The sequence below is a fragment of the Gordonia namibiensis NBRC 108229 genome, assembly GCF_000298235.1.
Classification (GTDB): domain Bacteria; phylum Actinomycetota; class Actinomycetes; order Mycobacteriales; family Mycobacteriaceae; genus Gordonia; species Gordonia namibiensis.
The window spans coordinates 1-115343 of the sequence record NZ_BAHE01000056.1 but is presented as its reverse complement, the minus strand read 5'-3'; the positions used below and the strand labels follow the sequence as shown (position 1 = coordinate 115343).

Below are 115343 nucleotides of genomic sequence, written 5' to 3'. Positions count from 1 at the left end.
CACAACCATGCTCGGCAAGGAGTTCAGCGATGAGCATTCACCCCGGGACGGCCGAGACACTGTCCGCCGCACCGCTCGACACCCACGACGCAGGCGACAGCGTCGCGGGCGGGCGCCCCTGGTCGATCGACACCGCAATCCCTTTGCTGCCCACCGACGAAGAATCGGATCTCCGCGATGCGATCCGATCACTGCTGGCGTCCGCAGGCGACATCGAGGACGTCCGTCGCATCACCGAGTCGGAGCTCGGATACTCGTCGGAGGTCTGGTCTGAGCTGGCCACGTCGATGGCGGTGACCACGATGGCCGTACCCGAATCCGATGGCGGCCTCGGCTACGGGCTGACCTACCTCTGCACCGTGCTCGAGGAGTGCGGCCGGGCGCTGCGTCCGGAGCCCGTCCTGACCTCGGCAGCGGTCGGCGTCCACGCTCTCCTGCTGGGCAGCGATGCCCGCCTCGACCAACACCGGGCGGCAGCACTCGACGGGCGCGCCGTGGTCACCGCGACCCCGCTCGACAGCGACACCGACTGTCTGACCGCCTTCGAGATCTCCTCCGGGGACTGGCGCTTGTCGGGCACCGCGGCGCACGCGCCGCACGGCGCCACCGCCGACATCGCCGTCGTCACAGCCGAAACCGGCAGCGGCCGTCGATTGTTCGCCGTCCCGCTCACCGATGATGCGGTCACGCGGGTCACCGCAGAATCAATCGACCCCACTCGGCCCCTCGCGGTGCTCCATCTCGACACGGCAGCCGCGATCCCGTTGTCCGCCGAAGGCGACACCGCTGCCCTGCTGTCGGAACTCCGGGCCCGGGCGACCATCGCCGTCGCCGCGGAGAACGTCGGTATCGCCTCGCATCTCCTCGAGATGACAATCGAATACACCAGCTCGCGTAAGCAGTTCGGTCGGGCGATCGCGTCGTACCAGGCGATCAAGCACCGAATCGCCGACATGCTCCTCGACGTCGAGCGCGCCCGATCCGCCGCCCGCTACGCGGCCGGCGTCGTCGACGCGGACGGTGACCGTGACGCCATCGCATTCGCCGCCGCGGTTGCCGGAACCATCTGCGCCGAGGCCGCGATCCGGGTCTGCACCGAGACCATCCAGTTGCACGGTGGTATCGGCTTCACCTGGGAGCACCCTGCCCACAACTACTATCGGCGGGTGCTCGTCAACGAGGCGGCCGCGGGGGACGCCACGACTCAGCGGGCACGCATCGCATCGTCGATACTCGACCGCGTGCCCGAATCCGCGTGACCTGAGTTCAACTCATGTCACGATGGACACCGGCGACACAGATCAGAAGGGGGTAGGCAATGCCAGTCGACTCGAAAGTTCGTGAGGACGGACCACGCTCGAAGCGTGCGCGGATCCTGACGGTCGCCGTCGAGCAGTTCGGCAAGGTGGGATACGAGCACACCAAGTGGGCGTCGGTCGCAGGCGAGGTGGGTATCGGCCAGACCGCGCTGTATCACTACTTCGAGTCGAAGGCGCACTGCCTGCTGACGATCATGCGCATCGAACTGGCCGAGTCCGTGAGCCGGTTCGACGCAGGGACCGCCGGGATCAGCGATCCCGAAGAGGCCCTGCGCGCAGCGGTCGCAGCGGCTCTCGAAGCCGAGCCCACCGACGCCCTTCAGCGGCGAATCCTGCAGAACCACATGGACATCCTCAGCACTCCGCGCCAGTCGGAGAAAGAGGAGACCGAACGGGTCCAGTCCCGCGAGCTGGTCGCTCAGATCGAGCGCAACTGGACCGAGTTGCTCAAGCGCGGAATGGAGTCGGGCGCCTTCGCCCCCGGCGATCCCGAACTGGCATCGCGGTTGGTCCTGGGCGCGATGGTCAGCGTGTGGCGGTGGTACCGGCCCGGCGGGCCGATCTCCCCCGACGACATGATCAAGACCGTCACCGAGTCGTTGGTCCGAATGGTCAAGGCCTGAGCCAAGTCCTCGACAGACGCAAAAGCCTGAGCGGAACCGTTTTCGATTCCGCTCAGGCTTTTTTCGTGTCTGGGTACTTCTCGTCAGACGGTGAATCTGCCGCCGTTGCTCAGCACCACAGCACCGACGAGATTGGCCGCTCCCGGCGACGCCAGATACAGGATCGTGTCGGCGAGCTCCTCCGGGCTGGCGTAGCCACGAGCCGGACCCGAGTCCATCGCTGCACGAAGGTGCGCCGGGGTCCGCGCGGCCATGGCGGTGTCGACCGGGCCGGGCGCGATCGTGTTGACGCGAATGCCGAACGGCAGTACCTCTTTCGCTACCGACTGGCTCATCGCATGGACCGCCGCCTTGGACGCAGAGTAGTGCGGGTAACCGATGAGGGTGTCGAAGGCCGACGACGAACCGACCGTCACGATGGCACCTCCTCCGCGACCTTTCATGGCGCGCACAGCTTCTCGCAGCACGTAGAACGTGCCGTCGAGGTTGATGTCCAGAACCCGTCGCCACATCTTGTCGGTCAGTCGCGACGTGACGTCGATGGGCTCGCCCTGTGCCGCCGCCTCCTGCATCCACGTCTTCGAGGTCGGATCGTCCACGCCGGCCGCGTGCACCACGACGTCCAGCCGCCCGTGCTCGGCGACGACGCCGGCGAATGCCTCGGCAACCGCCTCCGAGTCGGAGACGTCCAATTCCAGGGCCCGGGCGCCGTCGATCTCGGATGCCACCGTCTTCGCTCCGTCGATGGAGACGTCGACGACGTACACCAATTCCGCACCGCGACGGTTGAGTTCGCGCACCGTCGCGGCTCCGATCCCGGATCCGCCGCCGGTGACGACCGCGATCTTGCCCTCGAACTGGGCCTCGTTCATCATTTCTCCTCTGATCTCAGATCTCTGCACCGACGCGATAGCCTTCGGCTATCGCATGTCCGATGCGTCGTGGGGTCACGCAGTCACCGATCTGACTGATCGTGGTATCGCCCCCGTCGATGGCGAACGGCGACAGGGGTACCCGGGGCTGATGCCAGACGATCAGCGACTCCGGAATGATCTGTGGCTCACCGCCGAAAACCGGCCGGCTCTGCAACGAGCCGTCGCCACCCGGCTCGAGTGTCCGTGCGACTTCCAGGGTGACCCCTGCCTCGGCGAGTCGACGGAGCAGCGGGCCGACGCTCTCGGCCGGGATACGCGAACACAGTGAGGTCAGCGGCGTCGACAGGGTGACCCGCCAACCCTGTTGCGCGAGAGCCTCGGCCGCGTTGTAGGCCGGCCAGAATCCGTCACCGTCGTCGACGACCACGGCGTTGCGCGTGTCGATCGACGGCAGATCGCCGAGGATCGCCTGATCCACGGTTGCCGACGCGTGCTGCGGTAGCCACCCCGGGATCGGCGCCGGCCGGGAGCCGGTGGCCACGATGACATGGTCGGCGATACCGGTGATCTCGGTGAAGTCGTCGGGATCGATGGCCGCGGCGAGGTTCACGTCCACCTTGAGACGCCGCATCTCGTGACCGAGATAGTCGACGATATCGATCAGGGTGCTCCGGTGCGGCGACCGTGCGGCGGTCCGGACGGCTCCGCCGAGTTCGGTTGCACCCTCGAAAAGGGTTACCCGGTGCCCCCGTTCGGCCGCGACGCGAGCGGCTTCCAACCCGCCCGGGCCACCGCCGATGACATAGACCTCTTTGGTCTCCGGCGCCCGCATTCCGACATTCCGGTGTCTGCCCCGTCCGACCTCGGCGTTCACCGCGCAGTGCAGGTGCGGATCGAAGGCCCGGCAGTCCTGGTTGACCCCGAGGCATCCCCGGATCTCCAGCATTCGGCCCTCGGCCGACTTGTTGGGTAGTTCAGGGTCGGCGATCAGCGCCCGCGCCATCCCGACGAGGTCGGCCTGGCCGCGTTTGATGATGTGTTCGGCGGTCGCCGCATCCCGGATCCGCTGTCCGACGAGGACCGGCACACCGGTGGCGGCACGCACCCGTGCTGCCGAACCCACCGCGACCGCGTCCGGTTGCGTCGAATCCTTGACGTACGACCCGCGGGTGCCGTGTGTGATGCTGAGGTAGTCCACGCCGAGGTCGGCGTAGTACTCCGCGATCCGTACACAGTCGTCGATCGTCATCCCGCCGGGGATCTCCTCCTCGCCGCTCAATCGCACGCCGAGCAGCTTTCCGGCAGGCATCTGCGCACGCATGGCCTCGACGACGAGTCGCCCGAATCGCATCCGGTTCTCGAATCCGCCACCGAAGGAGTCGGTTCGGCGGTTCGTCAGCGGTGACATGAACTGTGCGACGAGATATCCGTGGGCAGCATGGATCTCAAGACCGTCCACGTCGGCGGCGATGAGATTGCGTGCGGAGGTCGCCCAACCGTCGACGATGTCCTCGATCTCGGCGATCGTCAATTCATGGGGTGGATAGGCGTCTCGGTTCGTCTTGAGGGACGAGGGGGCCACCGGCGGTGAATCCGACTCCCCCCCGATGAACTCCCGTCCCAGATGGACCAATTGGGTGATCAGACGCGCCCCGTGACGGTGCACCGCGGCAACCTTCTTGGCCGTGGCGGGGATGACCTCGTCCTGGTAGGCCTCCACGAGTTTGCGTGACCGCAGAGTCGTGGTGGGGTGGACGACGGTCGCGCCGCCCACGATCATGCCGACACCTCCGGCGGCGAGCCGCTCGAAGTGCTCGGTGTCGCCCTCGGTCGGCACACCGTGCTCGACAAGGCTCGTGCCGGCGGGAAGAGCGACCAACCGGTTCCGGAGGGTCAGTCCGCCGATCTCCATCGGCGAGAACAGTTCGGGGAAAACGGGTCCGGCGGTCATCGGACCTCCTTTCGAGGAGTTATCGGCGGCCGACGACTCAGGACAGGAACTGCCTGCGCCACTCCTGCTGATACCGATCGACCGACTCCGCGGTGAGCGAGTCGACGTCAGGGAGCGGGATGTCCTGGGCTCGTGCGACCGCCCCGGGGATGTCCGGGAGTGCCGACGCATAACCGGTCGACAGAGCGGTCTGACCGTCCCGGGTGACCAGGAAGTCGGCCAGGACCTGGGCCGCGTTCGGATGGGGGGCCGAGGTAAGTACGTGGGAGTACCAGGGTGTGCCCCAATAGGGTTGCGGCAGCTTCCATCCGACCGGGGCGCCGGTCTTCTGCTCGCGCACCAGCGGTTGGACCATCGGTGTCGCGACGATCTCGCCGGAGTTGAGCGCCTGCGCGACGGCGAGCGCGCCGGGATAGATCCGCGGCTCGAGAGCTGCGAGACGCTTGTTGAAGTCGGGAGCCCAGTTCTTGTCGAAGAACCGGTACTCGTCCACGACGGGGGCGAAGCCGGCGGGGTTCACCACTCCGATCCGACCCCGCAGGGATTCGGACAAGAGATCCTCTGGCTTGTCGAGTCCGCCCGGCAGCGCATCTGTGTTCCACCCGAGGGCGAACGCCGCACCGCTGACGAGGAACAACCGATCGTCGATCACGCTGCGAGACCGCTCGTAGGCCGGGTTGTCGAAGGCCGGCCCGACCGGCTCGACCGAGTACTGCCCCGACGCGGCGGCCCGCGTGACCCAGCTGAAGTCCGAGGACATGTGGACGTCGGCGGTTCCCTTGCCAGTACGGTTCTCGGTCTCGACGCGAGGATTGATCTCGACATCGGTCCCACGGGTGAACTCGAGCGTGATCCGGGGGTAGGCGGCCTCGAACGACTCCTTGAGCTTCTGGAGATTGTCCGGGTGCTGGGTGGAGTAGAGATAGACGCTGCCCTCCTGCTCGGCGGCGGCGACCACCTCGTCCCAGTCACCGGAGACCGCCTCCGAAGAGGACGAGCCCCCGCCACATGCCGCTGTCATCGTGAGGGCGGCCGTGGCGAGGGCCACCAGGGACAGCCGGCGGATTCCGCCGACCGTCCCGAGGCGTCGGGAACTCATTTCAGAATCTGCTCCAGCTCGGACCGGTACTTCTGTGCACCTTGTCCGGTGGTCACGTCGAGGTTCTGGTCGGCGACCTCCTGAGCGTTCGCGACCGAACCTGCGATGTCGGGCAGTACCGAGGCGTAACCGGGAGTGGTCGCGGCCTGTCCGGCGGGCGTGACCATGAAGTCGGCGAGGACCTGGGCGGCGTTGGGATGCGGCGACGATCCCAACGCGAGTCCGTACCACTTCGCACCCCAGACATGCTCGGTCGCCGTCCAATCCACCGGCGCACCGGCGTCCTTGGACGTGAGCATGGGATCGGTCATCAGTCCGACGGTCACCTCACCCGACGCGACGGCTTGCCCCAGCGGCTGGTTGCTGGGGTAGATACGCGGATTCTGGGCCGCCAGCGCCTTGATGTAATCCTCGCCGTAGTACTTCTCGATGTGCGCGTAGTAATCGAGGTAGGTCGGCGAGGTCGCCGGGTTGACGATGCCGATCTTTCCTTTCAGCGCCGGATCGAGCAGGCCCCGCGCGTCCTTGACCCCGCCGGGGAGCGCCTTGGTGTTCCAGCCGAGACCGAGGATGACGGCACCTTCCAGGAAGAAGCGGTCATCGACGATGCTCGACGCGCGGTGGTAATCCGGCGCGTCGAATGCCGGCCCCACGACGGGGACGGCGACGTCGTTGTCGGCGTTCGCCTTCATCCACGAGATGTCGGTGATGACGGCAACGTCGCCGATTCCCTTGCCCGACCGCGATTCGGCGTCGATCTTGGAGAGGAGGTCGGCGTCGACCCCGCGGACGATCTCGAGATCGATGGCGGGGTAGGCCTTCTCGAACTGCTTCTCCAAGTCGGCGAGGCGGGGTGCGGCCTGCGTCGAGTACAGGGTGACCTTGCCCTCCTTGTTGGCCGCCGCGACGACGTCCTCCCAGGGGCCGTCCACCGCGCGGGAAGGTTCGCTGCCGCCTCCGCACGCAGCGACCGTCAGGGCGAGGGTCGCTGCTGCGAGCGCACCGACGAGTCTGCGAGTTCTCATGTGTTCCTCCGTTGATAAAGCCTGTCGCCTGACTCAGGCGCAGGTCCAGCCACCGTCGACGTAGAGTTCGGTGCCGGTGATGTAGAGCGCGTCGTCGCCGCCGAGGAATGCGACCGCGGCCGCGACGTCCTCCGCCTTGCCGAGGCGCCCCATCGGGGTGTTCGCGATCATCGCGTCGTGACGCTCGGTGCCCTCGTACCGCTCCCTGAGCTGTTCGGTGCCGATGAAACCCGGGTGGATCGAGTTCACCCGGACCCCGCGCTTCGCCCAGTGCAGCGCAGCATTCTTCGTCATCGTCCGCACCGCCCCCTTCGCGGCGGCGTAGGCGAGGCTGTTGCCCAGCCCGCCAACCGATCCCAGGATCGAGCACACGTTGACGATGGCCCCGCCTCCGGTCGCCTCGATGTGGGCGCCCGCGTGCTTCATCCCCAGCCAGGTACCGGTCTGACTGATGTCGATCACGCGCTGATAGGTGTCGACCTTCTCGTCGACCACCGACGCGAGACTCCCGATCGCACCGTTGTTGACGAGCAGGTCCAGCCGGGGATGACGCTCCGCGATGTCACCGACGACGCTCTCCCATCCACTCTCCGACGAGATGTCGAGTGTTGCGACCAGATGCTTGTCGGGTTCGGACAGACTGTCCCGCAACTCATCCAGCGGAGCACCGGCGACGTCGGTCAGCACGACTGAGGCTCCTTCACCGGCCAGGCGTCGAACGATCTCGACGCCGATCCCACCGGTTGCGCCGGTCACGAGCGCGACCTTGCCGGCAAGCCTGCCTGCACCTACACCCATCATGAACTCCTCGGACGCCGATTCAGAGATTGCTGAGGACATTGCGCCCGCCGACCACCATCGCCGCACCGACACCGCCGGCGGTCACCGCCGTCATCAGCAACGCCATCGCGGCAACCTGCGGGTACGACCCGTTCTGCCACATGTCGTAGAGCAACGTGCCCATCACCTGTGTGGTCGACGCCCGGACAAGGAGCGACGCCGCGAACTCGTGGGTCAGCAGGATGAACATCAGCGCCACTGCGCTCAGGATCGCAGGCCGCATGAGCGGCAACATGATCCGTAGGTTGGTGACGAGGGGCGACGCGCCACTGGTCGCCGATGCCTCGGTGTAGGTGTTGCCCAACGAGAGCATCGCGGTCATCTGCATCCGCACCGCGAAGGGCAGCATCAGCACCACATAGACCAACACGATGACCGTTCGCGTGCCGTAGAGGATCAGCGGCGGTTCGGTGTAGGTGAGCAGGAAGCCGACACCGAAGATGACGGCGGGGATACCCAGCGGCAGTGCGGTGATCAGATCGCCTACCAGGCCAAGGACCTTGTGCTGGCGGCCCCGCACCAGGAGGTTGGCCATTGCGTACCCGATCGGGATGCAGATCGCGACAGCGCCCAACGAGGTGAGAACACTGGTGACGATCGACTCGGTGACCGAGGCGTTCGCGAAGAGTTCACGGAAGTTGTCGAGGGTGAACAGTCCCCACGACAACGACCCGGACCAGTACGGGGTCAGCGACACGATGACGAGCCCGACCATCGGGATGACCAGCGCGACGAGGGCATACACGACCAGCGTGGCGCTCGCCCAACGCGCGCGACCACCGGTCGGCGAGAACGCCTTGCCGCCATGGGTGACGAAGCGGCTCTGGTTGCCCAACAACAGTTTCTGGACGAGGACGATCGCGATACCGAGGATCACCAGTGGCGAACCCGCGGCCGCGGCCGCGGCGAAGTCGGCCGGGGACTCCGATACCCGGCGGTACATGTCGGTGGTCAGCACGTTCACGCCGTTGTTCTGACCGAGCAGCAACGGACCGGTGAACTGGCCGAGACCGAGCAGGAAGGCGATACCGCCGCCGTAGATGAGCGAGGGCCGCAGGAGGGGCAGCACGATGCGGAAGAACACACCGACGGTCGACGACCCGCTCGTCTGTGCCGCTTCGAGGTGTTCGGCACTGATGTTTTGCATCCCGGCACTGACGAACAGGTAGACGAAGGACGTCAGGCCGAAGCCGGTCAGGATGATGATCCACGGCACGGTGTACACGTCGATCGGCCCGCTGTCGCTGCCGCTCCACCACGGGAGCTTCCGCAGCAGCACGTTCAGGTAGCCGGGGCCCGGGGAGAGCAGGAACGCCCAGCCCACGATGTTCGCGACGGCAGGCATGACGATCGGCAGGATGGGGATCATCTTGAGGAAGCCCATGCCCGCCGGCAGACGGCTCGCCGCGAAGGCGAGCAGCGTACCCAGGACCATGGCGATCACCAGCGAGCCCACCGCCAGCGCGACCGTCGTCCAGATCGTCTCCGCGATGTCGAAGCGGCCGTACTCGTTTCGGTAACCCTGCGCACCGTCCTCGAAGGCCAGTGCCTGCAGCCGGACCATCGGGAGGACCACCAGGTAGGCCAGGATCGCGAGCAGGATGCCGTAGCCGATCCGCGCCCGCCACTGGGCGGGGATCGCCAGCGACCGGGGGGACGATCCGATCCCGGCCGTCGGAACCGTGGCCGTCATGATGCGAGCTTCGCCGGGACCGGCGCCACCGCGGTCTTGGCGGTCTGCGAGACCGTGTCGATGGCCGCGTCGGCCTGGTCGGGGTACACCCGCAGCGCCGACGGATCGAAACTCACGGCGATCTGGTCGCCGGGCGCGCTCTTCTTCAGGGTCACACCGTGTTCGGCCGCGGAAGCACGCAACAGGAGGGTGTCCTCACCCGAACGCACCGTCACGTCGTAATACCGTCCGCCGTACTCGAAGTCGACGAGCTCGGCGTGCAGCACGACGTTGCCTGCCGGCGCCTCGGCCGTCGACGCGTGCAACAGGAGGTCATCGGGGCGAAGACGCGCCGCCGCCTCGGTACCGCGGTCCGGAACCCCGCGTACCAGTGCGCGCGACAGGTCGACCGCGTCGCCCTTGGTGGTACGCCATCCGTCGTGTCCCCGAAGGAGTTCGATCCGGTTCGACATCCCGATGAAGGCCGCGACGTATTCGGAGACCGGGGTCTCGAAGACGTGTTCGGGCTCGTCGTACTGTTCGATCTTGCCGGCCTTCATGATGGCGATCCGGTCGCCGAGGGCGAACGCCTCCGACTGGTCGTGCGTCACGAAGACCGCGGTGAAACCGAGCTGCTGGTGCAACTGGTGGATCTGCGACCGCACCTGATCGCGCAAGCGGGCGTCGAGATTCGAGAGCGGTTCGTCGAAGAGAACGAGGTCGGGACGGGACACCAGTCCGCGTGCGACCGCGACGCGCTGCTGCTGACCACCGGAGAGCTGAGAGGGGTAGCGGTCGAGCAGACCCTCGCAGTCCACCATCCGTGCGGCCTGCTCGATCGACCCGTCCTTGAGGGCCTCTTTCATCTTGCGGACCTTGAGCGGGTACCCGATGTTCTTGCGCACGGTCATGTGCGGCCACAGGGCGTAGGACTGGAAGACCATGCCGATGTTGCGGCGATGCGCCGGCACGTTCACGCCCGATTCGGCGTCGAAGATCAGCTCGTCCTTGAACGAGATCGACCCTCCCTGAGGGGTTTCCAGGCCGGCCAGGCAGCGCAGAGTGGTGGTCTTGCCGCATCCGCTCGGTCCGAGCAGGACGAGGAACTCGCCCTCTTCGATGGGTAGGTCCAGATCGTCGACGACGACGTTGTCACCGTACTTTTTGACCAGTCCGGACACTGAGAATCGAGATGTCACGTCAGTTCTCCGTGTTCTTGTCGAGGTTGTTCTTGGTAGGTGTGGTCACGCCGGCACCGGTTCCGCCGTCGACGAGGAGATCGACGCCGGTGATGTAACTGCTGCGCGGTTCGGCGAGGAACAGGATCACCTCGGCGACTTCCTCCGGGGCGCCCCGGCGCTGCATCGGGATGGTGCGGACGTAGCTCTCCACGTCGACGTGATCGAAGTCCGGTACTGCGGTGATCTCGGTGTCGATGCTTCCGGGGCACACGTCGTTGACACGGATCCCCTTGTGGGCCAGTTCGATGGCCGCGACCCTCGTCAGCGCGCGGACACCGAACTTCGACGCTCCGTACGCGCCGAGTTCGGCGGTGGCGACCACTCCTCGCAGAGACGAGATGTTGACCACCGCGCCACCGGCGACCATGTGCCGGGCGGCCGTGCGCACACCGAGGAAGGTGCCCACGAGGTTGAGGTCGACCATGCGCCGGAAACCGTCGAGGGGGGTGTCGGCGAGCGAGGCTCGAATGGCGGCGCCGGCCGAGTTGACCATCACCTGCAGGGGGTGGCCGTCTGCCTCCATCTCGGCGACGACCCGCCCCCAACCCTCCTCGTCTCGCACGTCGAGAACCTTGAACCGTTCCGCCGCGCCGTATTCCGCTGCTGCGGCACGGCCGCGATCGGCGTCGACATCGGTCGGGTAGACCACCGCGCCCCGCGCCGCGAAGGCTGCGGCAGTGGCGGCACCGATCCCCTTGGCTGCACCGGTGATCAACACCCCCGCGCCCTCGAGGTCGCGGGCAGCGGTTTCCCGAGCCCCGGTCACTGGAAGTCCTCCGCCCAGCTCTGCGAGAACTCGCGGACCTTGTCCGGGGTGAGGTTGTCGGTGTCGGGCGTGGCGATGTCCTGCGCGCGGGCGACCGCACCGGGGATGTCGGGAAGCACTGCGGCGTAACCGGAGTTGAGCGCGGTCTGTCCCGCTCGGGTGATCATGAAGTCGACGAGGACCTGGGCCGCATTCGGATTCGGCGCCGCCGACAATGCGCTGGTGTACCAGGGGGTACCCCACGGCGATGGGGGAAGCGCCCAGTTCACGGGTGCGCCGTTGTCCACCTCGGTGACAAGGGGCTGCACCGTGGGGGTCACCCAGATCTCTCCTGAGGTCAGCGCCTGGGCCACTCCGAGTGCGCTCGGGTAGATGCGCGGGGACAACGCCGCGATCTGCTTCCAGTAGTCCTCGCCGTAGGTCTTGGCGAAGTACCGGTACATGTCCACGTAGGACGCGATACCGGTGGGATTGACGACGCCGATCTTGCCCCGGTAGGCGGGGTTCACGACGTCCTGTGGTGTCCGGAGTCCGGCCGGCACGGCGTCGGTGTTCCAGCCGAGGCTGAAGACCGCGGCACTGGTCAGCGCGAACTGGTCGTCGATGAGGCTCTTCTCGGGCTGATAGTCCGGCGCCGTGAGCGCCGGCCCGACCAGATCGCTGGTGTAGGTCCCGGATTCGGCAGCGGTCTTCATCCACGCCGCATCTGTCTGCATGTGAACGTCGGCGATGCCCTTGCCGGTACGGTTCTCGGTCTCGACCTTCGGGTTGATGTCCACATCGGTCCCGCGCACGAAATCGAGGGCGATCTCGGGGTATTCGGCTTCGAACGCCTTCTTGAGCGCCTCGAGGTTCGCCGGTTTCTGGCTGGAGTAGAGAGTCACCTTCCCCTCACTCTTGGCAGCGGCGACCACGTCGTCCCACGAACCGTCCACGGGGCCGCCGGACGCACCGGTGTCCCCACCGCACGCCGCGAGCATGGTCACGGTGGCGACCGCGGCCGTGATGGCGGCCAGTGCGCGGGTCATACCTCTCATGCGACATCTACCTTCCGTCAGGGGTTTCCGGCGCCGGATGATCCGCGATGACCGCGGCCGGCTGATCCGGTGATCTCAGCGCGACCGGGGGATCGAACTGAACTGATCTCAGTTCTGAAATTTAGCCGCGGTTCCTAGTGATGTCAATCACGAACCTGCCTCATTTCTCATGAGGTCATACCTCTGGGTCGACTCGGTTCGGCACGCGTGCGGACCGGACGCACACGACGCCGCTACCCGCGTTCCCGCAGGTAGCGGCGTCGTGGACAGCGTGACGAAGGTGTAAGCCTCGATCCGAGGCGGAATCAGGCGAACGAGACCTCGGGCGTTCGCGCAATGAGCAGTCGCCGCACGCGGCCGGCGCCGTTCACCTGGGCCGTGGCGGTGAAGGAGGCCTCGAACTCCCCCGCCCGCGTGGTCCGTCCGAGAACCATCTCGCACCCGTCGGCAGTCACGCCGATATCGATGTGGTGGACCAGCACGCTCTTCTCGCGCTGCTCGAGGTAACCGATCAGACCCGCGCGGTCGCCGACGAACTCGGCCGACTGCCCCGCGCCCTTGGAGAACTGCACCGACATGACGAAGTCGTCGGCGATCATCCCCAGGACCCGATCCGGATCGTCGGAATCCATGTACTCGAACCACTGCGCGAGGATCGGGGTGATGGTGGTCGTTGTCATCGATTGACTCCTTCGGGAAGCAGGGCGAAGTCCGGGCTGAAGCTCACCTGATAGCGGTCGACGAGACCGTCGTCCCCGATGTGCATCGCCCCGACGAAGAACCCCGTGGTGCGGACGTCGTCCTCGGTGACCGAGCCCTGCGCGAACTCGAGATCCTGGTCGGCCGCGAGCCGGGCGAGGACGTGTTTCCGGTTGACCGGCGGGCGATTTCGAAGATACTCGAGCATCTTGTCGCGCCCGGAACCGCGGTTCTCACCGGTCGGCAGGATCATCGCGAACTCGACGTCCGGCGCCAGCATGGCCACCGCCTCGTCGAGTCGTCCGGCGTCGATCGTCGCGTAGTAGTTGTCGATCACAGTCATGAGCTGAACTTAGTTCAGGATTGGTGGCCCGTCGAGTATTGACTTCAGTTCAGGTGGCAGTTAGAACTGAAGTGAATCCAGTTCAACTCGAACACCCTCGAAGGAGAATCCCATGATCGACACCGACCACATCATCCTGGAGAAGGACGGCCCCGTCGCTCGCGTCTGGCTGAACCGCCCGCACAAGAAGAACGCGGTCACGCCGGAGCTGCTGCACCGTCTCGACGAGATCATCACCGAGGTCGACAACGACCCCGATCTGCTCGTTCTGGTGTTGCGCGGCAAGGGAAACCAGTTCTGCTCGGGCTTCGACCTCGACGTCCTCCTCAGCGACTACGTCGGCAGCACCACCGCCATGGACGTCGCCGTGCTCTCGGCCAAGGTCTGTGACCGGCTGTACTCGATGAACACCCCGTCCGTCGCCGTCCTCGAGGACTACGTCACCGCCGGCGGCTTCGAGCTCATGATCTCGTGCGACTTCGCCATCGCCGCAGACGATGCCAAGATCGGCGACTTCCACATCCGTCGCGCCCTGTTCGGCGGCGCCGGCCCGATCTACCGCCTGCCGCGCATGATCGGCGTCCGCAAGACCAAGGAGCTCATGCTCACCGGCAAGCTGCTGTCCGGTAAAGAAGCCACCGAGTGGGACCTGATCAACGCTTCGGCACCGGCCGCCGACCTCGACAAGCTCGAGGCCGAGTTCATCGCTCCGCTCATCGACAAGAGCCCGTTCATGATGAAGCTGACCAAGATGACGATCGACCGCGGTCTCGACGCCGACATCCAGTCGCTGATGGTCATGGAGCACCTGGCCGTGGGCAACGCACTGCAGTCCGAGGACGCCAAGGAAGGCGTGAACGCGTTCCTGCAGAAGCGTGAGCCCAAGTGGGTCGGCCGCTGATCGCTCGGCCACATATCAGCTGAGAAGCCAGCCCTCGAGAAAACAGAGAAGAACTGAAAGGGGAGGAACATGACGGTCGACGACAGTGCCGTCCGGAACGCCGTCGCCGACGACGCGACGGATCCCGCGGTGCTCCACGGATCGGAATGCACGGTGTGCGGTACGGTCGGCTTTCCCGCCGGCACGTATTGCTCGCGATGCGCAACCGCCACCGCCCGTCCGCGTGAGCTGAGCACCCGCGGCACCGTCTGGGCCTACACGGTGCAGCGTTTCGCACCGAAGTCGCCGCCGTATGTTCCTCCCCCCGAGGGCTTCTCCCCGTTCGCGATGGGATATGTGGAACTTCCCGAGGGCATCCGCATCGCGGGCATCCTCGAGGCCGACACCCTCGACGACCTGCAGGGAGCTCCCGCCACCCTCATCGCGACCCAGCCCGTTCCACGTTTCCTCGTGCTGCCCGAACCCACCGCCGACCAGGAGGACCGACGATGAGCGACGACGTCTTCATCATCGGCGCCGGACTGTCGAAGTTCGGGCGCCAGAACGGGATCAGCGGGCGCCAGATGGCGGTCACCGCCATCCAGACCGCACTCACCGATGCCGGCCTCACCTGGCCCGACGTCCAGGTCGCCTTCGGCGGCAGCGACGGATCCGGGCTCGCCGACACCCTCGTCGCCGAGCTGGGCTTCACCGGTATCCCCTTCACCAACGTCAAGAACGGTTGCGCCACAGGCGGAAGCGCACTCGTGTCCGCGGTCAACGCGGTCCGCGCCGGTGCCGCCGACATCGCCCTGGCCGTCGGCTTCGACAAGCACCCGCGCGGCGCATTCGACCCCCTCCCCGCGGAGTGGGGCCTGCCCGAGGGGTACGGCGAGGCCGGCCTCATGGTCACCACCCAGTTCTTCGGTTCGAAGATCGCCCGCTACATGAACGCCCACGGGATCTCCCGGGACACCCTGGCCGAGGTGGCCGCGAAGGCCTACCGCAACGGGGCGCTCAACCCCAACGCGTGGCGTCGGGATCCCATGCCCGCCGACGTGATCCGCGACGCCGACATGGTCAACGACCCGCTCACCCGCTACATGTTCTGCTCCCCTGGTGAAGGCGGGGCGGCAATCGTGGTGGCGAGCGAGTCCGCCGTACGCAGACTCGGCGGTCGCCCGGTCACCATCAAGGCGATCAGCCATCGCACCCGCCAGTTCGGTTCCTTCGAGGTCTTCAGCCCGGCGGTCCAGGGCAGTGGTGAACCGATCAGTGTCAGCACCGACGCCGCTCGGGCCGCCTTCGAGCAGGCCGGCATCGGGCCGGCAGACGTCGATGTCGCGCAGCTCCAGGACACCGAGAGCGGCGCGGAGATCATGCACATGGCCGAATGCGGGTTCTGCGAGCACGGCGAGCAGGAAGAGTGGATCGCCCAGGGTCGCACGGAGATCGGCGGCACTCTGCCGGTCAACACCGACGGCGGATGTATCGCAAACGGCGAGCCGATCGGCGCCTCCGGCCTGCGTCAGGTCCACGAGATCGTCACACAGTTGCGCGGTGAGGCGGGTGACCGGCAGGTCGACAATTCGCCGAAGGTCGGATTCACCCATGTCTACGGTGCGCCGGGCATCAGCGCCTGCACCGTTCTCGCCGTCTGACCCACTACTCTCACCGATCGGATCGACATGACGACCACACTGCCGGATCTGGCGACCTTCACCGACGATGCGCACACCTGGCTCTCGACGATCGCCCCGCGCCGTACCGATGCGGTGTGGGGCGTGGGCAGCGACTCCGTCGCCGTCTTCGAGAACTGGACCCCCGAGGAGGAGCGGGCCCACACCGACGCGATCTCCGCCTATGAGCGGACCAAGTTCGACGCCGGCTGGGGCGCTCTGACCTGGCCGGAGGCCTACGGCGGTCGCGATCTGCCGATGTCCTACGAGCTGGCCTTCCGCGCCGCCGAGGACCACTACGACATCCCCAAGCGAACCGAGATGTTCTCGGTCACACAACAACTCGTCGCACCGACCATCGCCCAGTGGGGCACGCCGGATCAGCAGGAGCGGTTCGTCCGGGCAATGCTGCGGACCGACCTCATCGCGTGCCAGCTCTTCTCCGAGACCGAGGCCGGCTCCGACCTCGCCGCGGTCCGGACCCGCGCGGTCCGCACCGAGGACGGCAACTGGCGTCTCGACGGCCACAAGGTGTGGACCTCGGGCGCCCTCGTCGCCGATTTCGGTGTGGCCGTGTGCCGTACCGATCCCCAGGCGGCGAAGCACAAGGGACTCACCGTCTTCCTCGTCCCGATGGACGTCGATGGCCTCACCGTGCGACCGATCCGGCAGATGACCGGCGGCAGTTCCTTCAACGAGGTCTACCTCGAGGGTGTCGTGCTCGACGACTCGCTCCGACTCGGACCGGTCGGCGAGGGGTGGTCGGTGGCCCTGACCGTCCTCGCCGCCGAGCGTCTCGACGGCGCCGGACTGGGTCTGGCCAACGCCGATCAGGCCCTCGAACTCGCCCGCCACCTGGGACGCGAACTGTCGGATGTGGAGCGCGACAAGGTCGCCGACCTCGCCACCCGGACCGCGGTCCAGCGGATCGCCGGGATGCGGGTCGCCCAGGCCATGCTCGGCGGTGTCGACCCCGGCCCGGAGGCGTCGTTGGGCAAGCTGCTCGCTGTCGACACCATGGCACGAACCAGCGAGCTGGTCCGCCTTCTCCTCGGTCGAGATCTGGTCGCCGACAACGGGACCTGGGGCAGCTTCGCCTGGACCGAGCACGTCCTCGGGGCTCCCGGTTACCGGATCGCCGGCGGCACCGACGAGATCCAGCACAACATCATCGCCGAGCGCGTCCTCGGCCTCCCGAAGGAGCCACGACTGTGACCCCCACCCTGGAGCAGCGCGTCACCGACCGCCTGCAGGCCTCCCACGGGCTGACCGTGGATTCGTTCGCGGTGCTTCCCGGCGGACACTCCGGGCTGACCTTCCGCGTCGGAACCCTCGACGACGCCGGGTCCCGCAGCGAATGGGTCGTGAAAGCGGTTCCCGAGGGTCAGAAGTCGATCGGCCGGCACGACATGCTGCGGCAGGCCACGATCCTGACGGCTCTGGCCGACACCGACGTGCCGGTGCCCCGTGTGCTCGAGGTCGACCGTGAGGAACCCGCCTGGTTCGCCATGGAACTCGTTGCCGGTGAGTCGCTCGAGCCCGTCCTCGACGACCCAGCCGTGGCTCCCGACCTCGCTGCGGCCCGGATGCTGCGCGCCGCCGAGATCCTCCCCCGTCTCCATGCCGTCGATCACCGGAAACTCCCCGGTCTCGCCGGCGACGTGGCCGGACCGGTGCTGTCGCCCGGTGACGAACTCGCCCGTTGGGGCAAGACACTGGGCGCGGTACCGCCCGAGCTCGTCGTCGGCGGTGCCGAACTCCTCGACGCCCTGGCCGCCACGGTGCCCGACCCCATCGCACCTTGCCTCGTCCACGGTGACTACCGGCTCGGCAACATCATCTCCGACGGTGTCGAACCGGTCGCGCTGATCGACTGGGAGATCTGGAGCATCGGCGACCCGCGCGTCGAACTCGGCTGGTTCCTGGTGTTCGCCGACGGGACCAACTTCCCTGGAGTCGGCCGCGAGGTTCCCTCCCTGCCGAGCGCCGAGGAACTCGTCGACGCGTACACCGCGGGTGGACCCGCTCTGCCCGATCTCGCCTGGTTCGACGCCCTCGGACGTCTCAAGATGGCGGCGATCATGGGCCACAACCTGCGCCGGCACCGCGAGGGACGCCACCACGATCCCGATCAGGAGAAGCTGCCCGCCACCATCTCCCGCCTCATCGAGACCGGCACCGCACTCATGGCTCGCACGTAGCCGAGAAAACCACCCCTACCCGACCATCCGATTTCAGGAGACTCCCCGTGGACTTCGCCTACTCCGACCGGACGCGCGACCTCGCCGTCCGGCTCGAGTCGTTCATGACCGACCACGTCCTGCCCGCCGAGAAGATCTACGACGAGCAGATCGAGGCCAACGACAACCCGCACGAGCAGCCGCAGATCATGCGTGACCTGCAGAAGACCGCCCGCGACCTCGGTCTGTGGAACCTCTTCATGACGCACGACGGACTCGGCGCCGGGCTCACCAACCTCGAGTACGCCCCGCTCGCCGAGATCGTCGGACGTTCGATCATCGGCAACGAGGCCATCAACTGCTCGGCCCCGGACACCGGCAACATGGAGATCCTCGCCATGTACGGCACCGAGGCGCAGAAGGCACAGTGGCTGAAGCCGTTGCTGGACTGCAGCATCCGCTCGGCGTTCGCCATGACCGAACCCGCGGTCGCCTCGTCGGACGCCACCAACATCACCTCGACGATCCGCCGCGACGGCGACCACTACGTGCTCAACGGCCGCAAGTGGTACACCTCCGGAATCCTCGACCCGGACTGCAAGCTCATCATCTTCATGGGCAAGTCCGATCCGGACGGGCCCACCTACCGCCAGCAGAGCATGATCCTGGTGCCGACGGACACTCCCGGTATCGAGGTCATCCGCGACCTCCCGATGTTCGGGTTCAAAGACCGTCTCGGCCACGGCGAGGTCCAGTTCACCGACGTCCGGGTGCCGGTGGAGAACATGCTCGGCGAGGAGGGCGACGGTTTCGCCATCGCGCAGGGTCGCCTGGGACCGGGGCGCATGCATTACGCGATGCGCGCGGTGGGCATGGCCGAACGTGCGCTGGACATGATGTGCCGCCGCGCCCAGGAGCGCGTCGCGTTCGGTGGCCCGCTGGCGAGCCGCGGTGTGGTCCGCGAGTGGATCGCCCGCAGCCGGATCGAGATCGACCAGATCCGCCTGCTCGTCCTGTACTCGTCCTGGCTGATGGACACCCAGGGCAACGCCGCCGCCCGCTCCGAGGTCGCGGCCATCAAGGTCTCCGCCATGGAGGTCGCGCACAAGGTCGTCGACCGGGCGGTCCAGACCTACGGCGCCGCCGGCGTCAGCAACGACACCGTCCTGGCCCGACTCCACGCGATCACCCGCGCACTGCAGATCGCCGACGGCCCCAACGAGGTCCACCTGCGCACCATCGCCCGACTGGAAGTGAAGAAGCACTCGTGAGCAACGAACTGAACGGCAAGGTCGCTCTGGTCACCGGCGCGAGCCGGGGACTCGGACTGGCCATCGCCCGGGGTCTCAAGGAAGCCGGCGCAACGGTCGTCGTCGCCAGCCGCAAGCTCGACGCCTGCGTGGAGGCCGTCGCCGCCCTCGACGACGTGACGACCGGTGAAGCGCATCCGCTCGCACTGCACGTCGGCCGCTGGGATGAGCTCGAACCCGCCGTCGACGGCATCATCGAACGTCACGGAAGCCTGGACATCCTGGTCAACAACGCCGGCATCGCGCCGCTCGAGAAGGACCTGATGTCGGTCTCGGAGTCCTTGTGGGACAAGACCATCGAGGTCAACGTCAAGGGACCGTTCCGGCTCATGGCGGTGGCCGGCGATCGGATGCGCGCCAACGGCGGCGGCTCGATCATCAACATCTCGAGCATCGGGGCGGTGCGCCCGAGCCCCGCCGAGGCGATGTACGCGGCGGCCAAGAACGGCCTCAACGCCCTCACCCAGGCGTTCGCGCAGGAATACGCACCGACGGTGCGCGTGAACTGCGTGATGCCCGGCAGCTTCGCCACCGACATGGCGGAGAATTGGGACGAGGAGTTCATCGGGCTGGTCACCAACCGCCTTCCCGCCGGACGCCTCGGACGGCCGGAGGAGATCGCCGGGATGGTCACCCATCTGGCGAGCGACGCCGCCGGTTACACGACCGGCGCATTGATCCCGGTCGACGGCGGCCGGACCGCGGTCTACTGAGGGGAGAACCATGACCATCGACACAAGTGATCATCCGGGAGGTTCCCCGGCGGCACTCTTCGGGCTCGCGGGCAAGACCGCGGTCGTGACCGGGGCGTCGTCGGGCCTGGGCCTGGGCTTCGCCGCGACGCTCGCCGGGGCTGGCGCCACGGTCTACGCGGCCGCACGCCGGCTCGACCGTCTGCAGGAGCTCGCCGACAAGTACCCCAGCGTCGTCCCGTTCCGTTGCGACGTCACCGACGACGCCGACCGTCGCGCACTCATCGACACGGCGTTCGACGCAGCAGGCAGCGTCGACATCCTGGTGAACAATGCCGGTATGGCCGGCCCGCCCCACGCCGAGCAGGAGACACCCGAGGGTTTCGCCCGCATCCTCGACCTGAACCTCCTCGCCGGTTTCCACCTGTCCACCCATCTCGTCACCCGCCTGACCGAGAACGCCGCCGACGACACCCCGGTCAACGCGTCGATCATCAACATCGCGTCGGTCGTCGGCCTCGTGTCGACCGCCCCCATCGGCGGGGCGTCGTACGCCGCGTCGAAGGCCGGCACCCTCGGCATGACCCGAGAGCTCGCCGGCCAGTGGGGCCGCCGCGGCGTGCGGGTGAACGCCGTCGTCCCGGGCTGGTTCGACACCGAGATGACCGACGGGCTGTTCACCAACGAGAAGTCGGCCGGCTGGGTCCGTCGCAACACGATGCTGGGCCGAGGCGGACGCGAGGGCGAGGTCGACGGCGCCGTGCTGTTCCTGTCCTCGGATGCGTCCTCCTACGTCACCGGGCAGACCCTGGTCGTCGACGGCGGGTGGACCGCACGATGAACACCACCCATCCCCATCACGTCGGAACTTCCCTGAGTGAGGCGAAATGAAGACTCTGGCAACCGAATTGCTCGAACGGGCAAGCAGCACCCCCGACGCCATCGCGGTCGTCGACCAGTTCGGTGAGCACGCGATCGGCACCGTCGTCTCGACGGCACAACGAGTCGCCGATGCCATCGCCGCGCACCGCGACGAGGCCCCCACGGTGATCGTCCAGGCCGACAACACCTGGCTGACCCTGGCCTGCGTGGTGGCCACCGGCCTGCGCGACGGCGTCGTCGCGGTCCTGAGCCCGCACGCAACCGCCTCCGAGTTCGACCTGGCCGTCGAGGACATCGCACCCGACGTGGTCATCGCCACCGACGAGGTGCTCGAGCACTGGGGCGCCACGGACGGCCGGTTCGGTCATCGCCTGCTCGCCGGGGACCGGACCGTGCTCGCCGCGGACACCTTCGGCGCAATCGACCGTTGGGCCGGCGGCTCCGCCGTCGCGATGACCTCCGGCTCGACCGGACGGCCCAAATGTGTTGTGCAGTCCGAGAAAGCCATTCGCTACGCGGCCCAGTCGACCATCGAGATCGTCGGGCTCCGCCCCGGCGAGGCAGTGGGCGCGTTCGTCCCGCTGTCGTCGGTGGCGGCGTTCTGCTTCGGCCTCTACCTGCCCGCCTACCTCGGCGGCCGGATGGTCAGCATCGAGCGCTGGACCCCCGCGGGAGCCCTGGAGGCCATGCGCCGCCACGAGGTGGCCTGGACGATGCTCGTCCCCACGATGGCGCTCCAGCTCTCCATCGCCGACGGCGCCGACCAGCCGTTGACCTCACTGCGTGCCATGACGGTGGGCGGCGGACCGATGAACGTGCGTGCGCTGCGTGAGGCCGAGGAGACCCTGGGAACCACGTTCCTGCGCGTGTTCGGCATGTCCGAATGCCTCGGCCACACCAGCCCGCTGCCGACCGACCCGCCGGAGCTGCGTCTCGGACGCGACGGAAAGCCGTTCCCGGGCACCGTCGTCCGCGCCGTCGACGCATCCGGCGCCGAGTTGCCGCCCGGTCAGATCGGTGATGCACAGGTGCGCGGCCCGTCGCTGTTCGTCGGGTACGCGCGCGGCGGTGTCCCGCAACCCCCGGAGCTGACCGCCGACGGTTTCCTGCCCACCGGCGACCTCGTCGAGGTCGGCGAGGACGGCTTCATCCAGGTCATGGGCCGACAGAAGCAGATCATCATCCGCGGCGGACGCAACATCGACATCAACGAGGTCGAGAGTGCCATCGCCGGCCTGCCCGGGGTGGTGCAGGTCTGCGTGGTCCCGGTTCCCGACGACCTGCTCGGCGAACGGGCCGCGGCCCTGGTCGTCGCGGGGGACGCAGAGATCACGCTCGAGTCGATCACCGCACAACTCGACCAGTCCGGATTCCCGAAGTTCAAGTGGCCCGAGTACGTCTTCTCGGTCGAGGACCTTCCCCAGAACCGGGTCGGTAAGCTCTCGCGACCCGACGCCATCTCGCTGGCCAGCCGGCTCGCCGGACGTACCCACGAAAACGCCTGACCCGCAACGACGCTAGGAAACGACATGTTCAATCTGATGGTGCTCGCATCCCGACCGAGCGACTGGACCCACGACCAGTTCATCGAGTGGTGGCGCGGCGAGCACGCCGATGTCACCTACCCGCTCCCCGGCCTCCTGCGCTGGCAGCACACCGAGATCGTGGAGGGATTCGATGAGAAGTCCTCGGGGTGGGACGGATTGTCGGTCCTGAGCTTCGCATCCCGGGAAGCCCTCGAGGCGGCCCTGCGCAGCCCCGAGTGGGCGGCGGCGGTCGAGCATGTCGGCGCGATGCGCGGACGTCGGATGATCTGGTACGGCGACGAGAAGACCATGGTGCCGCTGACTGCACCGACGCCGTGAACCGTTCGGCCGTGAGCCGTACGGCCGTGAGCCGTACGGCTTGGCTCGAGCCGGGATGCCACCCCGTCGTCGACGGCGTGCACCGCATCCCGCTCGAGCTGCCCCAGGACGGACTGCGGGCGGTGAATGTCTATGTGCTCGAAACCGACTCGGGGCTCGCCCTGATCGACGGCGGATGGCACCGACCGGGCACCCACGAGGAGATGTCCACCGCCCTCGCCTCGATCGGTCGCCGACCGCACGAGATCACCGACATCTTCGTCACGCACATCCACCGCGATCACTACACGTTCGCCGTCGAACTCCGGCGCCGATACGGCTGCGCCATCCACATGGGCGCGCGCGAGGCACACGGGCTCGTCGAGATCGCCCGGATCAACAGCAATGTGCCGGAGGAGTCACTCATCCAGGCCCGTCGGTCCGGCGCCTACGAACTCGCCGACGAGGTCTACCGCCTGACGGTCGACGAGCCGTTCGACGTCGACGACTGGGACACCCCGGACACCTGGCTGCAACCGGGACTGTTGCCGTTGCCCGGCCGACGTATCGAGGCGGTACACACCCCCGGCCACACCAAGGGCCACATGGTCTTCCACGACCTCGACACCGGCCTGTCGTTCACCGGCGATCACATTCTGCCGACGATCACACCGTCGATCGGTTTCGAACTCGGCGTCTGGGACCTCCCCCTCGCCAAGTTCCTGAGCTCCCTCGAACTGATGGTCGCGGACGAGTCCCCGCGCACGATCGCCCCGGCGCACGGCGACGTCGGTGGCCTCGTCGGCGAGCGCGCCCAGGTCCTCCTGGAACACCACCGGAGAAGGTTCGACGAGATCCTGGCGGTGCTCGACGACGCCGGGCGCGCACTGCCCGGTCACCAGGTTGCCGAGAGACTCCTCTGGACTCGCCACAATCGACCCTTCTCCTCGCTCGACACCTTCAACCGGCTGATCGCCGTGTGCGAGACGATGGCGCACCTCGATGTCCTCGTCGTTGACAGCCGGCTCACGGTCCGGTGCATCGACGGCGTGGACCACTTCCGCAGATGATCTCCTCGACGCAGGTGGTGACGCTCGCGCGCCGACCCCGCGGGCCTCTGCGCGCCGGTGATCTCGCCATCACCGACCAGGCTCTGCCACCGCTGCGCCCCGGGGACGTGCTCGTGCGGAACACCTGGCTGTCGGTCGATCCGTCGATCCGGATCAGACTGGCCGAGACGACCCCGGACGGATACCTCCCCCCGTTCGCACTCGGCGAACCTCTCGCAGGTCTGGCGCTGGGAGTCGTCGTCGATTCCCGATCGCCGGAGTTCGCTGTTGGACAACATGTCTCACACCTGTGTGGTTTCCGCGAGCATGCCGTCGTCCGTGCCGACGGCGCGACTCTCGGCGGATACGGCGGCCTCTCGGTCGTCGACACCCTGGACCACCCTCCCCAGTGGTTCCTGGGCCCGCTGGGCAGTTCGGGACTGACCGCCTACGCGGGCGTGCACGCGGTCCTCGACGTCAAACACACCGACACGGTGTGGGTCTCGGCTGCGGCCGGCGCCGTGGGCGGTCTCGTCGCACAACTGTCACGCCTGCGCGGTGCCACCGTCGTCGGTTCCGCCGGCAGTCCGGCGAAGGTCGAGTACCTCCGCGAGCGACTCGGACTCGATGCCGCCTTCGACCATCGCCGGTCCCCGTTGACCGACCGGTTGGCGGAAACGGTACCCGCAGGCATCACCGCCTACTTCGACAGCGTCGGCGGCGATCATCTCGAAGCGGCTCTGGATGCGATGAACCCCGGTGGTCGGGTCGCCGTGTGCGGGGCCATCGCCGCGTACGACGCCGAGACGCCACCGCCGGGTCCCCGCAACCTCTTTCAACTGGTCTCCAAGAGCATCACCGTGCAGGGTTACCGCGCGGGCTCCTACAACGACCTTCTCCCGGCCATGCAGCGCGAGATCGGCGAACACCTGGCGCAGGGCCGGATGCACTACGAGGAAACCGTTTTCGACGGTCTGGAGTCCGCACCCGCGGCTCTGGCCGCGATGCTCGAGGGACTCACCACCGGGAAGACGCTCGTGCGTCTGGACGAGAACAGGAGTTGACCATGCTGGCAGTACAACTCACCGAATGGGGGCGTCCCCCGGTGGTGCGGGAGATCGCCGACCCGGAGCCGACCGGCACCGAACTTCTCCTCGACGTCGACGCCGCAGGACTCTGCCTGTCCGACCTGCACGTCATGGACACCCCGTCCGGCGTCTTCGACTACCCGTTGCCCCTGACCCTCGGCCACGAGGTGGCCGGGACCGTGCGTGCGGTCGGACCTCAGGCCGATCCCGCCTGGATCGGCGAAACGGTCGTCGTGCACGGGATCTGGTCATGCGGAACCTGCCGAAACTGTGCCCGTGGACGCGAGAACTACTGCCTCTCACTGGCTCGCAAGCCCGGGGGCCGGAACCCACGGATCGGAAACGGACTCGGACATCACGGTGGTCTGGCCGAACGCCTGCTGGTTCCGTCGGCGGATGTGCTGGTCCCGACCAACGGTCTCGATCCGACGGTCGCAGCGCCTCTCGCGGACGCCGGCCTCACCGCCTACCACGCCATCTCGTCGAACTCCGATCTCATCGACGCGTCGACGGTCGCCGTCGTCATCGGCGTCGGGGGCCTGGGCCACATGGCCATTCAGATCCTGCGTGCCATGGGTGTGGGTGCGGTGATCGCGGTCGACAACCGTGAGCAGGCCCGCGCGTTGGCCCTGGCCCTGAAGGCCGACGCGTCGTATCCGTCGGTCGACGAAGCGGCGGAGGACATCCGCGCACGCGGCGGAGCCGACATCGTCCTCGACTTCGCCGGCGCCCCGGCGACGGTCGAACCAGCCACCACCGTCCTCGGTCCCGGGGGCCGCCTGGTGATCGTGGGGACCGCCGGCGGTCGCGTGACGGTCGGCAAGGACGTCGGCCTCGCCTCGGGCTGGCAGGTCCGAGCGCCGTTCTGGGGCACACGATCCGACCTCGCCGCGGTGGTGGCGCTGGCCGCCGCCGGCAAACTCACAGCAGAGACCGTGACCTTCGACCTGCGTGATGCACCCGAGGCGTACGAGCAGTTGCGCCGCGGCGAGCTGCCCGGCCGCGCGGTCGTCCTTCCGAAGCACTGAGCCGCTACGACGACGAAAGGAGCGCCCGACCTGGCGGTCGGGCGCTCCTTTTGTCGCTTCAGGTGCGTCGGGTCAGCGCACCGACAGGGTTGAGCTCGCGGTGTTCGCGGCCGTCAGGCCGAAGGTCAGCGCTGTCGCCAGGCCGCCGCCGTAGGCGCGGTACCAGAGCCCACCGGTGTCCGATCCTGCCGCAAGAAGACCCGGAATCGGTTGTCCCGCTTCGTCGAGCACCCGGGCTTCGGTGTCGATCAAGATTCCGTAGAAGGGGAAGGTGACCGCGGGGACCGTCTCGATGATGTAGTACGGGGCCTCGTCGAGCGGTTGCGGGTCGAGCGTGTGCGCCGGTGAGGCCTTGTTCTCCTTGATCGCCTCGTTGTACTCGGTGATCGCGGCGGCGATGGCCTTGCCGTCGTAGCCCCACTCCTCGGGAAGGTACTCGAACTCCTCCAGGGACTCGGCCATGCCGACCCGTCCGCCGCGCTTGGCGGTGATCCCGAACTTGTCCGGGGCGACGGCACCTTCGACGTAGGGCGCCGTCATCCAGTCGCGGTACACACGCGCGTCGGCGACCAGGAGACCTCGTGCCTCGGGCTGCTCGAGGAGCTCGATGGTGTTCAGGTGATCGCCCAGGGTCTCGTCGACGAAACGCTTGTTCTCGACGTTGAACAGCAGGCAGTGCTCACTGTAGTACAGCGCCAGTTCGACGAAGTCGTCCTCTCCCAACGAGATTCCGCTCGGGATGAGGTGTCCGTAGAACCCTGCGTGCTCCTTGCCGAAGGCGGCCCCGACCTCGCGTGCGAGTCGGTGTCCGCCGCCGGCGCTGTTCGGGTTGGAGCGCAGTTCGATCGTCCGCGCTTCGGGATGCAGGTGGCGCGCTCGGAGTTCCGGATCGGCCTGGAATCCCCCGGTGGCGATCACGGTGTAGGCCGCACGGATCTCCCGCTCCTCGCCGTCTGCCGAGGTGACCACGGCGCCCACGACGGTGCCGTCTTCGACGATGAGCCGGCGGGTCTCGGTGTTGAGGAGGAGCTCGTTCCCGGTCTCGCTCAGTTTCTTCCGGCACAGCTCGAGGAAGTGGTTGGTGTCGAACTTGTATCCGGCTCCGTAAGGCAGGATCGGCTGGCGTTCGCCCACATCGGCACCGAACGACCGCAGCCACTCGACGGCCTCCGGGAAGCGGTCAACGAGGTGTCGACGCAGTTCGTCGTCGCCGCCCGGGTTGTGCTTGTCCATCGCGCCGTGGTCCGGCATCGACCACACGTAGCCAGCGTACCGGGCCGACCCGCCGATGTCGCCGGCGACGTCGACCATGCAGACCCGGAGCCCGGCCTCCGCGGCGCGAGCACCGACAGTGCAACCTGCCATGCCGGCTCCGATGATGAGCAGGTCGTATCGATTGTCGGTCAAGCCAACCTCCATTGCCATTCCTGAACTGATATCAGTTTATGATGCTGCTCGGGCCGCTGTGATGTCAACAACAGCGGATAGGTTCTGCGCGCCAGGTCTCTCGATGAGGGGTTTACCGGTCTTGACCCGTCGCGGTGATCCTCGACGCACTGCCGAGAACGGTCCGCGGTGCGCGCCGAGGTGAGGGAGACTGCTCCCATGCGTGAGGTCACCGAATCCAGTGGAACCACCGACGCGTCCGAGGGCGAGGACAGCCCGTACACCCCTCGCTACACCCGTGACGAGCTCATCGAGAAGCTCGGCGTTTCCGCGGAGTTCGCGGAGAAAGCGTGGAATGCCTTCGGATTCGCGCGGAGGTCGTCGGAAGAGAAGGTCTTCTCCGATCGCGACATGGAGGCCCTGGAGATGTTCAACGCATCGTCGGGGGCGATGCCGGAGACCACCCAGATCGCGATGGCGCGGGCCATCGGCCAGACCATCTCCCGTCTGGCCGAGTGGGAGGCCGAGCAGCTCCGCGAGATCGCCGACGACCCGACGATCCCCTGGACGTTGGAGCAGATGAGCGAAGCACTCGGCCAGATCCAGCACCTCATCTGGCGCCGGCACATGGCGCTGGCCATCGAACGGCACACCGACCACTCCTCAGAGGAGAAGGTCGACCTCGTCGTCGGTTTCGCCGACATCGTCGGCTACACGAGCCTGTCCCGTCGCATCGATCTGGGTGACCTCGAGGCCTTGCTGGGTTCGTTCGAGGACGACACCTTCGACGTCGTCGTCGATCACGGCGGCCGCGTGGTCAAAACCCTCGGCGACGCCGTGATGTTCACCTTTGACGATTCCGGAGCCGCCGCAGCCGCTGCACTCGAGATCCATCGCCTCTCCGAGAGCGACCACCTGCCGCCGCTCCGGGTCGGCCTCGCCCGTGGCGCGGTGCTCCCCCGCCTCGGTGACGTCTTCGGCGAACCGGTCAACATCGCGTCGCGACTGACGAGTTCCGCACGTCCCGGAACCACCCTGGTCGACGATTCGGTCGCCACCCAGATCGCCGACGACGACCGGTTCTATCTCAAGTCGATGCCGTCCCTCCGCGTTCGCGGTTACAAACACCTCAAAGCCCGTGTGCTGGAGCCTCATCGCGACGGACCACTCAGCGACTGACCGGCGAACCTCAACTCGACCGGCAGACTTCGATCGACGTCTGTGAGTCGAGTTGAGGTTCGCCGGTTGGCTGTGGATGGCGTTCGCGCGGTCCGGCCGCCACGAATTACGCTGTCTCGACGAGGAAAGAGGGCAGCGTGGACCGAGGACGATCGGAAAACTGGCGAAGCACGCGCCGCTACTCCGGACGACACCGCGGAGTGGACACCCGCACACCGCAGGAGAAGTGGGCGGAACGTCGCGACCGGGCGCGCCAGGAATTCGTCGACGACATCAGGGAACGCGTACAGCTGTGGCTGGAGTGCTTGCCGTCGTTCATCGGATTCGCGTTCGGGGTATTCGTCGGTGTCAGCGTTTGGAGATGATCATGCAGTGGAGCGCGGGGGTGAGATGACCGAAGATATGCATACCGGCCGGTGGCGCCGGCCGAAGACCTATCTGACGGGCCGGTTCTCCATGCTCGTCACCTACCCGATCTCGTCCTTCTGCCTCGGCCTCCTCGTCGCCTACCTGATGGTCCGGTGATGGCTGAAGACCCCTACAACGGCCCGCCATTGATGCGCAGCGGACGCCGGTACACACCGCGTCACCTTGACGAAGACTTTCCGCGAGGCTGGTCTTACTGGTTCGGGTACACATGGAAGCAACTCAAGTGGAAGCTCGAAACACTGCCGTCCGTCGTCGCGTTCGTTGCGGGCTTGTTCATCGGGCTGGGGCTTTTCTCGTAGAGGCACGCCACCGGCGAACCTCAACTCGACCGGCAGACTTCGATCGACGTCTGTGAGTCGAGTTGAGGTTCGCCGGTTGGCTGTGGATCGAGATCTGCAGGCCGCGACCTGACGAACTACGGTGACGACCGAACATCTATGGTGGTTCGCGACATCAAAGGGGGGATTTGTGTCGGACTTGGTTGTTGACCCATCAGCACTCGACACCGCAGCGACGGATGTCTCGAACTGCGCCTCACGGTTGATGGCGCTCGAGCTGACGTCGTACGCAGGCCTCGAGGGCACATCGTCGACCTTCGGTGAACTGGCCGGCAACTTCAAGGGTGCGACCGCCGACATGGCAGTCGTGGCAGCCACCGCAGACGAACGCATTGCCACGGCGCTGGCCAACCTGTCCGGCGCGGTGGCCGCGTTCTCGGAGCTGGTGGTGGACGCCAAACACACGACGGTCGAGACCGACACGAAGAGTGCCGGAGAGATCTCGGCGGCCACTCCCTACCCCTCGCGGGATGGCGATCAGAAGCAACACGTTGTCCCCCTCGAGATCCTGTTGTCGGTGCAGTAAAGACCCATGCCACCCAGTTACAACGAGGTGACCTCGTGGAAGCCCGAGGTCATGGCGCAGATCGCCTTCGGCGTCGTGCGACTGCAGGCACATCTGGAGGTCGAAGCGCCCAAGGCAGGCAACCCGGTGCTCAACCTGGCTGCTGCACAATGGCACGGGGAGGCTCGCGGCGCTGCCGACACCCGGGCAGAGGGCGTCACTCGATGGATTAGAAACACCGCCGACGAGTTCGGCGATCTTGCAGAGGTCTTGCAGACCGGCGCAACCAACATTCGCAACGCCATCGCCGCCTTGGAAAGCCGGACCACACTCGCCGACAGCCGGGGTTACATCCTCGACCGTGGAAGCCGCGGCTACGCGATCAACTTCGATCCCGCCCGCGCTCCGGAGGGCGCCGAGTTCGACGCCGGCGAAGCGTTCGAGCACCAGTCCGCGCTGTCAGGCCTCGCTACAGCTGCAGACGACACAGTGACTGCCACTCGCGATGGCATCAACGGTGCACTTGGCGAGATCGGCGGCATCACACCGGCGACCATCGCCGCTAATCGCGGAACTGCCGACCCCACGCTCGCCGAGAGTGACGCAAAAGCAGTGCGGGACGGCACGGCGACACCCGAGCAACGCGGGCGCTACCTTCGAGCCATGGGTTTTACCCCGGCCCAGTTGGAGCAGCTGGCCAATGGGGAGTTGTGCACGATCGAGAGCTCGAGGCTCGAGTACGCACTCGCCGCCGTGGGGCTCAAGGGAATTGATCCAAAGAGTGCAGCTGCTACAGCAGCATTCGCTGCTCTCCAGCGAAGAGCACAGGACATTGCCCACGATTTCAATCCGGACCGGCGAAGTCACGCCGCAAACAGGTCGGGAGTGACCCCAGAACGATCAGCACGCATCAGTTCCACGGCGACAACGCTCGGCAAGCGAATCAACGGCATAGGTATTGCGGTCACCCTCGTAGACGAGTTCGGCGCAGTCGCACGCGGCGAGCAGGGCGTTGTGGACGCTGCGGCCGCTTCCGCAGGATCAATCGCGGGTGGCGCGATCGGTGGGTGGGCAGTCGGAGCCGCCGTGGGTTCCTTCGCGGGACCAGTAGGGACGTTGGTCGGCGCCGGGATCGGCGCGGCAATCGGGAGCAAGTGGGGTTCCGATCTGGCCAAATCGATAACGGGAGGGTAAGTCACTTTGTCCACGCGGGAGGGAGTTAGTTAATGCCGTTCACATCGAGAGATCCGGCTCACGGGCGGCCACGACATCAGGCCAACGACGATCACCGCGGGTTGGCTTACTATTTTTCCGACGCAGGAGTTTGGTTCGGAACGTACCTGCAGAACCTACCTGCAGGTGTGGCACTCGCCCTCGGCATACTCGTCGGGCATTGGCTTGGATCATGATCGCGCCGATTAAGAATACCCACCGTAGTCTTCAGGCTTCCTAGTCGACAGGACGAGACACAATGTCTTCGGAACGTGAAAATACGCCGAGAAAATGGCGCCAACCCGCGACCTACTTTCGCGGCACCCTCGCCACCTTTGTCACATTCCCAGCACTGGCGTTCGCGTTGGGAATCGCAATCGGGTATTGGCTGATTTAGCGCCAGAATGCTACGCCGACTCCTGGATTACAGTCGCGAAGTGCACCCCTGTCGGCAGAAAGGTTACCGGTGATTTCCGCGCTCGAGTACGCCTACGCGAACTACGGCAGCACCGCCACTCTTCACTCGCTCCTACCCGAGATGAAGTTCACCCCTGCATCCGCATGGTACGACGCTGACGAGGCTTCCTGTCGCGAAGCGATGGCAAGTCGCATCCTGCTTCGCTCCGAATCCCCTCTGCCCCCTTTTGTTTCGAACGTGGTCGCCCAGTACTTCACGATTAGTTCGATTGAACCGATCCGCTTGGCCGAAATTGACACATCACTCGACGTAACAGCGCTCCCCGAAGCACTAGTTCTCAGCCATTCGACAGACCTCGACGGATATCTGTGTGTCGACGAGGGCAGTTACGTGGCGAGCAATCTCGATCTGCACCTGAGGCGGTCGCAGCTCGCATACCGCACACCGTCGGGTCAGTCGGCTCTGGCAATTCTTACTGCAACGGCCACCAGCGAGATGTGGGGTTTCATAGAAACAGAGCTTCAGGAACTCGAACAACAATGGCTATCCGCGACCATACGTCCGGTGATCCCATGATCAGGACGGCGACACGGCGATCCAAGTGCGTACGCCCTTCGGAGGCACGTTTACTGTGACCCTGTTGTTCGTCGGGCACGGACTCTTCTCCTGAAACCCGCGACCCCCAGACGCAAACCCGACCCCCAGACTTCGATCGAAGTCGCACAGTCGAAATGACGTCTGCCCGTCACCGCTCGACGACCGCGCTGACCCGAACCTCGCTCGCTTTCACCACCAGCACGACGTCGAGCCCGGTGACAAGCCCCAGGTCGGCGACCGCGGACCAGGTGACCTCGGCCGCGACGACCTGATCGCCGACGTCGGTGTTCACCAGCGCGTGATCGCCGCGTGGGACCACGTCGCGGACGGTCGCACGGAGCGTCGTTCGCGGACTGCCATGTGGCTCTTCGAGATACACTGCGACAGCCCGAGGCGAGAAGGTCGCCGCAGCGGGTGTTCCCGAGACAAGACCACCGGCGGGCACGTCCTCGCCCACCAGCCCGACGACGTGATTGCCTGCCTCGTCGACCACCGTCGAAGCCTCGCCCACACGCCCCACGAACAAGTTGAGGCCGGACAGCGACGCACTGAACCTCGACCCTGGGTTGGTCAACACCTCACGCGTGGAACCGGATTCGACGATCCGACCCTGATCCAGAACGACGATGTCCTCGGCTAACCCGAGAGCGTCGACCGGGTCGTGGGTGACCATGATCGTGGTACGGACGTGATCGGCGAGCAGGCCTCGGAGCAACGCCCGCAGACGACTTGCCACATCGACGTCCAACGCACGGAACGGCTCGTCCAGCAGCAGAATCCGGGGTTCGGCAGCGAGCGCCCTCGCGATCGCGACACGCTGCGCCTGACCGCCGGACAACTCGTCGGGCTTACGGTCGGCGAGATCCGCGACTTCCGTCGCCGTCAACCACCGCTCGACCCGCTCCCGCACCTCGCCCCGCGACAACCGCTGCGCGGACGGCGCGAACGCCACGTTCTCGGCGACCGTCAGGTGCGGGAACAGGCGCGCCTCCTGCGACAGCAGCGAGACACCCCGGCGATGGGGCGGCACGGACACTCGACCGTCCCGAAACACCTCGTCCCCCAGGGCGATCCTTGAAGCATCGCCTCCGCGGAGCAGACCCGCGATGACCCGCAACATCGTCGACTTTCCGGCACCGTTCGGGCCCACGATCGCAGTCGTCCGGCCGGCCACGAACCGATGTTCCACGGACAGCGGCGGCCTCGCCTGGTCGATGACGACCATCAGATCCGCGGCGTTCACAGCGCACCCGTCCCGGTCCGCCGGCGCCGACTGTGCACACCCACGACGATGACCAGCGAGAGCACAACGAGGATGAGCGACAACGGGATCGCGGCCTGCGGGTCGTCGATCGCCGACACGTAGATGGCCAGCGGAGCGGTCTGCGTGATGCCGGGTGCATTGCCGGCGAACGTGATCGTCGCACCGAACTCGCCGAGTGCACGGGCGAATGCGAGCACCAACCCGGCGAGAAGCGACGGCGCCACCAGCGGTAGCGTGACCCGCCACAGCGTCCGAGTCGGTCCCGCGCCGAGCGTCGCAGCCACCTCCTCGTAGCGCGTACCCACCACCCGCACAGCACCTTCGACGCTGATCACCAGGAACGGCAGCGCGACGAACGTCTGCGCCAGCACCACCGCCGTGGTCGTGAAAGCAATGTCGATCCCGGCGTCATGCAGATGTTCGCCGACGATCCCCAGCCGACCGAAGGTGTACAGCAGGGCCAGGCCACCGACCACCGGCGGCAGGACCAGCGGCAGTAGAACCAGCGAGCGCACCACCCGCACGACCCCCCCGTCATAACGCGCAAAGATCACCGCCATCGGCACTCCGATCAGCAGACAGCAGAGGGTGCTGATCGTCGCGGTGATCAGCGAGAGCCGTAGCGCGTCAAGCGAAGACGGCGACGTCACCTGCTCGACAAAGGTGTCCCAGGGCGATCGGAACAACAGCGCCAACGGCGGCAGGACGATGAGCAGGACGCCCAGCGCGGCCAGGACGTAGGTCCAGGCCGGCAAACCTGTCGGATCACGACGAACGAGTCCCGCACGCATGGTCATGGCGCACCGAAGCCCGCGTCGCGCAAGATGCGCTGCCCGCTCTCACCGAGGACGAGGTCCACGAACTGCGTACCCAGCTCGCCGTCCTCCGCACCATCGACCGTCGCGATCGGGTACGCGTTCACCACGTCCGCGAACGCCGGATCGGTCACCATGGCCACCTGGTCGCCGGCCGCGCGGGCGTCGGTCACATACACGACCCCGGCGTCGGCCTGCCCGGCCGTCACCTTGGTGAGTACCGCGCTCACCGATTGTTCCTCCGACACCGCGTCGATGGTGATCCCCGTGTTCTTCTCCACCACATCGGTCGCGGCCCCGCAGGGCTGCGCCGACTGGCACACCACGGCGGTCACGCCGGGTTTCGCGAGATCGGCGAAGGAGTTGACCCCCAGCGGGTTTCCACGCGCGGTGACGATCACCAGGGTGTTGGTCGCGAAGATTTTCGGGTCGACCGCCAGGCCGCCGAGTTTTGCCATGCTCTTCTCGTCGGCGCTCGCGAAGACATCGGCGGGTGCACCCTGCTGTATCTGGTTGGCGAGGGTCGACGACCCGTCGAAGGACAGGCGGACGTCGACGCCGGCATGTTGTTTCTCGAATTCCTCGGCGATCGCGGTGAAGGTCTTCTTCAGCGACGCCGCGGCCGAGACGTCGAGCGTCGACGAATCGTCCGAACCCGTGCCCGACGAGCAACCCGTACCGAGGAGCAGCCCGGCCACCACCAGAGCGACCACCGAGCTCCTCATCGGTCGCCTCGCGTCGTCTCGACGATGACATTCGTCGACTTCACGATCGCGGTGGCGACCGACCCCGGCGCCAGTTCCAGCTCACGCGCCGACTGCGCACTCATCAGCGACGTGACCTCGAACGGACCGCACTGCAACGTCACCTGCGCCATGACGCCGTCCATCAGCACCTCGGTGACGAGACCGGTGAAACGGTTACGGGCCGACCGCGAGACGGGTGCTCCGTCGTCGGGGGCAACCGCGCGTTCGCGCGCCAGCTCCGCGAGCCGGGCGCCGTCGACCGTCGCGACCGGGCCGTCGTCGGACTGCTCGAGCACCCCGGACGCGATCCATCGGCGGACGGTGTCGTCGCTGACGCCGAGAAGAGTCGCGGCATCCTTGATCCGTATCGCAGTCACGGCGACACTCTATCCGCATCTGCGTCGAGTATCTCGGTCAGACTCCGCAGATACGGACATCCACAGTTTCTTGACTTCAACCGAGCTTGAGGTCCTAGCGTCTATCTCACATCGATCGTCGGTATTCGGGCCGTCGGACCGATGAGTTCCGTGGGGGCGGGCGGTCAGTCTTGTCGAGGAACAGCGGAGTTCCCTGACGTGCCCTGAGTTGTCCCCTATACACACCCGGAGACGCCGGAAAATCGTTCGCTCCTGTCACACCCCATAGATACCGTGGAGAGTTATGAACTCAGTCACAGTTCCCGCCGGCGCACCCGGCGCTGTCGCGACGTCGGATATCGCGATCGAAGCCATCGACCTGGTCAAACGCTTCGGCGATTTCACCGCGGTCGACGGTGTCAGCTTCACGGTCCCGCGCGGGTCCGTGCTAGGTCTGCTCGGCCCCAACGGCGCCGGCAAGACCACCACGGTCCGCATGATGACCACCCTGTCGCCGCCGACGAGCGGGACCGCCCGCATCGCCGGCTACGACGTGATCGAGCAGCCCGGCATGGTCCGACAGAACATGGGCCTCACCGGACAGGCGGCCACCGTCGACGAGATCCTCACCGGTCGCGAGAACCTGCGCATGATCGGTGGGCTCTACGGCATCGGCCGCAAGACCCTCGCCCGTCGGTCCGACGAACTCCTGGAGCAGTTCTCACTCACCGAGGCCGGGCACAAACCGGTCAAGTCCTACTCCGGCGGTATGCGTCGCCGACTCGACCTCGCGGTCAGCCTGCTCGCGTCGCCACCCGTGTTGTTCCTCGACGAGCCGACCACCGGCCTCGACCCGCGGAGCCGCTCGGAACTGTGGGATGTGCTGCGTGACCTCGTCTCCGACGGGACCACCCTCCTGCTGACGACCCAGTACCTCGAAGAGGCCGACCAGCTCGCCGACGACATCGTCGTCATCGACAAGGGGAAGATCATCGCCCACGGAACACCATTGCAGCTCAAGGAACAGGCCGGTTCGGCCAGCCTGGTGCTGACCGTGTCCCGCGGCGAAGATCTCCCCGCGGCCGAGGCGCTGCTGCGCAAGAACGGTGCCGAGGTGTTCGTCGACGTCCCCGCACGCCGGCTCACCACCGCCTCCGGCGGCCTCGGCGACCTGCCCCGCGTCGCCGCCTGGTTCGACGAAAGCGGTATCGCCGTAGACGATTTCGGACTCGCCCGCCCGAGCCTCGACGACGTCTTCCTGTCCCTGACCGGCCACCGCGCCGAGGACACCACCAACACCACCGACGAGGAGACCGCCTGATGACCACCACTGCTGAGAAAGACGCGGTGGTCGCGAACACATCGCGCGTCCATCCGACCACCCTGTGGCAACAGTCCTGGATCATGGTCAAACGCAACATGATCCACACCAGACGCATGCCGGAGATGCTCTCTGACGTCACGATCCAGCCGATCATGTTCGTGGTCTTGTTCGCGTACGTGTTCGGCGCGTCGATCCAGACCGACAGCGCTTCCTACAAAGAGTTCCTGCTGCCGGGCATCATGGGGCAGACCATCGTGTTCACCGCGTTCATCGTGGCGTCGGGAATCACCGCCGATCTGGAGAAGGGCATCATCGACCGGTTCCGGTCGCTACCCATCCGACGGTCATCGGTGCTGATCGGCCGGAGCATCGCGAGTGTCATGCACAGCTCTATCGGCATCGTGGTGATGTCGCTGACCGGTCTCGCGATCGGATGGCGTATCCGCGGGTCCTTCGTCGAAGCCGTTCTCGCGTACGGCCTGCTACTCCTGTTCGGTTTCGCGATGATCTGGTTCGGCATTCTCATCGGATCATGGCTGCGCACCGTGGAAGCGGTGAACGGCTTCATGTTCTCGACGCTGTTCCCGATCACGTTCCTGTCGAACGCTTTTGTCCCGACCGACCCGATGCCCACCTGGCTGCGGACGATCGCCGAATGGAACCCGATGTCCTCGCTCGTCCAGGCATTGCGTGTCCTGTGGGGCAACGGTCCGGAGTTCGGTCCGGGTTCGGCGCTGCCGCTTCAGCATCCGGTGATCTCGACCATCATCTGGGCGGTCGCGCTGACCCTGGTCTTCGCACCGTTCGCTCTGCGGGCCTACAACAAGCGGACCATCGACTGAACCGCCGGGCAGGTACGCCCGCTCCCCGAGTAGCGAGCCCGCGAGCGAATCCGTTCCCCGAGTAGCGAACCCGCGAGCGAATCCGCTCCCCGAGTAGCGAACCCGCGAGCTAATCCGCTCCCCGAGTAGCGAGCCTGCGAGCGTATCGAGGGGACTACAGCGGCCCGTTCAGGCAGTCAGAGTGATCGCCTGCAGCGGGTCGCTGTAGATCGCGTCCAGGGAGACCGCGCCGGCCGCCTGCTGCTGCACGCTGGCTCCCGAATGTGACACTCGCACATCACGCTTGGCGACAATCGAGGTCTCACGAACCGCGCGGGCAACCGTGGGCAGGGTGGTCGGGTAGTCGGTGAACGCCTGACCGCCGAGGATGATGTGGTCCGGGTTGAAGATGTCGGCGATGAGCCCGACCGTGCGGCCCAGCACCTCGGCGCGCTCCTCGAAGAGGGCGCGCGCGGTGGTGTCACCCGTACGGGCCAGGCCGTGCAGACCTTCGACGTCGGTCACCGAAAGCCCCAGCGCCTGAGCGGCTTCGACGATGCCGGTGTCGCTCACCGCGGGCTCGAGTCGACCCGTCCGGCGCGGGTCGAGCAGTGTGGTGGCGCCGGTCGGGAAGTGACCGATGACCGGAGGTCCCGCGGTCGGGGTGTGCACGGTGCCGCCGACGCTGAAGGCGATGCCCAGCATCTCGCGGGCGTAGAAGTACAGGAAGCTCGACTGCTCGTCGACGGGGTTCAGGACCAGCTCGGCGGCGGCCATCGCCTCGACGTGCGAGGCGACGGACACCGGCAGGCCGACGGCCTCGGCGATGACCCGTCCGACGGGAGCACCTTCCCAGCCGAGGCGGGGATGGTCGACGATGCCGCCCTCGGCGACACGTCCGCCCAGTGCGACGCCCACCCAGAGCACGCGCTTCCCGGTCCAGCGCTCGGCGAAACGGCGGGCGCTCACGCCGATCGCGGCGAGCGTTTCCTCGGGGGTGTCGGCCTCCGGGGTCGGGATCTGGATGGCACCGACCACGCGGTGGAGCAGATCGTGGGTGGTGATCGAGGTGACCTTGTAGCCGATGTGGATGCCGAGGGTGAGGAACTCGGCGAGGTTGACCTCGAAGGGCAGGCGCGGGCGTCCGATGGCTCCCGACGGGGCCAGGTCGGCGCGTTCGCGAATCAGACCGGCCTTCAGCAGGGCGCTGACCTGGCGGTTGACCGTCGAGATACTCAGACCGGTGCGCTCGGCGGCGTCGTCACGGAACAGCGGCCCGGCCAGTCGCGCGGCCCGGAGGACGAGCGCGGCCGGTTTGTTCGACAGCTCGAGGCGCGGCGTCGAGACGTGCACCCGCTGATCCCCCCTGTTCAAGCCGCGTCGGTCCGCGACCGATCCCGGGACCCGGGGCGACGGCACCGACGAAGGTACGGATGACAACGGTACTGGCTGGCGGTTGACCTGCGGCCCGCGGCGCACCGGACGCGATGCAGGTCGGCGGGTCAGCGGAGTGGGTGCGGTCCGCAGGGTACGGCCGGAGATCTCAGGAAGAATTGCGGTCATGATGTCCTCGTCGAAAATCCCCACGCTCTACACGGCGGGGGCAGGGTGGCTGAAGTGCTCGGGAGAAGAGACTTGGAGCGACACCCCGGAACGAGGCGTCGGCTCAGCGCATTCGACGACAACAACAGAGAACGCGAGCGAGCGGCAGACGGCAGCCCAGAGCGGTGGTCACATACGTGACCTCCGACAGGTTGCGGTCGACACTCGTCATGCGGATCAAACTAGCAACGCGGCCCCGTCGCGGCAAGACCGTTCCTCCAGGTGACCGAGGTTTCCGGAGCGGGGGTCACATGCGTTCACCGGCGAACTCGGCCTCACCGACGACGCCCCGCCCGGGTTGCGCTCAGCGTGATTGCAGAGCCACACGCTGCGGCTACCCGACCTGCTTCCCGTCATCGAGCGGACCAGGGCCCGTTGATCTCACCGGGTCGAGAGTGTCGGTGATCGACGGTAAATTGTGAGCATGACCACAACCGCGGGCGAGTCCGTCTCCGACGCCGATTTCCTCGAGATCGCCGAACCGTTCCGACGCGAGATCATCGCCCACTGCTACCGGATGATGGGCTCCCACCACGACGCCGAGGACCTCGCCCAGGAGACCTTCCTGCGCGCATGGCGCGGCTACGCCAAGTTCGACCACCGTTCCTCGGTGCGGACCTGGCTGCACAAGATCGCGACCAACACCTGCCTCACTGCATTGCAGAGTTCCCAGCGTCGCCCGCTTCCGTCCGGGCTCGGAGGCGACGCCTTCGACCCCACCGACGACCTCCTCCAGAACCACGAGGTGCCATGGCTCGAGCCGTACGCCGGCACCGTCGACGAGATCACCCCCGGCGACGACGCCGACCCGGCCTACGTCGTCGGCGCCCGGGAATCGGTACGACTGGCGTTCATCGCCGCCCTGCAGCACCTGCCGGAACGGCAACGTGCCGTACTGATCCTGCGTGACGTCCTGCAGTGGCGGGCCGCCGAGGTCGCCGACACCATCGGCGTCACCACCGCGACCGTCAACAGTCTTCTGCAGCGCGCACGAGAACAGCTCAAGACCGCCCGCCCCCAGGCGGAGTCGGGCAGCTCGGACTCGTCGGTCCTCGACGACGAAGCCAAGCGGGAACTGCTCGCCCGGTATGTGTCCGCCTTCGAGCGTTACGACGTCGACGCGATCGCCGAGATGTTCACCGACAAGGCGATCTGGGAGATGCCGCCGTTCACCGGTTGGTACCAAGGCCCGGAGGCCATCGGAACCCTCATCCGCAAGAACTGCCCGGCAGAGAAGGCCGGCGACCAGATCCTGCTGCCCACGGTCGCCAACGGGCAACCGGCGTTCGGGTTGTACATGCGCGAACCCGACGGCGTCCATCGGCCGTTCCAGCTCCAGGTCCTCGACATCGATCCGCAGGCGAAGAAGGTCGGGTACGTGGTGGCCTTCTTCAGCGACACCCTCGAGGAGGACTTCGCCAGGTTCGGGCTCCCCGCCACTCCGTACGATGCACCCACCCGGACGGCGCCCAACCCCTGGCACTGAGGTAGACGTCAGCCCTCCTCGGAGTTCTGCGGTAGTTGGGAGGGGTCCATCCAGACCACCTCCCACGCGTGATCGTCCGGATCACAGAAACTGCAGCAGTACATGAAGCCGAAGTCCTCGGGTTCGCGTAGCGGGGTGCCGCCGGCTGACAGTGCAGCGCTCACGAGGTGGTTGGCGTGCTCCCGGCTGTCGGCGGAGAACGAGACGAGCGCTTCGCGCCCCCGTGCGGGCTCGGCGATGCGCCCGGCCGCGAACCCTTCGAAACGTCGTCGTTGCATCAGGATCACCATCGCGGCGTCGTTGATCGGCATGCACACCGTGGCCGGGTCGCAGAACATCTCGTCGAATCGGAAACCCAGCGCGCCGAAGAACCGTCGTGACCGCACGACGTCGGCGACCGGCAGATTGACGAAGAGTATCGATGCCACGGCTGGCCTCCAGTCGAGATCGGGGTACTACCCAGTACAGACCAGCCCGCGCAAGGGAACTCATCGGCGTCTAATAGTGTGCAGTCATGGGCGTCATCTATCTTGTGCGGCACGGTCAGGCTAATGCGTTGGCGTACGGCGTATCCGACGCCACGGACGACCTCCGGAACGGGCCCGGCGGACTCACTGCGACCGGTGACACCCAGGCCGCGGTGTCGGGTGCATTCCTCTCCGGTCAGGTCGGCGGATTCACCGCCGCCGTGAGTGGCAACCTGCCCCGCCAGAGTCAGACCCTCAACGGCGTCCTCGGCGCGTTCGAAACGCGGCCGGACGCGCGGGTCGATCCCGGTTGGAACGAGTACTCACTCCCCGCACTCGTGGGACACGCGTCGCCCGAGATGTACCGCGACGGCCGCAACTACCAGCAGCAACTGGACAAGGGGCTCGCCGCGTGGATCGCCGCAGGCGAACACGACCCCGAACCGGGACCCGACGGTGGGCCCGCCGAGAGCTATCCGCAGTTCCAGGCACGTGTGCACGACGCCGCGGTGCGAGCGACCGAGATGGCCGGTTCAGGTCAGACGCTTCTGGTGGTCTCCTCGGCGGGCACCATCACGCAGTGGATCGCCCAGCTCTGGGGCATCTCGGACGAGCAGTGGCCGAAGATGGCGCGCTCGATGGTGAACGCTTCCATCACCAAGCTCATCGTGGGTCGGCAAGGCGTGACCGTCGTGTCGTTCAACGAACACGGTCACCTCTCCGACCGTGAGGGCGGGATCTCGACCTTCCGCTGAGAAGGTCGGCGGCGCAGCGGGTCTGACCTCGATACGGCCCTCGGGTAGCCCCTCGGACCTACTCGGCCGGCGGGATTCGCCAGCCGAGTAGCCACCAACACACAGCGGCGCCCCCACCCCGCCGGCCGAGTAACCACCAACACACAGCGACGCCCCACCCCGGCCGGCCGAGTAACCACCACCGCACACAGCGGCGCCCCCACCCCGCCGGCCGAGTAGCGTCGACCGAGCGGAGCGAGGGCGCCGCGTATCGAGGTCTTACGCCCGATGCAGATTCGTACCCGGACGCGTGAGCACCACATTCGGGAGCACCGCGAACCGCGACAGTTGCGTGATCGAGTGTGCGACGACGGCGACGTCGGCGGCGGTGATCATCTCGTCGGCGGGGATGCGGTCCTTGAGCCAGTCCGTCATGTCGGTGTTGACGTAACCCGGCGCGATCGTCGTCGCGCTGACACCGTTCTCCGACTCCTCGAGGTTGAACGTCTCGCACAGCGAGATCAGCGCGGCCTTGGTCGCACCGTAAGCGGAGAGTTCGGGCTCGGGGTAGACACCGGTGATCGACGCCACCGCAATCACTTTCGCCGCGCCGACGGATTCCGCGGTCGCCCGCAACGTCGGCAGCACCGATTGCAGCAGGATGTATGGCGCCCGCACGTTGACCTCGTAGAGCCGGTCGAAACGCTTGACCGGCATCTCCGCCACCGCACCCTTGGAACCCATGCCCGCGTTGATGATCAACGCGTCGCAGCGCCCGAAAGCGTCGGCATGCGCGGTACCGAGTGCGGTGATCGCGTCGGCGTCGGTCATGTCGGCCGGGACGACCTCCACCCGACCCGCGCCGCGCTCCCGGAGCTCGGCCGCCTTGTTCTCCAACGCTTCCCGGCCTCGGGCACTGATCGTCAGGTCCCAGCCATCGGCTGCGAACCTCTCGGCGATCGCCGCCCCGATGCCCCGGGACGCGCCGGTGACCAGCGCGGCCCGGGTGTTCGACACTTCACTCATGCACTTGCCCCCGTGTTTCTTCTCTGCCCGCTGCCGATTCAGTTGATGTGACGCAGGCCGGCGGCGATGAAGGCCGCGGTGGCCTCACCCGCACGCTCGGCACCGTCGCCCGACGACGCACCCGAGAGCGCGCGGTAGGTGATGCCCTCAGCGATCACACCGAGCTTCAGGTTGGCCAAACCGAGGTAGAAGTCCCAGTCGCCGAGGTCGGAACCGGTTGCGGTGGCGTACTTCTGCGCGATCTCGTCCACGGAGGCGTAGCGGTCACTGGTCCATGCCGCGGAGAATCCGAGCACCTGGTCGAAGACCCCGGTGCGATAGACGCACATCAGCGCTACGTCGGTGATCGGGTCGCCGAGGGTGGACATCTCCCAGTCCACGACGGCGGCGATCTTCGCCGGGTCGTTCGCATCGACGATGGTGTTGTCGACACGGAAGTCGCCGTGCACCACCGATTCCCGGGCTTGCTCCGGAACCCGCTCGGACAACGCCTCGACGAGCCGCTCGACGTCGGGCAGGTCGCGGGTCTTCACGTGACCCCACTGCCGGGCCCACAGCTTCACCTGTCGTGCAGCGAAGCCGGCCGGACGGCCGAACTCGCCGAGGCCGACGGCCTGGTAATCGACGGCGTGCAGGTCGGCGAGGGTCCGGACGAGGCCGTCGAGGTTGGCGGCCACCTCGTCGTCTGAGTAGGCGGCGAGATCCTCCGCCGTACGCACCACCCGCCCGTCGACGAACTCGACCACGGTGCACGGCGCCCCGATGATCGATCCGTCGGCATCGAAGGCGACCGTCTTGGCGACCGGCACCGAAGTGGACTGCAGCGCACTGGTGACGGCCCACTCACGGCCCATGTCGTGTGCGGACGGGGTGAGACCACCGGTCGGTGGGCGACGCGCCACCCATGAGGTCACGCCGTCGGTGACGGTGTACGTCAGGTTCGACTTCCCACCGCTGATGAGTTGGATCGAGAGATCACCGGCGAGTTCGACACCGTTGTCGGTGAGGAGCCGACGGAGCTTGTCCGCCTCGAGGGCTGATTCGACCCCGGTCATTTCGCACCCGCCGCGGCCTGTGCCTTCTTCGCGCGGCCGACGGCGCGGCGGGCGATGGCCCAACGGTGGACCTCGGAGGGGCCGTCGTAGACGCGGAACGGACGGAGTTCCTGCGCCAGGCGCGCGATCGGCAGGTCCGCGGAGACACCGAGGCCGCCGCACATCTGGATGCTGCGATCGGCGATCCGCGAATATGCCTCACCGGCAAAGGTCTTGGCGATCGAGGTCTCGTCGGAGGCGTGGTTGCCCAGGTCCAGTTCGTGACAGGCCTTGAGCAGCAACGCACGCGAGGCCGCCAGGTCGATCTCGTTGTCGGCGATCATCTGCTGGATCATCCCGAGGTCGCCGAGTCGGCCACCGAATCCCTCGCGGCGCGAGACGTAGTCGACGGCGACGTCGTGGCAGCGCTTTGCTGCGCCGAGCCAGCGCATGACGTGGGTCATGCGGGCCGGACCGAGGCGGACCTGCGCGTAGCGGTAGCCCTCGTCGACCTCGCCCAGGATGTCCTCGTCGGGGACGAAGACGTCGTCGAACGTGACCTCGCAGTGCCCGCCGATCATCGCCTTGTCGATGGTGTTGATGTGGCGTCCCACGGTGATGCCCGCGGTACCGGCCGGAGCCAGGAACATCGTGGCGCCGCCACGATCTCCGGGTGACCCCGCGGTGCGGGCCATGATGATGAAGAAGCCCGCGCCCTCGGCACCGGTGATGAAGTGCTTCTTGCCGTTGATCTTCCAGCCGCCGTCGACGCGGACCGCCTGCGTGCGAAGCGCATTGGGGTCCGAACCCGCACCCGGTGCCGGTTCGGTCATCGCGAAGGCCGAACGGACCTCACCGGTGGCGAGCGGGGCCAGGTACTTGTGGCGCTGCTCTTCGCTGGCGATGCGCTCGAGCATGTGGATGTTGCCCTCATCGGGCGCACCGATGTGCAGCGCGACGGGACCGAAGGTGGAGTAGCCTGCTGCCTCGAAAACCGGTGCGCGGTCGGCCATGTCCAGTCCCAGCCCGCCGAACTCTACCGGCGCGTGCGGCGCGAAGATGCCCTCTGCCTTGGCCTTTGCGTTCATCTCACGACGAAGGTCGTCGCCACCGGCCGCGACGATGTCGCCACCGTTCGCGTCCTCGAGCGGCAGCACGTAGTCGCGGACGAAGCGTTCGGTCTTCTCGACCAGCTCGACCACTGCGGGATCGTGGCGCAGGTCTATGGGCATCGTGACTCCTTTGGCTGGACCGACGGGAACTTACCCCGACGCCGACCGAGCGATCGTTCGGCCGTCCATACCTTGCCAGGCGATGCGATCCCGGTCAAGGCTGACCGGGTGAAATCCGTGCCCTCAGTTGGTGCGGTACCCGACCAGGGCGCGGGCGAGCTGGAGATTTCGGGAGATCAGTTCGTCCGGCCCCAGCAAGCCGTCGAGCTTGAACCAGGTCGAGACACCGACACACATCGTCGCCACAGCCCGGGCGGCGTCCTTGGGGTACTCGGTGGTGAAGTCCCCCGCCTCCACACCGGCGAAGACGATCTCGTCGACCATCCGCTGCTGGCGGTCGCGATGACCGATGTACTTCGGCCGGTAGTCGTCGTCGAGGCTGCGGATCTCCGTGGAACCGACGAAGGCCTGCTCGCGCCGGTACATGTGGAACCGCAGCAGCGATTCGACGACCGCGTCGAACTGCTTCACCGGCTCCGGGCCGGCTTCGAGGATCGCCGCCTCCGAGCGGGCCAGCAGATCGGTCATCGTGCGTTCGAGCAGGCCCTGCAGCAGGGACTGCTTGGACGGGTAGTGGTGGTACAGCCCCGGCACCGAGAGGTTCGCCCGCGCGGCGATCTCGCGTACCGATGTGCCGTGGTAGCCCTGCTCGGCGAACGCCTCGAGGGCAGCGGCCAATGGGATCGGGAGCTCGGGCTCGCCGTAGTCACGCCAGGCGCCGAGAGGTTGCTTCGCCGGTCGCACGTCGGTTTCGCCGGTTCCGCTGCTCATGGGATCGACCATATCTGCCTACGGAGCACTACTCACCATCGGCGCTGCCGTGGGGCAGGCTCTTCTCCAGGATGTCCGCCGGAGACACGAGCAACGCGACGCTGAGGTCCACGACCTCCGACTTCGAGAGTGCGACGTCGCCCTCGAGCCAGGCGGCGAGCAGACGGCTCAGCCCACCCACCTTGTAGTGCGCGACGCCCGCTGCCTCGGCCGAGCCGACGTGCACATCGAGCACCGATGAGGCGCTCTGGAGTGTCAGGCCCGCGAACAGCGTGGTCGACTCCATCCGCTTCGCGGCGATCACCGGGCTGAGCAGGGCCTGCGAGAACAGAAGTCGGCCCTTGCGTCGATCCTTATCGATGAGATCGACGATCACGGCGACCGCTCCCGACACCTTGCTGCGCATGGTCTCGCCCTCGGCGAACGCCGCCAGACTCGAGTGGGCGATCTCCTCGATGACCCCGTCGTACACCACTTCGACGAGCTGATCGACCGACTCGAAACTCTCGTAGAAATACCGTGCGGTCAGCCCGGCCCGCCGACAGACACCTCGCACCGTGACCGCTTCCGCGTCGTCGGCTCCGAGCAGGTCGAGGGCTGCGTCGATCAACGATGTGCGGCGTCGCGCGACCCGGGTGTCACCGCCCTCGCCGCCGTAGGCGCGCAGGGAAGCCGCCGAATCCGACGCAGCAGCGTCGGACCCGTTGTCCGGGTTCGAAGGTCCTCTTCCCATGGTTCCTATCTTGACACCCCGGTAAGTTCATGTTTTATAAAACGGGAAACATACGTTTCCTAAATCCGACCAGGAGGGGTTCGATGGCAACGGAGCCTATCACCAGTGGAAGCTCGGCCCTGTCGCCGCAGACGCCCGCCGAGGTGACCGCTGAGGTCACCGAATTCCTCACCGCCGAGCGCCCGGACACCGAGTTCCTGCCGTCGACCGCGCGCATGTCCCGCGCCGAACTCGACGCCCTCCCGTCCGCCGAGGATCTCGATCCGCTCGGCATCGGCGTCATCGCCGGCGCCGCGAACGTGATCATGCAGCTGAGCCTGCCCGCGGTGGGATACGGCGTCTACGAGAGCCGCGTCGACTCGGGCAACCTGTTCAAGCATCCGCTCAAGCGGGGTCGCACCACCCTGAGCTACCTCGCGGTCGCGGGGCTGGGCAGCGCCAAGGACCGCAAGGCCTACCGCAAGGCGATCGGCAAGGCCCACGCGCAGGTCCGGTCGACCGCCGACAGCCCGGTGAAGTACAACGCCTTCGACCCGAAGCTGCAGCTCTGGGTCGCGGCCTGTCTGTACCGCGGCACCGAGGACGTCCATCGGATCTTCGGCGGGATGACCGAGGTGACCGACGAGTTCTATCAGGCGGGTGCCGTCCTGGGCACCACGCTGCAAGTCCCGCGCGAGGCCTGGCCGGCCGACCGCGAGGCCTTCGAGGAGTACTGGAACTCCACCGTCGAGACCCTCGAGATCGACCCGGTCATCCGCGGGTACCTGTTGCAGATCGCCCGCGCCGAGTTCCTGGGGCCGGTCGTCGCCAAGCTGCTGGGCTGGTACTTCGAGATCCTGGCGATCGGCTTCCTGCCGGAGAACTTCCGCCGCAAGATGGACGTCCGCCTGTCGCCGTGGCAGGAATTGTTCTTCGCCAAGCACAATGCCGTCCTGCGGGCGATCATCACCCGGGCGCCCAGGCCGGTCCGCAGCTTTCCGTTCAACGTGCTGCTCGCTGACGTCCGCTGGCGGATGCGCACCGGCCGTCCACTGGTCTGAGCTCCCTGTCCCGGTTGGGGGAAGCCCGTCCCGCTCATCGCGAGCGGGACGGGCTTTTCGGTTGGGACGTTTCTCGGCTCAGACCCTCCGCAAGGCCTCGCGATCGAGTGCGGTGACGTCGGTGTGGCCGGCCAGGCCGAGGGTGAGGTCGAGTTCGGCGATGATGTCGGCCACCGCATCCCGGGCACCCTCGGCACCGGCGAGGGCCAGCCCGTACATGTGCGGCCGGCCGATACATGCGGCGTCGGCGCCGAGCGCCAGTGCCTTGAACACGTCCGAACCGGTGTAAATCCCGGAGTCGATGAGCACTTTGATCCGACCGTCGACCGCGGGTGCGATCTCGTCGAGGGCGTCGATGGTGCTGATCGCTCCGTCGATCTGACGTCCGCCGTGGTTGGACACGATGATGCCGTCGACTCCGGCGTCGACGGCGCGACGGGCATCGTCGGGATGCAGCACGCCCTTGAGGACGATCGGCAACGACGTGCGCTCGCGCAGACCGGCAAGGTCGTCCCAGCTCAGCGACGGACGCGAGTAGATGTCGAGGAAGGTCTGCACCGCGGCCCGCGGTTGGGCCGAGGTGAGATTCGAGAGGAAGCGTCCGGGGGCGTTGCGGGTGATCGAGACCAGGGTCGCGATGGCGCCCAGGGAGATCTCCGGCCGCTCCTCGGCAGCGGTGCGCAGCCGGTCGGCGACGATGTCGACGAAGCGCCGGTCGGAGGTGTACTGCGCGATCCCCTCGCCCCGCGCGAACGGCAGCGATCCCAGGTTCAGATCCTGTGGCCGCCAACCGAGCATCGTGGTGTCGAGGGTGACGACCACCGCGTCGGCGCTGACGGCCGCCGCACGGGCCAGCAGACTGTCGACGAGGTCGTCGTCGGTCGACCAGTACAGCTGGAACCAGCGGGGGGCTCCCGGGGTCACGCCGTCCATCTCGGCCGCCACCGTCTCCATCGGCACACTCGCCTGGTTCGAGAAGATATACGGCACACCGAGTTCCGCGGCGGCATGACCGATGAGACGATCTGCTCCGGGAGCTGCCAGCGAGCCGGCGCCCACCGGCGCGAACAGGACCGGCGCCGGGATGCGGCGTCCGAACAGATCCACCTCGAGGTTCCGCGCGGAGACGTCGCGGAGGATCCGAGGCACGATCGCCCAGCGGTCCAGGGCCTGCCGGTTGGCCGTCATCGTGCGACCCTCACCGGCGCCACCACCGATGTACGCCCACGCCCGAGCCGACATCGACCGTTTGGCGCGACGTTCGAGTTCCGCGAAATCCGTTGGCACGCGGGGCTTTCGACGATGTACACCAGCGGTGTAGATGTCGTTTTGCCGCGCTCGCCCGTATCCCGTGGTCATGGGAGCCGATCGTAACGTCGGCGTCGCAGGACCCGGGGAGGATTCCCGGACCGGGGTGTCAGCGTGTGGCGACAGCCGTCGCGCCGGCAGCTGCGACCGTCACGACGCCAACCGACGGCCAGGCGCCGATCTTCTTCGCGAGCGGATGCGAGCCGCCGAAGGCCGCGAGGTATCCGGCGAGCAGTCCGCCGGCCACCACCGGACCCTGCTTGACCGCCCACTGCCGGGTGCACCAGGCACCCGCCGCTGCGAGGACCACCCCACCGAGCTCTCGTCGACCGCTGTAGCGGGCCGCCGCGCAGCCGCCGACCAGACCCGCAGCCACCACGGGCACCGTTGCATCCACTGCCATGCGACCAACCTACCGGCATCTCCGGGCCCCTACGCGCCCGCCGGACGTGGGGTCCCTGCGCCGCGGCCTCCCATCGGCGATGACGGAGACGGTGCGCCACGGGCTGGCCAAGAACCCCACGGCCATGGCCGGCACGGGCGTCGATCCGCTTGGGACCGCCCCTGGCTTCCGCCCCGGCCCGAAAAGCGCCCCTGGGAACCGCCCCTGGCTTCCGCCCCGGTCCGAAAAGCGCCCCTGGGAACCGCCCTCCAGGGTCGCACCGCGAACGATCTGTTACCGAGGGCGCTGTGGAGGGTTCTTTTCGGGGGCGGTTTTCAACGCCGGGCGGAAATCGGGGGCGCTTTTCAGGGGCGATCGTTGACGCTCACCGCGTTGACCCATCCGACGGGTGTCATCGCACCGAAGACCGGGTACCCGCAACCGCGCCGACCCCGCACCCCGGAAGGGCCTCGCCATGACACAGACCGCCGAGATGACCGACTCATCCCTCCCCCACCGGCCTGTCCTCGACCCGAACTCCGGCCTCCGCGCGATCGACGACGCGACGACCGACCTCGAACTCGTCGAGGAGGTGCTGACCGCGCACTTCCGCGGCCACGCCCTGACGCTGAACAAAGTGGGTGCCGAACTGACTCCCGCGGCGGACGCCATCGCCGCACGCATCGGCGGGGGCAAGCGCCTGCGCGCCGCCTTCTGTCTGTGGGGTGCCCGCGGCGCCGCCCACGGCCGGTCGGTCCCCGGTGTCGTCGAATTGGCGTCGGCCATCGAGCTGTTCCACTTCGCCGCCCTGGTCCACGACGACGTGATGGACGACTCCGACACCCGCCGCGGCCTGCCCACCATCCACCGTCTCTTCGCCGACACCCATCGCGCGGTAGGTCGTCGGGGCGACTCCGACACGTGGGGCACCGCGGTCGCCATCCTCGTCGGCGACATGTGTCTGTCGTGGTCGGACGACCTGGTCGCCGCGGCGGTCGACACCGTCGACCGCCACACCCGCCAGGCTGTCCGCGAGACCTGGACCGAGATGCGCGACGAGGCGTACGCGGGCCAGTACCTGGACATGCTCAGCCAGACCGAGGACCACACCGATCCCGACCGGACCGAACGCGTCCTCCGGTACAAGAGCGCCCGCTACAGCATCGGCCAGCCGCTTCGGCTCGGCGGCACGCTCGCCGGGGCCGACGCCGCCCTTCTCGCCGACTACGACCGGATCGGGATCAGCGCCGGTGAGGCATTCCAACTGCGCGACGACATCCTCGGCGTCTTCGGCGACGAGAAGATCACCGGGAAGCCGGCGATCGATGACATCCGAGAGGGCAAGCGCACCATGCTGATGGCGCTGGCCGAGGAGTCCGCGACCTGGACGGAACGACGGATCATCGCCAACTGCCTCGGCAACCCGGACCTCGACGCCGCCGGTGCCGCACAGATGCGCGACGTCGTGGAATCCACCGGCGCCCTCGAGCGTGTCGAACAGCGCATCGTCGAACTCGCCGAGGACGCCCTGGCGGTCGTCGCGGACGCATCGGTGGACGAGCTGACACGGCAGGCCCTGACCTCGCTCGTCGAACGTTGTGTGTGGCGCCGCTCATGACCCCGACTGCTGTTCCGACGGTCGAGCTACGCATCTGGGGCGTCGACCGGGTGATGCCCGCGCTCGGCCGGATGGCATCGGGCCGGCGGGCATTGCGCGCCACCCCCGGACTCCGCTTCGCCAAACTGCTCGGCACCGGTACCGCAGAGACTTTCACGATGCAGAGCGCCGACCTGCGCCACTGGGCGGCACTCACCGTCTGGCACGACGACGATGCGGCTCGCGCGTCGGCGAATTCGCGTGTGCTGCGACGCTGGCAGGACACGAGCACCGAGGAAATGCGCATCACGATGCGTCCGCTGCGCTCGAAGGGGAGATGGTCGCGGGTCGATCCGTTCGGCCACGAGAACCGAGATCCAGCGGCTGACCGCGCACGAGATTGGACCGGTTCGGTCGCCGCACTCACCCGAGCCCGGCTGCGGCCGACGACGATGGCGTCCTTCTGGCGCGCGGTCCCGCCGGTCGCCTCGGAACTGGCCGGCGCGCAGGGGAATCGGCTCGCGCTCGGCGTCGGCGAGCTGCCGATCGGCGTGCAGGGGACCTTCTCACTCTGGGACTCGACGCGCGACCTCACCCACTTCGCCTACCACTCGCCCGCACACAAGTCCGCCATCGCGCGCACCAAACCCGCCCGTTGGTACGCCGAGGAACTGTTCGCACGGTTCGCCGTCCTCGACGTGACCGGGACCTACCAGGGAAGATCGGCATGAGTACCTCCGCCACCACCCCGACGCCACCTTCACCGCCCGAGGTGCGAGGAACCCCTACCGGAGCATCCTCGTCGCCTGAGGTGAAGACATCGCTCCGTCATCACCTCATCCCGGTCGCGTGGGTTCTCCTCGCCGCCACCATCGGGGTGCAGATCGCCTTCCCGCTCACCGGTGGTGGCACACTCCCGCTCACCGTCGCGAGCGTCGTTCTCCTGGCGTCGGCGTCCGCCCTTCATCTCGCCGCCACGCGCGGATTCGGGGCCGCGATCGCACTGGTCGTGATCGCCGGCGGCGGTGGCCTCGTCGCCGAGGCGATCGGTGTCAGCACCGGATTCCCCTTCGGCACATACGCATACACCGACGGTCTGGGCCTCAAGCTTCTCGGTGTCCCGGTCCTGGTGCCCCTGGCCTGGATCATGATGTCGTGGCCGGCACTCGCCGTGACACGACGGCTCGTCGGCGCCATGCGGCTGTCCGGTACGCGGGCTCGCGTGGTGACCGCCTTCCTGGGGGCGTACGCGCTGACGGCCTGGGATGTCTTCCTCGATCCCCAGATGGTCGATCAGGGTCACTGGAACTGGCAGTACCCCACCCCGTCGTTACCCGGTGTCGACGACATCCCGTTGACGAACTTCGCAGGCTGGCTTCTGGTCTCGTTCCTGATGATCGCCCTCCTCGACCGGGTGATCGGTGCCGGTGACACCGCCGACGCCGATGACGCGGTCCCGGTGGCCGCCTACCTGTGGACCTACTTCTCGTCGGTGATGGCGCATGCGATGTTCTTCGGCCGCCCGACGGTCGCACTGGCCGGTGCCGTGGTAATGGGTGTCGTCGCGATCCCGCTCATCGTTCTCGAAGTGCGGTCGTTCCGGTCCAGGAGACACGGTGCGAGCGTCTGACCTCTGGCGTCGCACGGTGATGGTCGGGACCGGCTTGTCACTGACGTCGCTCGCCCTCACCGTCGACAACGCGATTCGCGTGCGCCGCCCAGGTCTCGCGGACATCCCTCCCGCCGAGCATCTTTCGGTGTTGATACCCATGCGGAACGAGATCGCCCGGGCCGAACGCTGCATCACCGCCGTCCTCGAGGCCGTCGACAGATGGCCCGGCCCCGCCCGCGTCCTCGTGCTTGACGACGGATCGGTCGACGGCACCGACGCTCTCCTCGCGCGGCTGGCCGCCCACGACGACCGACTCGAGGTGTTCGAGGGCTCCCCGCCACCGCCGGGTTGGCTCGGGAAGTCCTGGGTCTGCCGGCAATTGGCCGACCACGCCGCCCCAGGCGGGATCCTCGCCTTCGTCGATGCCGACGTCGTGCTCGAACCCCATGCATTCACCTCCTCATTCGCGTTGTTGCGCAACGCCGGACTCGACCTCGTGAGTCCCTACCCGCGGCAGGTCGCCATCAGTGCTGCTGAGCGTCTGGTGCAACCTCTGCTGCAGTGGTCGTGGCTCAGCACGCTCCCGCTGGGAATCGCCGAACGGTCCCCGCGCGAATCACTGACCGCCGCGAACGGCCAGTTCCTGATGGTCGATGCCGCCACCTATCGCCGCGCCGGCGGACACGAAGCGGTCCGTGACGTCGTCCTGGAGGACATCGCACTCCTCCGTGCGATCAAGGCCGCGGGCGGTCGAGGTGTGGTGGCCGAAGGGAGCACCGTGGCGACCTGCCACATGTACGACGGCTGGGACGAAGTCCGTGCGGGATACCGAAAGTCGCTGTGGTCCGCGTTCGGCTCACCCGCCGGGACGTCGGCGGTGACCGCCGGTCTGTGTCTCATGTACGTGATCCCGGCGCTCGCCGCTCTGACCGGCTCCCGCACCGGACTGGTGGGATACCTCGCCGGCGTCGCCTCGCGACTCGTGTCCGCGCGGACCACGGGCGGACGTACGTTCCCCGACGCCCTGGGACATCCTGCGTCCATCGCACTCTTCACCTTCCTCGCCGCGGATTCGACGATCGCCCGCCGCCGTGGCGAACTGCAGTGGAAGGGACGCACCATCGAGGTCTCCCGATGAGCCGGGTCATCGTCATCGGCGCCGGCGTCGGCGGACTCGCCACGGCGATGCGCCTGCAGGCGGCCGGCCATGACGTCACCGTTCTCGAACAGTTCGACACGGTCGGCGGCAAACTCGGCGTGATCGAACACGACGGCTTCGTCTTCGACACCGGCCCGTCACTGGTCACCATGCCGCACGTCCTCACCGAGTTGTTCGACGACACCGGCGCCCCGGGGGACGAGTTCCTCGAGCTCGAACGCCTGCCGGTCGCAGCGCGCTACCGGTTCCCCGACGGCACGGTCCTCGACCTGCCCGACACGCTCGACCACATCCCCTCCGCGCTGGACGACGCACTCGGACCCGGTTCGGGTGCCCAGTGGTCGGCGTTTCTCGGACGCGCGCAGGCAATTTGGGACGTCACCCACGGCCCGTTCCTCGAGTCGCCGATGAGCGTCCGGACGATGATCGGCGGGATCGCCACCCCCTCTGACGTCCGTACCGTGGCGCCGTGGAAAACGCTGCGGGGGCTGGGGTCCGAGTATCTCAGCGATTCGCGGTTGGCGATGTTGCTCGACCGTTACGCCACCTACACCGGCTCGGATCCACGTCGTGCACCGGCGGCCCTGGCCTCCGTTCCGTGGGCAGAGCAGGCCTGGGGCTCCTGGTATGTTCGCGGCGGCCTCGGTCGGATCGCCACCGCGATGCGGGATCGGTTGCTCGCCCTGGGTGGTCGGATCGAGTTCGGGGTCGAGGTGTCCCGGGTCTCGACGGATGAACACGGCCGGGTCGACGGTGTCGTACTCGCCGACGGCAGCCGCCGATCCGCCGATCTCGTCGTGGCGAATGCCGACGCCCGCCAGGTCTTCGACCGCCTCGTCCCCCGGCGCTCCGCACGCATTCCGTCTGCGCTGCTGCGACGTTCGACACCGTCGCTGTCGGGCTTCGTCCTGCTCCTCGCGCTCGACAACCCGCCCGCCGACCAGGCCCACCATCACGTCCTGTTCGCCGAGGACTACGACGAGGAGTTCGACGCCGTCTTCGGTTTCAACGGCCCGCCGCGACCCGTCGCCCGTCCGACCGTGTACATCTCCGCGCCGGACGATCCGGAGATCGTCCCAGGCCCCGACACCGCAGCCTGGTTCGTGCTCGTCAACGCACCACGACACGACCCGGAGCACGGAGTCGACTGGGACGCAGCAGGACTCGCGGACAAGTATGCCGACCAGATCATGCAGGTGATGGCCGACCGCGGTCTCGACGTCCGCGACCAGGTCCGCCACCGCCTGCTGGTCACACCGGCCGATCTCGAACGCCGCACCATGACCCCCGGCGGCTCGATCTACGGATCGTCGTCGAACGGACCGCGGGCCGCCTTCTTGCGGCCGAAGAACACCTCACCCATCCCGGGCCTGTACCTGGTCGGCGGGTCATCGCACCCCGGCGGCGGACTCCCGCTGGTGATGCTGTCGGCGAAGATCGTCGCGGACCTGATCGCACAGTCGCCCACTCCCTGAGGTGCGAGAGGGCGCGTCGCCCACTGCTCCCTGAGGTGCGAGAGGGCGTGTCGCCCACTGCTCCCTGAGGTGCGAGCGAAGCGAGCCACGAAGGGCTGGCGAGATAACCTCACCAGGCCTTCGTGGCTCGTCGCTACCGCTCCTCGCACCTCAGGCAGCAGGGGCAGGTCGCCCGGCGGACTCCCCTCACACCTCAGGCAGCAGGTTGGGTTGCGTTCGGCAGCAGACAATTCCGCTGTCAGCGCGTCGGCGTCGGACCGACGGAGCGATCCCCGTTGAGTCGCTTGCGAATCAGTTCGGCACTGATGAGGCACATCGGCAGGCCGATGCCCGGCCGGGTGCTCGATCCCGCGTAGTACAACCCCTCGACCTTGCGCGAGCGGTTTGTCGAACGCAGGAATGCACTCTGTCGCAACGTGTGTGCCGGACCGAGGGCGCCACCGCACCACGAGTTCACGTTGTCGACGAAGTCCGCGGGGCCGACGGTGCGTCGGACGACGACACGGTCGGCGAGGTCGGGGACCCCGGACCACTGGGCGATCATGGCGATGGCACGGTCGGCGACCTTCTCGATGTCGGGGTCGCCGGCACCGTCCATGCCGCCGTGCCCGAGGCCGGGATCAGCTGGGACCGGGACGAGGACGAAGACGTTCTCGTGACCGTCCGGGGCCACCGAGTCGTCGGTCGCCGACGGCTTGCACACGTACAGCGACGCCGGATCGGGCACCCGCGTGGGTGATTCGAAGATGGCGTCGAAGTTCGTCTTCCAGTCCTCGGTGAAGTACAGCGAGTGGTGGGCGAGCTCGGGCAGCTCACCGCGCACGCCGAGGTAGGCGAGGACGGCACCGGGTCCCGAAGTAGCACGCTCCCAGTAGCGCTCCGGGAAGGTCTGCAGTTCCCCGGGAAGGAGCTTGGTCTCGAGATGGTGCAGATCGGCCGCGCCGACGACGATGTCGGCGGGCAGGTCTCGCGTGGCCCCGTCTGCGGTCTGGACGCGAACGCCGACCACCTCGGCGCGACGGCGGAGTCGACGGCCCGACCGTTCCCGGGTGAGCACGGAGGTCGCGGCCGTTCCGGTGTGGATGATCACGCCGCGCTCACGAGCGACGCGTTCGAGTGCATCGACCAGAGTTGTGAAGCCGCCCTTGGGGTATCGGACACCGTCGGCGAGGTCCATCCAGCTCATCAGGTGGTACATCGACGGTGTCCGCTCCGGCGACGAGCCGAGGAACACGGCCGGGTAGCCGAGCACCTGCTGCAGGCGTCGGTCGCTGAACTTCGACGAGATGAAGGACTGCAGCGACCGGGTCAACAGTTTCGCGAGCGTCGGCGCGTGCTTCAACACCGGGAGACCCAGGAACGCGCGTGGGGAATCAAAGCTGGTGTAGAGGAACCGTTCGACGGCGAGGTCGTACGCCTGGCGTGCCGTCTGCAAATAGGAGTCGAGAGCCGCTCCTGCACCCGGTTCGATGTTCTCGAACACCTCGCGGTTGCGTTCGTAATCGCCGAAGATGTCGATCGGCGCCTCGTCGGAACCATTCTCCGCGAAGAAGACCCGGTAACCGGGGTCGAGGCGGACGAGATCGAGCTGCTCCTTGGTGGAGGTGCCCAACATCTCGAAGTAGTGGTCGAAGACCTCGGGCATGAGCCACCACGACGGGCCGGTGTCGAACCGGAATCCGTCCTTGCTCCAGAGTCCGGCACGTCCGCCGAGATCGTCGTTCTTCTCGATCACCTCGACGTCGTGGCCGTCGTGGGCGAGCAGTGCGGCGGTGGACAGGCCGGCGACACCGCCACCGATGACGACGATGCGTTTGCGGGCGGTCATGCGTTCACTCCCCGTGCGGCGCGCGGCATCCCGCGGCGGGCGACGGCGGCCGCCGCGATCTTGGCCTTGCCGGCGTTGGGAACCCGGACGCGTTGCCGTCTGGCCTCGGACGCCGAGGATTCCCGAAGTCGCGCAGTCAATTCCGCGAAGAGATCGTGCGCGGTGCAGACAGCGACACGGCTGCTCGACGGCAGGTACGGGATCGCCGTCGCGGCGGCGGTGAGGTCGAGATCGATGTCGTCGAGCCACAGCGACCACGCCGCGTCGTCCGGGTCCTCCGGGTTGAGACCGACCAGGTACCGACGACCCAATCCGTCACTGTCCTCGCCGAAGTCGCGCAGGAAGTTGATCTTCTGGAAGGCGGCACCGAGTCGACGCGCACCGGGCGCGAGGTGGTCGTAGCGTGCCTCCGCCTTCGCCTCCTCGGCGAGGAACGCGCGCAGACACATCAATCCGACGACCTCGGCCGAGCCGTAGATGTAGGACGCGAGGCTCTCGAAGTCGTGCTCGACCTGGGTCAGGTCGGAGCGCATCGAGGCGAAGAACGGCGCCACCAGGTCCAGGTCGATGCCGACCCGTCGTGCGGTCCGTGCGAAGGCGTGCACCACCAGGTTGCTGCTCGACCCGGTGATCATCGCGGCCGAGGTCTGCTCTTCGAGCTGATCGAGTTCGTTGCTGCGGTCGACGAGTCCCTGCTCGGGGCGCGGTGCGTCGACGATCTCGTCGGCGACGCGGACCAGCGCATAGATGTTGCGGACGTCGCGGCGGACGGCGGGGGCGAGTAGACGTGAGGCGAGTCCGAAGGAACTCGAATACGACTTGATCACCAGTGCCGCGCTCGCCTCGGCGACGGCGTCGTACCGCCGATGCGGCGGGACCAGCTCGGTATGACCGGGTAGATGCATCATCCGATGGCTCCTGCGGTGTGAAGTGGGGTTCGATATGTCATGAATTCGACACCCGGACGGTGGTCGGATGGGTCACGACCACGGCGGGGTCGGCGGCGAGTCCGTGGGGGTCGGGGCCGGGCATCTGGCGCACCTGGTCGGCGAACCAGGGACTGACCGCCCAGGGGGTGCGCGACACGAGATCCCACACGTCCGGGACATCCGCCCATGCGTACTCGGCGACTTCGTCCGGGTTGGGCTCCAGCGAACCCAGAGGCCGGGCGACGAACACCGGGCAGATCTCGTTCTCGACGATGCCGCTCGCGTCGACGGCCCGGTACCGGAAGTCGGGCAGGACGCACCGTACCTCGTCGACGTCGATGCCGAGCTCACGCTGCGCGTACCGGTGGACGGCGTCGACGACGGCCTCACCCGGCCGCGGATGACCGCAGAACGAGTTGGTCCACACGCCGGGCCAGCTGCGCTTGGACAGGGCGCGACGGGTCATGAGGATCCGATTGTCGGCGTCGACCAGGTGGCACGAGAACGCGAAGTGCAGCGGTGTGTCGACGCCGTGCACGGCCTCGCGGTCGGCGGTGCCGCAGGGGCGGCCGTCGGCGTCGGCGAGAACCACCGAGTCGTTGATCATCAGTTCCTCATCAAAGTCGAGATCGTGGGTCGAGCCAGGTTCGCCCGTTGTTCGTCACCGAGGGCCGTACCGGATTGGCCGGCCGGCCCCGAACGACGGAACCGCGGACGAGAGTCGACGCCCTCGCATCGATGGTAGGCAGTGCGGGCGGATCAGCCCTGGTCGCCGAACCCGGCAGCGCGCATCAGCGCACACCACGTGTCCACATATGCGTCCACATCGACGTCACCGACGAGTGACTGCTGCACGACGACGCCCTGCATCACCGACACCATCGGGAGCGCTAGATCTGCGGGTTCACCAGGCAGTTCGTGGCCGGCGTCGCGCCAGCGGACCAGGACACGCTCGAAGACCTTACGCAGGCCCAGGATGATCTCTCGGACGATCTCGCGCAGCTCGGGGTTGTTCGCCGCCTCGCCCCAGATGGTCACCACCATCCGGAAGTCGTCGGTGAGCGGTGCGATCTCGGCGATTACGTGCGCAGCGAGCATCCGGATGGCGTCCTCGGGCGACGCCGGGGCTCCGTGACCGTCGACGAGGTCTCCGAGCCCTGACTCGTAGGCCTGGAACACCGACCGCGCGACCGCGGCGATCAACTGCTCTTTCGACGAGTAGTACGAGTACACCGCCCCGGCGCTCAGGCCCGACTCCCGGATCACGTCCGACATGGACGCCCGGTGGAACCCCTTCTCGACGAAGCAACGACGTGCCGCATCGAGGATCTGCTGACTGCGCTCGAGCTTGCGTTCATCGCTGATCTTCGGCATTCGGTGAGTATAAAACGAATATTCGTTCTTGATTGGCGACACGGCCCGGCGCATACTTCTTAAAACGAGAGTTCGTTCTTTTTGGAGGCCGTGATGACCACGTACACCGAACCGTCCGACCGAGAGTTCGCCACCGAGGATCGGCCGCCCGAGCCGGCCCCTTCGCACGGACCGTCATGGCGCATCGTCGTCGCCCTCGTCCTGGCGGTACCGATCGTGGTCAGCACGATCGCGGCCATGTTCGTCTCCCTGGCGGTGGACCCCCAGCCGCACGACGTCCCACTCGGCCTGGTTGCACCGGCACCCGCAGCGTCTGCCATCGAATCCGCCCTCGCTGACCGTGCAGGGGAGGATGCCTTCGCCGTCGAACAGTTCGCCGACCCCGCCGCTGCGCGGGAGGCCATCGAATCCCGGGACATCGTCGGCGCCATCGCCGTCGGCCCGCAGGGCATCACCGTCCTGACCGCCGAGGCCGGGTCACCGGCGCTCGCCCAGATCGTCGGCGGCGTCGGCACGGGCATCGCCACCGCGCAGTCGTTGCCGGTCACCACCGAGTCCGTGGTCGCCCCGCCCGCCACCGATGCACGCGGAACCGGATTCGCCGCCGGCCTCCTGCCGCTGCTCATCGCCGGGATCGCCCTCGGTGCTGCGTCGGCGATCGCCCTTGCCGGTCGGGTGTGGATGCAGGCCACCGTCGCGCTGGTCGGCCCGTTGGTCACGGGCCTGGGGTTTGCTGCGGTTTGGTCGTGGCTCGGGGTCATTGACGGGCGCGTGGTGCCGGTGGCCTTGGCACTCGCCCTGATGATCGGTGCGATCTCCTGGTTCACCGCCGGGGCAGGCGCCCTTCTCGGCGCGCCCGGCGTCGGCATCGCGGCGGTCCTGATGATGCTGATCTCCAACCCGCTGTCCGGGCTGGCGTCGTCGCCGTATCTGCTCCCGGCCCCGTGGGGAGCCCTCGGCCAGTGGCTCCCGACCGGTGCCGGCGGCACCCTCACCCGCTCGGTCGCCTACTTCCCCGACGCCGCGATCTCCGGGCCGCTGTGGATCCTGTTGGGCTGGATCGCCATCGGCGCGATCCTGCTCGCCGCCTCCGGGCTTCGGCGAAGCCGGGTCTGACTCGGTCGAAGCCGGGTCTGACTCGGGAGAGGCCGGGTCTGGGTCAGGAACGTCGGGATCAGGCGCGCAGTCCGCGCGTTTGCCGGAACACCGCAACGAACAACTGCAGAAGGCCGATCGTCGCCAGGATCGCACCGATTCCGGCGATGATCGCTGCCAGCGTCAGGGTGCTGCTGTCGGACAGCCCGATCTGCCACGCGACCGTGGCCACGACCATCGCGATGAAGGCGAGGATCACCCGCGACGGCCGTTCCCAGACGGTGACGGTTCCGGGTCCTGTCATCCCGGCGGCCTGGGCGGTCGCCCGCGTGCCCTCCAGGAACAGCGTGAGCACGGCGAGCACCACTCCCGACCACGGTGGCGCACCGGCCATCACGACGATGCCCGCCAGGAAGATGTCCGACCAGCGGTCGGCCATCGTGTCGAGGACCCGGCCCCACTGCGTCGCCGCACCGGTCTGAGCGGCGACGGCACCGTCCACCCCGTCGAGGACGGCAGCGAGAAGGATTACCACGGCCGCGACCGCGAACCAGCCGCGTCCGGCGAAGGTCACCGCGAAGGCGGTCGCGGTGACCGCGGCCCCGCAGACGGTGATCACGTTCGGGGTGATGCCCAGTCGTACAAGGGGTCGCGCGCAGGCGTTGCTGAGGAGCACCCACCGCTCGACCCAGAACGATCCGCGGGGATCGATTCCCCCGTGCAACTCCGACCATGCGTCGAGCACCGCGTCCCGTTGCGTCTGGCGGGCCTGTCGTCGACCGGGCCGATGATCCGGTTCAGTCGACACGGTCGCCTCCGACGGTCCGGGCCAGTGCCTGTCCGACGGCCCAGCCGACGATCACCAGGATGTGGAGCACGTAGAGCCACAGTCCGGCAGCCACCACGCCGCCGATGACCCGGAGGCCGCCGTAGGGGATCCCGACGTCGATCGGCAGGGACAGGAACAGCAGGAACCCCTGCGAGAAGCCGGCGATGAACGACGCCGTGCCCAGTGCGGTCATCGCCGATACGAGCAGAGACGGACCGCCGGGCGTGACCTTCCAATAGACCCAGGTCAGCGGGATCGCCAGGGTGAGCCAGACGGTGAGGAACTCGATCACCACTCGGGCTGCGAGATCCCCGACGCCGCCGGCGCCCCCGCCGTCCGGGGCGAGCGTGGTGATCGACGAACCCGCTGCGACCGCGACCATCGTCAGGGGCGGCACGAAGACGAACAACACCAGGATCGAGAGCCGGGAGCGCCATCCGGTGAAGCGATCCTTCTCCGGATGCATCATCAGGCAGGCGCGTCGAAGCCCTTCCCCGTAGAACGACGCGGGGAAGAGCAGGACGAGCGCACCCCAGCCGGTCAGTGCGATGCCGATCGACACCGCCTCGCCGAAGACGTCTCGGCCACCCATCTCCGGAGGGATCAGGACCGCCAGCTCCCGCCAGGTCGACTCCGCTGCCGCATCCCCGCGCAGCCACGTCGTCGACCAGATCGCGAGCAACACCCACGGGACCACGGCGATCGCGGCGTAATAGGTCAGGGTCGCCGCGGCCGCGGCGAGGTCGCCGCGCGCGAGGACGTCCTTGGTGCCGGACGCCGCCCGGCGTACCGCGGACAGCACCGTCCCCGGCGCGGAACGCGTCTGCGGGGTGGCGGAACTGAGGATCACGATGTCCGGTGTACCCGAAATTCGGCACGACTAGGCACGTCACCGGCGGAAGTGACCGACGACGCTCCGTCAGATCGAGGCGAAGAGCGCGACCGCCATCCCGATCATGATCACCGCGACGACGGCGTCGAGGATCTTCCACGCCCGCGGGCTGGCGAAGAAGTGAGACAGGCGCCGAGCACCTCCCCCGAGCGCGGTGAACCACAGGATGCTGGCCAGGCAGGCCCCGATGGCGAAGGCCCACTTGCCGTTTCCGTGACCGTTGGCGATCGCGCCCATGGTCAGGACGGTGTCGAGGTAGACGTGCGGGTTGAGCCAGGTGAGCGCCAGCGCCGTGCCCACCGCGACCCACCGGCCGGCCGATTCCGCCTCCTCGGCGTTCGCGGCGATGGCCTCGTTGCTGCGCAGGCATCGCTTCGCGGCAAGTAGCCCGAGCACAAGGACATAGAGGCCGCCGACGAGTTTGGCGACGGTGACCACTTGCGGATGCGCCGCGACGATCGCGCCGAGCCCGGCCACTCCCGCGACGATCAGCACGACGTCGGAGATCGCGCACGCCGCCACGATCGCCCCCGTGTGCCGTCGCGCGACGCCCTGCCGGAGGACGAAGACGTTCTGCGGACCGATTGCGACGATCAGGCCCGCGCCGGTGAGCAGGCCGGCGATCGCGGGGAGGAGGTAACTGGACACCTGGTGAACGCTATGGGGCCCAGGTAGATCAGTACAGCGAATGTTTCTGACGAATCATTAGCTGTTCTTCATCTAGCCTGGTCCCATGGAGATCAACCAGGAAGGCCTGCGGACGCTGGCCGCGGTCCTCCGGGAAGGCACCTTCGACGCCGCGGCCGCGTCGCTGCACATCACGCCGTCGGCGGTGAGCCAGCGCATCAAGGCGCTGGAGTCGGCGGTCGGGCGGGTGGTGCTTCGCCGGACCAAACCCGCGTCGGCGACGCCGGACGGCGAGGTGCTGGTCCGCCTGGCCAGGCAATGGGAACTGTTGCTCGCCGAGACGCGCGCCGAGTTCGTCGGCGAACCCGATGACGACGACACACCGGTGATCTCCCGCCCCCGCGTGCATCTGCCGATCGCGACGAACGCGGACTCGCTCGCGACCTGGCTGCTCCCGGTGCTCGCGCGGTTCCACCGTGAGCACGCGGTCGCCGTCGAGGTCTTCCGCGACGACGAGACCCGTAGCAGCGCCCTGCTGAAGTCGGGTGACGCGCTCGCCGCGGTGACGTCGGAACCCATCGCCATCCGGGGTTGCACCCTGCAGTCCCTCGGCAGCATGCGGTATCTGCCGGTCGCGACACCGGAATTCATCAATACTTGGCTACCCGACGGTCTCGACGCCGAGGCTCTGGCGAGAGCCCCGATGGTCCAGTTCGACCGCAACGACCACATCCAACTGGACATGGTCGCGGCCCTGGCCGGACGCGCCGTCGACCCACCGGCGGCCTACATCCCGGCCTCCACCGAGTACCACCGCGCGGTGTCGCTCGGAATCGGTTGGGGCGCAGTGCCCGTCGTCCAGATCCGGGCGGCACTCGACGACGGCCGGGTGCAGCTGATCGCCGACCACCACCTCGACGTCCCGCTGTACTGGCAATACTGGAAGCTCAGTTCTCCTCTGCTGCAACAGCTCACGAACCTGGTGGTCGCCGGGGCCGCGGAGGTGCTCCGCTGACCGTGCCGGAGGGTCAGTCGTTCACCGACACCAGCGTCGGCGGCGTCTCGTCGACAAGCGGGTTCTCGATCTCGTCGCGCCACATGCGGGCCGCGAAGTAGAACGCCCACGCGATGGGAACCGGCAGGAGCCCGGCCAGGACGAACGTCGCGGTCAACCCGATCGCCGACGAGACCGGGGCGGCGATCGCCATCGACACCGGCATCAGCGCGACCGACACGAAGAAATCGAGGCTCGCGATCCGGCCGAGCAGCGCCGGCGGTACACGGCGTTGCAGCAGCGTTCCCCACAGCACCATCGGGCCGTCGAACATCACGCCCATCCCGACACCGGCGGCGACGAACATCCAGGTCGCGTCGGCGACACCCATCAGGACGAGTGGCACGCTCGAGAACGACCAGATGCCGAACATGACGGTCAGATACCGCCGCGGCATCGGCAGGGATGCGAACACCAGGGATGTCGCGGCCGCGCCCACGCCGAATCCGGCGAGCACCCACGCGTGCTGGGAGGCACCACCGTCGATGCGCTCACGCAACGCGAAGGGCACGAGCACCTCGATCGGACCCATCGTCGCCAGCACCAGGACGCAGGCGAAGAACAGCGTTCCCCACAGCCACGGCGTACGGATCATGTAGACGAAACCCTCGACGAGGTCGACGACGACACCGCCGCGGGCGCTCGTGCGTGCGACCTCGCCCTCGGAGGTCTCCGGGGGTTCGCCGAGGCGTCGTGCGGTGACCGGGGTCATCACCAGGTAGCAGACCCCGGAGGCGATGGACGCGATGGCGGCCAGCACGACCGCCTGGCCCGGCGCGGTGGCACCGATGACCGCACCGGCGACCATCGGACCGACGGCCTGGAACACCACCGGACGGAAGAAGCCCTCGATGCCGTTCGCCGCCTGCAGCTCCGACGCGGAGACCACTCCGGGCAGCAGCGCCGAGTACGCCGGGTAGTACATGCCCATCGTGACGCCGGCGAGCAGCGAGGCCACCACGACCATCCAGAGGTCGAGGACCCCGAACACCGAGGCAGCACCCACCGCACCGAAGGCCGCCATCTTGGTGACCTCGAGACCGATCATGATGTGGCGCTGCGAGATCCGGTCAGCGAGTACACCGCCGACAAGCGTCGACAGGAGCATCCCGACCGCCGCCGTCCCCGTCGCCAAGGAGACCTGACCGGGTCCACCGCCGAGCGCGATGACCTGCCAGATCACCGCGACGGTCCAGATCCCGTCGCCGAACATCGCCAGGATCAGACCCGACGCCAACAGCCGATACTGCCGTCGCGCCAGGGGCTTCAGGGCGCGCGGCAAACGGGTGTCGACGGTGGTGCTCACCCTTCGAGCTTGCCGGACGCCGCCGGTCTCAGGCCAGCGAATTTCGTCGGGAGAGCAAGATCAGCTGGCCTTGCGGGAGGCCTTCTTGGCAGGTGCCTTCTTCGTGGTGCTCTTGCCGGAATCGGAACTCGAGCCGCTCTTCGACGCCGTCTTCTTGGCGGTCGTCTTCTTCGCTGCGGTCTTCTTCGCAGGCGTCTTCTTGGCCGCCTTCTTCGCCGGGGCCTTCTTCGCGGTGGACTTCCCCTCGTCCGACGCGTCGTCGGAGGAGCCACGATCCTTCACCGAGGCACGCAGCGCGGCAAGCAGATCGGCGACCTCGGAGTCCTCGTCCTCGGGCTTCTCCTCGTCGGACTCCGGGAACGCCTCACTGCCCTCGGCCTTCGCCTCGATCAGTTTGGACAGTTCCTCCTGGTACCGGTCCTCGAATTCGGACGGGTCGTAGTCGGAAGCCATCGATTCGATCAGCGACGCCGCCATCTTCAGTTCCTGATCGCGGATCTCGGTGTCCTCGTCGAGGAAGCCGAAGTCGGGCTTGCGAACCTCGTCCGGCCACAGGAGGGTCTGCAGCGTCATCACGCCGTCGACGACGCGCAGCGCCGCCACCCGCGTCCGATTGCGCAGGGTGAACGTCGCGATGGCCAGGCGATCGGTCTCCTCGAGGGCCTTTGCCAGCAACACGTAGGCCTTGGGCGACTTCGACGACGGCTCCAGGTAGTACGGCTTGTCGAAGTAGATCGGGTCGACCTGTTCGGCCGGCACGAACTCGAGGATCGAGATCTCCGGGCTCTTCTGGACGGGCAGCGTGGCCAGGTCGTCCTTCGTCAGGATCACCGTCTCGCCCGATTCCGACTCATAGGCGTTGGCGATGTCGGAGTAGTCGACCTCGGTGTCGGTTCCCTCCCGCACCCGGCGGTAGCGGATACGGGTGCCGTCGGAGGAGTCGACCTGATACGACTTCCGGTCGTGACTCTCCGTCGCGGAATAGACCTTGACCGGTACGTTCACCAGGCCAAAGCTGAGATCGCCCTTCCAGATCGAGCGCATGGGGAACATTGTGCCAGGCATTCGCACGCCACGTCGTCAACCGGGCGCAACACGGCCCGGCCGACATCCCCGCGTCGATCAACCCGCCTCCGGGCCTCGGGTGTGGACAATGGGGGGATGGCAGGCGGAGAGAACCTGGAGGTCGACGGCCGCCGGATCTCGATCACCAATCTCTCCAAGGTGCTCTATCCGGCGACCGGGACCCGGAAATACGACGTCATCGACTATTACTCGCGCATCGCCGACGTCATGCTGCCGCATCTGCGGGATCGGATCGTCACCCGCAAACGGTGGCCCAACGGTGTCGAGTCGACGCCGTTCTTCGAGAAGGACATGCCCGACAGCGCACCCGACTGGGTTCGCCGGTACGGAATCCAGCACAGCGAGCGGGTGATCGACTACGCGCTGGCCGAGGACCGCGCCACTCTCGTGTGGCTGGCCCAGATGGCGGCACTGGAGATCCACGTCCCGCAATGGCGACTACCGATCGGCCCCGACGGCGAGCGCATGGCCAACCGCATCGTCTTCGATCTCGACCCCGGCCCGAATGTCCCCCTCCACGAGACCGCGGGCGTGGCGGTGGAGATCCGGAACTGGCTGGGCGGCACCACCACCTACCCGGTGACCAGCGGCGGCAAGGGCATCCACATCTACGCCCGACTCCCCAAACCGGTGAGCTCCGAGGCCGCACGAAAGGTCGCCCGCGAGGTGGCCAACGAGTTCGCCCGGCAGAACAGCGATTTCATCACGGCCAACATGTCCAAGAAGATCCGCGACGACAAGGTCTTCATCGACTGGAGCCAGAACAACGCCTCCAAGACCACGCTGTCGCCGTACTCGTTGCGCGGACGCGAGCAGCCGTGGGTCGCCGCGCCCCGCACCTGGGACGAGATCGAGGACCCGAAGATCGCCCAGTTGCTCTACGCCGAGGTTCTCGACCGCGTCGCCGACGTCGGCGATCTCCTGGAGGGTCTCGACGCCCCGTACGACGACGAGCCGGAACCCGACGCCGGCGAATCCGACACCGAAGACAGAGACGAGGACCTCGTCGATCCGGATACCTTGCGGGAGAGCCTCACCTCCGGCGACGGTCCCGCGCCCGACGAGCGCCCCACCGAGGAGTCGCAGCCGGGTCAGATCATCAACCTCCGTGAGTACCGTCGTAAACGGGACGAATCGAAGACCCCGGAGCCGTTCGGCGACGAGAACCACCGGCAGCGCCTCCGTGAGACCGACGACGAGTCCGACGCCGAAGCCGAAACCGGCCCCCGCGAACCGATCTTCGTCATCCAGGAACACCACGCCCGGCGCCTGCACTACGACTTCCGCCTCGAACACGACGGGGTGCTGGTCTCGTGGGCCGTCCCGAAGAACCTGCCCACCGACCCGGACCAGAACCGGCTCGCGGTCCAGACCGAGGACCATCCGATGGACTACGCCGACTTCGAGGGCGACATCCCGGCCGGCGAGTACGGCGGCGGACACGTATCCATCTGGGACAAGGGCACTTTCGAGCTCGAGAAATGGCGGGACAAAGAGGTCATCGTCCGCCTGAACGGCGAGAAGGTCCAGGGTCGCTACGCGCTGATCCACACCGGCGACAAGAACTGGCTCGCCCACCTGATGACCGACGAGCCGCGCCCCATCGTCCCCGACAGTCTCAGCGATCCGCGACCGATGCTCGCTACCGACGACCCGATCGACAAGCTGAACGAACGGGATTGGGCGTTCGAGGGCAAGTGGGACGGTTATCGGCTCCTGGTCCGGTCGATCGGTGGCGAGTTCCGGCTCACGTCCCGGTCGGGGATCGACATGACGAAGGACTTCCCCGAATTCGCCGGCATCGCCGACGATCTCGGGTTGATGGACGTCGTCCTCGACGGCGAGGCGGTGGCCATCGACTCGACCGGCCGGACGAACTTCACGCTGTTCACGTCACGGAAGCACACCGAGGAGCCGTACACGCTCAAACTCCACCTGTTCGACATCCTCTATCTCAACGGGACGTCGTTGCTGCGAAAACCGTGGTCTGTACGACGCGAACTGCTCGAGGAACTCGCAACGGCGTTCCGCCGGTCGCCATATGTCGATGTGCCGCCGCTGCTTCCGACACCGGCGAGTGCGGCGATCGAGTACAGCCGCGAACACAACCTCGAAGGCGTCGTCGCCAAGCGACGCGACTCGGTGTACCAGCAGGGTCGACGCTCCACCAAGTGGCTGAAACACAAGAACTGGAGCGACATCGAGGTGGTGGTCGGCGGTTACCGGCCCGGACGCGGCAACCGGTCGCACACCATCGGGTCGCTGCTCCTCGGACTGCCCGAGGAGACCGGACTCCGCTACGTCGGGCGCGTCGGCACCGGATTCACCGATGCGCAGTTGCGGGCGCTCGCCGAGGAACTCGAGCCATTGGAGATCTCGCGGTCGCCGTTCCTCGACAAGCTCGACCGCCCCATCGCGTCGAGCGCGGTCTGGGTGCTGCCCAAGATCGTCGGCGAGGTGCGCTTCATGGACTGGACCACCGCGGGCCACCTTCGACACCCGAGCTGGCGCGGCATCCGCCGGGACAAACTCCCCGGAGATCTCTGATGACGGACCCCGTGCCCCCGCAGTCGGACAAACTCGACCGCTCCGTGATCGTGACCGGTCTCGTGATCGTCTCGGGCATGATCATGGTGGTTCTCGACACCACCATCGTCAATGTCGCCCTGGAGTCGCTGAGCACCGAACTCGACGCCTCGTTGTCGACGACGCAATGGGTGGTCACCGGGTATCTCCTCGCAGTCGCGCTGGTCATCCCGCTCACCGGCTGGGCGATGGACCGATTCGGCCCCAAGCCGACGTGGATCACGGCGGTGACGCTGTTCGTGTTGGGGTCTGCCCTCTGTGCGGCGGCGTGGTCGATCGAGACCCTGATCGTCTTCCGCATCCTGCAGGGTCTCGGCGGCGGCATGCTCCTGCCGGCGGGGCAGGCCATCATCACCCGCGCCGCCGGCCCCGACCGACTCGGGCGGGCGATGGCCATCCTCGGCGTCCCCATGCTCCTCGGCCCCGTCCTGGGACCGGTGATCGGCGGTCTGCTCGTCGAGTACACGAGCTGGCACTGGATCTTCCTGGTGAACGTGCCGGTCGGCCTCGTCGCGGTCGCCCTCGCAGTGTGGAAACTGCCGTTCGGCGACAAGGCCCCCGACCGTGACCGCCTCGACCTCCTCGGCCTCGCCGTGCTCTCCGGCAGCCTGGTCTCCCTGCTCTACGGTCTGTCGCGCGCGAGCTCCCATGGCGGCTTCGGCGAACTCGATGTGCTCGCCTGGCTCATCATCGGTGCCGTGGGCCTGGGGCTCTACACGTGGCACAGCCTGCGCAAGGGCAAGGACTCGATCGTCGACGTCCGACTCCTGACAAACAGGGTGTTCGCCGCAGGCACCGTCTCGGTCTTCCTGGTCGCGATCGGACTCTTCGGCGGCATGCTGCTCCTCCCGCTCTACTACCAGACCGTGCGCGGCGAAGGTGCGCTGAATGCGGGCCTGTTGCTCGCCCCGCAGGGACTCGGCGCGATCGTGGCGATGGTGATCGGCGGCCGGATCACCGACCGCATCGGCGCCGGCTATGTGGTGCCCGTCGGCGTCGTGCTGGCGATGATCGGTACCTATCCCTTCACCCACGTCGGGGTCGACAGTTCCTATTTGTGGCTGAGCGTCGCCCTGTTCGTCCGCGGGATGGGCCTCGGCTCGGTGATGATGCCGACGATCTCGGCCGCCTACAGCGATCTGAGCAAGGAGGTCGTGACCCGCGCGGCCCCCACCCTCTCGGCGATCCAGCAGGTCGGCGCGTCGCTGGGTAGCGCGCTTCTGGTCACGGCGTTGACCCAGCGCCTCACCCACGAGTCGAACACCCACGGGCTCCCGGCCTCGGGCGGCGGCACCGATCAGATCGGCTCGGTGCCACCGGAAGCGATGCCCGTCATCGGTCCACTGCTGGCGGACGCGTTCGGTTATGCCTTCTGGGTGGCGTTCGCCCTGACGGCGGTGATCTTCGTCCCCGCGATGTTCCTGCCGCGACATCGATCCCGGGGCACCGAGACGGCACCGGCGCCACCGGCCGGGATCTGACGGCGTCGACGCACACCTGAACCAGCAGCCCACAGGAGGAGTCACCCATGACACCCGACGTACACGGCGAGACGATCACGGTCCCCGCGGCCTACGGCGACACCGAGATGTACGTGACCCGTCCGGCCGGGTCCGACGACACGCCGCTGCCCGGCGTCCTGTTCGTCACCGATGTGATCGGTCTCCGCCCGCGAACCCGCGCGATGGCCGACCGGATCGCGTCGTGGGGATACGTCGTCGCGGTACCGCATCTCTTCTACCGCTTCGGCACCGCCGAGGAGTGGGCGCCGGCCGACGACCTGCTGTTGCCCGAGGCCCGTGGCGCGTTCTTCAAGGCGGCGATGCCGCGGGCGTCGACCCTCACCTCCGACGTCGCGCGCGCCGACCTCATCGCCTACCTCGACGCCCTGCGCTCGGTGCCCGGTGTCTCCGCCGGCCCGATCGGCGTCACCGGGTACTGCATGGGTGGGCGGCTGGCCCTCAACCTGGCGGCGGCGCGTCCCGCCGACGTGGCCGCCGTCGGCATCTTCCACACCGGCAACCTGGTCACCGACACCCCGGACAGCCCTCACCTGCACCTCGTCGACATCGAGGCGTTCGTGCTGGCGATCCACGCCGACAAGGACCGCTCACTCCCCCACACCGCGGTCGCCCAGTTCGAGCATGCACTCATCTCGAGTGGCGTCACACATTCGGCGACCGTCTATCCAGGTGCCGCTCACGGTTACACGATGTCGGACATCGCCGCGTACCACCATGAGGCCGCCGAGCACCATTTCGCCGAACTCGAGGGACTGTTCCGACGGACCCTGACGACGTAAGGCCCGACCAGAGCCGGTGCCAGTGCGCCAGAGGACTTACCGATCGGTAGGACGACTGAGCCACACCATCGCGAGGGGAGTGTGTTTCGACTCGCGGCGCCACCGTGGTGCGCAAACAGGCCGTTCCTGGGACTAGCCTCGTGGAAGTCAGTGACCGTGACAGGAGCTCTTCGTGTTCGTTGTCGCCCACATCAGCGACCTTCATTTCAACGGGACGCGGTTCAATCGCAGCCGCATCCAGTCGACGCTGAGTTACATCAACGCGCGCGCCGCCGGAATCGACGTCCTGCTGGTGACCGGAGACCTGGCCGACGAGGGCGTGCCGAGCGAATACCGGGAGGCCTACGGCGTTCTCGACAGCCCCCTGCCGATGCTCATCACCGCCGGTAACCACGACGTCCGGGAACCGTTCAGCGCCACCCTGCTCGGCGCCGAGACGTCCGGACCGATCAACCATGCCCGACGCGTCGGCGACGTCCTGTTCCTGATGTGCGACAGCTCCGTCCCCGGACGCAACGACGGTTACATCGACGACCAGACGATCGCCTGGATGTTGGCTCAGCTCGAGGCCGAGGACCCGCAGACACCCGTCTTCGTCGCCTTTCATCACCCGCCGGTCGAGCTGCACATGCCGTTCATGGACTCGATCCGGCAGACCGGCGAGGAACGCCTGGTCCCGCTCGTCGAACGCCACCCGAACATCGTCGCGTTCCTGTGCGGACATGCCCACACACCCGCCGTCACCCGATTCGCCGACCGCCCGCTGTGCGTCGCGCCGGGAGTCGCCTCGACACTGAATCTGCCGTTCGAGGGCACCGAGATCGTCAACCGCGGACAACCGCCCGGCATCGCCTTCCACATCTACGACAAGGGACGCCTCGTCACCCACTACCGCTCGGTCATGTTCTGACCGAACTCGTTCGGGGGGCGCGCTGAGGGGTCAGCCCTCGGTACCCGAACCGATCGCCGACGATCCGGCGTCGAGCAGCTGTTTGAGGACCTGTCCGCCGAGGTCGGTGAGCAGACCGGGTCCGGGATCGGGGAGGTTCTGCGGGAGCGCACCCGGCTGGTGGGTTGCCGGGATCCGGGCGGCGCGCGTGGCCTCGAGCCGGATCCCCCGCGTCTGATCCTTGGTCAGCGGAGTGAGGTACTTGCTGAGATCGGTGGCGGTGGTGAGGGTTCCGACGACCCGCAGCCCGGTCGCGCCGAAGTCCGCCGCCCCGCGCCGGATGTGATTGGGCGAGGTCACCAGGATGATGTCGCGGATGCCTTTCGCACGCAGGATCTCCGAGGTGTTCTGCGCGTTGGCCACGGTGGACCCCGACTTGTCCTCGGTCAAGATGCGGCCGCTGTCCACCCCGTTCTCGACCAGCCAGTTCTTCATCGCGGCGGCCTCGGTGATGCCGTTCTTGGGGACCCCGCCGGTCACGACGATCGGTGCGGCGGTGGTGATCTCGGATTGCGCCTTGCCCGCCGTCACCCGATTCACCAACTCCGGGGCCATCTTTCCGTTCGCGTTCAACCCGAACCCCAGGACGACGATCGCGACCCGCCCGGACACCGGTTTGGGCGTGGTGTCGGGCACGATCTGCGCGGCGGTGGCGACTCCGGAGATCACGTTGCGGGCCGTGGTGGCGAGGAGGGGGTTCAGCACCCGTAGGCGACCGAGCGCGGCATTGCTGACCGACGCTTCCTCCAACTGGTCGGCCCAGATCGCCTGCAGTGCAAGCGCATCGGTGTCCGCGGGAGCCAGGGTCAGCGCCTTCTGCAACGCGGCCAGACCGCCGGCGACGTCCCCGTTCGCGAACTTCGACTGGGCCTCGTTGTACAGCCCGGCCGGGTCGACGGCGTCCGCAACCGTCACGACGCCGACCCCGTCGGCGGGGAGAGACCCGAAGGCCACGCCGCCGAGCGCGGCGACCGCGATGGTTGCGGCTGCAGCCATCCGGAAGCGATTCACTCTGGTCACACCAGTCACTCGCGTAACAGTACGAGGCATCCGCAACGGCCCCGCACCCGTCCGATTCCAGATCGGTAACGGGCGCGGGGCCGTCGAGGGACATCGCGTGCGCTGGTCAGCGCCGCAAACCGGCGACCTTCAACAGTTCCGGACGACGCAGGACCAGGCCGATCCACATCAGCACGCCGAGATAGACCGCGAACAGAACCGTGCTGAAGAGCGGTTCCTCGATCCGCATGTTCGCGGTGACCGCGCCGCCGAGGTAGGCGGTGATGCCGAGCGCGCCCAGCACCGCCGTCCGCGGGATCGCGTACACGACAAGGCAGACGAGCAACACCACGCCCATCACGATGGCCTGGTCGGAGTCGAAGCCGAGCTTCTCGGTACCGTCGATCACCGCCTGCGGGCGGGTCAGCTTCCCGATGACGTCGAATGCGAGGAATGCGCCGACGAGGACGCTGATGACGATTCCCACGATTCGGCGCAAATTACGGCTACTGGTGGTCTCGGACGAGTTCCGCGTGGTGATGTCGGTGGCCATGATGTTCTCCCTGGTGGTCGAGCGATGTGGTGGTCGTGCAGGGATAGACACGGCTCGCCCGGGAAACTCATCGGGGCTCGACGCAGCTACTCGGCGAGAGCGTCGAGCAGCGGGCGGACCCGGAAGTCCACCATCTCCCTCATCACCAGAGCGGTCGTGGTGCGCTTGACGCCCTTGATGTCCAGGATGTCCCCGGCGATGCGGTACAGATCGTCCGCATCCTTCGCGGCGACGTGCACCAGCAGGTCGGCGACCCCGGTGAGGCCGTGGACCTGCAGGACCTCGGGTATTGCCTCGAGCGCTGCACCTACCTGATCCAGCTTGCGCTGGGTGACATTGGTGAGCACGTAGGCCTGCAGCGGATATCCCAGGACAGCCGGATCGACGCGCCGCTCGAAGGAACGCAAGGCGCCCGCGGCGTCGAGCTTGCTCAACCGGGCCTGAACGGTGTTGCGGGACAGCCCGGTCCGCTCGGCGACCGCCATCACCGTGGCCCGAGGGTCCTCGGCGAGGACCGTCAGGATCTTGGCGTCGATCCGGTCGGCCCGATGTTCGCTTGGCAAGATGCCAACCTCCGTTCCCCACACCCCCGCTGAAGGTGCGCATACTGCTCAGTTCCGCTGACAAGTATTGCGCAAACCGACTGTCATTGCTGGACTGTGAGCACACCTTCTCGTAGAACCGGCCAGCCCCGACGGAACACAACCCCGTAGGCGACCCGGATTTCGCCCTGCCGGTCGCGGCCGATCCGTCGCCGCCGAAGGGGCGTCGTCAAACCTTCACATCCGCACGCCGTGCCGCGGTTCGCGTGGGTGGTGTTCGAAAGTGAGTTCCCGTGTCCCAGTCCGCATTTCTCGACACCGTCGCCGCGCCGCCGTCACTCGGCGACGCAGTGACGCCCGAACAAGCCGCGCTCGAGTCGATCCAGCAACGTGTGCTCTGGCTGTCGACCTCGATGATCCACCACGCCAACCGGGTTCGGCCGAATCCCAGCGGTCTGAAGGTCGGCGGACACCAGGCGTCGTGCGCGTCGATGGTCTCGATCATGACCTCGCTGTGGTTCGAGCACCTGCGCCCCGGTGATCGCGTGTCGGTGAAACCCCATGCGTCGCCGGTGCTCCACAGCATCAACTACCTGCTCGGCGAGCTCGACGAGAAGTACCTGACCACGCTCCGCGAGTTCGGCGGCCTCCAGTCCTACCCCAGCCGCGCCAAGGACCCGGACACCGTCGACTACTCCACCGGCTCGGTCGGCATCGGCGCGACCGCCCCGATCTGGGGCGCGATGGCACGACGCTACGTCGACACCCACGTCGGCGACACCGGCCGCGGCCGGCAGTACTCGCTCGTCGGCGACGCCGAACTCGACGAGGGCGCCGTCTGGGAGGCCATCCTTGATCCGGGGATCGCCGATCTCGGCGAGGTTGTGTGGATCGTCGACCTCAATCGCCAGTCACTGGACCGCGTCGTGCCGAACATCGCCGCCCGTCGCCTGGAGAAGATGTTCGAAGCGGCCGGCTGGCAGGTCATCCCCGTACGGTTCGGACAGCTGCTCGAATCCCTCTTCGCCCGCCCCGGCGGCGACGCACTGCGGACCCGCATCCTGCAGATGCCGAACCCGGAGTATCAGCGACTGCTCCGCTGCGCCGCGGACGAGGTCCGTGACCGTCTGCCCGGCACCGGTTCCGAGAGCGGGAAGATCACCGAACTCATCGCCGCACTGGACGACGAAACCCTCTTGGCAGCGGTCCGCAACCTCGGCGGTCACGACCTGCAGGCGCTGTCGCAGGCGTACCGGCAGATCGATGACACCCGTCCGACGGTGATCATCGCCTACACCATCAAGGGTTACGGGTTGCCCACGCAGGGCCACCCCCAGAACCATTCGGCGCTGCTGACCGTCGAGGAGTACCGGCAACTGGCGGCGGCCCTGGGGACGGACCCGGACCGACCGTGGGGTCGGTTCACCGACGACGACCCGGCAGGTCGTCTGTGTGCCGCTGCAGCACGACGCCTTCAGCGGGATCCGGTACCTTCGTTGCCCGACGTCGAGATCCCGGCCGACTTCGGTCGCACCCCGAAGGGCACCAGCACCACCCAGGCCGCGCTCGGTCGGTCGCTGCTCGACCTGACCCGTCAGTCGCCGGAGGCGGCGAAGCGTGTCGTCACCGTGAGCCCCGACGTCAGCTCGACCACCAATCTCGGCGGCTGGGTGAACAAGGTCGGCGTCTGGTCGCCCACCGAGCGCCACAACTGGTTCGCCGACGATCCCGAGACGATCATGCACTGGAACGAGCGGCCCACCGGGCAGCACATGGAACTCGGTATCGCCGAGACCAATCTGGTGGGTCTGATCGGCGAACTCGGTGCCACGTGGAGCCGCTGGGGACAGCCGCTGCTGCCGATCGGCGTGCTCTACGACCCCTTCGTCGAACGCGCCCTGGAACCGTGGTCGTACGGCATCTACGCCGGCGGCCAGTCGATCCTGGTCGGCACCCCCTCCGGGGTCACGCTCGCTGCCGAAGGCGGCGCGCACCAATCGATCAAGACACCGTCGATCGGTCTCGAGCAACCGGGTTGTGTCAGTTACGAACCGGCGTTCGGGATCGACGTCGAGTGGACCCTGCTGGCTTCCCTGTCCCGGCTCGGCCGCCCGGACGGCACCTCGGCGTATCTACGTCTCTCCACCCGTCCGGTCGACCAGTCCCTCGCCGCGGTGCCGACCGATCCGGCCGCGCGCGAACGTCGACGCCGTCAGGTCGTCGCCGGCGGTTACCCACTTCGACGGAGTGAGAACGCACAGGTGACGGTGGTGGCGATGGGGGCCCTGATCCCCGAAGCACTCGCCGCGGCAGATCGGTTGCAGCAGCAGGGGATCGACGCCGACGTCCTCTGCATCACGAGCCCCGGACTCCTGTTCGAGGCCTGGCAGGCGCGCCAGGGTCGAGGCAACGGTGAGAGCTGGATTCTGGATCAACTCTTCCCGAGTGACCGTGCCACCCCGATGGTCACGGTCCTCGACGGGCACCCGCACACCCTGGCGTTCCTGGCCGGTATCAACCGGGTGCGCAGCACCAATCTCGGTGTCTCCCGGTTCGGTCAGGTCGGCTCCCTCGACGACGTCTACCGACATCACGGCATCGACACCGACAGCATCGTCTCCGCCGCCCTCGACATCCTGCCCTGACCGAAACGACAAGACCCCCGGGACCGCATTCGCGGGGCCCGGGGGTCTTCTCGTCGAAACCGGAAGCGCTTACAGCGCTTTGAGTTCCTCGATGACGCTGTCGACACTCTTCTTCGCGTCACCGAACAGCATCGAGGTGCCGTCGGCGAAGAACAGCGGGTTCTCGATACCGGCATAACCCGAACTCATCGACCGCTTCAGCACGATCACCGACCGCGCCTCGTCGACGTTGAGAATCGGCATGCCGTGGATCGGGCTGGACGGATCGTTACGGGCGGCCGGGTTGGTGACATCGTTGGCGCCGATCACGATCGCGACATCGGTACGGCCGAACTCGCCGTTGATGTCGTCCATCTCCTTCATCGCGTCGTACTCGACGTCGGCCTCGGCCAGCAGCACGTTCATGTGCCCCGGCATACGACCGGCCACCGGGTGGATGGCGTACTTGACCTCCACGCCCTTGGCCTCGAGCAGGCTCGCCATCTCCTTGACCGCATGCTGGGCCTGGGCCACGGCCAGACCGTAACCGGGCACCACGATCACCTGATTGGCGTAGGCCATCTGGATCGCGGCGTCGGCGGCGGAGGTGGCCTTGACGGTGCCGCCCTCGGCGCCGGGACCACCGGCGGCTGCGGCGTCGCCGCCACCGAACGAGCCGAACACGATCGCCGGGATCGACCGGTTCATCGCCTTGGCCATCAGGTTGGTCAGGATCGAACCCGACGCGCCGACGATCATGCCGGCCACAATCAGCGCGGTGTTGTCCAGCGCGATACCCGCCGCTGCGGCCGACAGGCCTGTCATCGCGTTGAGCAGCGAGATCACCACCGGCATGTCCGCGCCGCCGATGGGGAACACCACGAACAGACCCATCACGCCCGCGGCGAGCAGCAACCCGACCATCCACCACACGCTGGCCCCGCCACCGTCGGCGGCCTGCACGCCCAGGTAGATCGCCAGACCCAACGCGACCAGCAGCAGCACGATGTTGGCGGCCTGGAACAGCTTCGCGTTCGCCACGAAGGTCTTCTCCAGACCCTTCGGCATGATCTCCTGCAGCTTCGCGAACGCCACCAGCGATCCCCAGAACGAGATCGAACCGATGATCGCCGCGATCAGCGAACCCACCACCAGCGGCGAGGCCGGTTCGGTGTTGTGGAACACCGAGAACCCGGAGGTCTCGATGAACTCCGACCACGCGATCAGCGCAACCGTGCCACCGCCGACACCGTTGAACAGTGCCACCAGCTGCGGCATGGCCGTCATCTTGGTCTTCAACGCCGGCGGGATACCCAGCACCACACCGAGAACCAGGCCGATCACGATCAGGATCCAGTTGATCGTCGGCACGCCGACCGTCGAATGACCGTCCTCGCCGACCGCGCCGGCGTTGTAGATGTAGAGCAGCGTCGCCGCCACCGCCAGACCCATACCCGTCGCGGCGATCCAGTTGCCGCGCACGGCGGTCTTCGGGCCGGTCAGGCCCATGAGGCCGTAGATGAACAGCGAGAAGGACACAATGTAGAGCGCCATGACCAGGTAGGACAGGCCCTCGCTCGGGGTGTGCGCGCCTGCGGCGAGCACCAGTTGCGAGCCGATCACTTGGCGGCCTCCTTCTTACCCTTGAACATGCCCAGCATCCGGTCGGTGACCGCGAAGCCACCGATCACGTTGAGCGTGCCGAACACCAGCGCGACGAACGCGATGATCCGCACACCCCACCCGGCATCGGCAGGAAGCTTGCCCAGCACCACCAGTGCACCGAGCACGACGATGCCGTGGATGGCGTTCGTGCCCGACATCAACGGGGTGTGAAGGGTGTTGGGAACCTTCGAGATGACCGCGAAACCGACGAACCCGGCCAACACCAGGATCGCGAGATTCGCCAGAAGTCCGGAATACATCAGGCCTTCGCCTCCTGCGAGTCACGGGTGACGCACGCAGCGGCGAGCACCTCGTCGTCGAAATCCGGTGTGATCGCGCCGTTGTCATCGAGCATCAGCTCGATCAGCGCGAGGAGGTTCTTCGAGTACAGCTCGCTGGCATGCTCGGGCATCGTCGCCGGCAGATTCAGCGGCGCGGTGATCGTCACGTCATGCTTCACGACGGTCTGCCCGGGTTCGGTGAGCTCGCAGTTGCCGCCGGTCTCACCGGCCAGATCCACCACGACGCTGCCCGGTTTCATGCCCTCGACCGCGGCCGCGGTCACCAGGCGCGGGGCCGGACGGCCCGGGACCAGCGCGGTGGTGACCACCACGTCGAAGCCCTTGATCGCGTCCTCGAGCGCCTGTTGCTGCTGCGCGCGTTCTTCCTCGGTCAGTTCACGGGCGTAACCGCCTTCGCCGGCGGCGTCGATACCGAGATCGAGCCACTGCGCTCCGACCGACCGGACCTGTTCGGCCACCTCGGGACGCACGTCGTAACCGGTGGTCCGACCGCCCAGGCGCTTGGCCGTGGCCAGCGCCTGCAGGCCGGCCACACCGACGCCGAGCACCAGCACCGTCGCCGGCTTCACCGTGCCCGCCGCCGTGGTCAGCATCGGGAAGAACCGCGTCGACAGGTCCGCGGCCACGATCACCGACTTGTAGCCGGCCACGTTGGCCTGCGAACTCAGCGCATCCATCACCTGTGCGCGGGAGATACGCGGGATCGCCTCCACCGCGTAGGCCTCCACGCCCGCCGCACGCAGGGCGCCGATCTTGTTGTCGGCATTGCGCGGTGCCAGGAAGCCGATCAGCTTCTGCCCGCTGCGCAGCTTGCCGATCTCGTCATCCGACGGCGGCGACACCCGCAACACCACATCAGCCGAATACGGGTCACCGATCGTGGCCCCGGCTTCGGTGTACGCCTCGTCGGGAATCAGGGCGCCGAGACCGGCCCCCGACTCCACCACGACGGGCACACCCTTGCCCACCAGCGAGGCGGCCACCTTCGGGACGAGCGCCACGCGGCGCTCCCCCGGGGCCGTCTCGCGCACGACACCCACTGTCATTTCACTCACCCTGTCTGGTGGCGACGCTGTTCCCAGCGCCGCCTCGTTTTCGGCGCCGACGTCGGCGCACATGTGCAGAACGTCGTAACCTGCGTGCAAATCGTGCAGCTCCGCCATGTGTCGGCGGTGCGGACGACCTGACGCAGGTCACGAAGTGCGCGGGCTTTCGACAGCGATGACTGTCACCCGGCTCACATATAGAGGTTGGAAGAAGATAACACGAGGTCTCAGCGTCATCTCAGGAGAGTTGGATACCTCACTCGCCCTTGACAGAGGGATTCATCATGAGATTTACGAATACCGGCCGGTAACGCCCTAATCCGTTGGAACAGATCAGGTAACGGTGTATCTAAGTTCGTCGAGACCGGTCGCGCCATCGGGTGCAGGAGACTGGTACCGCTCGACCTGCGGGCGCCCCCGCTTGTCGATCGCACGGCATGTGACCGTGTGGTCGCCTTTGTCCGCTTTCCAGTTGAATTTCCACTGCCGCCAGGTGTCGACGCTGTACTCGGTCGCGAGCTCCGCGGGCTGCCACGGTCCGTCGTCGATCCGGACCTCGACGCGCTCGACACCTACGTGCTGTGCCCATGCGGCCCCGGCGATGACGACCTCACCCGCAGGATGGGAGGTACCCCGGGCCGGGCGGTCGATCCGCGAGGCCAGTTTGATGGGCCCGAGCGCCGACCATCCGCGGTCGGTCCAGTACGCCCTGGCCTCGGCGAACCTGGTGATCTCCCAGTCGACAACCCACTTGGTCGCCGACACGTATCCGTACAGGCCGGGAACCACCTGCCGGACCGGGTATCCGTGTTCGATCGGTAACGGCCCCCCGTTCATACCGACCGCCAGCAGGGCGTCCCGGCCGTCGGTGATGTCCGAAATCGGTGTGCCGCAAGTCCATCCGTCGACACTGGTGGACAACAGCATGTCAGCCCCGGGGCGTACGCCGGCAAGGTCGAGGACTTTTTGCATCGGCACGCCGAGCCACCGGGCGTTGCCGATCAGGTCTCCCCCGACGTCGTTGGACACGCACGCCAGCGTCACGAACCGTTCGGTCATGGGCATCGCCAGCAGGTCATCCCAGGTGAGGGTCACCTCCCTGTCGACCTCTCCGTGTATCCGCAGTCGCCATTCGACGGTGGTGAGCGTCGGGACCTGGAGCGCGGTGTCGATCCGGTAGAAGTCGTCGCTCCCGGTGATGAAAGGCGTTGCGCCGGAAAGGTTCAGCGCGGTTCCGGGCGGGATCGGCGGGGCTGGGTCGACGGGTTTCGGCAGCAGGATCCGCGCGCGGTCGGCCAACGTGCTCGCGGTGTCGGCGAGCATACGACGGCCGATGACGCCGATCGCGACGGCGGCCACCGCCACACCGCCTGCAGCGAGGACGAATCGCCGTGAAAGAGGCTGACGGTCAACATCTTCGGCGTCCCCGTCGACGAACCGCGGCGGCTCGTCGGCGAGCTGGGCCAGCAACAGCCTCAGTACGACGACGCCCACGACCCCGGCGAGGATCGAAGGCAGCGCATAGGTCCACGACGCGCCCGGCCGGTTCACGGCCGCCAGCACGCCGACGGCTGCAAAGACCGCGATGATCGCGGACCCGAGCGGTGGACGGCGCCGCTCGAGGTACCCGCAGGCGCCGGCGATCGCGGCGATGATGAAGCCCATCCCGACGAAGAGGGCGACCTTGTCGGCGATGCCGAAGGTCTGAATGGCCCATTCGCGGACCGCCTGGGGCGAGTGGTCGACCACCGACGAGCCGACCGCGAAGTACGGCGACGCGTCCGGCGACACCGGGACCGCGGCGATCTCCCCCGCGGCCAGCCCGGCACCCACCGCGACGAGTCCCGCCACCCAGGGAGCGGCGTCGTGTGCGCGGGGGTCCGACAAGATGGTCACACTTCTTGATACCGGAGTTCGCGCACATGGCGGCGGGTCCGCACCGGACGCCGACTGTTCATCCGACGATCGATCGGCTGACCTGCTGTTTCGGTCACGATCCGGCGACCTCCCGCTGAATGGTCACCAAGACTAGAACAGGTTCTAGTTTGTCCGCTAATCTGGCCGCATGGCTACCAGTACCGAGATCCCGGAGACCGTCGCCCTCGAATCGGTGACCGAATTCTCCGACGAGGTCGACGTCGTCGTGATCGGATTCGGCATCGCGGGCGGATGCGCCGCCGCGGAGGCCGCAGCGAACGGCGCGCGCGTCCTGCTCATCGAACGCGCCGCCGCGGCCGGCGGCACCACCTCCCTGTCGGGAGGCTTCTTCTATCTCGGTGGCGGCACCGCCGTCCAGAAGGCGACCGGCCAGGACGACTCGCCCGAGGAGATGGAGAAGTACCTGACCGCGGTGTCCATCGACCCCGAGGTCGACAAGATCCACGCGTACTGCGTCGACAGCGTGGACCACTTCAACTGGCTCGAGGGGCTGGGCTTCACCTTCGAGCGCAGCTTCTACCCGGAGAAGGCCGTCATCCAGCCCGGCACCGAAGGCCTGATGTTCACCGGCAACGAGAAGGTGTGGCCGTTCAAGGACCAGGCCGTCCCCGCCCCGCGCGGCCACAAGGTGCCGGTTCCCGGTGAGACCGGTGGCGCCTCCCTGGTGATCGACCTGCTCGTCAAGCGTCTCGGCGAACTCGGCGTCGAGGTCCGTTATGAGACCGGCGCACGGCAACTCGTCGTCGACTCCGACGGAACCGTCGCCGGCGTGACCTGGAAGAAGCCCGGCGAGGAGGGCGTCATCCGCGCCACCTCGGTGATCATCGCCGCGGGCGGCTTCGTGATGAACCCCGAGATGGTCGCCGAGCACACGCCGCACCTCGCCGAGAAGCCGTTCGTCCTCGGCAACACCTACGACGACGGCCTCGGACTGCGCATGGGCCGGTCGGTGGGCGCCGAGCTGAAGTACATGGACAAGGCGTTCATCACCGCGCCGATCTATCCGCCCGCCAGCATGGTCATGGGCGTCATCGTGAACAAATTCGGCGAGCGGTTCGTCACCGAGGACTCCTACCACGCCCGCACGTCGGGATTCATCATGGAACAACCGGATTCGGCGGCATTCCTCATCGTCGACGAATCGCACATGAATCCCAAGCAGAACTACCTGATCCCGCTGATCGACGGCTGGGAGACGATCGAGGAGATGGAGCGCGACCTCGGCATCCCCGAGGGCAAACTCCAGGCGACCATGGCCAGGTACAACGAGAACGCCGCGAAGAAGGAAGATCCCGACTTCCACAAGGCGGCCGAGTTCCTCGAACCCCAGGACAAGGGTCCGTGGGCTGCCTACGACCTCTCGCTCGGCAAGGCGATGTACGCCGGCTTCACCATGGGCGGCATGGCCACCTCGCTCGACGGTGAGGTGCTCGACGAATCCGGATCGGTCATCAAGGGCCTCTACGCCGCGGGCGCGAGTGCCACCAACATCGCCCAGGACTGCAAGGGATATTGCAGCGGAACGCAATTGGGCGAGGGATCGTACTTCGGCCGGCGCGCCGGTCGGCACGCCGCAGCGAAGGTGACCTCGCGCGCGTGAGCTGGTTTCGATACGGTTCTCGCCTAGCGGCTCGAACCTACTCAACCAGCAGGAGCGCATACCCGCTGGTTGAGTAGGGCCGAGGCGCCAGCCGAGGTCCGTATCGAAACCAGGCTGCCAACCGGTCTTTGTGGGCGGTTGTCAGCGGGCCGGGGAGAATCTCCGCAACCGCAGGCTGTTCCCCACGACGAACACCGAGGAGAGCGCCATCGCGGCCCCGGCGATCATCGGGTTGAGCATGCCGGCTGCCGCCAGTGGGATCGCGGCGACGTTGTAACCGAAGGCCCAGAACAGGTTTCCCTTGATCGTGCCGAGGGTTCGACGCGCCAACCGGATGGCGTCGGCGACCACGCGGAGGTCACCACTCACGACCGTGAGGTCGCTGGCCGCCATCGCCACATCGGTGCCGGTGCCCATCGCGAGACCGAGGTCGGCCTGCGCCAGTGCGGCGGCGTCGTTGATGCCGTCGCCGACCATCGCCACCACATGGCCCTGCGCCTGGAGTTCGGCGATCACCTCGAGCTTGCGTTGCGGACTGACCCCCGCGGTCACGTCATCGATTCCCACTTCTGCCGCAACAGCTCTCGCCGCACCTTCGTTGTCACCGGTGAGCAGCTTCGGCGTGAGTCCCAGGCGCCGGAATTCGGCGATGGCCTCGGCCGACGATGGCTTGATGCGGTCGGCCACCGCGATCACGCCGACCGCGACCGGTTCGGACGCAGCGTCGTTCACGTCGCCGACGAGGACGACGACCGCCGTCGCACCACCTGATTCGGCAGTCGACACCGCGTCCGCGAGGTCCCCGGGCAGCGGCACGGTGACCTTACCGGGTGAGAGGACCTGAACTCGCTTGTCCCCCACCGTGGCTGCGACACCGGCACCCTGGGTGGACACGAAGTCTCGCGCCTTCTCGGTCACGTGGTCACGACCCGCAGCGATGACGGCACGACCGATCGGATGTTCCGACCCCGCTTCCACCGCAGCCGCCCACGCGAGCACCTGCGACTCATCCTGACCGCCGGCGACGGTCACCGTCGACACCGACATGTCGCCGGAGGTGACGGTGCCGGTCTTGTCCAGCACGATGGTGTCGACGCGTCGGGTCGACTCCAGCACCTCGGGCCCCTTCAACAGGATGCCCAGCTGTGCGCCGCGGCCCGTGCCGACCATGAGTGCGGTCGGAGTGGCGAGCCCGAGCGCACACGGGCAGGCGATGATGAGGACCGCGACCGCCGCCGTGAACGCGAAAGTCACGTCGCCACCCGCGAAGTCGTCCAACGACGCCGCGCCGAGCCAGAAGCCCAGCGTGGCAATCGAGATCGCGATCACCGCGGGGACGAACACCGAGGAGATCCGGTCGGCCAGTCGCTGTGCGTCCGCCTTCCCCTCCTGCGCGGCGGCGACCATGCGTGCCATCTGCGCGAGGGCCGTGTCGGAACCGACGGCGGTCGCCCGGACGACGAGCAGTCCGCTGGTGTTGACGGTCGCGCCGATGACCGCATCGCCCACGGTCACCTCGACCGGGACCGATTCCCCGGACACCATCGACGCGTCGATTGCCGAGGCACCTTCGACGACGATGCCGTCGGTCGCGATCTTCTCGCCCGGGCGCACCACGAACTCGTCACCAACCGCCAACTGCCCGATCGGAATTCGGGAGTCGACGCCGTGTCGTCGGACCACGACGTCTTTGGCGCCGAGATCCATCAGGGCACGTAGTGCATCACCGGCGCGTCGCTTGGACCGCTTCTCGAAGTAACGACCCGCCAGCAGGAAGGTCGTCACGCCCGCGGCCGCTTCGAGATAGATGTGCGAGGCCCCGTCGGCGCGTTGGGGAAGCAGGTCGAACCCGTGGGTGAGGCCTGGCGTCCCGGCGGTACCGAGGAAGAGCGCGTACAGCGACCAACCGAACGCGGCGAGCGTGCCGACCGACACCAAGGTGTCCATCGTGGTCGCGCCGTGACGCAGGTTGATCCATGCTGCGCGATGGAACGGGTAGGCGCCCCACACGACCACCGGCGCGGCGAGCGTCAGCGACAGCCACTGCCAGTAGGTGAACTGCCAGGCCGGGATCATCGCGAGGGCGATCACCGGGACCGACAGCACCGCCGAGACGATCAGCCGCTGCCGCAGCGCGTCGAGTTCCGGGTCTGCCGTCGATGCGGCGTCGGTCGTGTCCGTCGACCCAGCGGGCGGGTCCGGCAGGATCGGCGCGGCGTCGTAACCGGCGGCGCGGACCACCTTGACGAGGTCGTCAGCGGCGAGACCGGTGGGGACCTCGACGTGGGCACGTTCGGTCGCGTAGTTCACCGAGGCGGTGACACCGTCGAGTTTGTTCAGTTTCCGCTCGATGCGGTTCGCACACGACGCGCAGGTCATTCCGGAGATGTCGAGGTCGACCAGTTGCAGGCCGGGACTCGCGGACATCAGTGGTCACCTCCATGTGTCATGTCGCCATGCGGAGCGGAGTCCGGAACGGCCGTCTCGACGACGCCGTGCGAGGGTGCGTCGTGGGTGACCGGCTCGGGTTGCGGTCCCCATGCCCGGCCGACGCCGAAGGCGATCGCGAAGGCGGCGATCAGCGCGACGACGTAGACCAGGGGGCCCTTGGGAATGCTCATGTCACACCAGTGAGTACCCGGCTTCGGCGACCGCTCCGGCGATCTCCTCGCGCGGGATCTCACGGTCGGCGACGACGCGTACGGCTCCGTCTTCGAGGGTCACGTCGACACTGGTCACGCCGGCGATCTCCTCGATCTCCTCGCGGACGGAAGCGACGCAGTGGCCGCAGGTCATCCCGGTGACGGTGTAGCTGCTGGTGGTGCTCACGGGTTCTCCTCTGATTGCTGTCTCGTGGTTGGCGGCGGGTCGGTCGGTGTCAGGACTTCACGAGTCGGGCGATCGCGGCCATGGCCTCGTCGACCTTCTCCTTGCCGGCGGCGTCGCTCTCCTGCGCGGCGTGTACGACGCAGTGGGCCATGTGCTCCTCGAGCAGACCGAGGCTGACCGCCTGCAACGCCTTGGTCATGGCCGACACCTGGGTGAGGATGTCGATGCAGTACGAGTCCTCTTCGACCATGCGCTGCAGCCCACGTGCCTGGCCCTCGATGCGGCGGAGACGCTTGAGATAGTCGTCCTTGCGGCCGATGTAGCCGTGCTGGTGCTCGTCCATGTCGCTCCTGTGGTGACGGGTACCCCTTAGGGGTATGCCTCAACAGGTATACCAGCGTTCGCCCGCCAACGGTACCCCCCTACCGTATTTGATCCGGTCGGTCGGTCGTCGAACAAACCGCAACACGAAACCCCGACGCATGACGCGTCGGGTTCGAGGAACCGCGGGAGCTACGGCCGCAGGGCGGCGGCGAGGCGCGCCAGGGCCACGGCGACATCGTCGAGTGCCGCGCTGATCTCTGCACGGCGCGTGGCTTCCGTCTCGGAGATCTCCGAGTCCTGGTCGGTCACCTGCGCACCCGGGACGCCGACAGGAGGGACAACGGCCCCCTCAGAGGGGGAGACGTCCGGAAGCGCCGGCGCGGCGTGAGCCGGTGTCACCGGGTTCACCGGCGCCGGGCCCGGTCCAGCCGTGTTGGGTGCTGCCGTGCTGGGCACCGCCGGGCCGGAAACGTCCTGGCTCGGCGCGTCAGATCGATGGCGTCGACCGTGGTAGTCCTCGGACACGACCGGTTCGGCGTTGGTGGATCGACGGCCGCCGCGGTATCCCGACTCCGGAGGCGGTTCGGGCGTCGCACCGTGAGCGGGCTCGGAAGAAGGCTCCGTGACCGGCGGAGTGGGCGGTTGATGAGAGTCGGGCAGCCGGTGCGACCCCATTCGTTGCGGATTCGGGGTCGGGGGTTGCGGAACCGTCCGGCCAGGCCCCGGTGCAGGTCGTTGATGATTTCCTGCTCCGGCGCCCGTCATCACCGACGGGGCGTGTCCGTTCGAGTGCGCGAAGAAGTGGGGCCCGCCGTGGCCGACGAAGAAGACGCACCCGACCCCTTCCGGCGACGGGACCGGGCACGGGTTGCGTTCGATGAGCGACTGGGCGCGATCGTCGAAGTCGTTCCACTCCAGCCAGAGGCGACGATCGTGCCTCGGGTGGGTGCTCGCATCCGTCGCGTGATTCCCGCGATGGCCGATCGCGAGACGACACTGCAGCAACCAATCGGAATCACCCGACAGTCCCAGCGCCGCCCGTTCGGTCGGCCGGCACACCACCGTCGACCAACAGCCTTCGCCGTTCATACGGACTCCCCTTCATACCTGCAGTGCTTCACGTCTACGCGCGCCATCCAGCCATGCCACGCCGGTCTTCGCAGTGGTCTCGAGTGTTCGCCGATCTCGGCTCGCCCCCCGGCAAGCGCCACGGCGTCCCCGATGGCCGCGGTGCTGTGAAGATCCCGGGCGTCAGTCTACGAAGGAGGCCGGTCCGGTGTCACCCTGTTCGTCCCCGCGCGTCCCGGCGACAAACATCACGATCCGGCGATTCACCTCCTCCGGGCTATCGAGGTGGAGGAAGTGCCCGGCGTCCGCGATGACCGCAGTGGCACTGCCGTGGGGCAACACGCCGCGCACGTGGTCGGTGAGTCTCGCCTGCATGCAGCCGTCGTCGGCGCCGTGCAGATACAGCGTGCGGCAAAGGGGTTCGCGCAACCAGTCCCGGCTGAGGTCCGCGTAGCGCGTGTCGGTCCGCGGCCGGAGCATTGCCCGGTAGTAACCCAGGACGGCAGTGCGATGCTCGCGCGTCGGCAGCGCGGCGAGGGCCCGGTCGATGTCGAGGTCGTAGTTCGGCCGCGGCGTGCCGGGGCGTCGTAACCGCCAGCGGCGCCACAGCAGGGGGATCAGCCAGCCGAGACTGCGCTCGGGCAACCAGGGCAACTGGTTGAACCCGATGTACCAGCTCATGGTCGCCTGCCGCGCCAGAAGCCGAACTGCACCCGGTCCCTCGGCGACCGCGCTCCGGATCGCGGGGATCGGCGGAACCGACATCGCGACGACCGCCGAGTACGGGTTGTCCGAGCGGTGCGACAGGGCGTTGACCGTCAGCGCACCCCAGTCATGCCCGATGAGCACCGCGTCGGGACCGGCACCGACCGCCCGGTGGATCTCCCGGGCGTCGTAGGCGAGCGCTGCGACGTGAAAGTCCTTGTCGCGCGGGATGTCCGACGGCGCGTACCCGCGGGTGAACGGCGCGACGACGCGATAACCGGCGGCAACCAGTTCAGGAGCGAGCAGACGCCATGTCCACGCCGAGTCCGGAAAACCGTGAAGACACACTGCAACCGGGCCGTCGACCGGACCCCACTCCAGCGTATGGAGGGTGATGTGTCCGAGGTCGATGGTCTCGTGCCGCGGGGCGTCGGAGTCGTCGTGGGGTTCGGTGTCGCGCGCGTCCGGTGAGCTCTGGGTCATCGGCGCCAATGTATCTCTCGTATCCGACGACCGCATCTATCTGTGCCCGCGGGTGCGCGGCGCGGGCGTCCTCTCAGGCCGTGATGCCGGCGAGTCCCGACTCTCGGATCTCTCCGTCGACGAGGCGGAAGGTGTGGGATTCCCCGATCTCGGCCGTGAGGGGAAAGTCCGTTCGGACGTGGGCGCCACGCGACTCGGTGCGGGCGGTGGCCGCCGCGATGACCGCCGCCGCGGTCAGCGTGAGCGCGGCATCCTCGACCTCGCGCACCGTCGCGGGAACCCGCCGCGGCGCACTCGCGATCGTTTCGGCCGCGTACGCCAACCCGTCGGCGGATCGGCGAAGAGCCACCTGTCTCGACATCATGTCCTGCAGCAGCTCGCGGTCGAGGATCGGCAATGGTCCGGGCGTCGCGAGGGGACCGGTGCCGGCCGGCCGCAGGTCACGTCGTCCGACGGCGACCGCCGCGGCACGTCGGCCCATGACGAGGCCTTCGAGCAGGCTGTTCGACGCCAGTCGATTGGCCCCGTGCAAGCCGGTCCGAGCGACCTCCCCGGCGGCCAGGAGACCGTCGACGGCGGTACGCGCCTCGTCGTCGGTCACCACGCCACCGCAGAGGTAGTGGGCACCCGGTACGACGGGGATGCGGTTGCCGGCCGGGTCGAGACCAGCCGACCGGATTCCGGCACTGACCGTCGGGAATCGCCGCTCGAAGTCGGGCACCCCGCTGATGTCGAGGTAGACGCAGGGATGCCCGGTCAGCTCGATGGCGGTCTCCACGGCGTTCGCGACCACATCGCGGGGCGCGAGGTCGCCCATCGGGTGCACGCCGTCGGTCACCGACCGTCCGTGCGCGTCGACGAGTCGCCCGCCCTCCCCTCGCACGGCCTCGCTGATGAGCGTCCGACGTCCACGGGCGCCCGGCGTGTAGAGCATCGTGGGGTGGAACTGGATGAATTCGAGGTCGGCGACGTGCGCTCCGGCCCGCAACGCCAGCGCGATGCCGTCACAGGTGGCACCGGACGGATTGGTCGTCGCCGCGTAGAGATGGCCCGCACCGCCGGTGGCGAGCAGGACCGTCGGCGCGTGGACCACACCCCACCGGTCGTCCTGCAGATAGGCCACTCCCGTGACCCGTCCGTCGTCGACCCGGACCTCCGTGACGATCGCGTCGTCGAGGAAACGGATGGACTGCCCGGGGTCGGCCTCCCGCTGCGCGACGGCGTCGTTGAGCGCACGTTGGATCGCGGCGCCCGTCGCGTCACCGCCGGCGTGGATGATCCGTCGCACGGAGTGGCCGCCTTCGCGTGTGCGCAGGAGTTCACCGTCGGCGTCGCGATCGAAGTCGGCGCCCCACCCGATCAGCGCGGACACCGATGACCACCCGTCGGCCAGGATCGGGCGCGTCGCCGCAGGGTCGGTGAGGCCACTGCCGGCGGCGAGCGTGTCGGCGAGGTGCAGATCGATCGAGTCGACGTCGTCCGGACCGGTCGAGCGCACACCGGGCATGACCACCGCGACCCCGCCCTGGGCGTAGAACGTCGAGGTCGGTTGCTCCCCACGGTCGGGACGCCAGCTGGGGCCCTTGTTGACCACGACGACCGACAGTCCGCTCTCCGCGGCGCACAGTGCGGCCGTCAGGCCCGCGATACCGGCCCCGACCACGACGAGATCGGCACGGTCGGCGATACCCGCGCCCGGTCCGTATGTGGACGTACTCATGTCATCCGCCTTTCGCCGGTCGTACTCTGACAACCCCGGCGAGGTGTTTTCGATTCCCAGTCGAAAACCCTACCCCGCAGCTCCCCGCGACGAAATGCTCGACCGCCTGATGTTTGATCAACCCGGATCGCGGCAACCCCGACCACCATGAAAACCCTCTGGTTCGACCCGGCGAACGACTCCGATCACGCCGGACTCCCCGACGTGCGTCCCGAGACCACCCCGTTCGGGACGGTGGACACTTATGACCAGATCGTCGTGGGCGGTGGCATCACCGGCCTGACCACGGGACTTCTGCTGGCGCGGGCCGGACAGAAGGTCGCCGTCCTCGAGCGACGCCACATCGGTGCCGCAGCGACCGGCCACACCACCGGCAAGCTCTCACTGCTGCAGGGCACGCGGTTGTCATCGATCTCGAGTCGGCACGGGAAGTCCGCGGTGCAGGACTACGTCGAGGCGAACCGTGAGGGCCAGGCATGGTTGCGGCACTACCTCACCCATCGCGGCCTGCAGGTCGACGAGCGTGCAGCACTGACGTTCGCGGCCACTACGTCGGGCGCGAAGACCGTGGAGAAGGAGTTCGAGGCCTGCCGGGCGCATGACATCCCGGTCGAGCACGTCGATTGTCCGGAACTGCCGTTCGACGTCAAGACGGCCATCCGCCTCGAGGGGCAGGCGCAGATCGACCCGATGGTGGTGCTCCGCGCCCTCGCCGACGACCTCCGCGCACACGGCGGCCACCTCTACGAGGGGGTGCACGTGCAAGGTCTGCGCCACGGCACGCCCCACACCCTCACCACCGACGCCGGTGACATCCGCGCCGAATCGGTCGTGCTCGCGACCGGCGTCCCCTTCCTCGACCGCGCGGGGTTCTTCGCCCGGGTGCATCCACAACGCTCGTATGCGGCAGCCTTCGTCGTCGACGGGGAGATCCCGCGCGAGATGTACCTCGGCGCCGACAACCCGTCGGTGTCCCTGCGAACCGCGACACGGCCGGGCTACGACGGCGAGCTGCTGATGGTCGGCGGTTTCGGTCACGAGGTGGGACGCACGAAGTCCGAACGTCAACACGCCCTGGACATGATCGCGTGGACCGAGAAGCACTTCCCCACCGCCCGCATGGTGGCGCGCTGGTCGGCGCAGGATTACGTGACGATCGACGAAATGCCCTACGTCGGACCGCTTCTGCCCGGCATGGATAGCGTTCAGGTCGCCACCGGATTCGCGAAGTGGGGCCTCACCAACGGCGTCGCCGCGGCGTTGTCGATGACCGGACGGATCCTGGGCTCGGAACCACCGTGGTCGACGAGCCTGCGCCCCTGGCGCTCGTCCGAGATCACCAAGCCTGGATCGCTGGCCTCGGCGGCATCGGCCAACGCGCAGGTCGCGGCCTACATGGTCGGCGGTTACCTGAGTCTGTTGAAACCGGCGAACTCATCACCCGCCGAAGGCGACGGCAGCGTCGGACACTCCGGCGCTTCACCGAAGGGCGTGTGCACCGTGGCCGGACAGACGCAGTCCGTCGCCCCGCTGTGCACGCACCTGTACGGCGTGTTGCGCTGGAACGACGCCGAGCAGTCCTGGGACTGCCCGCTACACGGTTCACGGTTCAGCCACTCCGGTGAAGTACTCGAAGGTCCTGCGACCCGAAAGCTGTTCTCGCAGCACCCCTCCGAGGGCTGAACCGCTGCGCTGCGCCGTGCCCCGTCACCGCCCGCCGAGAATCCGGCGGAACACCGGTCCCGTCACCGTCGCGAGGGGTCGTTGCAGCGCCCCGTCCAGAATCCGGACACCGATGTCGAGCGCGCGTGCGTCGATCCCGACGAGGATTCGATCGCGATCACCGAGAACGCCGGCGAGGATCGCCGCGGCCGCGGCATCGGGGTGCGCACCGGGTAGCCGTCGGTCGAAGCCCTTGGTGACGTACTCCCGCACCGCCGGGTCAATGTACCGGGCCCGCCGGGCGATGGCGGTGTGAACGACCCCCGGGCAGACTATATGGATTCGTGCACGGGATCCGCTGCCGCGCAACTGTTCCTGCAAGCTCTCCGAGAACCCGCGAGCGGCGAACTTCGACGCCGAGTACGCGGATTGCGCGGGCGACCCCATCAACCCGAATGCGCTCGAGGTGTTCACGATTCGTCCGCCCCCGGCCTCGAGGTGCGGCAGGAACGCCTGCGTGCCGTTCACGACACCCCCGAAGTTGACCGCCATGATCCGCCGCGCGTAGTCGTCGTCCTCGTCGAGGACGGATGCGACCATCGTGATGCCCGCGTTGTTGAAGACCAGCGCCGGCGCGCCGTGGCGTCGGGTCATCTCGTCGGCGTAGGCGGTGACCGCAGCGGCGTCGGCGACGTCCATTTCGGTGGCCTCCACCTTCGCCCCGCGGTCGGCCGCAGACTTCGCGGTCTCGGCCAGGGCCAGCGAGTCGACGTCACTGAGCAGGACCGGTATCCCGGCGGCTGCCAGCCGGTTTGCGAGCGATCTGCCCATTCCCGACCCGGCGCCGGTGATGACGGCGCCTCGTCCGGCACACAGCCGACGGAGGCGGTCGTCGGTGACTCGCGGGTGCCACACGTGGCCAAGATTCAGGGAGACCTTCACCCAACCGGACTACCCGGGCGGAGTCGTCCTACACCTCCGCCGCGTTTACGCGGTGGCCGCGCGGGTACCCCTCTTCACCATGGGCCGACCGGCCCGAAAGCGATCGAGAGGAGTTGGGGACGAGTGTCGGACGCAGTCGTCGTGGGCGCCGGACACAACGGGCTCATCTCCGCCATCCGGCTGGCCGACGCCGGCTGGGACGTCACCGTCCTCGAAGCCGCTCCCGAGGTGGGCGGCGCGATCAGAAGTGCCGAGTTGACCCCCGGCTACGTCACCGATCTCTTCAGCGCGTTCTATCCGCTTGCGGTGGCCTCCCCGGTCTTCGCCGACCTCGCTCTCGAAGACCACGGGCTCGAGTGGAGTCGGGCGCCGCTGGCGTTCGGGCACCCCGCCGGACCCGAGGACGACGACGCCCCGGTCATCCACCCCGACGCCGCCGACACCGCCGCACACCTCGCCACCTTCGACCCGCACGACGGCCGGGCATGGCTCGACCTCGTCGGTCAGTGGGAGACTCTGCGACCCGCCATCCTCAACACCCTCTTCGGGCCTTTTCCGCCGGTCCGCGCCGTGTTGTCCCTGTTGCGCTCGATCGGCACCGCGGATGCCCTGCGCCTGGCGCGTTTCCTGATATTGCCCGCCGACCAGATGGTGCGCGAACTGTTCCGCAGCGAGAAAGCCGGCCTTCTCATCCTGGGCAACGCTCTGCACGCCGACATCCCCCTTCACGCACCCGGAAGCGGGGTGATGGGGTACCTGCTGACCATGTTGGGCCAGGACACCGGATACCCGGTTCCCGTCGGTGGTGCGAGCGCACTCTCGGCCGCTCTCCGACACCGCGCGGAAAGCGCAGGGGCACAGGTACATTGCAACACCCGGGTCACCGGGATCGACGTCCGGGGAGGTCGTGCAGTCGGCGTCGTTGACAACGACGGACGACGGTGGAAAGCCGATCGGGCCGTCCTCGCCGACGTCTCGGCACCCGCGCTCTACACCGAACTGCTCTCTCCTGCCGATGTGCCCGCCCGGGTACTGGACGACCTGCAGAGGTTCACCTGGGACACCCCGGTGGTGAAGGTCAACTACGCCATCAACGGCAAGATCCCATGGCGCAGCGCCAATCTGGCCGGAGCGGGCACCGTTCACCTCGGCGCGGACGCGCGCAACATCGCCTACTCCACCGCCGACATCGAGACCGGCAACATCCCCGAGCATCCATTCCTGCTGTTCGGTCAGATGACCACGGCCGATGCCGGACGGTCGCCCGTCGGGACCGAGAGTGCATGGTCCTACAGCCACCTTCCCCGCGGGGTCACCGACGACGAGGCGGCTCGGCTCCTCGCCGCGCGGATGGACGAGGTGTTCGAGGAACACGCTCCCGGCGTCGCCGACATGATTGTGGGCCGCCATGTCCAGACACCGAACGACCTGCAGAACGCCGACGCCAACCTCGTCCATGGGACGGTGAACGGGGGAACGGCACAACTGTTCCAGCAGTTGATCTTCCGACCGTCACCGAACCTCGGCGGCGCCACGACACCCGTGGACCGCCTCTACCTCGCGGGGTCGGCCGCACATCCCGGGGGCGGAGTCCACGGCGCCTGCGGCAACAACGCCGCCCGCGCCGCCCTCGCCTCCGACGGCCTACGAGGGATGCCGCGAAGAGCATTCAATCGCACCCTCAACAAACGCCTCACGAAGACCCGAGACAACAAGTGAACGGAGAACATTCATGAACCGCGTCGAACGCCACACTTCCGCTACCCCCGCACAGGTCTGGTCGGTGCTGTCCAACGGCTGGCTCTACGCCTCCTGGGTGGTCGGCGCCTCACGCATCCGCGACGTCGACGCCGAGTGGCCTCAGGCCGGATCGAAAATCCACCACTCGGTGGGTGTCTGGCCGGCACTGCTCAACGACGAGACCACCTCGTGCGAGTCGAAGGCCGGGCTGCTGGAGCTCTCCGCCGCCGGCTGGCCGTTCGGTCGCGCTCGCATCCGGATGACGATCGAGAAGGACGGCAACGGCTCGATCATCGGTATGGAAGAGTTCGTCGAGACCGCCCCGCTGAAGTGGATCCCGCCGGTGGTCCAGCAGACCGCCATGTCTCCCCGACTCAGCGAATGCCTCAACCGCCTGGCGATGCTGGCCGAGCGTCAGCCGAGCTGACGCAGGGATTCGGCGGCGTCGTACCGGGTAAACGCCTGACATGACCACAGCTCTCGCCATCACCTGCACCCTCAAACCCTCGCCGGCGTCGTCGAGCAGCGACCTCATCGCCCGGCACATCCTCGACGCACTGGCCGAGCAAGGCGTCGAGGGTGACGTCGTCCGCGCCGTCGACCACGACATCAAACCCGGTGTCGAACGGGACATGGGCGACGGTGACGAGTGGCCGGCGATCCTCGAGCGCATCCAGGCAGCCGACATCCTCGTGATCACCACCCCGACCTGGCTCGGCCACATGTCGAGCGTCGCCCAGCGAGTCCTCGAACGACTCGACGCCGAGGTGTCCGAGACCGACGACCGCGGTCGGCCGTCGATGCTGGGCAAGGTCGCGATGTGCGGTGTCGTCGGCAACGAGGACGGCGCCCACAAGATCATCGCGGACATGTTCGGTGCGCTCAACGACATCGGGTTCACCATCGCCGGGCAGGGCAGCACCTACTGGAACGACGAGGCCATGGGCGGCCGCGACTACAAGGACCTCGACACGGTCCCCGAGCCGGTCGACAAGACGACCCACGCCGCCGCCCGCAATGCGGCCCATCTCGCCCGAGTGTTGTCGGAGAAGGCTTTCCCTGCTTACGAGTGAGTGCGACGCACCACCTTGATCGTGTCCAGCGCGTCGTCTGCGGCGTCGGGCAGATTCATCCCCGCGTTCTTGCCGGTCCGCAGGTACTCGACCACCGACTCGTTCAGCACCTCTCCGGGGACCACCACCGGGATGCCGGGCGGATACGGTGTGATCTGTTCGGCCGCAACACGTCCCGGAGCATCGTCGAGTGACACCCGCTCGGTGTCGCCGAAGAACGCATCCCGCGGGAGCATCCGGTTCTCCAACTGCAGCTCGACCGGCGACGGCTGATGAACCTTCCGGGGACTCTCGAAAGAGTCTGCGGCGCAGGTGAGATCCCGCAGCGCGCTCAGCAACCTATCCGCGGTGTCCTCGTCGTCGGCGTGGGAGATGGTCGCGAGGATGCGACGGTGGTCGCTCAGCCCGAGGTCGATGCAGTGCTGGTCGCGCAGCCAGTCGGCGGACTGATAGCCACTGATCCCCAACTCGCTCACATCGATGAGCACCTGCATCTCGTCGAGATCGTGGCTGGCCTCCTCGTGGAGCAGCTCGTCGTGCATCACGGTGAGACCGTCGATGTCGTCGACGGCGCGGCGTACCCGACGCGCCAGATCGAGGCCACGGCCGAGGACTTCGCGCCCGGACTCGACCATGTACCGCCGCCAACCGTCGAGCGCCGAGTAGACCGGCACGCTCGGGCTGGTGGTCATCAGCAGGTCTGCGCACTGCGACAGCCGGGAACGGTCGATCAGGTCCCCCTGTACGTGGAAGACCGACCCCTGTTCGAATCCCGCGCCCATCTTGTGGACGCTGACGACACACACGTCGGCTCCGGCGTCCATCGCCCACGTGGGCAGCTCGTCGTGGAACGGCAGGTGCGCGCCCCACGCCTCGTCGACGATCAAGGGCTTGCCGTACTCGTGGCAGACGTCGGCGATCGCCCGGATGTCCGCGCAGGTGCCGTACGGCGTCGGACTGACGATGAGGAGGCCGGCCGCCTGCGGGTCCGTCTCCCACGCCTTGCGAACCTCCTCGGGGGACGGCGGATGCGTCAGGTGGAGATTCTCGTCCCAGCGCGGCCGCACCCACCGTGGGCGCAGACCCGAGAAGATCAACCCGGCGACGATCGACTTGTGCGCGTCGCGGGTGATGAGCAGCTCGCCGCCTTCGCCTCCGGCCACGGCCATCATCGCGGCCTTCACCGACAACGAACTGCCGCAGGTCGAGAAGAATGCGAGTTCGGCTCCGACGGCGTCCGCCATCAACTCCTCGGCGTCGGGCAGGTAGGCGCTGGACATCCGTCGGTCGTCGAGACCGGGCGACACGAGGAGATCCGATTCGAACGCGGCCGCTCCGATGGTGGTGCGCGTGCGGTCATCGACGCCTCTGCCCTGACGATGGCCGGGGGGCGTGTAACCGTATCGGTTGTCGCGACGGTAATTCTCCAGCGCTTCCAGGAGAGGGGCGCGGGATTGATCCAGAGACGTCATGTCAGGCTCCGATCGGGTGGTGAACACTGAAATCGTGTCGTCAGCGTGATTCGCTCATCTCGTCGCTTCGCGACGACTCCGCCGCCCGGCGTCGCAGGCGTTCCCGGTAACCGTACGTCGCGCGGAGCACGTCGTCGTGGCTGTCGGCACTGGACCCCAACGCACCGGCGAAGATCCCCATCGAGGTCGCCAGCCAGGCCAGATTGAGGTAATTGTGCAGTCCCGCTTCGAATCCGAGTTGCGAGGACAGGAAGGTCTCGTCGATGACGGTCATCGCGGCGACGAGGACCGCGAGGAACAAACCGACGTAGAGGACCACCGCACTGAAGACGACGGTGCAGACCGTGGCCGTGTTGTAGAGGCGGGCGCGGGGCCGGTAGGTGTCGGTGGTCTTCTCCCACAGGCGGTTGTTGACGATCAGCCAGAGTGCCGCCAGGACCATCGACAGAACCGAGATGGCGGCCAGACGCCACGGGCTCAGCGCGTTGGCCATCGACCAGATGGTGGAGAAGAAGACACCGAACGACGCCGCCGCGGCCGCGGCCGCCGTCATGCCCGTGAGCGTCGGTATCAGACGCCAGGGCCGGTTGCCGCGGACCATTCCCGCGGTCAACAGCGCCCGTGAGGAAAACCCCTGGGCCACCACATATTCCGTCTCACCATCCCGCTCGACGAGTAGTCCGCGAGCCCGCTCGAACGGCTCGGTGGAGGACTCCTCGAGCGAGGACACGACCGTCGCGATCAGTTTGCCCAGACGTCGGCGGGGCGAGGGACCGAGTGCAGGCAGGGAGATCACCGCGGCGCCGCGTTCGCGGTCGAGTTCCGCCAGAACAACACTGTCCCGGGAACGGCCGTCATCGTCGCGCCGACTGAACAGGCGGGGCATCTCCGTCACGAACACCACGACCTCGTCCGGGATGCGATCGGATCCCCAGACGGTCTCCAGGTCACCACGCGGGGTCATCTGGAGAGTTGTGTCACGGGTGATCGTGACTCCGCAGTAGTCCATGCCGAAGCGCTCGGCGATGCCGCGAATCCGATCCTCCCCGTTGGTGATCAGGTTCTCGGGCAACCCGTGTTCGGCCACCATGCGCAGACTCGAGATACTCCTGCCCTCCTGGCGCTCGACGGTTGTGGAATCCACCGACGGTGCGGTGGCAGGAATCAGTCCGGCGGCTCCGGGGCGCCGGACGCAGGGGACTCGAGGTCGTCCTCGTCGTCGGATGCAGAGGTCGGTTCAGCCGACGCCGCCTTCTCGTCGGGTTCGTCGACGTGCTCTGCTTCGAGTTCGTCGACCTCGCGGCGGGCGTCGTCCGGGGTCTGGTCCGGTGTGCCGGTCTCGGCCGGCTCCATCGGCAACTCTTCGGACATGTAGGGCTCTCACCACCAATCCGTTTCGGGTATCCGTCTGATGTCCGGTTTCCCGGTAGGGACGGCTTCCAAACGCCGCCGGACGGCCGCCGATCAGGACCGAGGTGTGGGCCACCGGTGCCCCGGGTATGCGACCGTCATGACAGATGAATCACGCGGATCCATGGACCCGGCACCGGAAGAGACACCCGACCTCGAGGCCGGTGGCGGCGTCGCCCCCGGCGACACCCCTCCCGACACCCCTCAGACGTCAGGCCTTTCGCACGAACAACCCGATCGGACCAAACACTTCCCGGCCGGCGGGGTCGGCGCATTTCTGGGCGTCGGGCTGCTGGTCATCGCGATGATCGCGATCATCATCGGCCTCATCGTGATGGTGTTCTGAGATCCGATCCGTTCCTCGACGGTCCGGAAGGATCGTCGAGGTTCTCGTGCGCTGAATCCCGTTGCGACAGGGCGCGATCAGCGCGCTCGCCCCGTCGTGCGGAATGGGCAGCTCGGCGTGTCGCGGAGCATCGGTACGTTGTTCGACCGGCGCGAGTTCCGTTGTGGTCATGCGCGGCCGCCTCCTCGAGGTTGGTGCGGGATGTTCGGTGTTCGGATTCCCAGCAAGGAGTACATCAAACATTCGGCCCGGCCGCCGGATGAGCGGGGCCGGGCCGGAGACGCATCGTCGGAAGTGAGCCCGATCAGAGCGTGGCGGTGTCGATCACGAAGCGGTAGCGCACGTCCGAGGCGACCACCCGGTCATAGGCCTCGTTGATCTTGTCCGCGGAGATCACCTCGATCTCGGCACCGATACCGTGCTCGGCGCAGAAGTCGAGCATCTCCTGGGTCTGGGCGATTCCGCCGATCATCGACCCGGAGAAGCTGCGGCGCTTGCCGATCAGTGCCCCGGCCGGGACCTCGATCGGGTGTTCGGGCAGACCGAGTTCGACGAGCGTGCCGTCGAGAGCGAGCATTCCGAGGTATTTCCCGATGTCGAGGTTGGCAGAGACGGTGTTGAGGATGAGGTCGAACCGCCCCCGCAGCTCGCGGAAGGTCTGCGGATCACTCGTCGCGTAGTAGTGGTCGGCCCCCAGGCGCAGCCCGTCCTCCATCTTCTTCAGCGACTGCGACAAGACAGTCACCTCCGCGCCCAGTGCGTGCGCGATCTTGACTCCGACGTGCCCGAGGCCGCCGAGCCCGACGATGGCCACCTTCTTACCTGGACCCGCCTCCCAGTGCCGCAGCGGCGAATACAGCGTGATGCCCGCACACAGCAGCGGAGCCGCCACGTCGAGCGCGATGCCCTCCGGGATGCGGCAGACATAGTTCTCGTCGACGACGATGGACGTGCTGTACCCGCCATGGGTGCGCTGCCCGTCGCGCCCGACCGCGTTGTACGTTCCGGTGTTTCCCCGCTCGCAGTACTGCTCCTCGCCGAGGCGGCACGGCTCGCATTCGCGGCAAGAGTCGACGAAGCAGCCGACGCCGACGCGGTCGCCGACGGCGTAGCGGGTGACGCCTTCGCCGACGGCCGAGACCGTACCGGCGATCTCGTGACCCGGCACCACCGGGAACGTGGTGCCGTTCCACTCGTTTCGGGCCGTGTGGATGTCGGAGTGGCAGATGCCGGCGTAGGCAATGGCGATCTCGACGTCGTTCGGGCCGAGGTCGCGGCGCTCGATCGTGGTCGGTTCGAGCGGGCGATCTGCTGCCGTGGCTATGTACGCGTTGACCGTCGTGGGCATACGGGATCTCCTAGGGGTGGATGTTCGAGGTGTCGACAACGTTCGCGGTCGAGGGACCGATGCGCGAGAGCGCATGGATCGGCACCGCACAAGTCTGCCGTCGTCTGTGGATCTCCGCCACAAGGGCACGTCGGGGGGGTCGCCGTAGCCCGCCGAGACACTGGATCGGACATCGATGATCGTTACAATGGCCGACGGTGACTATCAACAGCTCGGTCGACGACGGCCGGCGCACGCAGTTGCATCCGGTGTCGCCCATCGCCGAGGTCACGCGATTCGGGACGACCACTGCACACGCGGCTGCGGGCCTCGGTCGGTTCGTCCTCCACACTGCAGGCGACGTTCTACGCGGCCGCGCACCCAGTGCTGCGCGCGCCGCCCATGAACTGCGCTCCACCTTCGAGCATCTCGGCCCGACCTACGTGAAGCTCGGGCAGCTCATCGCGTCCAGCCCCGGTGTCTTCTCCGACGCTCTCTCCTCGGAGTTCGAGACGCTGCTCGATCGCGTGAAGCCGGCCGATCCCGACGCCATGCGCGCACAGTTCGTCGCCGAACTCGGCCGACCGCCCGAAGAGGTGTTCGCACAGTTCGACCCGGTGCCGATCGCCTCGGCGTCCATCGCGCAGGTCCACACGGCGGTCCTGCACAGCGGCGAAGAGGTGGTCGTGAAGATCCAGCGGCCCGGGATCGCCGACCGCCTGGCACCCGACGTCGCGATCCTCGAGCGGATAGCCGGTCTCGTCGAGATCTCCGAGTACGGCCGGATGCTCAGCGCGCGCCACGTCGTCGAGGACTTCGCGGCCGGCCTGGACGCCGAACTCGACTTCCGGATCGAGGCCGACACCATGCGCGAGTGGTTCGAGTGCCTGCAGCCGGGCCCCTTCGGCGACCGCGTTCGCGTCCCGCGCGTCTACGACGAGTTCACGACGCCGCGCGTGCTGACGATGGAGCGCATCCACGCGGTCCGGATCGACGACGCCGCGGCGGTTCGGGCGGCCGGCCACGACGGCGTCGCGCTGTGCCGCAATCTGCTGCTGTCGCTGCTCGACTCGGCATTCCACGGCGGCCTCTTCCACGGCGACCTCCACGCCGGGAACGTCCTCGTCGACGATGCCGGGAAGATCGTGCTGCTCGACTTCGGCATCGTCGGACGGTTCACGCCCCGCACCCGTCGCATCCTTCGTCAGCTCGTCGTCGACCTGGTGGTTCGCGCGGACTACGAATCCGCAGGTCGCGCCATCTTCCTTCTCGGCGCCGTGCACAAGCCCGGGTCGACGGCCAAGGGCGCCGAGGACATCAAGAAGGTGACGACCCCGCTGTCGACGACCGACCTGGGCTCGATGTCCTACACCGACCTGGGCCGACAGCTCGCCGCCGTGGCCAAGGCCCACGACGCCCGCCTCCCCCGCGAACTGGTCCTCGTCGGCAAACAACTGCTGTATGTCGAGAAGTACATGAAACTCCTGGCCCCGAGGTGGAAAGCCATGTCGGACAAGGAGATCTACGGGTACATGGCCGGCATCCTGAAGGAGGCCGAACGCGATCGGCGCGACGATCGGGCCCGCACGAACTGATGCACGATCGCAAATCCCGGCATGTCGGGCCTACTGACGCGTACGGAATGCGAGACGCCCGCTAGGGTGATACCGATTACGCTGCTGATTCACAGGAGTCACACATGAGACGTTTCGTGCCGGCACTGCTGGCCTTCTTTGGGGCCGCGTTCCTCGCGGTCGCCATTGCCATCCCGCTGTACCTGGTGCCGACGCTGAAGGTGGTGCCGCTCGACCTCGACATCACCTCGGATGCGACGACCGTCGCCGCCGACGGCTCCACCGGCGACCGCTTCCCGGCGGTGATCTTCGACCGTTGCTCGGTGTCCGAGGATCGTGCCCGCACGTTCGAGGCACATCTGACGCAGCAGCGCCGCTCGGTCATCGTCGAGCCGTCGGACAGCCGCCAGGCGACTCTGCAGTCCGCGCAGACCGTTCTGATCGACCGCATCCGCGACGCCGACGGCCAGGAGACCGAGCCCACCGTCGCCGCCGCCGGCGAGACCCGTACCTGTAAGGACGGCTTGCTCACCGCGACCATCGACCACGTGTCGGTGAACCGGAAGACGTCGGTCCCCAACGGTGCCGTCAGCTCGCTGCAGCTCGAGGCCGTGCCGCCGGGCGGCAACGTGAACGACGTCTCGGTCGCCCTCGACAACCGCAAGGGCTTCCAGTACAAGTTCGGCTTCGACGTCCAGCAGCGCGACTACCTGTACTACGACCTCAACACCCGCCAGGACTGCGACGCGAAGTTCCAGGAAGAGGTCGAGATCAAGGGCATCAAGACCCTTCACTTCGCCTGCGACGTCCCGGAGAAGGACCTGTCGAGCCTGCCGAACGCACAGGGCGAGGCCGCCCTCGGCACCATGCTGACGATGCCGGCCAAGTGGTGGGGCATCAGCGGCCCGGGTGTCCGCCCGAACGATCCGATCACGATGCACCGCCACGCTTCGGCCGTGCGCCACGTCTACGTCGAGCCGATCACCGGCACCATCGTCGACGGCCGTGAGGATCAGCACCAGTACTTCAAGTCGCCCGACCAGAGCGAGTCCAACCCCGAGGTCGTGCGCAATTTCCGCATGGACGCGCTCAAGGGCACCTTCAAGTGGAGCGACGGGATCGTCGCCAAGCAGGCCGACACCGCCAGCGGTTACGTCACGCAGCTGAACCTCCTGGGTTTCTGGCTGCCGATCGTGCTCGGCGTGCTCGGCGTGATCATGCTGGCCCTGGCGGTCTTCATGTTCCTCCGCGGTCGTCGCGACGACGACGCCGCCGTGGCCACCGCAGGCCCGGCTGCCACCGCGCCCGCCGCTGATGAGCGTCGGACCTCCATGATCAAGCGGGACGCACCGGCGGCCGGTACCGCGTCGTCGGCCGGCAACCCGTGGGAGCGTCCGACCGAACAGATCCCGAAGGTCGACGGCGGTGAACCGCCGGCCGACGACTCGTCGACCCGCTCCTTCCGCAAGCAGCCCCCGCCCGAGTAGGACCCAGCTGCTGTAAACGACCACCGCGGGCGCATCCGGAACACCGGATGCGCCCGCGGTGTTTTCGTCCTGGTCTCAGATGTCGCGAAAGGTGCCGTTTGGCGACACGATCCGCGTCAGCTGTCCTGACGGAGTCGCGATAGCGACGCCCCCTCGCTCCCTGAGGTGCGAGGAGCGATAGCGACGCCCCTTCTGCTCCCTGAGGTGCGAGGAGCGATAGCGACGAGCCTTCTGCTCCCTGAGGTGCGAGGAGCGATAGCGACGAGCCACGAAGGGCTCGTGAGACACCGTCGCCCACCTAACGCAGTCGACGTCACCCCGACCGGCAGACTTCGATCGACGCCACCCCGGTCGAGTTGAGGTTCGGCAGTCGGGATCCCGCACAACAACAAGGGCCGGTGACCCGAAGGTCACCGGCCCTTGCCGTGTCTCTATGGAGTTGCGAGACCGTCTACTCGGCTCAGAAGAACGCCGGGCGGAAGGTCTTGACCCACGACTCCTTGAAGGTGTTCTGCCAGTAGTCCCACCAGTGCGCACCGTCCGGGGTGATCCGGGTGGTGAGCTTGACGCCCGGGACGAGCGCGACGCGGCCAACGTACAGCTGGCTGCTGGTCGACGCGGCAACCTCCAGCGGGATCATCTGCGCGAACTTGACCGGGTCGAAGTTGGCGCTGGTCGGGTTGACCGAAGAGTCGTACTTGCTGCCGACGCCGCTACCGGAGGAGATGTAGACGTGCTTGCCGGCCAGGTTGCCCGCGCTCAGGAACGGGTCGTTCTGGAACCAGCTGCCGGCCGGGTAGAAGCCCCACATGTTGGTGGGGTTGCCGCCCATCTCGATGACCGAGGCCTGGATGCCCTGGGTGAAGCCCGGCATGGTGACCGTCGGGTAGCCACTGTAGGAGGCGACCGCCTTGTAGAAGCCCGGGTGGCGCGACGCGAGGTTGAGCGCCGAGGTACCCGACATCGACAGACCGGCGATGCCGTTGCGACGGTTGTCGCTGCCGTGGCGGGCGGCCATGTGGCGCGGCAGCTCGCGGGTCAGGAAGGTCTCCCACTTGTTGTTGCCGAGCTTGGGGTCGTAGGACTGCCAGTCGGTGTAGAAGCTGCCGCCGCCGCCGAACGGGATGGCGACGTTCGTGCCCTTGCCGGCCATGTAGCGGGCGACATCGGTGTTGATGAGCCAACCGCTGTTGTTGTTGGGGGCACGCAGGCCGTCGAGGAGGTACAGCGTCGGCTTCGGTCCGCCGCCACCGGCCGAGACGATGCACACGGGCACGGTCCGATTCATGGCGTTCGAGCGAACGTATTCGACGTTGCAACCATTGGCTGCGGACGCCGGCGGAGCTGCGACCAGCGTGGCACCTGACAAGGCCACGAGAGCCACGAGTCCGGCGACGAGGCGCTTACGGGCGCGAGTCAGCATTCGTCAGTTTTCCTTTGGATCTCGGCCGGAGTCGGCCGCTTCTGGGTCTTGCCTACCGGGTACTGCGAAGTCGTACGTAGGGGGATTCTATTGATCCCCGTCAGGAGCGGTACCCGTCGTCGAGAAGTGTAACGGCACGATAACGTCGCGGCAAAGGCTGGATCGGGCTTCGTGACGCCGACGGGCAGTGGTGCGTGTCACATTTGGCCCATTGTGAACAGCTCATATGGGCCATACGCGGCACAACTGTCCGATTCTCCCCTTCGAACGAACGAAATTGCCGCGACCGCACCGTTATTCGTTTGGGTGGTTAACGGTGATGTGGGAATCGGTTCGATCTCCTGGGCGGGCGTATCGGCCAACCCGGCCGCGGCCCGGCCCCGCACTCACTAGGGTCGGGGCCGTGAACATGGGTGAATACCTCGGGGCGGACGCGACCACCCTCGCCGGGCTCGTCGCATCGGGCGAGGTCACGGCAGCCGAGCTCCTCGAGCTGGCACGGGCCCGTGCCGCCGCGGTGAACCCCGGCCTGAACGCGATCGTCATCCCGATCGAGGCCGAGGCCGATCACCGGGCCCGCACGGAGCTGACCGGACCGTTCGCCGGGGTCCCCTTCCTGATCAAAGACCTCGCCCAGGACTACCGCGGCTATCCGACGACGCGCGGCTCCCGGTCGCTGGCGCGGCACGTCGCCACCGAGCACGCGACGGTCGTCCAGCGTTTCCTCGATGCGGGGCTGGTCGTCTTCGGCAAGACCAACACCCCGGAGTTCGGTTCCAAGGCGATCACCGAATCGGTCCTGTGGGGTCCGGCGCGCAACCCCTGGAACCTCGACGTGACGCCCGGCGGCTCGTCCGGAGGCAGCGCCGCAGCAGTGGCCGCGGGCATCGTGCCCGCGGCGGGCGCGAACGACGGCGGCGGCTCCATCCGCATCCCGGCTGCGTGCACCGGGCTCGTCGGACTCAAGGCGTCGCGCGGCCTGATGCCGTTCGGGCCTGCCACCGGCGAGCCGCTCTTCGGGATGGGCGTCGAGGGTGTCGTGACCCGCACGGTGCGCGACGCGGCCGCCCTCTACGACGCGATCATCGGCCCCACCGCGTCGTCGACCTATCCCGCTCCCCTCCACACCGAGTCGTTCACGACGCGGATCGCTTCTCCGCCACGGCTGCTGCGGATCGGTTTCACCACACGTTCGGCCATCAACCCGGCACCGCATCCCGAAGCGGTCGCGGCCGTCGAGCACGCCGCGAAGCTGCTCACCGAACTCGGCCACCAGGTCGAAGAGGTGGACCCACCGCACGACGACGCGGAACTGGCCCGCGACTTCCTGGAAATCTGGTTCGCCAAGGCAGCCGCCCAGGTCGACGAGGCCCGCCGCCTGTCCGGCGCCGGGGACGCCGACTTCGAGGCCGACACGCTCGCCCTCGCCGAGATCGGCCGGGCCGCCGGGGTGGTGCCGCTCTTCCGCGCGCTCGACCACGTCAACCACCACGTACGTGCTCTCGAACGCTTCCACGAGACCCACGACCTGCTGCTGACCCCGACCCTCGCCGTTCCGCCGCCGGCTGTCGGGTCGATGACGACCCCGCCCCTCCTCCAGCAGGCGGCGCGGCTCGCGGCCCGCGCCCGCATCGGCAAGGTGATGTCACGGGTGGGGATCGTCGACCAGCTCGTCGAAGAGAACCTCGGCTGGGTGCCGTACACACAGCTGGCGAACATGACCGGACGCCCGGCGATCAGCGTGCCCCTGCACTGGACCGGGACCGGGCTCCCGCTCGGGGTCCAGTTCGTCGGCCGCGTGGGCGCCGACGGTGACCTCCTGGCGCTCGCCGCCTCCCTCGAGAACGCCGCGCCGTGGTTCCACCGGTACGCCGACATCGCGGTGTGACGCGGCGCTAATGTTCTCTCGGGATCGCATGTCCGGGTGGGGACAGGCGGCACATCGACGCGGTGAGGAGTTGTCGTGACGAAGCAGGTGGCCGACGCGGTGGTCGTCGGTGCGGGTCTGGCTGGTCTGGTCGCGACATACGAGCTCACCAAGGCCGGCCGCCGCGTGGTGGTCGTCGATCAGGAGAACCGCAACAACCTTGGCGGGCAGGCCTTCTGGTCGCTGGGCGGGTTGTTCATGGTGGACACCCCCGAACAGCGCCGGCTCGGCATCTCCGACTCCGCCGACCTCGCCCTGCAGGACTGGATGGGGTCGGCGGGCTTCGACCGCGACGACGAGGACTACTGGCCGCGTCAGTGGGCGCGGGCGTACGTCGACTTCGCGGCCACCGAGAAGCGGCAGTACCTGCACGATCTCGGTCTGCGCATCACCCCGGTCGTCGGCTGGGCCGAGCGCGGCGGCGGATTCGCCGACGGGCACGGCAATTCCGTGCCACGTTTCCACCTCACCTGGGGCACCGGCCCGGAGGTCGTCCGGATCTTCGCCGAGCCGGTCCTCGAGGCCGAGAAGCGCGGTCTCGTCGAGTTCCGGTTCCGCCATCGCGTCGACGAGCTCGTCGTCGAAGACGGTGTCGCCGTGGGCGTGCGGGGGGCCACGCTCGCCCCGACCGACCTCGAACGCGGCAAGGCGTCGAACCGCGAAGTGGTGGGCGACTTCGAGATTCGCGCGGGAGCTGTCATCGTGACGTCCGGCGGCATCGGGCACAACCACGACCTCATCCGCAAGAACTGGCCGGTCGATCGTCTCGGTCCCGCACCGCAGACGATGATCTCCGGCGTCCCGGCGCACGTCGACGGTCGCATGCTGGGAATCAGCGAGGATGCCGGCGCGAGCATCGTCAACCGCGACCGCATGTGGCACTACACCGAGGGCATCCACAACTGGGACCCGATCTGGCCCGACCACGCCATCCGGATCATCCCGGGACCCTCGTCGCTGTGGCTCGACGCCAACGGAAACCGCCTCGCGCCGCCGAACTTCCCCGGCTTCGACACGAACTCGACGATGAAGGCGATCCTCGCCGCCGGCCACGACTACTCGTGGTTCATCCTCACGCAGACCATCGTCGAGAAGGAGTTCATGCTGTCGGGTTCCGAACAGAATCCCGACATCACCTCCAAGGACCTCAAGCTGGCCGCGAAGAGCCGGCTCGCCAAGGGCGCCGCCGGGCCGGTGGATGCGTTCGTGCGCAACGGCATCGACTTCGTGGTCGCCGACAACCTGCCCGAACTGGTCAGCGGGATGAACGCGATCGCCCGAGGTCCCGAACTCGACCTCGCGCACATCGAGCGCGTCATCTCGGCCCGCGACGCCGACGTGGAGAACAAGTTCTCCAAGGACGCCCAGCTGATGGCGATCAACAACGCGCGACAGTTCATCGGCGACAAGATCGTTCGGGTGGCCAAGCCCCACCGCATCCTCGACCCCGCGCACGGCCCGCTGATCGCGGTGCGGCTCAACATCCTCACCCGCAAGACCCTCGGCGGCCTCGAGACCAACCTCGACTCGCAGGTGCTCCGACCCGACGGCAGCGCCTTCGACGGTCTGTTCGCGGCCGGCGAGGTCGCGGGTTTCGGCGGCGGCGGTGTGCACGGCTACAACGCGCTCGAAGGCACCTTCCTGGGTGGGTGCATCTTCTCCGGCCGTGCGGCCGGAAGGGCCATCGCGCGCAGCTGATCTCGGCATCCGGGCACAGATTTTCCGGGCGTCCCGAAAAGGGTTGCCTGCCCTACTTTTTCACGGCACGATCTGCGATCCCATTTCGGACATGGGTCGGCTAGGGTATTGGGCGTGCCCGTGCCGCAGACGATCCTGACGCGTAAGACCAAGTCGGCGATCTTTCTCGTCCTCACCATCAACGACGGTGGTGAGGACACGGTTCGTGATGTGCTGGAGGAGATCCCGGGCCTGAACAATGCGGTGTCCTCGCGCGCACCGGAGGCCGCGTTGGCCGGCATCGTCTCGATCGGTTCCGACGCCTGGGACCGGTTGTTCGACGGCCCCCGCCCGCGTTCGCTGCGTCCGTTCGTCCCCTACGAGGGCGCGGTCCACACCGCACCGGCGACCCCCGCCGATCTCCTGGTCCACATCAAGTCTGATCAGATGGATCTGTGCTTCGAGCTCGGACGCCTGATCACCGACGCCCTCGGCGACGCGGTGACCGTCGTCGACGAGGTGCACGGCTTCCGCTACTTCGACCTCCGCGACCTCATCGGCTTCGTCGACGGCACCGAGAACCCGGTCGGACAGGCCGCGGTCGACGCCATCACCGTCGGCAACGAGGACCCCGACTTCGCCGGCGGCAGCTATGTCGCCATCCAGCGCTACGTCCACGACCTGTCGTCGTGGAACGATCTGAGCACGAGCGAGCAGGAAGCCGCGATCGGACGCACCAAGCTCGACAACGTCGAGATGTCCGACGACGTGAAGCCACCCAACTCCCATATCGCCCTCAACAAGGTCGAGGACGAGAACGGCGAGGAGATCGACGTCGTCCGCGACAACATGCCCTACGGCGACGTCTCGGGGAACGGCGAGAACGGCACCTTCTACATCGCCTACTCCGCCGGCCCCGAGGTGACCGAGGAGATGCTGCGCAAGATGTTCATCGGCGACCCGCCGGGAACCTACGACCGCCTCCTCGACTTCACCACCGCCGTCACCGGGTCGCAGTTCTTCACCCCGACCCTCGACTTCCTCGAGGATCTGCCGCCCGCGCCCGGCACCGCCGAACCGGCCGTCCAGACCCCGGCCCTCCGCGCCGACGGTTCCCTGGGAATCGGTTCCCTCCGCTAGCCCGCCACAGACCGACCACCGCCCGACACCACCGCACCAGGAGGCCCCCATGAACAACCTGCACCGCGAACTCGCCCCCATCTCCGAGGCCGCCTGGGCAGAGATCGAGGAGGAGGCCACCCGGTCGTTCAAGCGGAACATCGCAGGCCGCCGACTCGTCGACGTCAAGGGGCCGATGGGTCAGGACACCGCGGCCGTCACCCTGGGCCACCGCAGCAAGATCGACTCCCCGGCCGACGGCATCCAGGCCTTCATCCGCCGCACCCAGTCGCTGGTCGAGCTGAAGGTGCCGTTCACCGTCTCCCGCGAGGCCATCGACGACGTCGACCGCGGAGCCCGAGATGCCGACTGGGATCCGGTCGTCGAAGCCGCGCGCCAGCTCGCGCTCGCCGAGGACCGCGCGATCTTCGAGGGCTACGCGGCGGCATCGATCACCGGCATCCGCGCCGAGGCGTCCGCGACCCCGATCCAGCTGCCCGCCGACGTGCGCGACTACCCCGAAGCCGTCAGCCAGGCACTCACCACCCTGCGTCTCGCCTCGGTCGACGGGCCGTACTCGGTCGCCATGTCGGCAGAGGTGTACACGCAGGTCAACGAGACGTCCAACCACGGCTACCCGATCCGCGACCACATCAAGCGACTGGTGACCGGCGACATCGTGTGGGCCCCGGCCATCCGCGGCGCCTTCGTCATGAGTACCCGGGGCGGCGACTTCGAGCTGACCATCGGTCAGGACGTCTCGATCGGCTACGACTCGCACGACGCCGACGTGGTGAACCTCTACTTCCAGGAATCGTTCACCTACCTCACCCACACCGGCGAGGCGGCCGTCGCCCTCTTCGGCAGCTGAGCACGCCAGACGATTCCCACCCCTTAGCCGGGGCAACTAGTCTGACGCAGGTGATCGCAGAGACCATCGGCCCGCTCGCCACGCTCCCGGCGCCGGCGACCATCGGCCCGCTCCCGGCGCCGAGATGCTGACCCAACTCATCAGCACGTACCTCCGGCGGTACCGCATCAACATCGTCATGGTGGTGTCGCTGCAGTTCGTGGCGACCGCGGCGATGCTGTACCTGCCGAGCCTCAACGCCGACATCATCGACAACGGCGTGGCGACCGGCGACACCGGGTACATCATGCGCATCGGCGGCTGGATGCTGCTGGTGAGCGTCGTGCAGATCGTGGCGACGATCATCGCGCAGTTCTTCGGGTCGCGGGCCGCTCTCGGGGTGGGCCGCGACATCCGCAGCGACCTGCTGCACCGCGTCAACTCGTTCTCCGCCCGCGAGGTCGGCACATTCGGCGCGCCGTCGCTGATCACCCGCACCACCAACGACGTCCAGCAAGTGCAGATGCTGATCGTCATGTGCAGCGCGATACTCGTGATGGCGCCCATCATGTGCATCGGCGGGATCGTGATGGGCATCCGGGAGGCCCCGGCGTTGTCGTGGGTCATCGCGGTCGCGGTGCCGATCCTCGGTCTGGCGATGGGTCTCGTCATCGCACGCATGATCCCCGGTTTCCGTGCCATGCAGGAACGGATCGACGCGGTCAACCGTGTTCTGCGCGAACAGATCACCGGCATCCGCGTGGTGCGCGCCTTCGTGCGGGAGGAGCACGAGCGCAAACGCTTCGGGGTCGCCAACGACCATCTCGCCGACGCCACGCTGCGGGTCGGCAAGCTGATGGCGCTGATGTTCCCGCTGGTCATGGTGATCACGAACGTCACGATCGTCGCGGTCATCTGGTTCGGCGGTCACGCCGTTTCCAACGGCAAGGTCGAGATCGGCGCACTCACCGCATTGATGAGCTACGTCATGCAGATCCTCATGTCGGTGATGATGGCGTCGTTCCTGGCGATGATGGCGCCGCGCGCTGCGGTTTGTGCCGAACGCATCACCGAGGTCCTCGACACGGAGACATCGGTGCATCCGCCCGCCGACCCGATCGCTTTCGCCGGCCATCCCGGCACCGTCGAGTTCGACGCCGCCGAGTTCCGCTACCCCGGCGCCGACGATCCGGTGCTGAGCGGCATCAGCTTCAGCGTGACGCCGGGGACCACGACCGCCATCGTCGGGTCGACCGGGTCCGGCAAGACGACGCTCCTCGGACTCGTGCCCCGGCTCATCGACGCCACCGAAGGCAAGGTCAGCGTCGGTGGCACCGACGTGAAGCGACTCGACCCCGACGAACTGCGTTCGGTGGTCGGCCTCGTCCCGCAGCGCCCGTACCTGTTCTCCGGGACAATCCGGTCGAACATCCTGCACGGCAAGTCCGACGCCACCGACGACGAGATCTGGGAGGCGCTACGCATCGCTCAGGCCGAGGAATTCGTCTCGGCGATGCCCGACGGCCTCGACACCCGCGTCGCACAGGGCGGTACCACCGTCTCCGGCGGGCAGCGGCAGCGCCTCGCGATAGCCCGTGCACTCGTCCGGCGGCCCGCCATCTACCTGTTCGACGACTCGTTCTCGGCGCTCGACCTCACCACCGACGCCAAGCTCCGGGCGGCACTGCGGCCGGCCACCCGCGATGCGTCGGTGATCGTGGTGGCGCAACGCATCTCGACCATCGTCGACGCCGAACAGATCGTCGTACTCGACCGCGGACGCATCGTCGGCATCGGCACACACGACGCCCTGCTCGCCTCGTGTCCCACCTACGCTGAGATCGCCGAATCGCAGATGGCCATGGAGGAGCGCGCATGACCCGCCCGGGTGGACCCATGGCCGCCGGTGGTCCCGAGTCCAAACCACGCTCGTTCTGGCCGTCGATCAAACGGGTTGTCGCCCAGCTCGGTTCGTACCGCGGACTGATGACCGTGACGTTGAGCTCGATCGTCGGTTCGGTCATCCTGCTGGCCGTCGCGCCGCGCGTCCTCGGCCACGCCACCGACCTCGTCTTCAACGGCGTCATCGGTCGCATGCTGCCCGCCGGGCAGTCGAAGGACCAAGTAGTGGCCGGTCTGCGCGACCGCGGCGACGACACCTTCGCCGACATGGTGTCGTCCATGGACGTGACACCCGGTGTCGGGGTCGATTTCGGTGACGTCGGTCGAGTCCTCCTCATCACCCTGGTGATGTACATCGTGGCGTCGGGGCTCGCGTGGCTGGCCGCGTACCTGCTGAACATCATCGTCGTGGACACGATTCGGGACCTTCGCGCGAAGGTCGAGGAGAAGGTCCATCGCCTGCCGCTGCGGTACTACGACACGATGCCGCGTGGCGAGTTGCTCAGCCGGGTCACCAACGACCTCGACAACCTGTCGCAGAGCATGCAGCAGACCATCTCCCAGTTCGTGAACTCGGTGCTGACGGTCGTCGCGCTGCTGGTGATGATGATCTGGATCTCGCCGCTGCTCGCGCTGATCGCGGTGGCGACCGTCCCGCTGGCCGTCATCGCGACCGCCGTCATCGCGAAGCGGTCGAAACCACACTTCTCCGCGCAGTGGGCGTCGACGGGCGCCCTCAACGCGCAGGTCGAGGAGGCCTTCACCGGCCACGAACTGGTGACCGCCTTCGGTCGTCAGCGCGAGATCGAGGCGACCTTCGACGAGCGCAACGAGAAGTTGTACCAGTCGAGTTGGCGTGCACAGTTCATCTCCGGCGTCATCATGCCGACCATCATGTTCCTCGGAAATCTCAACTATGTGGCGGTCGCCGTCGTCGGCGGCCTGCGCGTGGCGTCGGGTTCGCTGAGCCTCGGTGAGGTGCAGGCGTTCATCCAGTACTCGCGCCAGTTCACGCAGCCGCTCACCCAGATCGGGTCGATGATCAACCTGATGCAGAGCGGCGTCGCATCCGCCGAGCGCATCTTCGACATCCTCGACGCCGAGGAGCAGATCCCGGATGCGGAGCACCCGAAGACGCCTGCGGTCGACCACGGACTCATCGAGTTCGACGACGTCTCGTTCCGCTATGTCGAGGACAAGCCGCTGATCGAGAACCTCACCCTCACAGCGCGTCCCGGACACATGGTCGCCATCGTCGGCCCGACCGGCGCCGGCAAGACCACGCTGGTCAACCTGATCATGCGGTTCTACGATGTCGACTCCGGGACCATCCGGGTCGACGGCGTGGATTCGGCCGAGATGACCCGCGACGACCTCCGCGAGCGCACCGGCATGGTACTGCAGGACTCGTGGCTGTTCGGTGGGACCATCTACGACAACATCGCCTACGGTGATCCCTCTGCGTCCCGCGACGAGGTACTCGAGGCCGCCCGGATGAGTCACGTCGACCACTTCGTCCGCACCCTCCCCGACGGCTACGACACGGTCCTCGACGACGAGGGCGGTGGCGTCAGTGCCGGTGAGCGACAGCTCATCACGATCGCCCGGGCCTTCCTCGCCCGGCCCACGATCCTCATCCTCGACGAGGCGACCAGTTCTGTCGACACCCGCACCGAGCTGCTCATCCAGAAGGCGATGGCCAACCTCCGCACCGACCGCACGAGTTTCGTGATCGCACACCGCCTCTCGACGGTCCGCGATGCCGACGTGATCGTCGTGATGGAGAACGGTCACATCGTCGAGCAGGGCAACCACGAGGAACTCCTCGCCGCACGCGGCGCCTACTGCCGCCTCTACGAGAGTCAGTTCACCGGAGCCATCGAGGCGGGTTGACCGGGCGGACGGTCCCTGCTCCCGCGAGTTACCCAGCCGCGCAACCTTCCCGCTGCCGGGGAGGCGCAGGAGCGTAAGCGACACCTCCCCTGCCCCCTGAGGGCCACCGCGTTCCCTAGCCGCGCAACCCTTTCCGCTGCCTGAGGTGCGAGGAGCGTCAGCGACGAGCCACGAAGGCCTGGTGAGGAGACGTCGCCAGCCCTTCGTGGCTCGCTTCGCTCGCACCTCAGGGAGCGGTGGGTGGTCGCAGCTCGCACCTCAGGTAGCGGTTGGTGGTCCGCGCTCGCACCTCAGGGAGCGGTAGGAGTCCGGCTCGATACGTGTCGCGTTTCGTATCGCCCGGCGACACGAGAGGCGACATCTACCCAGCGGTTCAGTCGCCGCGACCCCGTTCGAGCGCGCCGGCGATCTGGCGTTCGAGGTGTTCGGCAGCGAGGGGCGGGACGTCGAGGAGGCCGTCGAGTTCGGCGCGCGCCTTCTTGTAGGCGGCCTGGCGTTCCGCCGCGGTGGCACCGGAGTCGGAGGCGATGTTGATGAGTTTGCGGGCGCGGTCGAGGGCTTCGCGTTCGACCGGCGAGAACCCGGCCTGCTTGCGGCGTCGTGCCTCGCGTTCGGCGGCGTCGAAGGCGGCGGCGTATTCACCGACTGCCTCGCGATAGTCGCCGAAGTCGGCCGGGGCAAGCGTCGTCTCGGTGTCGCCGGGCCGCGGGGTCTCCGGGCGCAGGTCGTCGGCCTGGACCCGCGCGCGATGGAAGGCGAGGGTGAGCGGTTCGCGCATGTCGGTCATGAGCGGATATTCGATGAGCGTGGCCAGGTCGAGTTCGTAGGCGAACCACTTCTCGTTGAGCGCATCGTGCTGCTTGAGTGTCTTGCGGAGTTGCTCGACGGACGTCGTGGTCAGCTTCAGTTGCTCGGCCTGGGCGGCGGCCTTGATGCGAGCGAGTTCGATCTTGTCCTTGCGTCGCTTCTCGTTGTACTTCGCGATCGACCCGGCCCAGCCGCCGACGACACCACCGATGGGGAAGATCAGCCACCAGTTGTTGCCCGCGAACTCGAGAATGCCGGTCACGTTCTCACTGTACCGAGACCGGCGG

At 67.5% G+C, this 115343-nt stretch carries 106 protein-coding genes; 51 read left to right on the top strand and 55 right to left on the bottom strand.

Features of this window, described 5'->3' with window-relative positions; genetic code table 11:
- The first annotated feature begins 29 nt into the window (after positions 1-29).
- Positions 30-1259, top strand: a complete 1230-nt coding sequence (locus GONAM_RS21010; protein WP_006868768.1) for an acyl-CoA dehydrogenase family protein — start codon at positions 30-32, stop codon at positions 1257-1259.
- Between the two features lie 59 nt (positions 1260-1318).
- Entirely contained in the window at positions 1319-1942 is a 624-nt protein-coding gene (locus GONAM_RS21005) for a TetR/AcrR family transcriptional regulator (RefSeq protein ID WP_006868767.1), read from the top strand.
- Between the two features lie 83 nt (positions 1943-2025).
- Here the strand turns inward: GONAM_RS21005 and GONAM_RS21000 are convergent, their stop codons facing one another.
- From GONAM_RS21000 to GONAM_RS20950, 11 genes are all read right to left on the bottom strand, one after another.
- Positions 2026-2814 (bottom strand): SDR family NAD(P)-dependent oxidoreductase, encoded by a 789-nt coding sequence (locus GONAM_RS21000; protein ID WP_006868766.1) that lies wholly within the window; start codon positions 2812-2814, stop codon positions 2026-2028.
- Positions 2815-2830: 16 nt separating this feature from the next.
- On the bottom strand, positions 2831-4768 hold the full coding sequence (locus tag GONAM_RS20995; RefSeq protein ID WP_006868765.1) for an oxidoreductase: 1938 nt from the start codon (positions 4766-4768) through the stop codon (positions 2831-2833).
- 37 nt (positions 4769-4805) lie between these two features.
- Positions 4806-5867 carry an ABC transporter substrate-binding protein gene (locus tag GONAM_RS20990; protein WP_006868764.1) on the bottom strand — a complete coding sequence of 354 codons (1062 nt, stop codon included), beginning with the start codon at positions 5865-5867 and terminating at the stop codon, positions 4806-4808.
- A complete protein-coding gene (locus GONAM_RS20985; RefSeq protein ID WP_006868763.1) occupies positions 5864-6892 on the bottom strand; it encodes an ABC transporter substrate-binding protein in 1029 nt (342 codons plus the stop codon). The genes GONAM_RS20990 and GONAM_RS20985 overlap by 4 nt, the downstream gene beginning before the upstream one ends.
- A gap of 33 nt (positions 6893-6925) precedes the next feature.
- On the bottom strand, positions 6926-7690 hold the full coding sequence (locus GONAM_RS20980) for an SDR family NAD(P)-dependent oxidoreductase (protein WP_006868762.1): 765 nt from the start codon (positions 7688-7690) through the stop codon (positions 6926-6928).
- A gap of 22 nt (positions 7691-7712) precedes the next feature.
- Positions 7713-9425 (bottom strand): ABC transporter permease, encoded by a 1713-nt coding sequence (locus tag GONAM_RS20975; RefSeq protein WP_006868761.1) that lies wholly within the window; start codon positions 9423-9425, stop codon positions 7713-7715.
- The gene (locus GONAM_RS20970; protein WP_006868760.1) at positions 9422-10603 is read right to left on the bottom strand and encodes an ABC transporter ATP-binding protein; all 1182 of its coding nucleotides are present in this window, start codon (positions 10601-10603) and stop codon (positions 9422-9424) included. The genes GONAM_RS20975 and GONAM_RS20970 overlap by 4 nt, the downstream gene beginning before the upstream one ends.
- A 1-nt stretch (position 10604) precedes the next feature.
- A complete protein-coding gene (locus GONAM_RS20965) occupies positions 10605-11411 on the bottom strand; it encodes an SDR family NAD(P)-dependent oxidoreductase (RefSeq protein WP_006868759.1) in 807 nt (268 codons plus the stop codon).
- Positions 11408-12439, bottom strand: coding sequence for an ABC transporter substrate-binding protein (locus GONAM_RS20960; RefSeq protein WP_006868758.1), 1032 nt, complete (start codon positions 12437-12439; stop codon positions 11408-11410). The genes GONAM_RS20965 and GONAM_RS20960 overlap by 4 nt, the downstream gene beginning before the upstream one ends.
- A 314-nt stretch (positions 12440-12753) precedes the next feature.
- A complete protein-coding gene (locus GONAM_RS20955; RefSeq protein ID WP_006868757.1) occupies positions 12754-13128 on the bottom strand; it encodes a hypothetical protein in 375 nt (124 codons plus the stop codon).
- Positions 13125-13490, bottom strand: coding sequence for a nuclear transport factor 2 family protein (locus GONAM_RS20950; RefSeq protein ID WP_006868756.1), 366 nt, complete (start codon positions 13488-13490; stop codon positions 13125-13127). The genes GONAM_RS20955 and GONAM_RS20950 overlap by 4 nt, the downstream gene beginning before the upstream one ends.
- Before the next feature lie 112 nt (positions 13491-13602).
- Here GONAM_RS20950 and GONAM_RS20945 point away from each other — a divergent pair, with 112 nt between their 5' ends.
- The 13 genes from GONAM_RS20945 to GONAM_RS20885 all read left to right on the top strand — a co-directional run bounded on the left by GONAM_RS20945 (position 13603) and on the right by GONAM_RS20885 (position 26122).
- Complete coding sequence (locus GONAM_RS20945) at positions 13603-14391, top strand: enoyl-CoA hydratase/isomerase family protein (RefSeq protein WP_006868755.1); 789 nt, start codon at positions 13603-13605, stop codon at positions 14389-14391.
- A 69-nt stretch (positions 14392-14460) separates the two neighbouring features.
- A complete protein-coding gene (locus tag GONAM_RS20940; protein WP_006868754.1) occupies positions 14461-14883 on the top strand; it encodes a Zn-ribbon domain-containing OB-fold protein in 423 nt (140 codons plus the stop codon).
- Positions 14880-16031, top strand: a complete 1152-nt coding sequence (locus GONAM_RS20935) for a thiolase family protein (RefSeq protein ID WP_006868753.1) — start codon at positions 14880-14882, stop codon at positions 16029-16031. The genes GONAM_RS20940 and GONAM_RS20935 overlap by 4 nt, the downstream gene beginning before the upstream one ends.
- Before the next feature lie 27 nt (positions 16032-16058).
- The gene (locus GONAM_RS20930) at positions 16059-17264 is read left to right on the top strand and encodes an acyl-CoA dehydrogenase family protein (protein ID WP_006868752.1); all 1206 of its coding nucleotides are present in this window, start codon (positions 16059-16061) and stop codon (positions 17262-17264) included.
- The gene (locus GONAM_RS20925; RefSeq protein ID WP_006868751.1) at positions 17261-18250 is read left to right on the top strand and encodes a phosphotransferase family protein; all 990 of its coding nucleotides are present in this window, start codon (positions 17261-17263) and stop codon (positions 18248-18250) included. Before GONAM_RS20930 ends, GONAM_RS20925 begins: the two co-directional genes overlap by 4 nt.
- 47 nt (positions 18251-18297) lie before the next feature.
- Positions 18298-19500, top strand: a complete 1203-nt coding sequence (locus GONAM_RS20920) for an acyl-CoA dehydrogenase family protein (protein WP_006868750.1) — start codon at positions 18298-18300, stop codon at positions 19498-19500.
- Positions 19497-20252, top strand: a complete 756-nt coding sequence (locus tag GONAM_RS20915) for an SDR family NAD(P)-dependent oxidoreductase (RefSeq protein WP_006868749.1) — start codon at positions 19497-19499, stop codon at positions 20250-20252. The genes GONAM_RS20920 and GONAM_RS20915 overlap by 4 nt, the downstream gene beginning before the upstream one ends.
- A gap of 10 nt (positions 20253-20262) precedes the next feature.
- Positions 20263-21072 (top strand): SDR family NAD(P)-dependent oxidoreductase, encoded by an 810-nt coding sequence (locus tag GONAM_RS20910; RefSeq protein ID WP_006868748.1) that lies wholly within the window; start codon positions 20263-20265, stop codon positions 21070-21072.
- A gap of 46 nt (positions 21073-21118) precedes the next feature.
- Entirely contained in the window at positions 21119-22618 is a 1500-nt protein-coding gene (locus GONAM_RS20905) for a class I adenylate-forming enzyme family protein (protein ID WP_006868747.1), read from the top strand.
- A 24-nt stretch (positions 22619-22642) separates the two neighbouring features.
- A complete protein-coding gene (locus tag GONAM_RS20900) occupies positions 22643-22978 on the top strand; it encodes an EthD family reductase (RefSeq protein ID WP_006868746.1) in 336 nt (111 codons plus the stop codon).
- Positions 22979-22989: 11 nt separating this feature from the next.
- On the top strand, positions 22990-24027 hold the full coding sequence (locus GONAM_RS20895; protein WP_245548653.1) for an MBL fold metallo-hydrolase: 1038 nt from the start codon (positions 22990-22992) through the stop codon (positions 24025-24027).
- Positions 24024-25070 carry an NADP-dependent oxidoreductase gene (locus GONAM_RS20890; protein WP_006868744.1) on the top strand — a complete coding sequence of 349 codons (1047 nt, stop codon included), beginning with the start codon at positions 24024-24026 and terminating at the stop codon, positions 25068-25070. Before GONAM_RS20895 ends, GONAM_RS20890 begins: the two co-directional genes overlap by 4 nt.
- A gap of 2 nt (positions 25071-25072) precedes the next feature.
- Positions 25073-26122, top strand: coding sequence for an NAD(P)-dependent alcohol dehydrogenase (locus GONAM_RS20885; RefSeq protein WP_006868743.1), 1050 nt, complete (start codon positions 25073-25075; stop codon positions 26120-26122).
- 72 nt (positions 26123-26194) lie between these two features.
- On the opposite strand, the gene GONAM_RS20880 is transcribed toward GONAM_RS20885, so the two are convergent.
- Entirely contained in the window at positions 26195-27541 is a 1347-nt protein-coding gene (locus tag GONAM_RS20880; protein WP_006868742.1) for an FAD-dependent oxidoreductase, read from the bottom strand.
- 186 nt (positions 27542-27727) lie between these two features.
- Here GONAM_RS20880 and GONAM_RS20875 point away from each other — a divergent pair, with 186 nt between their 5' ends.
- From GONAM_RS20875 to GONAM_RS20855, 5 genes are all read left to right on the top strand, one after another.
- Positions 27728-28687, top strand: a complete 960-nt coding sequence (locus GONAM_RS20875; protein WP_006868741.1) for an adenylate/guanylate cyclase domain-containing protein — start codon at positions 27728-27730, stop codon at positions 28685-28687.
- A gap of 390 nt (positions 28688-29077) precedes the next feature.
- Positions 29078-29212 carry a hypothetical protein gene (locus GONAM_RS23050; protein ID WP_280985377.1) on the top strand — a complete coding sequence of 45 codons (135 nt, stop codon included), beginning with the start codon at positions 29078-29080 and terminating at the stop codon, positions 29210-29212.
- A 372-nt stretch (positions 29213-29584) separates the two neighbouring features.
- Positions 29585-29980 (top strand): hypothetical protein, encoded by a 396-nt coding sequence (locus GONAM_RS20865; RefSeq protein WP_006868738.1) that lies wholly within the window; start codon positions 29585-29587, stop codon positions 29978-29980.
- Positions 29981-29986: 6 nt separating this feature from the next.
- On the top strand, positions 29987-31153 hold the full coding sequence (locus GONAM_RS20860; protein ID WP_006868737.1) for a hypothetical protein: 1167 nt from the start codon (positions 29987-29989) through the stop codon (positions 31151-31153).
- Positions 31154-31637: 484 nt separating this feature from the next.
- A complete protein-coding gene (locus tag GONAM_RS20855) occupies positions 31638-32165 on the top strand; it encodes a hypothetical protein (RefSeq protein WP_006868736.1) in 528 nt (175 codons plus the stop codon).
- Between the two features lie 169 nt (positions 32166-32334).
- On the opposite strand, the gene GONAM_RS20850 is transcribed toward GONAM_RS20855, so the two are convergent.
- From GONAM_RS20850 to GONAM_RS20835, 4 genes are read right to left on the bottom strand one after another with little or no spacing between them, the layout of a single operon-like run.
- Complete coding sequence (locus GONAM_RS20850; RefSeq protein WP_040537138.1) at positions 32335-33411, bottom strand: sulfate/molybdate ABC transporter ATP-binding protein; 1077 nt, start codon at positions 33409-33411, stop codon at positions 32335-32337.
- Positions 33412-33425: 14 nt separating this feature from the next.
- Positions 33426-34247, bottom strand: a complete 822-nt coding sequence (locus GONAM_RS20845; protein WP_040537119.1) for an ABC transporter permease — start codon at positions 34245-34247, stop codon at positions 33426-33428.
- Complete coding sequence (gene modA, locus GONAM_RS20840) at positions 34244-34990, bottom strand: molybdate ABC transporter substrate-binding protein (RefSeq protein WP_040537117.1); 747 nt, start codon at positions 34988-34990, stop codon at positions 34244-34246. Before modA ends, GONAM_RS20845 begins: the two co-directional genes overlap by 4 nt.
- Positions 34987-35388: a TOBE domain-containing protein gene (locus GONAM_RS20835; protein ID WP_006868732.1), complete on the bottom strand. Its 402-nt coding sequence runs from the start codon at positions 35386-35388 to the stop codon at positions 34987-34989. Before GONAM_RS20835 ends, modA begins: the two co-directional genes overlap by 4 nt.
- A 283-nt stretch (positions 35389-35671) precedes the next feature.
- Between GONAM_RS20835 and GONAM_RS20830 the strand changes: the two genes are divergently transcribed.
- Positions 35672-36688 (top strand): ATP-binding cassette domain-containing protein, encoded by a 1017-nt coding sequence (locus GONAM_RS20830; RefSeq protein WP_006868731.1) that lies wholly within the window; start codon positions 35672-35674, stop codon positions 36686-36688.
- Positions 36688-37533 (top strand): ABC transporter permease, encoded by an 846-nt coding sequence (locus GONAM_RS20825; protein ID WP_006868730.1) that lies wholly within the window; start codon positions 36688-36690, stop codon positions 37531-37533. Before GONAM_RS20830 ends, GONAM_RS20825 begins: the two co-directional genes overlap by 1 nt.
- A 168-nt stretch (positions 37534-37701) precedes the next feature.
- On the opposite strand, the gene GONAM_RS20820 is transcribed toward GONAM_RS20825, so the two are convergent.
- Positions 37702-38865, bottom strand: a complete 1164-nt coding sequence (locus tag GONAM_RS20820; RefSeq protein ID WP_006868729.1) for an ROK family transcriptional regulator — start codon at positions 38863-38865, stop codon at positions 37702-37704.
- 673 nt (positions 38866-39538) lie between these two features.
- On the opposite strand from GONAM_RS20820, the gene GONAM_RS20815 reads away from it, so the two are divergent.
- Positions 39539-40600 carry a sigma-70 family RNA polymerase sigma factor gene (locus tag GONAM_RS20815; RefSeq protein WP_006868728.1) on the top strand — a complete coding sequence of 354 codons (1062 nt, stop codon included), beginning with the start codon at positions 39539-39541 and terminating at the stop codon, positions 40598-40600.
- Positions 40601-40608: 8 nt separating this feature from the next.
- Here GONAM_RS20815 and GONAM_RS20810 read toward each other — a convergent pair whose 3' ends face one another.
- Positions 40609-41028 (bottom strand): VOC family protein, encoded by a 420-nt coding sequence (locus GONAM_RS20810; RefSeq protein WP_006868727.1) that lies wholly within the window; start codon positions 41026-41028, stop codon positions 40609-40611.
- Between the two features lie 86 nt (positions 41029-41114).
- On the opposite strand from GONAM_RS20810, the gene GONAM_RS20805 reads away from it, so the two are divergent.
- Positions 41115-41822, top strand: coding sequence for a histidine phosphatase family protein (locus tag GONAM_RS20805; RefSeq protein WP_006868726.1), 708 nt, complete (start codon positions 41115-41117; stop codon positions 41820-41822).
- Between the two features lie 258 nt (positions 41823-42080).
- Here GONAM_RS20805 and GONAM_RS20800 read toward each other — a convergent pair whose 3' ends face one another.
- The 5 genes from GONAM_RS20800 to GONAM_RS20780 all read right to left on the bottom strand — a co-directional run bounded on the left by GONAM_RS20800 (position 42081) and on the right by GONAM_RS20780 (position 46597).
- Complete coding sequence (locus tag GONAM_RS20800; protein WP_006868725.1) at positions 42081-42827, bottom strand: SDR family NAD(P)-dependent oxidoreductase; 747 nt, start codon at positions 42825-42827, stop codon at positions 42081-42083.
- A 38-nt stretch (positions 42828-42865) separates the two neighbouring features.
- The gene (locus GONAM_RS20795; RefSeq protein ID WP_006868724.1) at positions 42866-43882 is read right to left on the bottom strand and encodes a phosphotransferase family protein; all 1017 of its coding nucleotides are present in this window, start codon (positions 43880-43882) and stop codon (positions 42866-42868) included.
- Entirely contained in the window at positions 43879-45093 is a 1215-nt protein-coding gene (locus GONAM_RS20790; RefSeq protein ID WP_006868723.1) for an acyl-CoA dehydrogenase family protein, read from the bottom strand. The genes GONAM_RS20795 and GONAM_RS20790 overlap by 4 nt, the downstream gene beginning before the upstream one ends.
- 123 nt (positions 45094-45216) lie before the next feature.
- A complete protein-coding gene (locus GONAM_RS20785) occupies positions 45217-45864 on the bottom strand; it encodes a TetR/AcrR family transcriptional regulator (protein WP_006357973.1) in 648 nt (215 codons plus the stop codon).
- A 28-nt stretch (positions 45865-45892) separates the two neighbouring features.
- The gene (locus GONAM_RS20780) at positions 45893-46597 is read right to left on the bottom strand and encodes a TetR/AcrR family transcriptional regulator (protein ID WP_006868721.1); all 705 of its coding nucleotides are present in this window, start codon (positions 46595-46597) and stop codon (positions 45893-45895) included.
- An 83-nt stretch (positions 46598-46680) separates the two neighbouring features.
- Here GONAM_RS20780 and GONAM_RS20775 point away from each other — a divergent pair, with 83 nt between their 5' ends.
- Complete coding sequence (locus GONAM_RS20775; RefSeq protein WP_006868720.1) at positions 46681-47637, top strand: oxygenase MpaB family protein; 957 nt, start codon at positions 46681-46683, stop codon at positions 47635-47637.
- A gap of 78 nt (positions 47638-47715) precedes the next feature.
- Here GONAM_RS20775 and GONAM_RS20770 read toward each other — a convergent pair whose 3' ends face one another.
- Together GONAM_RS20770 and GONAM_RS20765 are read right to left on the bottom strand one after the other, a co-directional pair.
- Positions 47716-48996, bottom strand: coding sequence for an alpha-hydroxy-acid oxidizing protein (locus GONAM_RS20770; RefSeq protein ID WP_040537115.1), 1281 nt, complete (start codon positions 48994-48996; stop codon positions 47716-47718).
- 58 nt (positions 48997-49054) lie between these two features.
- On the bottom strand, positions 49055-49348 hold the full coding sequence (locus GONAM_RS20765) for a hypothetical protein (RefSeq protein WP_006868718.1): 294 nt from the start codon (positions 49346-49348) through the stop codon (positions 49055-49057).
- Between the two features lie 454 nt (positions 49349-49802).
- Between GONAM_RS20765 and GONAM_RS20760 the strand changes: the two genes are divergently transcribed.
- From GONAM_RS20760 to GONAM_RS20740, 5 genes are all read left to right on the top strand, one after another.
- Positions 49803-50945, top strand: a complete 1143-nt coding sequence (locus tag GONAM_RS20760; protein WP_006868717.1) for a polyprenyl synthetase family protein — start codon at positions 49803-49805, stop codon at positions 50943-50945.
- Positions 50942-51655, top strand: coding sequence for a hypothetical protein (locus GONAM_RS20755; protein ID WP_006868716.1), 714 nt, complete (start codon positions 50942-50944; stop codon positions 51653-51655). Before GONAM_RS20760 ends, GONAM_RS20755 begins: the two co-directional genes overlap by 4 nt.
- Before the next feature lie 80 nt (positions 51656-51735).
- Positions 51736-52554, top strand: a complete 819-nt coding sequence (locus tag GONAM_RS20750) for a carotenoid biosynthesis protein (RefSeq protein WP_006868715.1) — start codon at positions 51736-51738, stop codon at positions 52552-52554.
- Complete coding sequence (locus GONAM_RS20745) at positions 52541-53674, top strand: glycosyltransferase family 2 protein (RefSeq protein ID WP_006868714.1); 1134 nt, start codon at positions 52541-52543, stop codon at positions 53672-53674. Before GONAM_RS20750 ends, GONAM_RS20745 begins: the two co-directional genes overlap by 14 nt.
- The gene (locus GONAM_RS20740; protein WP_006868713.1) at positions 53671-55170 is read left to right on the top strand and encodes a phytoene desaturase family protein; all 1500 of its coding nucleotides are present in this window, start codon (positions 53671-53673) and stop codon (positions 55168-55170) included. Before GONAM_RS20745 ends, GONAM_RS20740 begins: the two co-directional genes overlap by 4 nt.
- 238 nt (positions 55171-55408) lie before the next feature.
- On the opposite strand, the gene crtI is transcribed toward GONAM_RS20740, so the two are convergent.
- From crtI to GONAM_RS20720, 4 genes are all read right to left on the bottom strand, one after another.
- Positions 55409-56998, bottom strand: coding sequence for a phytoene desaturase family protein (gene crtI, locus GONAM_RS20735; RefSeq protein WP_006868712.1), 1590 nt, complete (start codon positions 56996-56998; stop codon positions 55409-55411).
- Positions 56995-57906, bottom strand: a complete 912-nt coding sequence (locus GONAM_RS20730) for a phytoene/squalene synthase family protein (protein WP_006868711.1) — start codon at positions 57904-57906, stop codon at positions 56995-56997. Before GONAM_RS20730 ends, crtI begins: the two co-directional genes overlap by 4 nt.
- A gap of 37 nt (positions 57907-57943) precedes the next feature.
- Positions 57944-58534 carry an isopentenyl-diphosphate Delta-isomerase gene (idi, locus tag GONAM_RS20725; RefSeq protein WP_006868710.1) on the bottom strand — a complete coding sequence of 197 codons (591 nt, stop codon included), beginning with the start codon at positions 58532-58534 and terminating at the stop codon, positions 57944-57946.
- A 152-nt stretch (positions 58535-58686) separates the two neighbouring features.
- Positions 58687-59301: a TetR/AcrR family transcriptional regulator gene (locus GONAM_RS20720; protein WP_040537113.1), complete on the bottom strand. Its 615-nt coding sequence runs from the start codon at positions 59299-59301 to the stop codon at positions 58687-58689.
- Positions 59302-59394: 93 nt separating this feature from the next.
- Between GONAM_RS20720 and GONAM_RS20715 the strand changes: the two genes are divergently transcribed.
- Entirely contained in the window at positions 59395-60417 is a 1023-nt protein-coding gene (locus GONAM_RS20715) for an ABC transporter permease (protein WP_040537136.1), read from the top strand.
- A 58-nt stretch (positions 60418-60475) separates the two neighbouring features.
- Here GONAM_RS20715 and GONAM_RS20710 read toward each other — a convergent pair whose 3' ends face one another.
- From GONAM_RS20710 to GONAM_RS20700, 3 genes are all read right to left on the bottom strand, one after another.
- Complete coding sequence (locus GONAM_RS20710; protein WP_006868707.1) at positions 60476-61141, bottom strand: CDP-alcohol phosphatidyltransferase family protein; 666 nt, start codon at positions 61139-61141, stop codon at positions 60476-60478.
- Positions 61142-61193: 52 nt separating this feature from the next.
- Positions 61194-62075, bottom strand: coding sequence for a YhjD/YihY/BrkB family envelope integrity protein (locus tag GONAM_RS20705; protein WP_006868706.1), 882 nt, complete (start codon positions 62073-62075; stop codon positions 61194-61196).
- A gap of 69 nt (positions 62076-62144) precedes the next feature.
- On the bottom strand, positions 62145-62765 hold the full coding sequence (locus GONAM_RS20700) for a LysE/ArgO family amino acid transporter (RefSeq protein WP_006868705.1): 621 nt from the start codon (positions 62763-62765) through the stop codon (positions 62145-62147).
- 85 nt (positions 62766-62850) lie between these two features.
- Between GONAM_RS20700 and GONAM_RS20695 the strand changes: the two genes are divergently transcribed.
- Positions 62851-63759 (top strand): LysR family transcriptional regulator ArgP, encoded by a 909-nt coding sequence (locus GONAM_RS20695; protein WP_006868704.1) that lies wholly within the window; start codon positions 62851-62853, stop codon positions 63757-63759.
- A 13-nt stretch (positions 63760-63772) separates the two neighbouring features.
- On the opposite strand, the gene GONAM_RS20690 is transcribed toward GONAM_RS20695, so the two are convergent.
- Both GONAM_RS20690 and ku read right to left on the bottom strand, forming a co-directional pair.
- Positions 63773-65104 (bottom strand): MFS transporter, encoded by a 1332-nt coding sequence (locus GONAM_RS20690; protein WP_006868703.1) that lies wholly within the window; start codon positions 65102-65104, stop codon positions 63773-63775.
- Between the two features lie 60 nt (positions 65105-65164).
- Entirely contained in the window at positions 65165-66148 is a 984-nt protein-coding gene (ku, locus tag GONAM_RS20685) for a non-homologous end joining protein Ku (RefSeq protein ID WP_500784365.1), read from the bottom strand.
- Positions 66149-66265: 117 nt separating this feature from the next.
- Here ku and GONAM_RS20680 point away from each other — a divergent pair, with 117 nt between their 5' ends.
- The 4 genes from GONAM_RS20680 (at position 66266) to GONAM_RS20665 (ending at position 71988) form a co-directional block, all read left to right on the top strand.
- A complete protein-coding gene (locus GONAM_RS20680; RefSeq protein WP_006868701.1) occupies positions 66266-68737 on the top strand; it encodes an ATP-dependent DNA ligase in 2472 nt (823 codons plus the stop codon).
- On the top strand, positions 68737-70257 hold the full coding sequence (locus GONAM_RS20675) for an MDR family MFS transporter (RefSeq protein WP_006868700.1): 1521 nt from the start codon (positions 68737-68739) through the stop codon (positions 70255-70257). Before GONAM_RS20680 ends, GONAM_RS20675 begins: the two co-directional genes overlap by 1 nt.
- A gap of 47 nt (positions 70258-70304) precedes the next feature.
- Positions 70305-71078 carry a dienelactone hydrolase family protein gene (locus GONAM_RS20670; RefSeq protein ID WP_006868699.1) on the top strand — a complete coding sequence of 258 codons (774 nt, stop codon included), beginning with the start codon at positions 70305-70307 and terminating at the stop codon, positions 71076-71078.
- A gap of 172 nt (positions 71079-71250) precedes the next feature.
- On the top strand, positions 71251-71988 hold the full coding sequence (locus tag GONAM_RS20665; RefSeq protein WP_006868698.1) for a metallophosphoesterase family protein: 738 nt from the start codon (positions 71251-71253) through the stop codon (positions 71986-71988).
- Between the two features lie 30 nt (positions 71989-72018).
- On the opposite strand, the gene GONAM_RS20660 is transcribed toward GONAM_RS20665, so the two are convergent.
- The 3 genes from GONAM_RS20660 to GONAM_RS20650 all read right to left on the bottom strand — a co-directional run bounded on the left by GONAM_RS20660 (position 72019) and on the right by GONAM_RS20650 (position 74142).
- The gene (locus GONAM_RS20660; protein ID WP_006868697.1) at positions 72019-73023 is read right to left on the bottom strand and encodes an ElyC/SanA/YdcF family protein; all 1005 of its coding nucleotides are present in this window, start codon (positions 73021-73023) and stop codon (positions 72019-72021) included.
- A gap of 130 nt (positions 73024-73153) precedes the next feature.
- Positions 73154-73579, bottom strand: a complete 426-nt coding sequence (locus GONAM_RS20655) for a DoxX family protein (protein ID WP_006868696.1) — start codon at positions 73577-73579, stop codon at positions 73154-73156.
- Positions 73580-73665: 86 nt separating this feature from the next.
- Positions 73666-74142 (bottom strand): Lrp/AsnC family transcriptional regulator, encoded by a 477-nt coding sequence (locus GONAM_RS20650; RefSeq protein ID WP_006868695.1) that lies wholly within the window; start codon positions 74140-74142, stop codon positions 73666-73668.
- A 272-nt stretch (positions 74143-74414) separates the two neighbouring features.
- Here GONAM_RS20650 and GONAM_RS20645 point away from each other — a divergent pair, with 272 nt between their 5' ends.
- A complete protein-coding gene (locus tag GONAM_RS20645) occupies positions 74415-76766 on the top strand; it encodes a thiamine pyrophosphate-binding protein (RefSeq protein ID WP_006868694.1) in 2352 nt (783 codons plus the stop codon).
- A 69-nt stretch (positions 76767-76835) separates the two neighbouring features.
- On the opposite strand, the gene GONAM_RS20640 is transcribed toward GONAM_RS20645, so the two are convergent.
- From GONAM_RS20640 to GONAM_RS20625, 4 genes are all read right to left on the bottom strand, one after another.
- A complete protein-coding gene (locus GONAM_RS20640) occupies positions 76836-78368 on the bottom strand; it encodes an NAD(P)(+) transhydrogenase (Re/Si-specific) subunit beta (RefSeq protein WP_006868693.1) in 1533 nt (510 codons plus the stop codon).
- Positions 78365-78670, bottom strand: coding sequence for an NAD(P) transhydrogenase subunit alpha part 2 (locus tag GONAM_RS20635; protein ID WP_006358004.1), 306 nt, complete (start codon positions 78668-78670; stop codon positions 78365-78367). Before GONAM_RS20635 ends, GONAM_RS20640 begins: the two co-directional genes overlap by 4 nt.
- Entirely contained in the window at positions 78670-79758 is a 1089-nt protein-coding gene (locus GONAM_RS20630) for a Re/Si-specific NAD(P)(+) transhydrogenase subunit alpha (RefSeq protein ID WP_006868692.1), read from the bottom strand. The genes GONAM_RS20635 and GONAM_RS20630 overlap by 1 nt, the downstream gene beginning before the upstream one ends.
- 333 nt (positions 79759-80091) lie before the next feature.
- Positions 80092-81645, bottom strand: coding sequence for a molybdopterin-dependent oxidoreductase (locus tag GONAM_RS20625; protein ID WP_006868691.1), 1554 nt, complete (start codon positions 81643-81645; stop codon positions 80092-80094).
- Positions 81646-81823: 178 nt separating this feature from the next.
- Between GONAM_RS20625 and GONAM_RS20620 the strand changes: the two genes are divergently transcribed.
- Positions 81824-83296: an FAD-binding protein gene (locus GONAM_RS20620; protein ID WP_006868690.1), complete on the top strand. Its 1473-nt coding sequence runs from the start codon at positions 81824-81826 to the stop codon at positions 83294-83296.
- 141 nt (positions 83297-83437) lie between these two features.
- Here GONAM_RS20620 and GONAM_RS20615 read toward each other — a convergent pair whose 3' ends face one another.
- From GONAM_RS20615 to nadB, 7 genes are all read right to left on the bottom strand, one after another.
- Positions 83438-85723, bottom strand: a complete 2286-nt coding sequence (locus GONAM_RS20615; protein ID WP_006868689.1) for a heavy metal translocating P-type ATPase — start codon at positions 85721-85723, stop codon at positions 83438-83440.
- Positions 85723-85917 (bottom strand): hypothetical protein, encoded by a 195-nt coding sequence (locus tag GONAM_RS20610; protein WP_006868688.1) that lies wholly within the window; start codon positions 85915-85917, stop codon positions 85723-85725. Before GONAM_RS20610 ends, GONAM_RS20615 begins: the two co-directional genes overlap by 1 nt.
- A 1-nt stretch (position 85918) precedes the next feature.
- Positions 85919-86125: a heavy-metal-associated domain-containing protein gene (locus GONAM_RS20605; protein ID WP_006868687.1), complete on the bottom strand. Its 207-nt coding sequence runs from the start codon at positions 86123-86125 to the stop codon at positions 85919-85921.
- A 49-nt stretch (positions 86126-86174) separates the two neighbouring features.
- A complete protein-coding gene (locus GONAM_RS20600) occupies positions 86175-86468 on the bottom strand; it encodes a metal-sensitive transcriptional regulator (RefSeq protein ID WP_005196646.1) in 294 nt (97 codons plus the stop codon).
- Positions 86469-86638: 170 nt separating this feature from the next.
- Entirely contained in the window at positions 86639-87538 is a 900-nt protein-coding gene (locus tag GONAM_RS20595; protein ID WP_006868686.1) for a hypothetical protein, read from the bottom strand.
- Positions 87539-87700: 162 nt separating this feature from the next.
- Positions 87701-88705, bottom strand: a complete 1005-nt coding sequence (locus GONAM_RS20590; RefSeq protein ID WP_040537101.1) for an alpha/beta fold hydrolase — start codon at positions 88703-88705, stop codon at positions 87701-87703.
- A gap of 73 nt (positions 88706-88778) precedes the next feature.
- The gene (gene nadB, locus GONAM_RS20585) at positions 88779-90425 is read right to left on the bottom strand and encodes an L-aspartate oxidase (protein WP_006868684.1); all 1647 of its coding nucleotides are present in this window, start codon (positions 90423-90425) and stop codon (positions 88779-88781) included.
- Positions 90426-90572: 147 nt separating this feature from the next.
- On the opposite strand from nadB, the gene GONAM_RS20580 reads away from it, so the two are divergent.
- Complete coding sequence (locus GONAM_RS20580) at positions 90573-92108, top strand: FAD-dependent oxidoreductase (RefSeq protein ID WP_006868683.1); 1536 nt, start codon at positions 90573-90575, stop codon at positions 92106-92108.
- A gap of 24 nt (positions 92109-92132) precedes the next feature.
- Here the strand turns inward: GONAM_RS20580 and GONAM_RS20575 are convergent, their stop codons facing one another.
- The gene (locus GONAM_RS20575; RefSeq protein WP_280985376.1) at positions 92133-93002 is read right to left on the bottom strand and encodes an SDR family NAD(P)-dependent oxidoreductase; all 870 of its coding nucleotides are present in this window, start codon (positions 93000-93002) and stop codon (positions 92133-92135) included.
- Positions 93003-93152: 150 nt separating this feature from the next.
- Between GONAM_RS20575 and GONAM_RS20570 the strand changes: the two genes are divergently transcribed.
- The 3 genes from GONAM_RS20570 to GONAM_RS20560 are packed head-to-tail and all read left to right on the top strand — an operon-like array spanning position 93153 to position 95842.
- The gene (locus GONAM_RS20570) at positions 93153-94748 is read left to right on the top strand and encodes a phytoene desaturase family protein (RefSeq protein WP_006868681.1); all 1596 of its coding nucleotides are present in this window, start codon (positions 93153-93155) and stop codon (positions 94746-94748) included.
- A 13-nt stretch (positions 94749-94761) separates the two neighbouring features.
- Positions 94762-95196: an SRPBCC family protein gene (locus GONAM_RS20565; protein ID WP_006868680.1), complete on the top strand. Its 435-nt coding sequence runs from the start codon at positions 94762-94764 to the stop codon at positions 95194-95196.
- Positions 95197-95236: 40 nt separating this feature from the next.
- Entirely contained in the window at positions 95237-95842 is a 606-nt protein-coding gene (locus GONAM_RS20560; protein ID WP_006868679.1) for a flavodoxin family protein, read from the top strand.
- Here the strand turns inward: GONAM_RS20560 and GONAM_RS20555 are convergent.
- From GONAM_RS20555 to GONAM_RS20545, 3 genes are all read right to left on the bottom strand, one after another.
- Positions 95833-97305, bottom strand: coding sequence for an aminotransferase class I/II-fold pyridoxal phosphate-dependent enzyme (locus tag GONAM_RS20555; RefSeq protein WP_040537132.1), 1473 nt, complete (start codon positions 97303-97305; stop codon positions 95833-95835). The two genes, GONAM_RS20560 and GONAM_RS20555, sit on opposite strands and share 10 nt — an antisense overlap.
- A gap of 49 nt (positions 97306-97354) precedes the next feature.
- On the bottom strand, positions 97355-98404 hold the full coding sequence (locus GONAM_RS20550; protein ID WP_006868677.1) for a hypothetical protein: 1050 nt from the start codon (positions 98402-98404) through the stop codon (positions 97355-97357).
- Positions 98405-98478: 74 nt separating this feature from the next.
- Positions 98479-98685: a hypothetical protein gene (locus tag GONAM_RS20545; RefSeq protein ID WP_006868676.1), complete on the bottom strand. Its 207-nt coding sequence runs from the start codon at positions 98683-98685 to the stop codon at positions 98479-98481.
- A 139-nt stretch (positions 98686-98824) separates the two neighbouring features.
- On the opposite strand from GONAM_RS20545, the gene GONAM_RS20540 reads away from it, so the two are divergent.
- On the top strand, positions 98825-99070 hold the full coding sequence (locus tag GONAM_RS20540) for a DUF6480 family protein (protein WP_040537130.1): 246 nt from the start codon (positions 98825-98827) through the stop codon (positions 99068-99070).
- A 304-nt stretch (positions 99071-99374) separates the two neighbouring features.
- On the opposite strand, the gene GONAM_RS20535 is transcribed toward GONAM_RS20540, so the two are convergent.
- Positions 99375-100418, bottom strand: a complete 1044-nt coding sequence (locus tag GONAM_RS20535; RefSeq protein WP_006868674.1) for an NAD(P)-dependent alcohol dehydrogenase — start codon at positions 100416-100418, stop codon at positions 99375-99377.
- 197 nt (positions 100419-100615) lie between these two features.
- Between GONAM_RS20535 and GONAM_RS20530 the strand changes: the two genes are divergently transcribed.
- Both GONAM_RS20530 and pgfA read left to right on the top strand, forming a co-directional pair.
- Entirely contained in the window at positions 100616-101992 is a 1377-nt protein-coding gene (locus GONAM_RS20530; protein WP_006868673.1) for an ABC1 kinase family protein, read from the top strand.
- Between the two features lie 104 nt (positions 101993-102096).
- Positions 102097-103458, top strand: coding sequence for a cell envelope lipid trafficking protein PgfA (gene pgfA, locus GONAM_RS20525; RefSeq protein ID WP_006868672.1), 1362 nt, complete (start codon positions 102097-102099; stop codon positions 103456-103458).
- Between the two features lie 460 nt (positions 103459-103918).
- Here the strand turns inward: pgfA and GONAM_RS20520 are convergent, their stop codons facing one another.
- Positions 103919-104881, bottom strand: a complete 963-nt coding sequence (locus tag GONAM_RS20520) for an alpha/beta hydrolase (RefSeq protein WP_006868670.1) — start codon at positions 104879-104881, stop codon at positions 103919-103921.
- A gap of 409 nt (positions 104882-105290) precedes the next feature.
- Between GONAM_RS20520 and GONAM_RS20515 the strand changes: the two genes are divergently transcribed.
- The 6 genes from GONAM_RS20515 (at position 105291) to GONAM_RS20490 (ending at position 114249) form a co-directional block, all read left to right on the top strand.
- Positions 105291-106769: an amidase gene (locus GONAM_RS20515; protein WP_040537099.1), complete on the top strand. Its 1479-nt coding sequence runs from the start codon at positions 105291-105293 to the stop codon at positions 106767-106769.
- Positions 106770-106844: 75 nt separating this feature from the next.
- Complete coding sequence (locus GONAM_RS20510; RefSeq protein ID WP_006868668.1) at positions 106845-108506, top strand: FAD-binding dehydrogenase; 1662 nt, start codon at positions 106845-106847, stop codon at positions 108504-108506.
- Between the two features lie 114 nt (positions 108507-108620).
- Positions 108621-109625: a Dyp-type peroxidase gene (locus GONAM_RS20505; protein ID WP_006868667.1), complete on the top strand. Its 1005-nt coding sequence runs from the start codon at positions 108621-108623 to the stop codon at positions 109623-109625.
- 49 nt (positions 109626-109674) lie between these two features.
- Positions 109675-110475, top strand: coding sequence for a family 1 encapsulin nanocompartment shell protein (locus GONAM_RS20500; RefSeq protein ID WP_006868666.1), 801 nt, complete (start codon positions 109675-109677; stop codon positions 110473-110475).
- A gap of 124 nt (positions 110476-110599) precedes the next feature.
- The gene (locus tag GONAM_RS20495) at positions 110600-112333 is read left to right on the top strand and encodes an ABC transporter ATP-binding protein (protein ID WP_006868665.1); all 1734 of its coding nucleotides are present in this window, start codon (positions 110600-110602) and stop codon (positions 112331-112333) included.
- Entirely contained in the window at positions 112330-114249 is a 1920-nt protein-coding gene (locus GONAM_RS20490; RefSeq protein WP_006868664.1) for an ABC transporter ATP-binding protein, read from the top strand. The genes GONAM_RS20495 and GONAM_RS20490 overlap by 4 nt, the downstream gene beginning before the upstream one ends.
- Positions 114250-114622: 373 nt before the next feature.
- Here the strand turns inward: GONAM_RS20490 and GONAM_RS20485 are convergent, their stop codons facing one another.
- Positions 114623-115318, bottom strand: coding sequence for a hypothetical protein (locus GONAM_RS20485; RefSeq protein WP_040537129.1), 696 nt, complete (start codon positions 115316-115318; stop codon positions 114623-114625).
- Positions 115319-115343 lie beyond the last annotated feature (25 nt).

Bases quoted from the DNA above. Each gene is read 5' to 3' on its own strand.
- GONAM_RS21010 (WP_006868768.1), top strand. From the start codon at position 30: ATGAGCATTCACCCCGGGACGGCCGAGACACTGTCCGCCGCACCGCTC.
- GONAM_RS21005 (WP_006868767.1), top strand. From the start codon at position 1,319: ATGCCAGTCGACTCGAAAGTTCGTGAGGACGGACCACGCTCGAAGCGT.
- GONAM_RS21000 (WP_006868766.1), bottom strand. From the start codon at position 2,814: ATGAACGAGGCCCAGTTCGAGGGCAAGATCGCGGTCGTCACCGGCGGC.
- GONAM_RS20995 (WP_006868765.1), bottom strand. From the start codon at position 4,768: ATGACCGCCGGACCCGTTTTCCCCGAACTGTTCTCGCCGATGGAGATC.
- GONAM_RS20990 (WP_006868764.1), bottom strand. From the start codon at position 5,867: ATGAGTTCCCGACGCCTCGGGACGGTCGGCGGAATCCGCCGGCTGTCC.
- GONAM_RS20985 (WP_006868763.1), bottom strand. From the start codon at position 6,892: ATGAGAACTCGCAGACTCGTCGGTGCGCTCGCAGCAGCGACCCTCGCC.
- GONAM_RS20980 (WP_006868762.1), bottom strand. From the start codon at position 7,690: ATGGGTGTAGGTGCAGGCAGGCTTGCCGGCAAGGTCGCGCTCGTGACC.
- GONAM_RS20975 (WP_006868761.1), bottom strand. From the start codon at position 9,425: ATGACGGCCACGGTTCCGACGGCCGGGATCGGATCGTCCCCCCGGTCG.
- GONAM_RS20960 (WP_006868758.1), bottom strand. From the start codon at position 12,439: ATGACCCGCGCACTGGCCGCCATCACGGCCGCGGTCGCCACCGTGACC.
- GONAM_RS20955 (WP_006868757.1), bottom strand. From the start codon at position 13,128: ATGACAACGACCACCATCACCCCGATCCTCGCGCAGTGGTTCGAGTAC.
- GONAM_RS20950 (WP_006868756.1), bottom strand. From the start codon at position 13,490: ATGACTGTGATCGACAACTACTACGCGACGATCGACGCCGGACGACTC.
- GONAM_RS20945 (WP_006868755.1), top strand. From the start codon at position 13,603: ATGATCGACACCGACCACATCATCCTGGAGAAGGACGGCCCCGTCGCT.
- GONAM_RS20940 (WP_006868754.1), top strand. From the start codon at position 14,461: ATGACGGTCGACGACAGTGCCGTCCGGAACGCCGTCGCCGACGACGCG.
- GONAM_RS20935 (WP_006868753.1), top strand. From the start codon at position 14,880: ATGAGCGACGACGTCTTCATCATCGGCGCCGGACTGTCGAAGTTCGGG.
- GONAM_RS20930 (WP_006868752.1), top strand. From the start codon at position 16,059: ATGACGACCACACTGCCGGATCTGGCGACCTTCACCGACGATGCGCAC.
- GONAM_RS20910 (WP_006868748.1), top strand. From the start codon at position 20,263: ATGACCATCGACACAAGTGATCATCCGGGAGGTTCCCCGGCGGCACTC.
- GONAM_RS20905 (WP_006868747.1), top strand. From the start codon at position 21,119: ATGAAGACTCTGGCAACCGAATTGCTCGAACGGGCAAGCAGCACCCCC.
- GONAM_RS20900 (WP_006868746.1), top strand. From the start codon at position 22,643: ATGTTCAATCTGATGGTGCTCGCATCCCGACCGAGCGACTGGACCCAC.
- GONAM_RS20890 (WP_006868744.1), top strand. From the start codon at position 24,024: ATGATCTCCTCGACGCAGGTGGTGACGCTCGCGCGCCGACCCCGCGGG.
- GONAM_RS20885 (WP_006868743.1), top strand. From the start codon at position 25,073: ATGCTGGCAGTACAACTCACCGAATGGGGGCGTCCCCCGGTGGTGCGG.
- GONAM_RS20880 (WP_006868742.1), bottom strand. From the start codon at position 27,541: ATGGAGGTTGGCTTGACCGACAATCGATACGACCTGCTCATCATCGGA.
- GONAM_RS20875 (WP_006868741.1), top strand. From the start codon at position 27,728: ATGCGTGAGGTCACCGAATCCAGTGGAACCACCGACGCGTCCGAGGGC.
- GONAM_RS23050 (WP_280985377.1), top strand. From the start codon at position 29,078: ATGACCGAAGATATGCATACCGGCCGGTGGCGCCGGCCGAAGACCTAT.
- GONAM_RS20860 (WP_006868737.1), top strand. From the start codon at position 29,987: ATGCCACCCAGTTACAACGAGGTGACCTCGTGGAAGCCCGAGGTCATG.
- GONAM_RS20850 (WP_040537138.1), bottom strand. From the start codon at position 33,411: ATGGTCGTCATCGACCAGGCGAGGCCGCCGCTGTCCGTGGAACATCGG.
- GONAM_RS20845 (WP_040537119.1), bottom strand. From the start codon at position 34,247: ATGACCATGCGTGCGGGACTCGTTCGTCGTGATCCGACAGGTTTGCCG.
- modA (WP_040537117.1), bottom strand. From the start codon at position 34,990: ATGAGGAGCTCGGTGGTCGCTCTGGTGGTGGCCGGGCTGCTCCTCGGT.
- GONAM_RS20830 (WP_006868731.1), top strand. From the start codon at position 35,672: ATGAACTCAGTCACAGTTCCCGCCGGCGCACCCGGCGCTGTCGCGACG.
- GONAM_RS20825 (WP_006868730.1), top strand. From the start codon at position 36,688: ATGACCACCACTGCTGAGAAAGACGCGGTGGTCGCGAACACATCGCGC.
- GONAM_RS20815 (WP_006868728.1), top strand. From the start codon at position 39,539: ATGACCACAACCGCGGGCGAGTCCGTCTCCGACGCCGATTTCCTCGAG.
- GONAM_RS20805 (WP_006868726.1), top strand. From the start codon at position 41,115: ATGGGCGTCATCTATCTTGTGCGGCACGGTCAGGCTAATGCGTTGGCG.
- GONAM_RS20800 (WP_006868725.1), bottom strand. From the start codon at position 42,827: ATGAGTGAAGTGTCGAACACCCGGGCCGCGCTGGTCACCGGCGCGTCC.
- GONAM_RS20795 (WP_006868724.1), bottom strand. From the start codon at position 43,882: ATGACCGGGGTCGAATCAGCCCTCGAGGCGGACAAGCTCCGTCGGCTC.
- GONAM_RS20790 (WP_006868723.1), bottom strand. From the start codon at position 45,093: ATGCCCATAGACCTGCGCCACGATCCCGCAGTGGTCGAGCTGGTCGAG.
- GONAM_RS20785 (WP_006357973.1), bottom strand. From the start codon at position 45,864: ATGAGCAGCGGAACCGGCGAAACCGACGTGCGACCGGCGAAGCAACCT.
- GONAM_RS20780 (WP_006868721.1), bottom strand. From the start codon at position 46,597: ATGGGAAGAGGACCTTCGAACCCGGACAACGGGTCCGACGCTGCTGCG.
- GONAM_RS20775 (WP_006868720.1), top strand. From the start codon at position 46,681: ATGGCAACGGAGCCTATCACCAGTGGAAGCTCGGCCCTGTCGCCGCAG.
- GONAM_RS20770 (WP_040537115.1), bottom strand. From the start codon at position 48,996: ATGACCACGGGATACGGGCGAGCGCGGCAAAACGACATCTACACCGCT.
- GONAM_RS20765 (WP_006868718.1), bottom strand. From the start codon at position 49,348: ATGGCAGTGGATGCAACGGTGCCCGTGGTGGCTGCGGGTCTGGTCGGC.
- GONAM_RS20760 (WP_006868717.1), top strand. From the start codon at position 49,803: ATGACACAGACCGCCGAGATGACCGACTCATCCCTCCCCCACCGGCCT.
- GONAM_RS20755 (WP_006868716.1), top strand. From the start codon at position 50,942: ATGACCCCGACTGCTGTTCCGACGGTCGAGCTACGCATCTGGGGCGTC.
- GONAM_RS20740 (WP_006868713.1), top strand. From the start codon at position 53,671: ATGAGCCGGGTCATCGTCATCGGCGCCGGCGTCGGCGGACTCGCCACG.
- crtI (WP_006868712.1), bottom strand. From the start codon at position 56,998: ATGACCGCCCGCAAACGCATCGTCGTCATCGGTGGCGGTGTCGCCGGC.
- GONAM_RS20730 (WP_006868711.1), bottom strand. From the start codon at position 57,906: ATGATGCATCTACCCGGTCATACCGAGCTGGTCCCGCCGCATCGGCGG.
- idi (WP_006868710.1), bottom strand. From the start codon at position 58,534: ATGATCAACGACTCGGTGGTTCTCGCCGACGCCGACGGCCGCCCCTGC.
- GONAM_RS20720 (WP_040537113.1), bottom strand. From the start codon at position 59,301: ATGCCGAAGATCAGCGATGAACGCAAGCTCGAGCGCAGTCAGCAGATC.
- GONAM_RS20715 (WP_040537136.1), top strand. From the start codon at position 59,395: ATGACCACGTACACCGAACCGTCCGACCGAGAGTTCGCCACCGAGGAT.
- GONAM_RS20695 (WP_006868704.1), top strand. From the start codon at position 62,851: ATGGAGATCAACCAGGAAGGCCTGCGGACGCTGGCCGCGGTCCTCCGG.
- ku (WP_500784365.1), bottom strand. From the start codon at position 66,148: ATGCGCTCGATCTGGAAGGGCGATCTCAGCTTTGGCCTGGTGAACGTA.
- GONAM_RS20680 (WP_006868701.1), top strand. From the start codon at position 66,266: ATGGCAGGCGGAGAGAACCTGGAGGTCGACGGCCGCCGGATCTCGATC.
- GONAM_RS20675 (WP_006868700.1), top strand. From the start codon at position 68,737: ATGACGGACCCCGTGCCCCCGCAGTCGGACAAACTCGACCGCTCCGTG.
- GONAM_RS20670 (WP_006868699.1), top strand. From the start codon at position 70,305: ATGACACCCGACGTACACGGCGAGACGATCACGGTCCCCGCGGCCTAC.
- GONAM_RS20660 (WP_006868697.1), bottom strand. From the start codon at position 73,023: ATGGCTGCAGCCGCAACCATCGCGGTCGCCGCGCTCGGCGGCGTGGCC.
- GONAM_RS20655 (WP_006868696.1), bottom strand. From the start codon at position 73,579: ATGGCCACCGACATCACCACGCGGAACTCGTCCGAGACCACCAGTAGC.
- GONAM_RS20635 (WP_006358004.1), bottom strand. From the start codon at position 78,670: ATGTATTCCGGACTTCTGGCGAATCTCGCGATCCTGGTGTTGGCCGGG.
- GONAM_RS20630 (WP_006868692.1), bottom strand. From the start codon at position 79,758: ATGACAGTGGGTGTCGTGCGCGAGACGGCCCCGGGGGAGCGCCGCGTG.
- GONAM_RS20620 (WP_006868690.1), top strand. From the start codon at position 81,824: ATGGCTACCAGTACCGAGATCCCGGAGACCGTCGCCCTCGAATCGGTG.
- GONAM_RS20615 (WP_006868689.1), bottom strand. From the start codon at position 85,723: ATGTCCGCGAGTCCCGGCCTGCAACTGGTCGACCTCGACATCTCCGGA.
- GONAM_RS20610 (WP_006868688.1), bottom strand. From the start codon at position 85,917: ATGAGCATTCCCAAGGGCCCCCTGGTCTACGTCGTCGCGCTGATCGCC.
- GONAM_RS20600 (WP_005196646.1), bottom strand. From the start codon at position 86,468: ATGGACGAGCACCAGCACGGCTACATCGGCCGCAAGGACGACTATCTC.
- GONAM_RS20595 (WP_006868686.1), bottom strand. From the start codon at position 87,538: ATGAACGGCGAAGGCTGTTGGTCGACGGTGGTGTGCCGGCCGACCGAA.
- GONAM_RS20590 (WP_040537101.1), bottom strand. From the start codon at position 88,705: ATGACCCAGAGCTCACCGGACGCGCGCGACACCGAACCCCACGACGAC.
- nadB (WP_006868684.1), bottom strand. From the start codon at position 90,425: ATGAGTACGTCCACATACGGACCGGGCGCGGGTATCGCCGACCGTGCC.
- GONAM_RS20580 (WP_006868683.1), top strand. From the start codon at position 90,573: ATGAAAACCCTCTGGTTCGACCCGGCGAACGACTCCGATCACGCCGGA.
- GONAM_RS20565 (WP_006868680.1), top strand. From the start codon at position 94,762: ATGAACCGCGTCGAACGCCACACTTCCGCTACCCCCGCACAGGTCTGG.
- GONAM_RS20560 (WP_006868679.1), top strand. From the start codon at position 95,237: ATGACCACAGCTCTCGCCATCACCTGCACCCTCAAACCCTCGCCGGCG.
- GONAM_RS20550 (WP_006868677.1), bottom strand. From the start codon at position 98,404: ATGGTGGCCGAACACGGGTTGCCCGAGAACCTGATCACCAACGGGGAG.
- GONAM_RS20545 (WP_006868676.1), bottom strand. From the start codon at position 98,685: ATGTCCGAAGAGTTGCCGATGGAGCCGGCCGAGACCGGCACACCGGAC.
- GONAM_RS20540 (WP_040537130.1), top strand. From the start codon at position 98,825: ATGACAGATGAATCACGCGGATCCATGGACCCGGCACCGGAAGAGACA.
- GONAM_RS20535 (WP_006868674.1), bottom strand. From the start codon at position 100,418: ATGCCCACGACGGTCAACGCGTACATAGCCACGGCAGCAGATCGCCCG.
- pgfA (WP_006868672.1), top strand. From the start codon at position 102,097: ATGAGACGTTTCGTGCCGGCACTGCTGGCCTTCTTTGGGGCCGCGTTC.
- GONAM_RS20520 (WP_006868670.1), bottom strand. From the start codon at position 104,881: ATGCTGACTCGCGCCCGTAAGCGCCTCGTCGCCGGACTCGTGGCTCTC.
- GONAM_RS20515 (WP_040537099.1), top strand. From the start codon at position 105,291: ATGGGTGAATACCTCGGGGCGGACGCGACCACCCTCGCCGGGCTCGTC.
- GONAM_RS20500 (WP_006868666.1), top strand. From the start codon at position 109,675: ATGAACAACCTGCACCGCGAACTCGCCCCCATCTCCGAGGCCGCCTGG.
- GONAM_RS20495 (WP_006868665.1), top strand. From the start codon at position 110,600: ATGCTGACCCAACTCATCAGCACGTACCTCCGGCGGTACCGCATCAAC.
- GONAM_RS20490 (WP_006868664.1), top strand. From the start codon at position 112,330: ATGACCCGCCCGGGTGGACCCATGGCCGCCGGTGGTCCCGAGTCCAAA.